General features: G+C 67.5%; 111 protein-coding genes and 1 tRNA gene (1 of these 112 cut by a window edge). 53 read left to right on the plus strand and 59 right to left on the minus strand.

Going from position 1 to position 111075, the window contains the following annotated elements; genetic code table 11:
• From I8N54_RS03160 to I8N54_RS03200, 9 genes are all read right to left on the minus strand, one after another.
• Window positions 1-30: the 5' portion of a substrate-binding domain-containing protein gene (locus I8N54_RS03160; RefSeq protein WP_140193962.1), read on the minus strand. Its footprint begins 879 nt before the window's first position; only the first 30 of its 909 coding nucleotides appear in the window; the start codon lies at window positions 28-30; the stop codon falls past the left edge of the window.
• Between the two features lie 87 nt (window positions 31-117).
• A complete protein-coding gene (locus I8N54_RS03165; protein WP_140193961.1) occupies window positions 118-1569 on the minus strand; it encodes a xylulokinase in 1452 nt (483 codons plus the stop codon).
• Window positions 1570-1579: 10 nt separating this feature from the next.
• A complete protein-coding gene (locus I8N54_RS03170) occupies window positions 1580-2104 on the minus strand; it encodes a hypothetical protein (RefSeq protein WP_140193960.1) in 525 nt (174 codons plus the stop codon).
• The gene (locus I8N54_RS03175) at window positions 2094-3011 is read right to left on the minus strand and encodes a lysylphosphatidylglycerol synthase transmembrane domain-containing protein (protein WP_140193959.1); all 918 of its coding nucleotides are present in this window, start codon (window positions 3009-3011) and stop codon (window positions 2094-2096) included. The genes I8N54_RS03170 and I8N54_RS03175 overlap by 11 nt, the downstream gene beginning before the upstream one ends.
• Complete coding sequence (locus tag I8N54_RS03180; RefSeq protein WP_140193958.1) at window positions 3008-4987, minus strand: DUF2298 domain-containing protein; 1980 nt, start codon at window positions 4985-4987, stop codon at window positions 3008-3010. The genes I8N54_RS03175 and I8N54_RS03180 overlap by 4 nt, the downstream gene beginning before the upstream one ends.
• On the minus strand, window positions 4984-6609 hold the full coding sequence (locus I8N54_RS03185; RefSeq protein ID WP_198571749.1) for a glycosyltransferase family 39 protein: 1626 nt from the start codon (window positions 6607-6609) through the stop codon (window positions 4984-4986). Before I8N54_RS03185 ends, I8N54_RS03180 begins: the two co-directional genes overlap by 4 nt.
• An 11-nt stretch (window positions 6610-6620) precedes the next feature.
• Complete coding sequence (locus I8N54_RS03190) at window positions 6621-7694, minus strand: hypothetical protein (RefSeq protein WP_140193956.1); 1074 nt, start codon at window positions 7692-7694, stop codon at window positions 6621-6623.
• Entirely contained in the window at window positions 7675-8706 is a 1032-nt protein-coding gene (locus tag I8N54_RS03195) for an autotransporter outer membrane beta-barrel domain-containing protein (protein WP_140193955.1), read from the minus strand. Before I8N54_RS03195 ends, I8N54_RS03190 begins: the two co-directional genes overlap by 20 nt.
• A 60-nt stretch (window positions 8707-8766) precedes the next feature.
• On the minus strand, window positions 8767-9492 hold the full coding sequence (locus I8N54_RS03200) for a glycosyltransferase family 2 protein (protein WP_197097515.1): 726 nt from the start codon (window positions 9490-9492) through the stop codon (window positions 8767-8769).
• A gap of 147 nt (window positions 9493-9639) precedes the next feature.
• Between I8N54_RS03200 and I8N54_RS03205 the strand changes: the two genes are divergently transcribed.
• A complete protein-coding gene (locus tag I8N54_RS03205) occupies window positions 9640-11310 on the plus strand; it encodes a glycosyltransferase family 39 protein (RefSeq protein WP_197097514.1) in 1671 nt (556 codons plus the stop codon).
• Here I8N54_RS03205 and I8N54_RS03210 read toward each other — a convergent pair.
• Window positions 11307-12503 (minus strand): MFS transporter, encoded by a 1197-nt coding sequence (locus I8N54_RS03210; protein ID WP_140193952.1) that lies wholly within the window; start codon window positions 12501-12503, stop codon window positions 11307-11309. The genes I8N54_RS03205 and I8N54_RS03210 overlap by 4 nt on opposite strands.
• A 529-nt stretch (window positions 12504-13032) precedes the next feature.
• Here I8N54_RS03210 and urtA point away from each other — a divergent pair.
• The 9 genes from urtA (at window position 13033) to I8N54_RS03255 (ending at window position 23162) form a co-directional block, all read left to right on the plus strand.
• Window positions 13033-14316: an urea ABC transporter substrate-binding protein gene (urtA, locus tag I8N54_RS03215; protein WP_140193951.1), complete on the plus strand. Its 1284-nt coding sequence runs from the start codon at window positions 13033-13035 to the stop codon at window positions 14314-14316.
• Between the two features lie 76 nt (window positions 14317-14392).
• Window positions 14393-16354, plus strand: coding sequence for an urea ABC transporter permease subunit UrtB (gene urtB / locus I8N54_RS03220; RefSeq protein WP_140193950.1), 1962 nt, complete (start codon window positions 14393-14395; stop codon window positions 16352-16354).
• A gap of 118 nt (window positions 16355-16472) precedes the next feature.
• On the plus strand, window positions 16473-17750 hold the full coding sequence (urtC, locus tag I8N54_RS03225; RefSeq protein WP_140193949.1) for an urea ABC transporter permease subunit UrtC: 1278 nt from the start codon (window positions 16473-16475) through the stop codon (window positions 17748-17750).
• Window positions 17750-18490 (plus strand): urea ABC transporter ATP-binding protein UrtD, encoded by a 741-nt coding sequence (urtD, locus tag I8N54_RS03230; protein WP_140193948.1) that lies wholly within the window; start codon window positions 17750-17752, stop codon window positions 18488-18490. Before urtC ends, urtD begins: the two co-directional genes overlap by 1 nt.
• Window positions 18491-18493: 3 nt before the next feature.
• Entirely contained in the window at window positions 18494-19189 is a 696-nt protein-coding gene (gene urtE / locus I8N54_RS03235) for an urea ABC transporter ATP-binding subunit UrtE (RefSeq protein ID WP_140193947.1), read from the plus strand.
• A gap of 112 nt (window positions 19190-19301) precedes the next feature.
• Entirely contained in the window at window positions 19302-20420 is a 1119-nt protein-coding gene (locus I8N54_RS03240; protein ID WP_140193946.1) for a 5-methyltetrahydropteroyltriglutamate--homocysteine S-methyltransferase, read from the plus strand.
• Between the two features lie 157 nt (window positions 20421-20577).
• Window positions 20578-21300: a protocatechuate 3,4-dioxygenase subunit beta gene (gene pcaH, locus I8N54_RS03245; protein ID WP_140193945.1), complete on the plus strand. Its 723-nt coding sequence runs from the start codon at window positions 20578-20580 to the stop codon at window positions 21298-21300.
• 1 nt (window position 21301) lies between these two features.
• Window positions 21302-21898: a protocatechuate 3,4-dioxygenase subunit alpha gene (gene pcaG, locus I8N54_RS03250; protein WP_140193944.1), complete on the plus strand. Its 597-nt coding sequence runs from the start codon at window positions 21302-21304 to the stop codon at window positions 21896-21898.
• Window positions 21899-21977: 79 nt separating this feature from the next.
• Complete coding sequence (locus I8N54_RS03255; protein WP_140193943.1) at window positions 21978-23162, plus strand: alpha-D-ribose 1-methylphosphonate 5-triphosphate diphosphatase; 1185 nt, start codon at window positions 21978-21980, stop codon at window positions 23160-23162.
• Window positions 23163-23198: 36 nt separating this feature from the next.
• On the opposite strand, the gene I8N54_RS03260 is transcribed toward I8N54_RS03255, so the two are convergent.
• Window positions 23199-23873: a MarC family protein gene (locus tag I8N54_RS03260; protein ID WP_140193942.1), complete on the minus strand. Its 675-nt coding sequence runs from the start codon at window positions 23871-23873 to the stop codon at window positions 23199-23201.
• A 176-nt stretch (window positions 23874-24049) separates the two neighbouring features.
• On the opposite strand from I8N54_RS03260, the gene I8N54_RS03265 reads away from it, so the two are divergent.
• Both I8N54_RS03265 and I8N54_RS03270 read left to right on the plus strand, forming a co-directional pair.
• The gene (locus I8N54_RS03265) at window positions 24050-26347 is read left to right on the plus strand and encodes a xanthine dehydrogenase family protein molybdopterin-binding subunit (RefSeq protein WP_140193941.1); all 2298 of its coding nucleotides are present in this window, start codon (window positions 24050-24052) and stop codon (window positions 26345-26347) included.
• Window positions 26334-27419 carry a DUF2235 domain-containing protein gene (locus I8N54_RS03270; protein ID WP_140193940.1) on the plus strand — a complete coding sequence of 362 codons (1086 nt, stop codon included), beginning with the start codon at window positions 26334-26336 and terminating at the stop codon, window positions 27417-27419. The genes I8N54_RS03265 and I8N54_RS03270 overlap by 14 nt, the downstream gene beginning before the upstream one ends.
• Window positions 27420-27500: 81 nt before the next feature.
• Here the strand turns inward: I8N54_RS03270 and metF are convergent, their stop codons facing one another.
• Window positions 27501-28367: a methylenetetrahydrofolate reductase [NAD(P)H] gene (gene metF / locus I8N54_RS03275; protein WP_140193939.1), complete on the minus strand. Its 867-nt coding sequence runs from the start codon at window positions 28365-28367 to the stop codon at window positions 27501-27503.
• A 93-nt stretch (window positions 28368-28460) separates the two neighbouring features.
• On the opposite strand from metF, the gene I8N54_RS03280 reads away from it, so the two are divergent.
• The 3 genes from I8N54_RS03280 to I8N54_RS03290 all read left to right on the plus strand — a co-directional run bounded on the left by I8N54_RS03280 (window position 28461) and on the right by I8N54_RS03290 (window position 30554).
• A complete protein-coding gene (locus tag I8N54_RS03280; protein WP_140193938.1) occupies window positions 28461-29366 on the plus strand; it encodes a LysR family transcriptional regulator in 906 nt (301 codons plus the stop codon).
• Window positions 29367-29466: 100 nt separating this feature from the next.
• Window positions 29467-30255, plus strand: a complete 789-nt coding sequence (locus I8N54_RS03285; RefSeq protein ID WP_140193937.1) for an inositol monophosphatase family protein — start codon at window positions 29467-29469, stop codon at window positions 30253-30255.
• Between the two features lie 104 nt (window positions 30256-30359).
• A complete protein-coding gene (locus I8N54_RS03290) occupies window positions 30360-30554 on the plus strand; it encodes a hypothetical protein (RefSeq protein ID WP_140193936.1) in 195 nt (64 codons plus the stop codon).
• A gap of 3 nt (window positions 30555-30557) precedes the next feature.
• Here the strand turns inward: I8N54_RS03290 and I8N54_RS03295 are convergent, their stop codons facing one another.
• Window positions 30558-30935 carry a VOC family protein gene (locus I8N54_RS03295; protein ID WP_140193935.1) on the minus strand — a complete coding sequence of 126 codons (378 nt, stop codon included), beginning with the start codon at window positions 30933-30935 and terminating at the stop codon, window positions 30558-30560.
• Window positions 30932-31678, minus strand: coding sequence for a rhomboid family intramembrane serine protease (locus I8N54_RS03300; protein ID WP_140193934.1), 747 nt, complete (start codon window positions 31676-31678; stop codon window positions 30932-30934). Before I8N54_RS03300 ends, I8N54_RS03295 begins: the two co-directional genes overlap by 4 nt.
• A 119-nt stretch (window positions 31679-31797) precedes the next feature.
• On the opposite strand from I8N54_RS03300, the gene I8N54_RS03305 reads away from it, so the two are divergent.
• Window positions 31798-32322 carry an AAA family ATPase gene (locus I8N54_RS03305; RefSeq protein WP_231592517.1) on the plus strand — a complete coding sequence of 175 codons (525 nt, stop codon included), beginning with the start codon at window positions 31798-31800 and terminating at the stop codon, window positions 32320-32322.
• Here the strand turns inward: I8N54_RS03305 and putA are convergent.
• Window positions 32319-35729: a bifunctional proline dehydrogenase/L-glutamate gamma-semialdehyde dehydrogenase PutA gene (gene putA / locus I8N54_RS03310; protein ID WP_140193932.1), complete on the minus strand. Its 3411-nt coding sequence runs from the start codon at window positions 35727-35729 to the stop codon at window positions 32319-32321. The two genes, I8N54_RS03305 and putA, sit on opposite strands and share 4 nt — an antisense overlap.
• Window positions 35730-35871: 142 nt before the next feature.
• Between putA and I8N54_RS03315 the strand changes: the two genes are divergently transcribed.
• From I8N54_RS03315 to I8N54_RS03325, 3 genes are all read left to right on the plus strand, one after another.
• Window positions 35872-36324, plus strand: coding sequence for an Lrp/AsnC family transcriptional regulator (locus tag I8N54_RS03315; protein ID WP_140195627.1), 453 nt, complete (start codon window positions 35872-35874; stop codon window positions 36322-36324).
• A 33-nt stretch (window positions 36325-36357) separates the two neighbouring features.
• Entirely contained in the window at window positions 36358-36891 is a 534-nt protein-coding gene (locus tag I8N54_RS03320) for a tetratricopeptide repeat protein (protein ID WP_232790427.1), read from the plus strand.
• 98 nt (window positions 36892-36989) lie between these two features.
• Window positions 36990-37073 (plus strand) — tRNA-Leu (locus I8N54_RS03325).
• 117 nt (window positions 37074-37190) lie between these two features.
• Here the strand turns inward: I8N54_RS03325 and I8N54_RS03330 are convergent.
• From I8N54_RS03330 to I8N54_RS03360, 7 genes are all read right to left on the minus strand, one after another.
• On the minus strand, window positions 37191-38165 hold the full coding sequence (locus I8N54_RS03330) for a calcium/sodium antiporter (protein WP_140193930.1): 975 nt from the start codon (window positions 38163-38165) through the stop codon (window positions 37191-37193).
• 239 nt (window positions 38166-38404) lie between these two features.
• Entirely contained in the window at window positions 38405-38710 is a 306-nt protein-coding gene (locus I8N54_RS03335) for a Dabb family protein (protein WP_140193929.1), read from the minus strand.
• Between the two features lie 258 nt (window positions 38711-38968).
• A complete protein-coding gene (locus tag I8N54_RS03340) occupies window positions 38969-39496 on the minus strand; it encodes a helix-turn-helix transcriptional regulator (protein ID WP_140193928.1) in 528 nt (175 codons plus the stop codon).
• On the minus strand, window positions 39493-40134 hold the full coding sequence (locus I8N54_RS03345; RefSeq protein WP_140193927.1) for a cytochrome b/b6 domain-containing protein: 642 nt from the start codon (window positions 40132-40134) through the stop codon (window positions 39493-39495). Before I8N54_RS03345 ends, I8N54_RS03340 begins: the two co-directional genes overlap by 4 nt.
• The gene (locus I8N54_RS03350; RefSeq protein ID WP_140193926.1) at window positions 40127-40381 is read right to left on the minus strand and encodes a PepSY domain-containing protein; all 255 of its coding nucleotides are present in this window, start codon (window positions 40379-40381) and stop codon (window positions 40127-40129) included. The genes I8N54_RS03345 and I8N54_RS03350 overlap by 8 nt, the downstream gene beginning before the upstream one ends.
• Window positions 40382-40578: 197 nt before the next feature.
• On the minus strand, window positions 40579-43236 hold the full coding sequence (locus tag I8N54_RS03355; RefSeq protein ID WP_140193925.1) for a glycoside hydrolase family 38 N-terminal domain-containing protein: 2658 nt from the start codon (window positions 43234-43236) through the stop codon (window positions 40579-40581).
• Window positions 43237-43280: 44 nt separating this feature from the next.
• Window positions 43281-44333, minus strand: a complete 1053-nt coding sequence (locus tag I8N54_RS03360; RefSeq protein WP_140193924.1) for a lactonase family protein — start codon at window positions 44331-44333, stop codon at window positions 43281-43283.
• A gap of 95 nt (window positions 44334-44428) precedes the next feature.
• Between I8N54_RS03360 and I8N54_RS03365 the strand changes: the two genes are divergently transcribed.
• The 8 genes from I8N54_RS03365 (at window position 44429) to I8N54_RS03400 (ending at window position 52473) form a co-directional block, all read left to right on the plus strand.
• A complete protein-coding gene (locus I8N54_RS03365) occupies window positions 44429-45202 on the plus strand; it encodes an SDR family NAD(P)-dependent oxidoreductase (RefSeq protein WP_232790428.1) in 774 nt (257 codons plus the stop codon).
• On the plus strand, window positions 45199-46431 hold the full coding sequence (locus I8N54_RS03370) for an enolase C-terminal domain-like protein (protein ID WP_140193922.1): 1233 nt from the start codon (window positions 45199-45201) through the stop codon (window positions 46429-46431). Before I8N54_RS03365 ends, I8N54_RS03370 begins: the two co-directional genes overlap by 4 nt.
• On the plus strand, window positions 46431-47531 hold the full coding sequence (locus tag I8N54_RS03375; protein ID WP_140193921.1) for an ABC transporter ATP-binding protein: 1101 nt from the start codon (window positions 46431-46433) through the stop codon (window positions 47529-47531). Before I8N54_RS03370 ends, I8N54_RS03375 begins: the two co-directional genes overlap by 1 nt.
• A gap of 40 nt (window positions 47532-47571) precedes the next feature.
• On the plus strand, window positions 47572-48807 hold the full coding sequence (locus I8N54_RS03380) for an ABC transporter substrate-binding protein (RefSeq protein WP_140193920.1): 1236 nt from the start codon (window positions 47572-47574) through the stop codon (window positions 48805-48807).
• A 62-nt stretch (window positions 48808-48869) separates the two neighbouring features.
• On the plus strand, window positions 48870-49814 hold the full coding sequence (locus I8N54_RS03385; protein WP_140193919.1) for a carbohydrate ABC transporter permease: 945 nt from the start codon (window positions 48870-48872) through the stop codon (window positions 49812-49814).
• Between the two features lie 12 nt (window positions 49815-49826).
• The gene (locus I8N54_RS03390) at window positions 49827-50708 is read left to right on the plus strand and encodes a carbohydrate ABC transporter permease (protein WP_140193918.1); all 882 of its coding nucleotides are present in this window, start codon (window positions 49827-49829) and stop codon (window positions 50706-50708) included.
• A gap of 20 nt (window positions 50709-50728) precedes the next feature.
• Window positions 50729-51460, plus strand: a complete 732-nt coding sequence (locus tag I8N54_RS03395; protein ID WP_197097513.1) for a GntR family transcriptional regulator — start codon at window positions 50729-50731, stop codon at window positions 51458-51460.
• Window positions 51460-52473, plus strand: coding sequence for an aldose epimerase family protein (locus I8N54_RS03400; protein ID WP_140193916.1), 1014 nt, complete (start codon window positions 51460-51462; stop codon window positions 52471-52473). Before I8N54_RS03395 ends, I8N54_RS03400 begins: the two co-directional genes overlap by 1 nt.
• A gap of 63 nt (window positions 52474-52536) precedes the next feature.
• On the opposite strand, the gene I8N54_RS03405 is transcribed toward I8N54_RS03400, so the two are convergent.
• Window positions 52537-53337, minus strand: coding sequence for a lytic murein transglycosylase (locus I8N54_RS03405; protein WP_140193915.1), 801 nt, complete (start codon window positions 53335-53337; stop codon window positions 52537-52539).
• Between the two features lie 109 nt (window positions 53338-53446).
• On the opposite strand from I8N54_RS03405, the gene I8N54_RS03410 reads away from it, so the two are divergent.
• Window positions 53447-54565 (plus strand): S1C family serine protease, encoded by a 1119-nt coding sequence (locus I8N54_RS03410; protein ID WP_408635342.1) that lies wholly within the window; start codon window positions 53447-53449, stop codon window positions 54563-54565.
• Window positions 54566-54690: 125 nt separating this feature from the next.
• On the plus strand, window positions 54691-55815 hold the full coding sequence (locus I8N54_RS03415; protein WP_140193914.1) for an AI-2E family transporter: 1125 nt from the start codon (window positions 54691-54693) through the stop codon (window positions 55813-55815).
• Here I8N54_RS03415 and I8N54_RS03420 read toward each other — a convergent pair.
• The 4 genes from I8N54_RS03420 to I8N54_RS03435 form a co-directional block, all read right to left on the minus strand.
• On the minus strand, window positions 55812-56651 hold the full coding sequence (locus I8N54_RS03420) for a LysR family transcriptional regulator (RefSeq protein ID WP_140193913.1): 840 nt from the start codon (window positions 56649-56651) through the stop codon (window positions 55812-55814). The two genes, I8N54_RS03415 and I8N54_RS03420, sit on opposite strands and share 4 nt — an antisense overlap.
• 257 nt (window positions 56652-56908) lie before the next feature.
• Window positions 56909-58621 carry a methionine--tRNA ligase gene (gene metG / locus I8N54_RS03425; protein WP_140193912.1) on the minus strand — a complete coding sequence of 571 codons (1713 nt, stop codon included), beginning with the start codon at window positions 58619-58621 and terminating at the stop codon, window positions 56909-56911.
• A 90-nt stretch (window positions 58622-58711) separates the two neighbouring features.
• Window positions 58712-59935, minus strand: coding sequence for an MFS transporter (locus I8N54_RS03430; protein ID WP_140193911.1), 1224 nt, complete (start codon window positions 59933-59935; stop codon window positions 58712-58714).
• Window positions 59936-60011: 76 nt separating this feature from the next.
• Complete coding sequence (locus I8N54_RS03435) at window positions 60012-60752, minus strand: SDR family NAD(P)-dependent oxidoreductase (protein WP_140193910.1); 741 nt, start codon at window positions 60750-60752, stop codon at window positions 60012-60014.
• Window positions 60753-60975: 223 nt separating this feature from the next.
• Between I8N54_RS03435 and I8N54_RS03440 the strand changes: the two genes are divergently transcribed.
• Window positions 60976-62022, plus strand: coding sequence for an aldo/keto reductase (locus I8N54_RS03440; protein WP_140193909.1), 1047 nt, complete (start codon window positions 60976-60978; stop codon window positions 62020-62022).
• Window position 62023: 1 nt separating this feature from the next.
• On the opposite strand, the gene I8N54_RS03445 is transcribed toward I8N54_RS03440, so the two are convergent.
• Window positions 62024-62884, minus strand: coding sequence for a helix-turn-helix domain-containing protein (locus tag I8N54_RS03445; protein ID WP_140193908.1), 861 nt, complete (start codon window positions 62882-62884; stop codon window positions 62024-62026).
• 102 nt (window positions 62885-62986) lie between these two features.
• On the opposite strand from I8N54_RS03445, the gene I8N54_RS03450 reads away from it, so the two are divergent.
• The 3 genes from I8N54_RS03450 to I8N54_RS03460 are packed head-to-tail and all read left to right on the plus strand — an operon-like array spanning window position 62987 to window position 65019.
• Window positions 62987-63190 carry a DUF2061 domain-containing protein gene (locus I8N54_RS03450; RefSeq protein ID WP_140193907.1) on the plus strand — a complete coding sequence of 68 codons (204 nt, stop codon included), beginning with the start codon at window positions 62987-62989 and terminating at the stop codon, window positions 63188-63190.
• Window positions 63183-64070 (plus strand): fatty acid desaturase, encoded by an 888-nt coding sequence (locus I8N54_RS03455; RefSeq protein WP_140193906.1) that lies wholly within the window; start codon window positions 63183-63185, stop codon window positions 64068-64070. The genes I8N54_RS03450 and I8N54_RS03455 overlap by 8 nt, the downstream gene beginning before the upstream one ends.
• 43 nt (window positions 64071-64113) lie before the next feature.
• Entirely contained in the window at window positions 64114-65019 is a 906-nt protein-coding gene (locus I8N54_RS03460; RefSeq protein WP_140193905.1) for a DMT family transporter, read from the plus strand.
• Between the two features lie 48 nt (window positions 65020-65067).
• On the opposite strand, the gene I8N54_RS03465 is transcribed toward I8N54_RS03460, so the two are convergent.
• Window positions 65068-65634, minus strand: a complete 567-nt coding sequence (locus I8N54_RS03465) for an NUDIX hydrolase (RefSeq protein WP_231592513.1) — start codon at window positions 65632-65634, stop codon at window positions 65068-65070.
• The gene (locus I8N54_RS03470; protein WP_232790429.1) at window positions 65621-66004 is read right to left on the minus strand and encodes a DUF983 domain-containing protein; all 384 of its coding nucleotides are present in this window, start codon (window positions 66002-66004) and stop codon (window positions 65621-65623) included. The genes I8N54_RS03465 and I8N54_RS03470 overlap by 14 nt, the downstream gene beginning before the upstream one ends.
• A 245-nt stretch (window positions 66005-66249) precedes the next feature.
• Between I8N54_RS03470 and I8N54_RS03475 the strand changes: the two genes are divergently transcribed.
• From I8N54_RS03475 to I8N54_RS03490, 4 genes are all read left to right on the plus strand, one after another.
• A complete protein-coding gene (locus I8N54_RS03475) occupies window positions 66250-66780 on the plus strand; it encodes an EF-hand domain-containing protein (protein WP_140193903.1) in 531 nt (176 codons plus the stop codon).
• Between the two features lie 99 nt (window positions 66781-66879).
• Complete coding sequence (locus I8N54_RS03480) at window positions 66880-67455, plus strand: RNA polymerase sigma factor (protein ID WP_231592509.1); 576 nt, start codon at window positions 66880-66882, stop codon at window positions 67453-67455.
• On the plus strand, window positions 67448-67798 hold the full coding sequence (locus I8N54_RS03485) for a hypothetical protein (RefSeq protein WP_140193902.1): 351 nt from the start codon (window positions 67448-67450) through the stop codon (window positions 67796-67798). Before I8N54_RS03480 ends, I8N54_RS03485 begins: the two co-directional genes overlap by 8 nt.
• A 1-nt stretch (window position 67799) precedes the next feature.
• Entirely contained in the window at window positions 67800-68291 is a 492-nt protein-coding gene (locus tag I8N54_RS03490; RefSeq protein ID WP_140193901.1) for a periplasmic heavy metal sensor, read from the plus strand.
• Window positions 68292-68293: 2 nt separating this feature from the next.
• On the opposite strand, the gene I8N54_RS03495 is transcribed toward I8N54_RS03490, so the two are convergent.
• Window positions 68294-69694, minus strand: coding sequence for a diguanylate cyclase (locus tag I8N54_RS03495; RefSeq protein ID WP_140193900.1), 1401 nt, complete (start codon window positions 69692-69694; stop codon window positions 68294-68296).
• 91 nt (window positions 69695-69785) lie between these two features.
• On the opposite strand from I8N54_RS03495, the gene I8N54_RS03500 reads away from it, so the two are divergent.
• From I8N54_RS03500 to I8N54_RS03515, 4 genes are all read left to right on the plus strand, one after another.
• A complete protein-coding gene (locus I8N54_RS03500) occupies window positions 69786-70064 on the plus strand; it encodes a DUF3572 domain-containing protein (RefSeq protein WP_140193899.1) in 279 nt (92 codons plus the stop codon).
• Window positions 70065-70099: 35 nt separating this feature from the next.
• Complete coding sequence (locus I8N54_RS03505) at window positions 70100-70798, plus strand: HAD family hydrolase (protein WP_140193898.1); 699 nt, start codon at window positions 70100-70102, stop codon at window positions 70796-70798.
• A gap of 90 nt (window positions 70799-70888) precedes the next feature.
• Entirely contained in the window at window positions 70889-72454 is a 1566-nt protein-coding gene (locus I8N54_RS03510) for a trimethylamine methyltransferase family protein (RefSeq protein ID WP_140193897.1), read from the plus strand.
• A 134-nt stretch (window positions 72455-72588) separates the two neighbouring features.
• A complete protein-coding gene (locus tag I8N54_RS03515) occupies window positions 72589-73146 on the plus strand; it encodes a fasciclin domain-containing protein (RefSeq protein WP_140193896.1) in 558 nt (185 codons plus the stop codon).
• Window positions 73147-73231: 85 nt separating this feature from the next.
• Here I8N54_RS03515 and I8N54_RS03520 read toward each other — a convergent pair whose 3' ends face one another.
• Window positions 73232-74236 (minus strand): zinc ABC transporter substrate-binding protein, encoded by a 1005-nt coding sequence (locus I8N54_RS03520; RefSeq protein WP_140193895.1) that lies wholly within the window; start codon window positions 74234-74236, stop codon window positions 73232-73234.
• A gap of 80 nt (window positions 74237-74316) precedes the next feature.
• On the opposite strand from I8N54_RS03520, the gene I8N54_RS03525 reads away from it, so the two are divergent.
• From I8N54_RS03525 to I8N54_RS03535, 3 genes are read left to right on the plus strand one after another with little or no spacing between them, the layout of a single operon-like run.
• On the plus strand, window positions 74317-74799 hold the full coding sequence (locus I8N54_RS03525; protein ID WP_140193894.1) for a helix-turn-helix domain-containing protein: 483 nt from the start codon (window positions 74317-74319) through the stop codon (window positions 74797-74799).
• Window positions 74793-75545 carry a metal ABC transporter ATP-binding protein gene (locus tag I8N54_RS03530; protein ID WP_140193893.1) on the plus strand — a complete coding sequence of 251 codons (753 nt, stop codon included), beginning with the start codon at window positions 74793-74795 and terminating at the stop codon, window positions 75543-75545. Before I8N54_RS03525 ends, I8N54_RS03530 begins: the two co-directional genes overlap by 7 nt.
• Window positions 75546-76337: a metal ABC transporter permease gene (locus tag I8N54_RS03535; protein ID WP_140193892.1), complete on the plus strand. Its 792-nt coding sequence runs from the start codon at window positions 75546-75548 to the stop codon at window positions 76335-76337. It begins immediately after the preceding gene.
• Between the two features lies 1 nt (window position 76338).
• On the opposite strand, the gene dtd is transcribed toward I8N54_RS03535, so the two are convergent.
• The 3 genes from dtd to I8N54_RS03550 form a co-directional block, all read right to left on the minus strand.
• Window positions 76339-76776, minus strand: a complete 438-nt coding sequence (gene dtd, locus I8N54_RS03540; RefSeq protein ID WP_140193891.1) for a D-aminoacyl-tRNA deacylase — start codon at window positions 76774-76776, stop codon at window positions 76339-76341.
• Complete coding sequence (locus tag I8N54_RS03545) at window positions 76773-77687, minus strand: carbohydrate kinase family protein (protein ID WP_140193890.1); 915 nt, start codon at window positions 77685-77687, stop codon at window positions 76773-76775. The genes dtd and I8N54_RS03545 overlap by 4 nt, the downstream gene beginning before the upstream one ends.
• Window positions 77688-77779: 92 nt before the next feature.
• Entirely contained in the window at window positions 77780-78865 is a 1086-nt protein-coding gene (locus I8N54_RS03550) for a primosomal protein N' (replication factor Y) - superfamily II helicase (protein WP_140193889.1), read from the minus strand.
• 124 nt (window positions 78866-78989) lie between these two features.
• On the opposite strand from I8N54_RS03550, the gene I8N54_RS03555 reads away from it, so the two are divergent.
• Window positions 78990-79532, plus strand: coding sequence for a hypothetical protein (locus I8N54_RS03555; RefSeq protein WP_140193888.1), 543 nt, complete (start codon window positions 78990-78992; stop codon window positions 79530-79532).
• Window positions 79533-79598: 66 nt separating this feature from the next.
• Here the strand turns inward: I8N54_RS03555 and I8N54_RS03560 are convergent, their stop codons facing one another.
• The 8 genes from I8N54_RS03560 to I8N54_RS03595 form a co-directional block, all read right to left on the minus strand.
• The gene (locus tag I8N54_RS03560; RefSeq protein WP_140193887.1) at window positions 79599-80039 is read right to left on the minus strand and encodes a globin domain-containing protein; all 441 of its coding nucleotides are present in this window, start codon (window positions 80037-80039) and stop codon (window positions 79599-79601) included.
• A 174-nt stretch (window positions 80040-80213) separates the two neighbouring features.
• Window positions 80214-81350: an SPFH domain-containing protein gene (locus tag I8N54_RS03565; RefSeq protein WP_140193886.1), complete on the minus strand. Its 1137-nt coding sequence runs from the start codon at window positions 81348-81350 to the stop codon at window positions 80214-80216.
• A gap of 141 nt (window positions 81351-81491) precedes the next feature.
• A complete protein-coding gene (locus tag I8N54_RS03570) occupies window positions 81492-82463 on the minus strand; it encodes a DUF2927 domain-containing protein (RefSeq protein WP_140193885.1) in 972 nt (323 codons plus the stop codon).
• Window positions 82463-83662: a toxic anion resistance protein gene (locus I8N54_RS03575; RefSeq protein ID WP_140193884.1), complete on the minus strand. Its 1200-nt coding sequence runs from the start codon at window positions 83660-83662 to the stop codon at window positions 82463-82465. The genes I8N54_RS03570 and I8N54_RS03575 overlap by 1 nt, the downstream gene beginning before the upstream one ends.
• A gap of 27 nt (window positions 83663-83689) precedes the next feature.
• The gene (locus tag I8N54_RS03580; RefSeq protein ID WP_140193883.1) at window positions 83690-84574 is read right to left on the minus strand and encodes a 5-bromo-4-chloroindolyl phosphate hydrolysis family protein; all 885 of its coding nucleotides are present in this window, start codon (window positions 84572-84574) and stop codon (window positions 83690-83692) included.
• A complete protein-coding gene (locus tag I8N54_RS03585; protein ID WP_140193882.1) occupies window positions 84574-84816 on the minus strand; it encodes a hypothetical protein in 243 nt (80 codons plus the stop codon). The genes I8N54_RS03580 and I8N54_RS03585 overlap by 1 nt, the downstream gene beginning before the upstream one ends.
• 50 nt (window positions 84817-84866) lie before the next feature.
• Entirely contained in the window at window positions 84867-85712 is an 846-nt protein-coding gene (locus I8N54_RS03590; RefSeq protein ID WP_140193881.1) for a TerC family protein, read from the minus strand.
• Window positions 85713-85792: 80 nt separating this feature from the next.
• Complete coding sequence (locus tag I8N54_RS03595; protein WP_140193880.1) at window positions 85793-86575, minus strand: pseudouridine synthase; 783 nt, start codon at window positions 86573-86575, stop codon at window positions 85793-85795.
• A 53-nt stretch (window positions 86576-86628) separates the two neighbouring features.
• On the opposite strand from I8N54_RS03595, the gene I8N54_RS03600 reads away from it, so the two are divergent.
• The gene (locus I8N54_RS03600) at window positions 86629-87078 is read left to right on the plus strand and encodes a nucleoside deaminase (protein WP_140193879.1); all 450 of its coding nucleotides are present in this window, start codon (window positions 86629-86631) and stop codon (window positions 87076-87078) included.
• A 62-nt stretch (window positions 87079-87140) separates the two neighbouring features.
• Here the strand turns inward: I8N54_RS03600 and glpX are convergent, their stop codons facing one another.
• The 3 genes from glpX to I8N54_RS03615 all read right to left on the minus strand — a co-directional run bounded on the left by glpX (window position 87141) and on the right by I8N54_RS03615 (window position 89850).
• Complete coding sequence (glpX, locus tag I8N54_RS03605; protein ID WP_140193878.1) at window positions 87141-88109, minus strand: class II fructose-bisphosphatase; 969 nt, start codon at window positions 88107-88109, stop codon at window positions 87141-87143.
• A 90-nt stretch (window positions 88110-88199) separates the two neighbouring features.
• The gene (locus tag I8N54_RS03610; RefSeq protein WP_140193877.1) at window positions 88200-89486 is read right to left on the minus strand and encodes a homoserine dehydrogenase; all 1287 of its coding nucleotides are present in this window, start codon (window positions 89484-89486) and stop codon (window positions 88200-88202) included.
• Between the two features lie 64 nt (window positions 89487-89550).
• Window positions 89551-89850 carry a hypothetical protein gene (locus tag I8N54_RS03615; protein ID WP_197097512.1) on the minus strand — a complete coding sequence of 100 codons (300 nt, stop codon included), beginning with the start codon at window positions 89848-89850 and terminating at the stop codon, window positions 89551-89553.
• A gap of 90 nt (window positions 89851-89940) precedes the next feature.
• Here I8N54_RS03615 and I8N54_RS03620 point away from each other — a divergent pair, with 90 nt between their 5' ends.
• Window positions 89941-90432 (plus strand): hypothetical protein, encoded by a 492-nt coding sequence (locus I8N54_RS03620; RefSeq protein WP_140193876.1) that lies wholly within the window; start codon window positions 89941-89943, stop codon window positions 90430-90432.
• Here the strand turns inward: I8N54_RS03620 and I8N54_RS03625 are convergent.
• The 3 genes from I8N54_RS03625 to I8N54_RS03635 form a co-directional block, all read right to left on the minus strand.
• Complete coding sequence (locus I8N54_RS03625; protein ID WP_140193875.1) at window positions 90413-91012, minus strand: TadE/TadG family type IV pilus assembly protein; 600 nt, start codon at window positions 91010-91012, stop codon at window positions 90413-90415. The two genes, I8N54_RS03620 and I8N54_RS03625, sit on opposite strands and share 20 nt — an antisense overlap.
• An 86-nt stretch (window positions 91013-91098) precedes the next feature.
• A complete protein-coding gene (locus I8N54_RS03630; RefSeq protein ID WP_140193874.1) occupies window positions 91099-91632 on the minus strand; it encodes a TadE/TadG family type IV pilus assembly protein in 534 nt (177 codons plus the stop codon).
• Window positions 91629-93386, minus strand: coding sequence for a TadE/TadG family protein (locus tag I8N54_RS03635; RefSeq protein WP_140193873.1), 1758 nt, complete (start codon window positions 93384-93386; stop codon window positions 91629-91631). The genes I8N54_RS03630 and I8N54_RS03635 overlap by 4 nt, the downstream gene beginning before the upstream one ends.
• A 319-nt stretch (window positions 93387-93705) precedes the next feature.
• On the opposite strand from I8N54_RS03635, the gene I8N54_RS03640 reads away from it, so the two are divergent.
• Window positions 93706-95148: a Glu/Leu/Phe/Val family dehydrogenase gene (locus tag I8N54_RS03640; protein ID WP_140193872.1), complete on the plus strand. Its 1443-nt coding sequence runs from the start codon at window positions 93706-93708 to the stop codon at window positions 95146-95148.
• A gap of 231 nt (window positions 95149-95379) precedes the next feature.
• On the plus strand, window positions 95380-95847 hold the full coding sequence (locus I8N54_RS03645) for a hypothetical protein (RefSeq protein ID WP_140193871.1): 468 nt from the start codon (window positions 95380-95382) through the stop codon (window positions 95845-95847).
• An 18-nt stretch (window positions 95848-95865) separates the two neighbouring features.
• Here the strand turns inward: I8N54_RS03645 and I8N54_RS03650 are convergent, their stop codons facing one another.
• Together I8N54_RS03650 and I8N54_RS03655 are read right to left on the minus strand one after the other, a co-directional pair.
• Entirely contained in the window at window positions 95866-96909 is a 1044-nt protein-coding gene (locus I8N54_RS03650) for a quinone-dependent dihydroorotate dehydrogenase (RefSeq protein WP_140193870.1), read from the minus strand.
• A 134-nt stretch (window positions 96910-97043) separates the two neighbouring features.
• Window positions 97044-97379, minus strand: a complete 336-nt coding sequence (locus tag I8N54_RS03655) for a DUF952 domain-containing protein (RefSeq protein WP_140193869.1) — start codon at window positions 97377-97379, stop codon at window positions 97044-97046.
• 151 nt (window positions 97380-97530) lie between these two features.
• On the opposite strand from I8N54_RS03655, the gene I8N54_RS03660 reads away from it, so the two are divergent.
• Entirely contained in the window at window positions 97531-99093 is a 1563-nt protein-coding gene (locus I8N54_RS03660) for a bifunctional metallophosphatase/5'-nucleotidase (RefSeq protein WP_140193868.1), read from the plus strand.
• Window positions 99094-99277: 184 nt separating this feature from the next.
• Complete coding sequence (locus I8N54_RS03665) at window positions 99278-99802, plus strand: P-loop NTPase family protein (RefSeq protein ID WP_140193867.1); 525 nt, start codon at window positions 99278-99280, stop codon at window positions 99800-99802.
• Between the two features lie 148 nt (window positions 99803-99950).
• Here the strand turns inward: I8N54_RS03665 and I8N54_RS03670 are convergent, their stop codons facing one another.
• A complete protein-coding gene (locus I8N54_RS03670; protein WP_140193866.1) occupies window positions 99951-100343 on the minus strand; it encodes a hypothetical protein in 393 nt (130 codons plus the stop codon).
• A 49-nt stretch (window positions 100344-100392) separates the two neighbouring features.
• Between I8N54_RS03670 and I8N54_RS03675 the strand changes: the two genes are divergently transcribed.
• Complete coding sequence (locus I8N54_RS03675; RefSeq protein ID WP_140193865.1) at window positions 100393-101058, plus strand: SOS response-associated peptidase; 666 nt, start codon at window positions 100393-100395, stop codon at window positions 101056-101058.
• A gap of 280 nt (window positions 101059-101338) precedes the next feature.
• Here the strand turns inward: I8N54_RS03675 and ptsP are convergent, their stop codons facing one another.
• The 7 genes from ptsP to I8N54_RS03715 form a co-directional block, all read right to left on the minus strand.
• Entirely contained in the window at window positions 101339-103591 is a 2253-nt protein-coding gene (gene ptsP / locus I8N54_RS03680; RefSeq protein WP_140193864.1) for a phosphoenolpyruvate--protein phosphotransferase, read from the minus strand.
• A 255-nt stretch (window positions 103592-103846) separates the two neighbouring features.
• Window positions 103847-104593, minus strand: coding sequence for a hypothetical protein (locus I8N54_RS03685; RefSeq protein WP_140193863.1), 747 nt, complete (start codon window positions 104591-104593; stop codon window positions 103847-103849).
• A gap of 471 nt (window positions 104594-105064) precedes the next feature.
• Complete coding sequence (locus I8N54_RS03695; protein ID WP_140193861.1) at window positions 105065-106303, minus strand: aspartate kinase; 1239 nt, start codon at window positions 106301-106303, stop codon at window positions 105065-105067.
• Window positions 106304-106399: 96 nt separating this feature from the next.
• Window positions 106400-107992: an ATP-dependent DNA ligase gene (locus I8N54_RS03700; protein WP_140193860.1), complete on the minus strand. Its 1593-nt coding sequence runs from the start codon at window positions 107990-107992 to the stop codon at window positions 106400-106402.
• A complete protein-coding gene (locus I8N54_RS03705; RefSeq protein ID WP_140193859.1) occupies window positions 107989-109131 on the minus strand; it encodes a ligase-associated DNA damage response exonuclease in 1143 nt (380 codons plus the stop codon). Before I8N54_RS03705 ends, I8N54_RS03700 begins: the two co-directional genes overlap by 4 nt.
• Window positions 109132-109167: 36 nt before the next feature.
• Window positions 109168-110133 carry an alpha/beta hydrolase gene (locus I8N54_RS03710; protein WP_331459697.1) on the minus strand — a complete coding sequence of 322 codons (966 nt, stop codon included), beginning with the start codon at window positions 110131-110133 and terminating at the stop codon, window positions 109168-109170.
• Window positions 110130-110420 (minus strand): SCP2 sterol-binding domain-containing protein, encoded by a 291-nt coding sequence (locus I8N54_RS03715; RefSeq protein WP_140193858.1) that lies wholly within the window; start codon window positions 110418-110420, stop codon window positions 110130-110132. Before I8N54_RS03715 ends, I8N54_RS03710 begins: the two co-directional genes overlap by 4 nt.
• 78 nt (window positions 110421-110498) lie before the next feature.
• Here I8N54_RS03715 and I8N54_RS03720 point away from each other — a divergent pair, with 78 nt between their 5' ends.
• Window positions 110499-111047 carry a tetratricopeptide repeat protein gene (locus I8N54_RS03720; RefSeq protein ID WP_231592506.1) on the plus strand — a complete coding sequence of 183 codons (549 nt, stop codon included), beginning with the start codon at window positions 110499-110501 and terminating at the stop codon, window positions 111045-111047.
• The last annotated feature ends 28 nt before the right edge of the window (window positions 111048-111075 follow it).

The raw sequence follows: 111075 nt of genomic DNA on the forward strand, positions 1-111075 counted from the left end.
CAGCGCGGCGCTCAGCTTGAGGTGTTTCATCCCTGTCTCCCTCTTGGTGGCGCGGCACGAAGGGGCCGCGCGATCAGGGGAGACTAAAGCCTCTGACGTTCCGGATTGCGAGGGGTTTCAGCCCTCGAACTGCGCGAGTTTCGCACTCAGCGCCGTGGTCGCCGCGATCGCCTCCTGCCAGAGCGGATAGAGCCGGTCGTAGGTCGCCACCATCCGGGCGTCGGGCACGAAGCTGGCGTCGTAGCGGACGTAGGCCTCGTGCGCCTCGGCCAGCGAGGACAGCTCGCCCGCGCCCATCGCGGCGAGGCAGGCGGCCCCGGCGACGCCGGGCTCGTTGTAGGCGAGGCGGCGGATCGGGCGGCCCAGCACGTCGGCCCTGATCTGGCACCAGGCGTCGGAGCGGAACCCCCCGCCGCCGCACAGCAATTCGTCCGACCGATGGCCGGCGGACGCCTCGATCGCGTCGAAAACCAGCCGCGCGGAGAAGGCGACCCCCTCGTAGACCGCGCGGGCGAGCTCGGGCAGCGCGGTGCCCGTGTCGAGGCCGAGGAACGCGCCCCGCAAGTCGGCATTCCAGAGCGGCGCGCGCTCCCCCGCGAGGTGGGGCAGGAACAGCGGTGTGCCGGAGCGGCGCGGCCGGATCAGGCCCGCCATCTCGTCGGGCGATGTGCCGGTCGCCTCGCAGAACCAGGTCTTCGCCGCGCCGCCGATCTGGGTCGGCCCGACGTGGAGGCGGACGCCCTCCGCCGGGGCGAAGACGATGACGCCGGGTGTCGGGGTGACCGCGCTCGCCGCGATGCCCGGCACTTCGCTGGTGCCCGACAGGTAGACCTCGCGCCCCTCCGCGCTCGCGCCGCAACCGAAGACGCCGGTCCAGCCGTCCATCGTGGCGGTGACCATGGGCGTGCCCGACAGCGGGCCGGCGGTGATCTCTCCGACCGTCTCGGTGAGGCCGGTGATCGGGGCCATACGCTCCGCCGCGCCGGCGACAAGCGCGAGGATCTCGGGGATGTAGCGGGAGTCCGCTCCGACCAGTCCGATGTTGGACAGCGGATCGGTAGTGGCGCGGCCCGTCAGATGCAGCAGGCAGAAATCCTTCGGCAACAGCACGCGGGCGGTGCGGTCCCACACGTCCGGGCGGTGCCTCGCGACCCATGCCATCCGCGCCAGCGGGTGCGAGGCGTCGATCGGGATCGGCGCGCCGAGCAGGCGGATCTTCTCGGCCTCGGACAGCCGCGAGTCGAGCTCGGCCGCCTCCCGCGCCGCGCGGGTGTCCTGCCAGAGGATCGCGGGCATTAGCGGCCGATCGTCGGCATCGACGAAGACGTGGGTGTTCACCTGGCTCGTCAGCCCGCCGACGGAGACGCGCGGCGACAGGTCGGCGAAAGAGGCGAGCGCCCGGTCGATCATCCCCGTCCAGAGCAGCGCGTCCTGCTCGGCATGGCCCGGGGCAGGGCGGTCGATGGTCTGACTTTCGGTGAACTCGGCCACGGCGCTGCCGGACTGGTCCAGCAGGGCGGCCTTCACGGACGTCGTGCCGACGTCGATCCCGAGGACGAGGTCCAGCATCGGTCGGCGCTCAGTCGCGCCGGCGGGCCCAGATCAGCACTGCGCCGAAGGCGAGGATGCCGAAGCCCAGAAGCCAGGGCATGCGGCCCGGCGGGCTGCCGCCCGGCACCGCCTGAACGTCCGCCGGGGTGGGCGTCGCGGTCGCCGTGGGCGCCTCGGTCGGTGCCTCTGTCGGTTCTTCCGTGGGTGCTTCGCTGGTCGGGGCCTCGGTCGCCGTCGGCTCTTCGGTCGGGGCCTCTGTCGCGGTCGGCTCGTCCGTCGGGGCGGTCGTGGTCGTGACGGTCGGCGCGGTGGTCGCGGTCGGGGCCGTCGTCGCTGTGGGTGTCGGCGCAGTCGTGGCCGTCGGGGTCGGTGCGCTCGTCGGTGTGGGCGCAACGGTTACCGTCGGCGTCGGCGTCGGTACCGTCGTCGGAGAGACGGTCACTGTCGGCGTCGGGGCGAACGTGGGGGTCGGAGTCACGGTCTGGGCCAGCGCGCCGGTCGCGCAAAGTGCCAGGGCGGTCGTCAGCGCAAGTAGCGTCGTCCTATCGACCATGATCCCGCCTTCCCCAGAAACGCCCGAACTGAAATGATTTCGGCAAGACGAACCATACCAGACCGGGAAGTCCCAGCGCAACGGCGGACAATCCGAACAGGACCGAAGACGTGACAGAATCGGCATACTGGCTACCGAGGGCCTCGTAGATGCCTGCCAGACCCAGTTCGCGCAGCCCCCAGCCGCCGAGCGAGACCGGCAGCACCGCGAGGAGCATGCCCCCCGGCAAAGCCGCCAGCGTCTCGGGCATCGGCGGCATCAGACCGAAGGCGCGGCTCACCGCGACGAATGTCGCGATCCCCGACAGATGTGCGCAAACCGACAGGAGCAGCGCGCTCCAGCCCGTTCTCGTCCGGGCCAGCCAGCCGAGGTCGGTCAGGATCACCGGCAGCAGTGCCGCGCCCCGGTAAAGGCGCCGGACGACCTCCGCCGCGATCAGCCCGAGGAGCGCGAGCGCGACGAACAGCAGCAACGGCAGCGGGCCGATAATCACCGACAACCCGACGCTGCCGAGCAGGCAGAGGGCGATCAGCCCGACGGCGCGATCGGCCACCACCAGCCGCACGGCGCGGCGCCAGCCGCCGCAGGCGGGCTCCAGCGCGACGATGCGCAGCGCGTCGCCCCCGACGGTTCCGAGCGCGACTTGCGACAGCCCGAACCCGGCCCAGGTAATCCGCAGCGACTCGCGCGCGCCGATCCGCGCTCCGAACCGGGCGGCGAGCATCCGTTGGCGAACGGACATCAGTCCGAAAACGGCCAGCTGCGCGCAAACGACCATCAGCAGCCAGACGGGCCCCACCGGACCAAGCCCCTCGGTCGCCGCCACGGGCCGCGCCAGCCGCACGGCAAGGGCGAGCGCCCCGGCGGTCACGACCAGCCGCAGCAGAAGGGTAAGCCAGCGCCTCATCCCGGGCAGGGGCCGGGCAGGACCCGCAGGATCGCGCCCGCGTCGCTTTCGGCCGCGGGGACGGTGCCGGTTGCCAGCCGGTCCGCAACCTCCGCGCCGTATCGGTCGCGCTCCGCGCGGGCGACGACGATGTAGCGAACGTCGAACAGCGCGAGGAGGCGGCAGGTGCCGGGCGTGAACCCCTCGCGGTAGATCCGGTCGACCAGTGCGACCCGTGCGTCGACGTCGGCCATGTGGCCGCGCCACAGAAGCTCGTGCCCGCGCCAACCGATCAGCGTCGGCTTGCCCGCCACCGTCGACATCCGGCTCCCGGAGGTGAAGCTTTCGCCCGGCGCCTCGAGGATCGCCTCGCCCGGTGCGAGCGGCAGGTCGGCCAGTGCCTCCGCCAGCGAGCGTTCGTCTCCGAGGAACGCCAGCCCGTCGAGCGAACCGATCGCCGAAGGCGGCCGGACCGTCCAGCTCGCATAGGCGAAGGTCAGCAGCAGCGGCACGGCGACGAGGTAGCCGACCACGGCCGCAACTGTGCCCCGCGCCGCCAGTGTGCCGACGGCGACCAGCGACGCGATCTGCAACAGCGTCTGCGCCCGGAAGCTGAGTTTGAACATCGTGTTGGTGCGGGCGTAATCCGCGCCGTAGATGTCCTTGAGATAGAGCGCCTCCGGGATGACGATCAGCAGGACCGCCGCCAGCGCCAGAATGCCTGCGAAGAGCAGCCCCACCGGCGGCTTCCGGATCACGAACAGCAGGACGAGCAACGCCACGATCGCCGGCAGCGCGTGACCGTAGATGACGCCAAGCTGCCACAGCGGGGAGGACGCGGCGACCAGCCGTACGCCCTGCCCGAAGGAGTCGAAGCCCGCGAGGAACGGGGCCGCCGTCGCGAAGGCCACCGCCAGCGCGCCGAGTGCCATCGCCACCAGCCGGTCCCGTGCACCGGGCCGTGCGACGAGAAACGCGAAGATCATCGCACCGATCAGCCCGGCGATGGCGAAGTCCCAGCTGTTGACGACACCGAGCAGGCCGAGCAGCCAGCCGAAGAACAGCACCTGTCGCGCCTCGATACGCTCCGGCAAGGTACGGGCCAGCGAGAATAGAACCACCAGCGTCAGCAGGAACACCGGCGTCGCGATCACGTGGGCATGCAGGTCGCCGACCCGGAAACCGTAGGCCGTGAACTCGGTGAAGCCCTTGTCCGGAACGTCGGGATCGAAGCCGATGAAGCGCGTACTGTCGGGATAATAGAAGCTGTCCTTCGCCGTCGGCATCCAGTCGCGCAGCACGTCGTAGAGGAAGGAGTGGAGGTTGCCGGCGTAAAGCGCGAGCGCCGCGCCGATAGTGGCGAGCAGTCCCGCCAGCCTTCGCGGAACGTGCCGCAGGCACAGCAGGCAGACGGCGCCGACGCCGAGACCGGTCAGCGCGAAGAGCGACGCCATCATCAGCTGGTAGCCGTGATCCGCCGGAACATCGGCTAGCCGCGTCCAGAGTGCGGTGAAGGCGTGGCCGACGTAGTAGTAATTCACCGCCGCGCCCGCGAACCACAGGTCCTCGGGGGGCATGTGGTCGGAGCGGAGTGCCGCTTGCACGAGGCCGAGGTCGGTGAACTTCTCCAGCGTGTTCAGGTTCGGCTCGGCCAGTCTTGCCGCGAGGCCGAGCAGGAACAGCAGCAGGAACAGTGCCTCCGTCACCGCGATGCGCCTCCAGGGCAGCGGCTCACGGGTCAGCGTGAAGAGCAGCGCCAGCGTCAGAACGCCGATTGCCGGGCCGGCGGAGGCAAAGGACGCCAGTCCGAAAACGGACAGGACCCAAGGCACGAACGGGAGGGCGACGTGGGCGAGGATCTTCGCCACCGACGGTCCCGCCGCCCCGAGGCCCGGCGCGAGCCGGTCGAGAGCGGGCAGAACGAGGATCCCGGCAGCGAACTGCCAGAGCAGCCAGCGCAGGACTTCCGCCCACTCGGTTGCGTCAAGCCCGATCATCGCGCCGCGAAGCTCCCCGCCAGTTGCCCGATGTCGCACGTCTGTTCGGTATCGAGCAGGCGTGCAATCGTCTCGGCGGGCACCGCCTCGGTCCGGGCGAAGATGACGACGTGCGGTCGGTCGAACACGACGCGGGTTTCCTCCGCCGCAAGGCCGGGGAAGAACAGCCCGGCGAGCGGCGCCTCTCGCCGAAACGTCGCGACGGGGCGAAAGCCGAAACTGCCGTCGGTCAGTCCGGTGTAATAGGCGCAGGCGAGCGGCGTGCCGGGATAGCGCGGCAGCACCGACCAGTGGCGCCGGCTCAGGATTGGCAGGATGTCTGCCTCGGCGACAGCCTCCGCCAGTGGGGGCGCATCGCCCGACAGGCCCGCTTCGAGCGGCAGGACCGCGGACTCGACGTTGGCAAAGGCGACCACGCCGGGCTCTGCCGGTTCGAACATCACCATGTCGCCGGGCTGCGCGTGGTCAGTGACCCACCGCCCCGCCGCGATGCGCGGGTCTTGTGCGAGGAACCCGAGAGCGGTCGAAAGGCCGGAGGCGACCGGCACTCCGAGCGCGATGATAAGCGCCACGCGCCCCGTGACCGACGGCAGGCGCAGCAGCCGGTCGGCGGCCAGCCCGGCGAACACCAGAAGGATCGGAATGACGGGCGCGAGGTAGCGCACGAAGCGCGCCTCCCACCCCGTGACGATGATCCCGTAGAGCAGCACGAAGCCAAGCGCTGGCAGCGCGGCCTTCCACCTCTTGGACCGCAGCGCGAGGACCATGCCGACGGGCGCAAGCAGCAGCGGTGCGCCGTCCATGATGCCCCAGAGCTGGCGCAGCTCGAACAGAAGGGGCGTCGAACCGTCGAACTGGCGCGTGTAGAAGACCGGCACCGTGCCCGCGACGATGCCGCCCTCGTAGGCCATGACGGCCCGGAACGTCGTCCAGTCAAGCAGCATCCCCGGTGAGGTCGCCAGCATCAGCGCGACCGCCAGCAGCACCAGCAGCACCGCGTCGGGAAGCGCCAGCCGCAGCGGACGCGCGCGGTTCAGCAAGAGCGCGGAGACCGGCAGAACGAGGAACGCCGCCGCACTGGTCTTGAGGCCGAGCGCGAGCCCGGTGACGAGCGCGGGCAGGATCACGTCTCGCAGGCGGGATGGCGCGCGTACCGCGTGGATCGCCAACAGCCAGAGCAGCAGCACGGCGAGGGTCAGAGCGCTCTCGGTCGTCCCGAAGTGGCTCCAGCGGATCAGCGGTTCCGAGACCGCGATGAGCCCGGCAGTCAAAAGTGCAGCGCGTGAGCCGGCGAGCTGCAGTGCGACACGTGCCGCGACGAAGATCGCCGCCCCTCCGGCGAGGGCCGAGATTAGCCGCGCGGCGAGGTAGACGTGATGCGCCTCCGGCGGGCCGAGCGCGATCGCTGCGCCGAGCAGCCGCGGCAGCGTGACCGCCAGACCGTTGTACGCGAAGAAATCCGGCAGCAGCCGGTTGGGCCAGTCGAGCCGCAAGGCCGCCTGCACGAGGTTCCATTCATCGGGATGCAGGCCGAGCCAGCCGTCCCAGCCGATCCCGATCAGCCGGAGCAACGTGCCTGCCGCGACGACCGCGAGGAGCCAGTGCCGCTCTGTCCGGGTCATGTCGGTCCGGGTCATCGGCGAGGTGGGCCGGACAACAGGACCAGCGCGGGCAGGACCAGCAGGTTAAGGTGAACCAGCATGTTCTGCGTGAGGCGTAGCGTCGCGATCGTCGTCTCGCCGGGGGCGGCGTAGGGTTCTGCCGTCACGGTTCCGGCGCCCGAGGGAACGGCGATTTGCGTCAGGCCGTAAGCGTCTGCCAGTGCCGCGATGGAGGTGACGGCTGCGATGGCGATGGCGAGCAGAGCGGCGATCAGGAAGCCTGCCCCTGCGAGTGTGGCATCACGCCAGCCGGGGCGGGCAGCGATCAGCGAGGCGACCAGCAGCGGCGCCGGCAACAGGAAATCCGCCGGATCGAGCGGGGCGAGCAGGAAGGCCAGCGGCGATGTCTCGGCGATGACGGAGGACCCGACGGTCCAGCCGACCGAACGCTGCGCGATCTCACCGACCTCTGCCGGGCCACCGAGAGCGAGCAGGCCGTTGGCGAGCAGCGCGGCGACATGCGCGGCCGGCCCCGCCAGCAGGACCCACAGGATCGAGAGGCCGACGGCGAGAACCGCGAAGACCAGCGCGCCCGGTTGCCGGGCCGTGGTGAGCGCGAGGGCCGCCAGCAGGATACCGGTCAGAAGGGGGAAAGCGAACAGGTGGACGCCAACGAACGCCCGTTCGGACTGGCCGAGAACCAGGGCCAGCACGACGATCCGCACGAGGTTGAACAGCTGGATGGCGAGGATGCCGCCGACCGCGGCGGTCAGCGCACGGCGCGGGGGTGGCGTCAGGGCGGCCAGCAGGGCGAGCCAGCCGATCAGCAGCCCGTGCCCGTCACAGACGGAGGTCACGTCGACCGCCCATCCGGCTACCGTGTCGCGCAGCTCCGATCCCGTCCGCACGAGGTCGCCGTTCCCGATCGACAGCAACAGGTGACTGAGCGCGGCGAGGGCGGTCGCCAGACCTTCGAACGCGGCCTGCACCGGGCCGAGCGACATGGCGAGAAAGCCGAGCCCCAGCACCGCCAGGGCCCGCAGGAGGGCGAGGGGGACATCCGTCAGCGGGCGGTGCCGTCCCCGATCAGAAGGTGATGACGCCACGAAGCACGGCGTCCATGCCGGTATAGCCCTGCTCGGTCACGTTGAAGCCGATCGCTGCCTCGACGGAGCCGGCCCCGACTGCCTTCGACACGCCGAACGCCGCGCGGCCCGAGACGCGCTCGTCGTTCACGCGGAACAGCGCGACGGGCAGGTCGTCGTCGTCGGACAGCTGGTAGGCGAACTGCGACTCGAAGAACGGATCGACGGGCAGGCCGGTCGCGAACTCGGTGCGCGACGACGCGGTGAGGTACGTCGAGGTCACCGAGGACGACCCGACCGCGCGACCGTTGCTCTCGGTATAGGCGTCGTTCTCCTGGTGGACCCAGGTGAGACCGAACTGGAGCGAGGTCAGCGTCCTCGGGTCGGCGAAGCTCGTGTCGCCGGTGATCTTGGCGTAGGTCACGTCGGAGCTGTAGTCGCCCCGCACCAGCCCGTTGGAGTGGACCGTCTCGTAGTCCATGCCGAGCCGGCCGACGCTGGCGACGATGTAGAAGTTCTCTGCGGCCATGTAGTCGACGCCGAGCGTCAGGCCGAGACCCTCCGCCGAGACGGAGCCGTCGTTGTAGTCGGTATCGCCGTCGTAGCTTTCGCCGATCAGGCCGCCGAAGAAGCCGAGCGACGGCGTGGCGTACTTGATGGCGATCAGGCTGAAGCTGTTGATGTCACCCTCGAATTCCGAATTCTGGGTGATGTTCTGCCAGCGGTAGTCGCTGACGATGCTCCACCCGCCGTCGAGCGTCATGGTGCTGGCGAAGGCGGTGAGATCGGTCTCTCCGTCCGCGTCGGTGACGCCGGAGGTGGAAACCGTAATCCCGTCGGACGTCCGGGCCTGCCGGACGTTGTCGTGCACCCCGTGGGAGAGCTGGACCGTCGCCTCTTCCGTCAGCTTCGGTGTGACCTGCAGCGGCGAGCCGGGCACGTTGAGCGCCGTTGCGCTGCCAGGCGCGAGGATCAGCGCCACAAGGACGAAAACGGACAGGAGGCCGAGAAGCCGGCCGGCGGATCTGGTCATGGGTATTCCCCCCGCGAAATACACGGAGACTATGCCGCCCGCCCGGCGTCCACGCAATTGTTAAGGCGTCCGCCGTCCCAGCTTGCCGTGCAATTGTCGGATTTCGGTAACGGCGCGGGAGGAGAGCGCCGAGATGCGCCGCAGGTTCAGGGTCGAGCGTCCGGCGGCGCGGGCCTTGTGCATGACCTCGACCTCCTCCGTTCGGGCCTCCGTGCCGTTCAGCAGGATGATCGCGGCGAGGACGGAGGGCACTGAGGCGTCGGCCGCCACGTGCGGCGCGACATGGCGGCGCCAGGTCTCGGTCCGGATCAACTTGTAGGGCGCACCTGCGTCGCGGGGCGCGCGACCGAAACGGGCGGCGATGATCCGGCGCATCATCCGGCTCAGCAGCCGGCGCGATGTCGGATCGTTGCGCGGCGTGCGCACGCCGAGCAGCGCGTCGAGCGCGTTTGCCTTCATCCGGCCGAGGTGGGCGGGGAAGGCGGCGAGGTCGATCTGCCGGTCGCTGTCGAGCAACAGCAGCAAGTCGGCGTCGCTTTCGGTGATGCCGCGCATCAGTGCCGGGCCGTGGCCGGCGTTCTCTTGCCGGACGACGCGCAATGCGGCGTGCTTGGCTTCCAGCCCCTTCAGCAGGGCGGCGGTGTCATCGGTCGAGCCGTCGTCGACCACAATGATCTCCGCCGTGCGCACATGGGGCATCACCAGCCGGTGCACCTCCTCGATGGCGGCGGCGATATTGGCGGCCTCGTTGTAGGCCGGCATGACGATGGAGAGGTCCCTGGCCAAAGTTCGTGCCCGTTCCCGATTGCGGGGAGCGGTCCCCGTCGACTGGCGGCGGTGCTAGCACGGGGCCGGACGTCGAAACAGGGAAATCGCCTTGCCGCGGCGGGAGGTTCCGGGTCCTATCGGGCGGGATCACGACGAAGGGCAGGCATGAGGATCGAGAAGTCGCCGCTGGCGATCGCGGCCATCGTCGCTGCCCTCGTCATCGCGGGCGGATGGCTGAGGCTGTCGGGCACGGACTGGGACGGGTTCGCCTTCCTCAATCCCGACGAGCGGCACCTCGTCTTCATGCTGACCGACATGCTCGAGGTCACCGACCGGGGGGACGGCGGCCTGCTGAGCGGCATCCTTGATGGCGCGGGCGCGGCGGTGAACCCGAGGACCATCGGGTTCTTCAACGTCTATGGGGACCTGCCACTCCTGGCGATGCTTGGCCTGCTGTCGGGCAGCGAGGCGCGGGGTTTCCAAGAGCTGATCGAAGCCGGCCGGACGGTCACCGCGCTGATCGACACGGCGACGATCCTCGCGGTGTTCTTCCTCGCCCACGCGCTGTGCCGGCGTATCTGGCCGGCGCTCGGGGCGGCGGCGGTCTATGCGCTCGCGCCCACGGCGCTGCAGCTTGCGAACTTCTATGCCAGCGACACCTGGCTGGTGGCGGGATACGCGTGGTGCCTGCTCGGCCTGGTGGCGTTGCCGGGCGGATCGGTGCGGCACGCGCTGGCGGCCGGGGTGGGCTTCGGTCTCGCGCTCGCCTGCAAGATCACCGGGGCGTGGCTCATCTTTCCGGCGCTGTTGGCGGTCGGCCTGTCGGCGCGGGAGTCGGGCTGGCGACTTGCCTCGACGCAGCTGCTGGCAGGGCTTGTGGCGACGCTCGTCACCCTGCGGCTGGCGAGCCCGTTCCTGTTCGACGGTCTCTTGCCGGCAGCCTCGGCGGTCGAGGACTTCCGCGAACTCTTCGCGATGAAGGTGATGGAAATCCCGCCGACATGGCAGTGGGAGGCGGGCTATCCGGCGGCAGCGTTCCTGCGGGACTTCACCCTTTTCGGGCTCGGCCCGGCGGGCGTGGCGCTGCTGCTGGCCGGAGTGCCGTGGATGCGGGGGCGGGCGCTGATCCTGCTCGTGGCCTTCGTCGGTGTGCTGCTGACGGTGCTGTTCGATTTCGTCTCGGCCCTGCGCTACGCCGCGCCCGCGCTGCCGGCGGGGGCTGCGCTGGCGGCCCTCGCGCTGTCGCGGATGCCGCGCGCGGTGTCGCTCCTCCTGCTCGTCGTTGCGGGTTGGTGGGGGGCGGGGGCCGTGCTGCTGCATGACGGCAACCATCCGAGGCTCGACGCGTCGCGCTGGATCTGGGCGCAAGACGGCGTGACGGTCATCGCCAACGAATCCGCTTGGGACGAAGGGTTGCCCGTGGCGGTCTCGCTCGAGGCCGGAGGGCCGCAGAGATGGCCGCAAGAGCGCTTCACGCTGCTCGACCTCGACATCACGGGGGCGGAGGATGCGGACAAGGCCGCGCGGATCGCCTCGATGCTGGCGGAGGCGGACCTCGTCGCGGTGTCCTCCGGCCGCCAGTCGGAGCAGATGCCGCGTCTGCCGGAGCGGTTTCCGCTGACGACGGCCTACTACAGGTGGCTGGAAACGGACGCCTGTATCGAACGGGTCTGGCACGCGGACCGGGGATATCCCCTGCCGGGGCTGCGTCTCGACGATGCTTTCGCGCAGGAGCCGTGGCGGGTCTACGACCATCCGATCGTGTCGCTCTACGCGCCGCTCGACTGCTACGACGCAGCCGCGCTCGAGGCGCGGCTGCTGGAGGCGCTGCGCTAGTGCGCGCCGCTGGAGGAGGGCGCGGGGGTGCGCTCTCTCAGCCCGATCAGGACGACGATCGCCATGATCATCAGCAGTACCGAAGAGCCGGCGAAGGTGTCGGAATAGCCGAAGGCCGCGATGGCCGGCTGGCTCGCCAGCGGTGACAGGAACTGGCCGAGGAAGATCGCGGTCGTGACGATCCCGGTGGCCATGCCGCGCCGGTGGGGCGGGGCCGCGCCGAGCGCGAGGTTCACGAAGCAGGGCATGACGTAGCCCATGCCGATCCCGACGATCGCGGCGCCGGTCATCAGGAGGCCGATCGCCTCGGACGTGTGCAGCACCCAGAAGCCGATCGACATCGACGCGAGACCAAGCGCCGGGGTCCCCGACTGGCCGAGCGCGCCGCGGACGGGTCCGAAGGTCATCGCCGACAGGCCGGCGCAGAGCGTCAGCGACGCCATGACGTGCCCGGCCTCCGTCGGATCGTTCCGGCCGAGGCTGCTGAGGTAGTAGGCCACCTGCGTCGGCAGCACGTAGAACAGGATGAAGGTGACGGCGGAGAAGACGGCGATGGCGCCGACCATGATCTTCCAGCCGTTCGCGCCCTCGCCGTGTTGCGGCGACGACTCGTCGGCGGTCGGGATCACCTCGGTCCGGGGCAGGCCGAAGATCAGCAGCGGCAGCAGCGCGAAGGCGAAGCCGTAGATCGCGAAGGGCAGCATCGCCCACATCGCCGCGAACCAGCCCGCCAGCGAGATGAAGATGAAGCCGCCGAAATTCACCGCCGACATCTGGTAGCCCATGAAGCGGGCGCGGGTGTCGCCGTCGTAGAAGTCGCCGATCAATGCCGATTGGGAGGTCATGATCATCGCCACCGCCGCGCCGAGGACCAGGCGGCTGACGAGGATCAGCATCAGGCTGTCGAGCCAGAGCCCGGCTGTGCCCGCGATCCCGTAGAGTATTGTGCCCACGAGCAGCTGCCGTCGCCGCCCGAACCGGTCCGCCGCGCCGCCCGCGAAGGGGGCGAGGAAGGCCACGACGAGGGACGGTGCGGTCACCAGCAGCCGGGTCAGAAGCCCGGCGTTCGGCGTGTCGGAGAAATTCTGCTCGATCAGCGGCAGCGCCGGGCTGATCGTCGCGTTGGACATGATGGTGAGGGTCGCCGCCAGCAACAGGGCGTAGGCTCTCGGATCGCGAAACAAGGTGGTCATGAAAACTCCGGAGGCGTGCGCGACTCCGCCACCGCGAAGCGCACCCAGACGCCGTAAGACTGGTTGATTGATCCAAGCGGCGACCGTCGGGCCGTCGCGAGCAGGCTTGGGGGATAAAGGGTTCTCGTCGATGCCAAATCAAGGGCGGCACACCGGATTTCCGCCCGCGCGCGCGGAGAAACCGGTGCGACCGTTCTGTGCGTCAGCGCGCCGAGTCGCCAAATATCGCGACGCCGGAGCGTCTCGTGCCCAATTTTATGGCGGCGCCCGCTGATTTTGCGTACAAATAGGGCATATAGGCCCGATGCGGCCTGGTTCGGCGTGGCGGCCTTTCCGTGGCGGCAGGGCAAAAGCTACCCACTGTGCGGGGCGGACGAGACCGGGGTCGGCCAGCTTTCCGAAGCGGAAGCAGCCAGCCGGTCCGGGGGACTGCCTCGACATGAAAATGCCGCGGAGACGCTGCGTCCGTCTCCGGTCCGCCCGCGCGGACCGGCCGGGTGCGGTCGCGGCCCAAGGGGACAAACTTACAATGAATTATCGCTCACTCACAGCGCTGCCGATGCTCGCGGTGCTTGGCACCGCCGCCGTCGCCCAGGATTGCGACGAGCCGATCAAGGTCGGCGTTCTGCACTCGCTGTCCGGAACCATGGCGATCTCGGAAACGACGCTGAAAGACACCATGCTGATGCTCATCGAGCAGCAGAACGAAGCCGGCGGCCTGCTCGGCTGCGAGCTCGAAGCCGTCGTCGTCGACCCGGCCTCCGACTGGCCGACCTTCGCCGAGAAAGCGCGCGAGCTGCTGACCGTCGAGGAAGTCGACGTGATCTTCGGCTCCTGGACCTCCGCCAGCCGCAAGGCCGTCCTGCCGGTCATCGAAGAGCTGAACGGCCTCTACTTCTACCCCGTCCAGTACGAGGGCGAAGAGAGCTCGCGCAACGTGTTCTACACCGGCGCCGCGCCGAACCAGCAGGCGATCCCGGCCACCGACTATTTCCTCGAAGAGCTCGGCATCACGAAGTTTGCGCTGCTCGGCACCGACTACGTCTATCCGCGCACGACGAACAACATCCTCGAAGCCTACCTGATGGACAACGGCATCGCGGAAGAGGACATCTTCGTGAACTACACGCCGTTCGGTCACTCCGACTGGGCGACGATCGTCTCCGACGTCGTGGCGCTGGCGGCCGACGGTGAGCCGGTCGGTGTGATCTCCACGATCAACGGCGACGCCAACGTCGGCTTCTACAAGGAGCTCGCCGCGCAGGGTGTGTCCGCCGACGACATCCCGGTCGTCGCCTTCTCCGTGGGCGAGGAAGAGCTCTCCGGTCTCGACACGTCCGACCTGGTCGGCCACCTCGCCGCCTGGAACTACTTCATGTCCGCCGACACCGAGGCCAACGCCGAGTTCATCTCCGCCTGGCACGAGTTCATCGGCGACGAGGCACGCGTGACCAACGACCCGATGGAAGCCCACTACATCGGCTTCAACATGTGGGTTCAGGCCGTCGAGGAAGCCGGCACCACCGACGTCGACACGATCATCGACGCGATGGTCGGCCAGACCTTCCCGAACCTGACCGGCGGCACCGCCGAGATGCTGCCGAACCACCACCTGACGAAGCCGGTCCTTATCGGCGAGATCCGCGACGACGGCCAGTTCGACATCATCTCCCAGACCGAAGAGGTGCCGGGCGATGCATGGACCGACTTCCTGCCGTCCTCCGCGCCGCTCACCTCGGACTGGCCCGGCCTCGGCTGCGGCATGTACAACACCGAGACCGAGACCTGCGTGCAGCTGACCTCGAACTACTGATCGTCCTGACGGACGACGACGGGCGCGCCGGATCCGGCGCGCCCGACCCCAACTCTCCTGCATCGGAACCGTGCTCATGATCCGCCGCGCCGCGCTGCTTCTGGCCCTGATCCTACTCGTGCCGCTGCACGCCACCGCCCAGGAGGCCGGGCAGGGACCGCTTCAGGACCTTCTCCAGTCCGAGGCCGAGTCCGTCGCCGACCCTTCCCGCCGGACGATCGGCGAGGTGCTGACCCGCATGACCGAAAGCGGCGTCGAGGGCGTGCCCCGGTTCTTCGAGCTCTGGCAGAACCGCGAGATCTACCAGCGCGACGAGGACGGCCTGTTCTTCACGGTCGAGGAGACCGACGAGGGCTACACGCTCTTCGATATCGCGACGGGCGAGGAAGTCGGCACCATGCCGCCCCGCACCATGTCGCAGCTCATCCCGAACGCCGGTGTCCGCCGCGAGATCGGCGGCGCGCTTGTCGAGTTCCAGTTGATGGACCCCGACCTGTCCCGCCGCACCGCCGCCGTCGACGCCATCGCCCGCAGCCCGTCGGCCGACCAGCTGGAACCGCTGCGCGGCGCCATCGAGGGCGAGGAAAACGACGCGCTGAAGGCCCGCAAGGAGGCGCTCGTCCAGATCCTGATCGCCCGCTTCGCCGACGACACGGAGGAGCGTATCGCCGCGATCGAGACTCTCGGCGGGGACATCTCGCTCGACACCCGCGCGGCGCTGAACCAGCTGCTGCGCACGACTTACGAAGTGGCCGAGACGCTGCCCGAGGGTGCCAACGTCGCCCGGATCATCGAACCCGGCAGTGAGGACCTGTCGCGCGAGGACGCCTATCAGGACCTCGTCGACGAAGGGTTCGCCGCGCCGCGCATCTCCACCGCCGACGTGAAGCAGGCGCTCGTGTCGCGGATCGAGGACGGCCGGATCGGTGACACGCCGGTCTCCACCCTCGATACCGAGGAGGGGCGGCTCGCGGTCTACGACCGGCTGGTCGCGGAAGGCGAGGTGCCCGAGTTCTTCACCGAGGAAGAGATCGACGCCGCGCTCGACCAGTACGTCTTCGCAGACATCTACGTCGAGGACGACGCGGAGGTCACCGCGGCCGCGTCCCGCGCGATCTCGGGCATCGAGACGCAGGTCGGCATGTTCCGCTTCGCCGATGTCGGCATGGACGCGCTGTCGCTCGCCTCGATCTACTTCCTCGCGGCCATCGGGCTCGCCATCACCTTCGGCGTGATGGGGGTCATCAACATGGCCCACGGCGAGTTCATCATGATGGGCGCCTATACCGGCTACGTCGTGCAGCTCGTGGTGCCGAACTACACGCTGTCGATCATCCTCGCGCTGCCGCTCGCCTTCGCGGTGACCTTCGCCGCCGGCGTGGCGATGGAGCGACTGGTGATCCGCTGGCTCTACCATCGCCCGCTCGAGACGCTGCTCGCGACCTTCGGCATCTCGATCGCGCTGCAGCAGCTGGCGAAGAACATCTTCGGCACGCAGGCCCGGCCGCTGACCTCGCCGTCCTGGCTGAACGGCGCGATGGAGGTGAACGACGTGATGTCGATCGCCTACATCCGGATCGGAATCTTCGTCCTCGCCCTGATGTTCCTCGTGCTGATCCTGTTCGTGCTGAACCGCACGCGGCTGGGCCTCGAGGTGCGTGCGGTGACGCAGAACCCCGGTATGGCGGCCTCAATGGGCATCAACCCCGACCGCATCAACATGCTGACCTTCGGCCTCGGCTCCGGCATCGCCGGGATCGCGGGGGTGGCCATCGGCCTCTATGCGCAGGTGACGACAGAGATGGGCTCCAACTACATCGTGCAGAGCTTCATGACTGTCGTCGTCGGCGGCGTCGGCAACGTCTGGGGCACGCTCGCGGGCGCCACGCTGATCGGCGGCCTGCAGAAGGGGATCGAGTGGTTCAACCCGGGCAACACGCTCGCCGCGCAGACCTACATGATCCTGTTCATCATCCTGTTCATCCAGTTCCGGCCGAAGGGCATCGTCGCCCTCAAGGGCCGCGCGGCGGGAGACTGATCATGGCGCAACCCGCTCTTTCATCTGGCGATAAATACTTCTGGGGGGGCCGCAGGCGGGGGGCAAAGCCCCCCATGGATCGACGCGCGCAGCGCGGCGAGCCAACCGGGAGGATGCAATGACCGACGTCACCGAACCCCTCGCGCGGGCGAGCGCTACGCGCCGGAAGGGCTTCATCGCCTCGAACCCCTCCGTCCTGTGGTTCCTGCTCTGCCTCGCGCTGTTCACCCTCGGCGTGACGCTGCTGTCGGAGGCCGCGGGGAGCGGCGCGATCTCCACGTCCTTCGTGAAGGTGCTGGGCAAGACGCTGTGCCTCTGCCTCGTCGCCGTCGCCATGGACGTGGTCTGGGGCTATTGCGGCATCCTCAGCCTCGGCCACATGGCGTTCTTCGGGCTCGGCGGCTACGCGATCGGCATGTGGCTGATGTACGAGCGGACCAAGTCCATCGTTGTCGAAAGCCTCGCCGGACAGCCCCTGCCCGCCACGCCGGAAGAGGTGCGCGAGGCGATCGGCACCCAGATCTTCGGCGTCGTCGGAAGTGCCGAGATTCCGCCGATCTGGTACTTCGCCGACAGCCTGTTCCTGCAGCTTCTGCTGGTCGTCCTGGTGCCGGGCGTGCTGGCGCTGATCTTCGGCTGGCTCGCCTTCCGCAGCCGGGTCACCGGCGTTTACCTGTCGATCCTGACGCAGGCGATGACCCTCGCGCTGTCGCTCTACCTGTTCCAGAACGAGAGCGGGCTGCGCGGCAACAACGGCTTGTCGGGGCTTCAGAATATTCCCGGCCTCGAAGACCTCGGGCAGGCGCGGGTCTCGATCCTGTTCCTGTGGGCCTCGGCGCTCGCGCTGGGCGCGGGATACGTGCTGTTCGCGTGGATCGTGTCAGGCAAGATGGGCTCCGTGATCCGGGGCATCCGCGACAACGAGAGCCGGGTGCGCTTCCTCGGCTACCATGTCGAGAGCTTCAAGCTCTTCGTCTTCACCGTCACCGCGATCGTCGCGGGCATCGCGGGGGCGCTCTATTATCCGCAGGCCGGCATCATCAACCCAAACGAGATCGCGCCGATCGCGTCGATCTACCTCGCGGTGTGGGTGGCCATCGGCGGACGCGGCCGGCTCTACGGCGCGGTCATCGGCGCGGCGCTGGTGTCGCTGCTGTCGAGCTGGTTCACCGGGGGCGGTGCGCCGGACGTGAACCTCGGCTTCTACACGATCGAATGGACCAACTGGTGGACCGTGCTGCTCGGCTTCTCCTTCGTGGCGGTGACGCTGTTCGCGCCGAAGGGGATCGGCGGGCTGTTCGACCTGTTCGGCTGGCGCCCGGTGAAGGCGGACCGGCAGGGCGACTACGGCCCCGACAAGGGCGCATGGCGCCGGCAGGAAGGCGAGGAAGAGTAATGGCGACGCTTCTCGAAGTTTCCGGCGTGTCCGTCACCTTCGACGGCTTCCGGGCGATCAACAACCTGTCGATCCAGATGGGCGAACCCGAGCTGCGCGCCGTCATCGGCCCGAACGGTGCCGGCAAGACGACCTTCATGGACATCGTCACCGGCAAGACGAAGCCTGACGAGGGCCGCGTGATCTGGGGCGACGACAACATCTCGCTGCTCGGTCGGAACGAGAGCCAGATCGCCCGCGCCGGGATCGGGCGAAAGTTCCAGAAGCCGACGGTGTTCGAGGCGCAGACCGTGCGCGAGAACCTGCAGATGGCGGTGAAGAACCCGCGCGGGCCCTTTGACGTGCTGTTCTGGCGCAAGTCGTCGGGCACGGAGGCGCGCATCCTCGAACTGGCGGAGGAGGTCGGCCTGCTCGACCATCTCGACCGGCCGTCGGGAGAGCTGAGCCACGGCCAGAAGCAGTGGCTCGAGATCGGGATGCTGCTGGCGCAGGACCCGCGCCTTCTGCTGGTGGACGAACCCGCGGCCGGCATGACCCCGCAGGAACGCGAGCATACGACCGACCTGCTGAAGCGCGCGGCGCAGACGCGGGCGGTTATGGTGGTCGAGCACGACATGGAATTCGTGCGCCGGCTGGAGTGCAAGGTGACCGTGCTGCACGAGGGCTCGGTTCTGGCCGAGGGCAGCCTCGACCACGTCACGAGCAATCCGCAAGTCATCGAAGTCTATCTGGGGCGCTGAGCGATGCTGGACGTCAAGGACCTTACCCTCCGCTACGGCCAGAGCCAGATCCTGCACGGGATCTCGATGGTCGCCAGGCCCGGCGAGATCACAGCCGTGATGGGCACCAACGGGGTCGGCAAGACCTCGCTTCTGAAGGCGATCGCGGGACGGCATCCGTTCTCGGGCGGGTCGGTGTCGCTCGACGGCAGGGACCTCGGTCACCTGAACGCCTACGGCGCGGCGCGGGCGGGGATCGCCTACGTGCCGCAGGGACGCGAGGTGTTTCCGCTGATGACGGTGCAGGAGAACCTCGAAAGCGGCTTCGCCTGCCTGCCTTCGTCCGAGCACAAGGTCCCTGAGCGGATCTTCGAGCTGTTCCCGATCCTCAAGCAGTTCCTGCATCGCCGGGGCGGCGACCTGTCGGGGGGCCAGCAACAGCAGCTTGCGATCGCGCGGGCGCTGATCACCAGGCCGCGCGTGTTGCTGCTCGACGAGCCGACCGAGGGCATTCAGCCCAACATCATCAAGCAGATCGGCGAGGTCATCAGGCTGCTGCGCGAGGAGGGCGAGATCTGCGTCGTCCTCGTCGAGCAGTATTTCGACTTCGCCTACGAGCTCGCGGACACCTTCGTGGCGATCAACCGTGGCGCGGTGACGATCAACCGGCCCCGCGACGAGGTCGACCGCGAGACGATCCTGTCGGCGGTCTCGATCTGATCCCGTAGGATGGGTCGGTGACCCATCCTACCCGTGTCCCCACGCCACCCTCGTGCTTCGCAACGCCGCGGCGCGGTGCTAAGTCTTCTCCGAACCTACGGAGGAGAGAGCCATGCCAACCCCGCCCTATCGCGCCGACCACGTCGGCAGCCTGCTCCGCCCCGACAGCGTGAAACAGGCCCGGCACGCCGCGCTGGAAGACAGGACGATGCCGCTGGACGAGCTTCACGCCGTCGAGGATGCCGCTATCCGCGACCTGATCGCGATGCAGGAATCCGTCGGGCTGAAGGCGGTCACCGACGGCGAGCAGCGTCGCCAGTTCTGGCACTACGACTTCATGGGCGAGCTCACCGGCTACGAGATCGAGAAGCGCGACCCGGAGGAGGGCATCGCCTTCCACGGAGTGAAGACCGCCCCGCTGGTGCCCGTCATCAACGACAAGCTCGATTTCCCGGCGGATCACCCGCACCTCGATCACTTCAAGTTCGTCGCGGCCAATACGACCGTGACGCCCAAGATCTCGATCCCCGGCCCGTCCTGCCTGCATTTCCGCACCACGCCCGACAACATCCACGTGTCCGATTATGCCGATGTCGAGGTGCTGACCGCCGACATCGCGGCGACCTACAAGAAGGCCGTGCAGGCGTTCTACGACGCGGGGTGCCGCTACCTGCAGCTCGACGACATCTTCTTCGCCTACCTCTGCGATCCCAAGCATCGCGCCGACAAGGAAGCGCTTGGCCAGGATCCGGACTGGCTGATCCAGCGCTATGGCTGGATGATGCGCGAGGCGATCAAGGACCGGCCCGACGACATGGTGATCGGCATGCACATGTGCCGCGGCAACTTCCAGTCGACCTACGCCGCCGAGGGCGCCTACGACCTCGCCGCCGAGTCGATCTTCTCCACCGGCGTCGACATCTTCTTCATGGAGTACGACACCGACCGTGCCGGCGGGCTGGAGCCGCTGAAGCTGCTGCCCAAGGGCAAGCAGCGCGTCATGCCGGGCTTCATCACGACCAAGACGGCGGACCTGGAGGATGTCGACTGGCTGAAGTCGAAGTTCGACGAGGCGTCGAAATATGCCGATCTCGACCAGCTCGGCATCGCGCCGCAATGCGGCTTCTCCTCGACCGAGGAGGGCAACAAGATCACCGCCGATGATCAGAAGCGGAAGCTGGAGCTCGTGGTGAAGACCGCCGAGACGATCTGGGGCGGCGTCGAGGCCTGAGACCGCGCGGGGAAGGGGGGCTGTCTGCCCCCCTCCCGGCCTGCGGCCGGTTCACCCCCCGAGAGGTATTTTCGGCCAGATGACACGGGGGGCGGAGCGCTGGCGTGCCCGTCCGGTTCATGCTTGGATCGGGGCAGACGAGGAGGAGACCACCAACATGGCCAACGACGGGCCCCTGATCCCGCGCAACCGGGCGCTCCACCCGGTGCCCTACGACCCGGACTACAAGACCTCGGTCACGCGCTCTCCCAACCTGCCGCTGATCTCGATGGAAAGCACGGCGAGCGAAGAGACCGGACCCCGGTTCGGCCACTCGCTGATCGGGGAACATGACAACAACCTCGTGGTCAACTTCACCGGTGACTCCGCGATCGGCGAGCGCATCCTCGTGCATGGCCGCGTGGTGGACGAGCTGGGCCGGGGCGTGCCTGAGACGCTGGTCGAGATCTGGCAGGCCAATGCCGGCGGGCGCTATCGCCACGTCAAGGACGGCTACCTCGCCCCGCTCGATCCGAACTTCGGGGGCTGCGGGCGGACGCTGACGGACGGCGATGGCAACTACCGGTTCCTCACGATCCGGCCCGGTGCCTATCCCTGGCCGAACCGGGGCAACGACTGGCGGCCGATGCACATTCACCTGTCCGTTTTCGGACATTCGTTCGGGCAGCGGCTCATCACGCAGCTGTACTTCCAGGGCGATCCGCTGATCGACCTCTGCCCGATCGCCGCGACGGTGAAGAGCCGCAGCCAGCTCGACCGGCTTGTCGCGCCGCTCGACATGGCGCATTCGCGGCCGCACGACTTCCTCGCCTACCGGTTTGACATCGTATTGCGCGGGCGGCGGCAGACGATGTTCGAAAACCGGCTGGAGGGCATGTGAAATGGTCCAGGTCCTGACCTACCTGCAGGAGACTCCGTCCCAGACCGCGGGGCCTTACGTCCATATCGGCTGCATCCCGAGCTTCACGGGCATCGATGGCGTCTATCCCGAGGACCTCGGCCTGTCGCCGATCTCGGACGGCGCGAAGGGCGAGATCATCACGATCACCGGCTCCGTCTACGACGGCACCGGCTGGGCGATGCGCGACGCGATGATCGAGAGCTGGCAACCCGACGCCGCCGGCCGTTTCGCCGGGCAGGACGGGGCGGATCCCGCCGTGTCGGGCTTCTGCCGCTTCGCCGCCGACAAGGACACAGGCGAATTCACGCTGCGCACCGTGAAGCCGGGCCCCGTGCCATGGCGCGGCGGGATGCAGGCGCCGCACATCTCGCTCTGGATCGTGGCGCGGGGGATCAACATCGGGCTGTCGACGCGCATCTACTTCGAGGACGAGGATAACGGGACCGACCCGCTGCTGGCGCGGATCGAGCAGCGCCCGCGAGTCGATACGCTGATGGCGACGCGCACGGGCGAGGGGGCCTACCGCTTCGACATCCGGTTGCAGGGCGAGGGTGAGACGGTCTTCCTCGACATCTGAGCCGGGGCGGGCGGGGCGTTGCCCTCGGCCGCAGGATCGCGATAGTGCGCCAGACGGCATCACCCGGGAGAGACGTCAGATGTGGCTCAGCGATTTCCGCGTGGTCCTGCCGGACCGGGTGCTCGACCGTGGCTCGGTCCGCGTCGAGGACGGGCGCATCAGCGCGATCGCGGAGGGACTGGTCACCGGTGCGGCGATGGAGGGCGGCGGCCTGCTGCTCATGCCTGGCTTCATCGACATGCACGGCGACATGATCGAGCGCGAGGTCGAACCCCGCCCCGGCGTGCGGATGCCGGTCGAGCTTGGCCTGCGCGATCTCGACCGCCGGCTCAAGGCGTCGGGGATCACGACGGCCTATGCCTCGGTCGGTTTCCACCCCGGATCGGTCTACGGCACCCTGCGCCACCGCGACACGGCACGCGAGCTGCTGCGCTCGCTCAAGTCGATGGCGGGGGAGCTTAAGGTCGACCACAAGGTCCACGCCCGGATGGAGATCACCTTTCCCGAGGCGCTCGACATCGTGGAAGAGCTGATCGCCGACGGAACGGTCGACCTCGTTTCGCTGATGGATCACACGCCGGGGCAGGGCCAGTACCGCGACGTCGAACGCTTCGTGCGCTTCATCGCCAACGAGCGCGGCATCGACGAGGAGGAGGCGCGCGGCGAGGTGGACCACAGGCTCGCCGAATCCCGCCGGCAGGCCGGAGCGGTGGAACGCGTCCTGCGCGCGATCTCCGAGGCCTGCGCCGCGCAGGGCATTCCGCTCGCCAGCCACGACGACGACACCGACGAGAAGGTCGCGCTGATGAAGCGCCTCGGCGCGAGCATCTCCGAGTTTCCCGTCACCGCCGATGCCGCGGCGGCGGCGCAGGCCGCCGGTCTTGCCGTCGCGATGGGGGCGCCGAACGCGCTGCGCGGGACGAGCTACTCCGGCAACCTCTCGGCGCGTGAGGCGCATCGGGCCGGGCTGCTCGACCTGCTGGCGGCGGACTATCATCCCTCGGCGATCCTGCCCGCCGTGCTTGTGCTGGCAGAGCAGGATCCGCGTGGCCTCGCCGGATCGACGCGACTGGCCACGTCCAATCCGGCGCGGGTCCTCGGGCTGACGGATCGGGGCGAGATCGCGGAAGGTCTCTCTGCCGATCTCGTGGTCGCGGATGACCTCGGCGTGGGCCACGTTCGCGCGACCTTCCGCGCTGGCCGGCAAATCTATTCCGACGGCTCGGTCCCCCTTCGCCTGCCGGTTTCGGCGTCTCCGGACTGACCATGGTCTTCGGCTGAACGGGCCCGCCCGATCAGATCACTCGATGACGTCCATCGGCTCCAGCACCGCAGGGCCCTCGGGCAGGGACAGCACCCCGACCGCGTCGAGCCCGCCGAGCACGGAATCCACCGCCACCGTGGCGAGGATGATGCCCATCACCCGGCTGATGATGCTTGCCCCCGTCGTGCCGATCACGCCCTTCAGCCGTGCGGCGAGCAGCAGAAGCACCAGCGTGATGACCAGCACGATGACCAGCAGCCCCGCCGTCACGACCTGATCGGGGATGGAGGTGCGGTGGTTGTCGGTCAGCACGACGATCGCCAGCATAGCCCCGGGCGAGGCGATGGACGGGATCGCCAGCGGAAAGACCGCCCCGGCGAGGTGATCGCGCTCCGCCTCCTCGATCTCGCGGGCCGGTTTGCTCTCGCCGAAGATCATGGTCATCGCGAAGATGAACAGGATGATCCCGCCCGCGATCTGGAACGAGCCGAACCTGAGACCGAGCGCCTCGAGCAGCAACTGCCCCGCGACGAGGAAACCGAGCAGCACCAGCGTCGCCACCACGACCGCGCGCACGGCAAAGCGCCAGTGCAGCGCGGCAGGCACGCCCGCGGCGGCGAAGTAGAACACCGGCAGCGATCCGATCGGGTCCACGACCACGAACAGGGTGACGAACTCGCGCAACAAGGTGGGCCAGTCGAACTCGGGCAAGGCGGTCCTTTCGGGGGCGACAGGGAATATCGGAAGCACGCGGGGACGTGGACGATTTATTTATACATCTCGGGCAATCATTGCCATGCGCACCGGCAATTTACCGGCGCGGCACATGGACACTTGGCGGTTGGCCGTTACCTTTGCCACGAAGAGACTCAGAGGGGAGCTATCGCATGCAGAAGTTCGGCAAGAGCCAGCCGGTGAAACGGGTCGAGGACGTGCGCTTCCTGACCGGACACGGTGCCTATGTCGATGACGTCGCGCCCGAGGGGGCGCTGATCGGCTACGTCTTCCGCTCACCCGTCGCCCATGCCGCGATCACCGCACTCGACGTGTCCGAAGCGCGGCAGGCGCCGGGCGTTCACCTCGTGCTGACACTCGCCGATCTGGAAGAGGCCGGCATGGACGTCGGCATGGACACCGAGCCGGTGAAGAACCGCGACGGCAGCAAGGGCGCCACGCCCGAGCGTCCGATCCTCGCCCGCGACCGTGTCCGCTTCGTGGGTGAGCCCGTCGCCTTCGTCGTCGCCGACAGCCTTGCGGAGGCGAAGAACGCCGCCGAGCTGATCGAGCTCGATTTCGACGAACTGCCCGTCCATGTCGAGACCGCCGTCGGGGGCGAGCCGATCCATGACGGCGTCGCCGACAACCGCGCCTTCGACTTCGGCCTCGGCCCGGAGGACGAAGTCGCGGCGGCCATCGACAAGGCGGCGCACGTCGTGCGCTGCAAGGCGATCGGAAACCGGATCATCGTCAACTCGATGGAGCCGCGCGGTTGCTACGCAGAGCTTCAGGGCAACCGCCTGCACCTCTGCTACAACGGGCAGGGCGTCTGGGGCATCCGCGACCTGATCGCCGAGAAGCTCAAGCTGGACGAGGCCGACGTGCGCGTCACCACGCCCGATGTCGGTGGCGGTTTCGGCATGAAAGGCTCCGACTACCCGGAACTGTACCTCGTTTCCCAAGCTGCCCGCGCGCTCGGCAAGCCGGTGCACTGGATGGGTGACCGGACCGAGTCGATGCTGTCCGACAACGGCGGCCGCGACCTGATCTCCGACACCGTGCTCGCCTTCGACGAGGACTATCGCATCACCGCCTACCGGGTGGACACCGTGTCGAATCTCGGCGCCTACAATTCCGGGTTCGCGCAGCACATCCAGTCGACGCTGTTCTCCAAGGTCATGCCCGGCGTCTACGACATCCCCGCCGCGTTCCTGCATGTCGAGGGCGTCTTCACCAACACGGTGCAGATCGACGCCTACCGCGGTGCCGGCCGGCCGGAGGCGATCTACGTCCTCGAACGGTCGATGGACAACGCGGCCCGGACGCTCGGCGTCGACCCGCTCGAGCTGCGGCGTCGCAACTTCATCGCGCCGGCCAACTTCCCCTTCACCTCGCCGACCAACGTCACCTACGACGTGGGCGAGTTCGACCGCGTCCTCGCGCGGGCCGAGGTTGAGGCCGACATCGCCGGCTTCGCCGACCGCAAGGCCGCGTCGGAGGCCGACGGCAAGCTGCGCGGCATCGGGCTCTGCTACTATATCGAGTCGATCCTCGGCGATCCGGGCGAGAACGCGAAGGTGGAGTTCAACGAGGACGGCACAGTGTCGATCTTCGTCGGCACACAGTCGAACGGGCAGGGCCATGAAACGGTCTATGCCCAGTTCCTGGCCGACCAGACCGGGATCCCGGCGGACAGGATCAAGGTGATCCAGGGCGATTCCGACCTCATCAAGACCGGTGGCGGCACCGGCGGCTCACGCTCGGTCACGACCCAGACCAACGCCACGCTGGTGACGGTCGAAGCGATCACCAAGGGCTTCACTGCCTTCCTCGCCGAGGAAGAGGGTGTCGATGCCTCCGAGATCTCCTTCGATGACGAGACGTTCCGCATCCCGGGCTCCAACATGGCTCCGACCATGCTCGACGTCGCGGAGATGGCGCGCGCCAAGGGCAAGGAAGAGCTGCTGAAGTGGGATGAACGCGGGGAACTCGAACAGATGTCTTTCCCGAACGGCGCCCACATCGCCGAGGTCGAGATCCAGCCGGAAACGGGCGAGACGACAGTGGTGAAATACACCGTGGTCGACGACCTCGGGAACCTCATCAACCCGATGCTGGCCGAGGGACAGGTCCACGGCGGCGTCGCGCAGGGCATCGGGCAGGCGATCAACGAACGCACCGTCTACGACGAGACCGGTCAGGCGCTGACCGCGACCTTCATGGATTACGGGATGCCGCGCGCCTACGATGTGCCGTGGGTGGCTTTCCACTCCGAACCCGTGCCCTCGAAGAACAACCCGATGGGCATGAAGGGCTGCGGGGAGGCCGGCACCGTCGGCGCCTGTGCCGCCGTGGCGAACGCCGTGCAGGACGCGCTCTGGGATCGTGGCGTCCGCGACGTGCAGATGCCCTTCACCCCGCTGCGTGTGTGGGAACTGATGAACGAGGCACAGGGTGCCGCTGCGTGATTACTTCCTCGGCCTGTTCGGGCGCAAACCCGTTCAGGCCGAGGGCAGGGGCCGCCATCGCGGCCCCGCGACGCATGTCATCGTGCTGGACGGCACGATGTCGACCTTGCGGGAAGGACACGAAAGCAACGCGGGCCTCGCGTTCAAGCTGCTGCGCGAGGTCGGCCGCAAGACCAACCTGACCGTCTATTACGAAGCCGGCATTCAGTGGCGCGACTGGTCGCAGACCGTCGACGTGGCCGCCGGGCGTGGCATCAACCGCCAGATCCGCCGCTCTTACGGCACGCTCGCCTCTCGCTACCGGGAGGGCGACAAGATCGTGCTGATCGGCTTCTCGCGCGGGGCCTACGCGGTGCGCTCGCTCGCCGGGATCGTCGACATGGTCGGCCTGCTCCGGAACCGACACGCCACCGTCCGCAACGTCCGCCAGGCGTTCCGCCACTACCGCAACGGCGGACGCGGCCCTGTGGCGGAGACGTTCCGCGAGAAGTTCTGCTACCCCGACGTGAAGATCGAGGCGGTGGCGGTCTGGGACACGGTGAAGTCGCTCGGTATCCGCTTTCCCGTCCTCGGCCAGTGGGTCGACGAGAAGGACCGCTTTCACAACCACGAACCCGTCGGGGTCGTGCACAATGCCTTCCAGGCCCTCGCGCTTGATGAAAACCGCGATGCCTACGCGCCGGTGATGTGGCACCGCCCGAACGGCTGGTCCGGCACGATGGAGCAGGTCTGGTTCCGCGGAACGCACGGTGACATCGGCGGCCAGTTCAGCGGCGCTGATCAAAGCCGACCGCTGTCGAACATTCCGCTGGTGTGGCTGCTGGACCGGGTCGAAAGCGTCGGCGTGCCGCTGCCCGAGGGCTGGCGCGACCGCTTCCCGCAGGACGCCGATGCGCCGTCGATCGGGCGCTGGCGCGGCTGGGGCAAGATTTTCATCATGCGCCGCAAGCGTATCGTGGGGCGCGACCCGTCGGAATTCATACATCCGACCGCTGCTGAACGGATGTCCGGGCCGCTGCCCTGTCCGGTGTGGCAGCCGCCCGCGGCTCATACGACATTGGCAGGGGAGTAACCGGACACCTGTCCGGTTGTTGCGCGCGCGAAACATTGTCCGCGCGCGTCCGTCGCTATCTGTTTCTGGAGTCGTGTCGCCTCAGGCGACGTCGCGCAGTTCAACCTTCGGCTTGATGCCGAGCGCGTGACACACGTCCCGCGTCAGGTCGGGCTTGTTGAGCGTGTAGAAGTGGAGGTGCTCTACCCCGCCCTGCATCAGGTCGTCGCACAGTTCGGTCGCGAGTGCCGTGGCAAGCAGGTCCTTGTCGGCCTGCGTCTCGGCATGGTCGAACGCATCGGACACGACCTGCGGGATCGAGGTGCCGGTCATGTTGGCAAACTTGCGTGCGCCGTTCCAGTTCTCGATCGGCAGGATGCCCGGCACGATCGGCGCGTCGATACCGGCCTTCTCGCAAGCGTCGCGGAAGCGGAAGAACGTCTCCGCCTCGAAGAAGAACTGCGTGATCGCGGAGGTCGCGCCCGCGTCGATCTTGCGCTTCAGGTACTCGACGTCGGCCGCGGTATCCGCCGCGTCGGGATGCTTCTCGGGGTAGGCGCCGACGTGGATCAGGAACTTGCCGGTGTCGGCCAGCGCTTCGATCAGCTCGACCGAGTTGGCGAAGCCGTCGGGATGGGCCGTGAAGCTGCCCTCGCCCTTGGGCGGGTCGCCGCGCAGCGCGACGATGCGGTTCACGCCGACCTCGGAATAGCCCTTGGCGATCTCCAGCGTCTCCTCGCGGGAGGCGTTGACGCAGGTCAGGTGCGCCGCGACGTTGAGGCCGGAGGTCTTGTGGATCGTGCCGACCGCCTCGTGCGTCAGTTGCCGCGTGGTGCCGCCCGCGCCGTAGGTGACGGACACGAATTCCGGCGACAGCGCCGACAGCGCATTGACGCAATCCCAGAGCCGGAAGGACCCTTCGAGGTTCTTCGGCGGAAAGAATTCAAACGAAACGGAAGGCGTGGGCATTGGGGTCGTCCTTTTGTTCGCCACTCTTGTCTCATGTCATGCTTCGTGAGACAAACTCATAACCCTCACCACGATGATGAGTTTCGTTCGATAATGCATATCGAGTTCCGGCACCTGCGAACGATCCAGGCGATCCACGAAACCGGCGGGCTGGCCCGCGCTGCCGACCGGCTCAACATCACGCAATCCGCCTTGTCCCACCAGATCAAGGGGATCGAGGACCAGGCGGGGGTGGAGCTCTTCGTGCGCCGCTCCAAACCGCTGAAGCTGTCGGCGGCGGGAATGAAGCTGCTGGCCGCCGCGGACGAGATCCTTCCCCGCGTCGCCGCGCTCGAGGCGGAGTTCGCGGGGTTGCAGGCGGGCTCGTCCGGGCGGCTTCATATCGCGATCGAGTGTCACGCCTGTTTCGAGTGGCTGTTCCCGGTGCTCGAACAGTTCCGCAAGGCCTGGCCCGAAGTCGATGTCGACATCCGCCCCGGGCTCGCGTTCGACGCGTTGCCCGCGCTCCAGAAGGAGCAGGTCGATCTCGTCGTCTCCTCCGACCCGGAGGACCTGCCCAACGTCGAGTTCACACCACTGTTCGATTACGAGCCGGTGTTCGTCGCGTCCGCCGCGAACCCGCTGGCCGAGAAGACCTTCATCGAGGCCGAGGATTTTCGGGACCAGACGCTGATCTCCTACCCGGTGGACCGGGCGCGGCTCGACATCTTCTCGCAGTTGCTGACGCCGGCAAGGGTGGAGCCCCGCGCGATCCGGCAGGTGGAGCTGACGGCGGTGATCCTGTTGCTCGTCGCATCGAACCGTGGCGTGGCGGTTCTGCCCGACTGGGTGGTGCGTCAGGTGCGCTACAATTCCGACTACGTGACACGGCCGCTGACGAAGTCGGGCCTGACACGGCGGCTCTATGCCGCGACGCGGTCGGACGACATGGGCAAACCCTACATGGCCAACCTCGTGCGACTCGCCCGGCAGGAAGCGGTGAAGCTGCAGCGGGGCTGAGGCACGCGGCCACGACGGCGTTTCGGGCCGGGACTGGACGGGGCGCGTCGAAGGCCCTATACGCGCGGCCCGACCCCACCAGACAAGAGAGACGCGACCGATGGCCCTGAGCGCGAACATGAACGTCATGATCAAGGCGGCCCGTGCGGCCGGGCGCTCGCTGGTAAAGGACTTCCGCGAGGTCGAGAACCTGCAGGTTTCCTCGAAGGGACCGGGCGACTTCGTTTCCCGCGCCGACCGCCGCTCGGAAGAGATCATCCGCGAAATCCTCGTCGAGGCCCGCCCGAATTACGGCTTCCTCGGCGAAGAGGGCGGCGAGATCGAAGGCAAGGATCCGACGCGCCGCTGGATCGTCGATCCGCTCGACGGCACCACGAACTTCCTGCACGGCATGCCGCACTGGGCGGTCTCCATCGCGCTGGAATACAAGGGCCAGATCATCGCGGGCGTCGTTCACGACCCTGCCAAGGACGAGCTTTTCTTCGCCGAGAAAGGCGAGGGGTCCTGGATGAACCAGTCGCGGCTCAGGGTTTCCGGTCGCACCCGGATGATCGAGAGCGTCTTCGCCACCGGCCTGCCGTTCGGCGGCCGCGGCGACCTGCCCGCGACCGTGCGTGAACTGGCCCGTCTGCTGCCCGCGACCGCCGGCGTGCGCCGCTGGGGCGCGGCGTCGCTCGACCTTGCCTATGTCGCGGCCGGTCGCTTCGACGGCTACTGGGAGCGGGGTCTGAACGCCTGGGACGTCGCCGCCGGTCTCCTCATCGTCCGCGAGGCCGGAGGATTCGCCGAGCCGATCCGCCCGACGCGCGACATCGTTGAAGATGGCGAAATAGTTTGCTCGAACGAGCCGATATTCACCCAATTTGCCAAGGTAATCAGGGGCGAATAAGCGCCTGCCACATTCCCGCCACAAAGTTTGGGCGAATTCGTGGCATGAAACGCCGCTGCCACATTTTCCGCCATAATTCGTTTCGCGCAGATGAGCGCGGTGCGATGACCGTCGACACGGTGATGCTGATCGCGCTGGCCGCCAGCATCTGCGTGTCCCTGACCATTGTCGTCGGGGGCGGCGCGGTGAAGACCGGCGATACATCGGCGTCGAGGGTCGAGAGCGCGGTCGCCCTGTTCGCGTGGAACGAAGCGTCCACCGATCCCGGCACTGCCCGCAGGCCCGGCGCGGGCTACTGAGCGTCAGGGAAGCGGTGCGAAGAGGTCGACGTGGTAGCCTGCCGGGTCCACGACCGTCGCGTAGCGCTGGCCCCAGAAGGCATCCCACGGCGCCGTCTGCACGCTGAATCCCGCGTCTGCGACCGCTGCGGCCTTTCCATCCACCTCGGCCGGGCTGTCGCAGAGGATCGCGAAGGCCGCATGGTTCGCGGGACGCGGCACCTCGCCGGTCAGCTTCTCGATCAACGCGGCGCTGTCGATCATCAGCCGGATACCAGCGGCGGCGGGCTCCACATGGTCGGCAGAGAGGTCGACCCCGGCGAAATCGAAGCCGAGGGCGGTGTAGAAGGCGACGGTCGCCTCCATGTCGGTGGTCGTCACGCTGACGGCGTCGATCCTCATTTGCGTCTCCTCACGGTCGGCACCGAGGTGGTGCTCATCCGGTAGCTTGCTGCGGGGTGCGGCGGGTGGCCCTCGGTGCGGTCCCAGTAGGTCTGACCGCCGCGCCGGAGCCAGACCGGCACGGTCAGCACGAGCCCGACGATGAAGCCGCCCGCATGCGCCCAATAGGCGGTGCCGCCGGCGGCGACGTCCGCGCCGAGACCGCTGAAAAGCTGGATCGCGAACCAGATGCCAAGCATGATCCACGCCGGCACCGGGATGATCCGGAAGATGATGATGAGGATCAGCAGCACGTCGACCTTCGCCTTCGGAAACAGCAGAAGGTAGCCGCCCATGACGCCCGCGATCGCGCCGGATGCGCCGACCATCGGCACCAGTGCGGTCGGCCCGGCGGCATATTGCGCGAAGGCCGCGCCAAGGCCGGAGGCGACATAGAACAGGGCGAAGCCGCCGTGGCCCATCGCTTCCTCCATGTTGTCCCCGAAGATGTAGAGGAACAGCATATTGCCGAGGATGTGCATGAACCCGCCATGGATGAACATGTGGGTGAACAGGCCGGTGTAGCCGTAGCCGTCGCTCAGGAAGGCGGGGACCATCGCGTAGCGCTCGTAGAACTCCAGCAAAGCCCGGTCGGACGTGTGCGCCCCGAGCCCGTAGAGGAAGACGAGCACGTTGATCGCGATCAGCGTGTAGACCACGTAGGGGGTCTGTTCGGACGGGTTGTGGTCTCGGATCGGAAACATGGCTGAAAGGTGAGGGCTGGGGCGGTGGCGTCAAGTGGCAACATCGCCGTTTGCCCAACTCGCCAACCCGGTTGCAGGCAAACTGCGGCGAGCCCGCCGTGATGACAGGAGGTAAGACGATGCATGTGATCCTCTCGGGGTGTTCGGGCGGGGGCAAGTCGACGCTGCTGGCCGAACTCGCGCGGCGCGGCTACGCCACGGTGCCCGAGCCGGGGCGGCGGATCGTCCAGCGCGAGCAGCGGAGCGGCGGGCGCGCGTTGCCGTGGGTCGATCTCGCGGCCTTCGCGCGGGAAGCCGTCGCGATGGCACGGGCGGACCGGGCGGCGCTGACTGCGGACGCGGGGCCGGTTTTCTTCGATCGGGGGCTGATCGACGCGGCCGTGGCGCTGGAGGCGGCAACGGGCGCGCCGGTGTCGGAGACGCTTGCCGGTGATCCGCCATTTCACAGGACGGTCTTTCTGACGCCGCCGTGGCGGGCGCTGTTCGCCAGTGATGGAGAGCGGCAGCACGGTTTCGATGAGGCGCGCGCCGAATATGAGCGCCTTCGCGCGGCCTTTCCGGCGCTCGGCTACGAAACGGTCGTATTGCCCGAGGCCGGCGTCGCGGCACGCGCCGACCTCGTTCTCGAAGCGCTGGGCCTTTAGCCCGCCACGGCGGCAAGAAGCTGCGCGTTGCCGCCGGCAGCGGTCGTGTCGATGCAGACGTGACGTTCGTGACAGACGTGGCCCTTGTCGGGCCGGAAGGTCACCAGCGGCACCAGCGGCCCGTCGCGGCGGGCGAGCGCCTGTTCCATCACGCGCGCCTCGTCCGCGTCTCCCCACCAGAGCACCGCCGACAGGCCGGGCAACGTGGCGAGGTCATCGGGCGCCAGTGAGCCGGTCGCGATCACGGGTTCTCCGCCGAGGGCGCGGACCTCTGTCGCCTGCGCCTCGGCCACCTCCTTCGACGGGCCAAGGCAGAGGATGCCCGAGCGGCGCACGAAGGTCAGGCGGTTCGACTCGCCGGTCGGGCCGGGCAGGTCGAGCGTGTCGAGCTCCGCCTCAGCCATCTTGCCGAATGCCTTGGCGATGCGGTCGCTGCTGTCCTGGCCGGTCCATGCGGTGCCGGTGCGCTCGGCGCCCTTCGGCGCGAAGCGGGTCAGGTAATTCGGGCCACCGGCCTTCGGACCGGTGCCCGACAGCCCTTCGCCGCCGAACGGCTGGGAGCCGACGATGGCGCCGATCTGGTTGCGGTTCACGTAGGCGTTGCCGACGTGGATGTCGTCCATCACCTCCTGCACGCGGTCGTCGATGCGGGTGTGCAGGCCGAAGGTCAGCCCGTAACCCTGCGCGTTGATCCGCTCGATCACGTGATCGACCTCTGTCGCCTTGAAGGTCGCGACGTGCAGGACCGGACCGAAGACCTCGTGCGTCAGGTCGTCGATGTCGGAGACCTCGATCAGTGTCGGCGCGACGAAGGTGCCCGCGTCGGGCGTGGTCAGCTCGTGCAGCACCCGACCCTCGGTGCGGGCTGTGGCGACGTAATCGGCGATGGAGGCACGGGCCTCCTCGTCGATCACCGGGCCGACGTCGGTCGACAGCTCCCACGGATCGCCGAGCTGCAGCGTGTCCATCGCGCCCTTCAGCATCGTCAGAAGTTTCGGGGCGATGTCCTCCTGCACGTAGAGGCAGCGAAGCGCGGAGCAGCGCTGACCCGCCGACTGGAAGGAGGAAGCGAGGATATCGCGCACCGCGTGCTCGGGCAGGGCGGTGCTGTCGACGATCATCGCGTTGAGGCCACCGGTTTCCGCGATCAGCGGGGTGCCGGGGGCGCAATGGTCGGCCATGCTCGCGCGGATGCGACGCGCGGTTTCGGTCGAGCCGGTGAAGGCGACGCCTGCGAGCGACGGTTCGGTGACGAGCGCGGCGCCGGTCGACCCGTCGCCGGGCAGCAGTTGCAGCGCTGCGGTTGGGACGCCGGCGGCGTGCAGCAACTCGACCGCGCGGGAGGCGATCAGAGGCGTCTGCTCGGCGGGCTTGGCGATCACCGCGTTGCCCATGCTGAGGGCGGCGGCGATCTGGCCGGTGAAGATGGCGAGCGGGAAGTTCCAGGGCGAGATGCAGACCCACGTCCCTGTGTTGCCCTCGTCGCGGGAGCCGGCGGCGTAGTAGCGCAGGAAGTCGACCGCCTCGCGGACCTCGCCGATGGCGTCGGGCAGGCTCTTGCCCGCTTCGCGGTGGAGGATGGCGAAGAGTTCCTCTGCGTGGGCCTCGTAGGCGTCGGCGGCCGCGTTCAGGATCGCGGCGCGGTCGCCCGTGCTCCACGGAGTTGCGGCGGCGTGGGCGGCTTTGGCGTCGGCCTCCGTGGCGTAGGTCACCGTGCCGACGAGGTCGGCCGGGTCGGCAGGATTGCGGACTTCGTGGCTCTCGCCGTTCAGCGCGGTGTTGTGCCATTCGTGCTTGCGGAACGCGCCTCGCGCGGCGTCGATCGCGGCGAGCGTCGGGCGGTGCGTCTGGTCCCAGCCTTTCGAGTTCGCGCGCTCGGGGGCGAACATCTCCGGCCCCTCGGCGATCGGGGCGGGGGACCGTTTCGCGGCGAACGGATCGGCGGCGACGACTTCGGGCGGGACGGACTCGTCGACGATCTGGTTCACGAAGGAGGAGTTCGCGCCGTTCTCCAGCAGGCGGCGGACGAGGTAGGCGAGCAGGTCCTCGTGCGCGCCGACCGGGGCGTAGATGCGGTGACGGGTCTTCTCCTGACCGAGGACGAGGTTGTGCAGCGTCTCGCCCATGCCGTGCAGGCGCTGGAATTCCCACGACTCGCGCGGCATGTCCTTCGCCATCTCGAGGATGGTCGCCATCGTGTGCGCGTTGTGCGTCGCGAACTGCGGGTAGAGCCGGTCGGTCATGCCGAGCAGCTTGCGGGCGTTCGCGGCGTAGGAGATGTCGGTCGCCACCTTCGAGGTGAAGACGGGGAAGCCCTTGAGGCCCATGACCTGCGCGCGCTTGATCTCGGCGTCCCAGTAGGCGCCCTTCACGAGGCGGACCATGATGCGCTGCCCGGTCCGTCCGGCGAGGTCGTGAACCCAGTCGATCACGTGTCCGGCTCGCTGTCCGTAGGCCTGCACGACGATGCCGAACCCGTTCCAGCCGTCGAGCGAGGGATCGGTGAGCGCGGCCTCGATGACGTCGAGCGAGATGGCGAGCCGGTCGCTTTCCTCGGCGTCGATGTTCAGCCCCATCTTCGCGTCCTTCGCCAGTTGGCAGAGCCGGACGAGGCGCGGCACGATCTCGGCCAGCGCGCGGTCGTGCTGGGCTTCCTCGTAGCGTGGGTGCAGGGCGGAGAGTTTGACCGAGATGCCGGGGTTCTTCGTGACGTCGTCGGCCGTCGCGCTGCGGCTGATCGCGGTGATCGCCGTGGCGTAATCGTCGAGGTAGCGGAGTGCGTCGGCCTCGGTCCGGGCGGCTTCTCCCAGCATGTCGTAGGAATAGGTGTAGCCCTTCGCCTCCATCTTCGCGGCGCGGGACATGGCGCGGTCGATGTCCTCGCCCAGCACGAACTGGCGGCCCATCTCGCGCATCGCGCGCCCGACGGCAGTGCGGATCACCGGCTCGCCCAGTCGCTTCACCGCACCCCGCAGCGCGCGGAACGGCGCCTGCCTGTCGTCGTCGAGCACGCGGCCGGTCAGCATCAGCGCCCAGGTCGAGGCATTGACCAGCGAGGACGCGGACTTGCCCAGGTGCTTGCCCCAGTCGGACGGGGCGATCTTGTCCTCGATCAGCGCGTCGATCGTCTCCGCGTCGGGGACGCGAAGCAGCGCCTCGGCAAGGCACATCAGCGCGATGCCCTCGTCGGTGGAGAGGCCGTACTCGGCCAGGAAGACCTCCATCAGACCCGGACGTGAGGCGGCGCGAATCTCCTTTACCAGCGCGGCCCCGCGGGCCGAGATGGTGGCGCGGGCCTCGGGCGGGAGCGCGGCGTCCTCGGTCAGGGCGGAGACGGTCGTCTCCTCGTCGGCGTAGGTGGCCGCGTCGATACGGGCGCGGAGGTCGGCGGTGTCGTCGCGTGGCATGGATTGGATCCTGTGGGGCTCTGGTCCTGTCGGTTCGTCCCATGATACCGCAGGATCGGAAGGCTATTCGGCCAATGACGGCGGACGGGCAGGACATTCGCCCGAAGTTGGAGCATCAGACGTGACAGATGACCTGCAGGCGATGGACCGGTTCGACCGCGCGATCCTCGACGTCTTGGCGGTGGACGGGCGGATCAGTGTCGCCGACCTTGCCCGCAAGATCGGGCTGACCAAGTCCCCGACGCAGGCGCGGCTGCGCCGGCTGGAGAGGGACGGCACGATCCGGGGCTACCGGGCACTCGTGGATCCGATCCGGCTGGGGCGCGATCACGTCGCCTTCGCCGAGGTGAAGCTGACCGACACGCGAGAGGCCGCGCTGACCGCCTTCAACGAAGCGGTGCTGGCGATCCCGGAGATCGAGGAATGCCACATGATCGCCGGTGCGTTCGACTACCTGCTGAAGGTCCGCACCAATTCCATGGCCGGTTACCGGACGCTGCTGGCCGAGCGGATCTCGACCTTGCCCAATGTCGCTCAGACCTCGACCTACGTGGCGATGCAGGCGGTGAAGGAAGGCGGACTTGACGCGGGCTGACGTTGCGACAGCTTAGGAGGCATGAAGCTTGTCTTGCCCCTCCTGCTGGTCGCGCAAACTGCTCTTGCGCAAGAGGACACGTGTCCGCAAGCGCCCGACCATTCCGCAGAGACCGACCGCATTATTGCCGAGCTGCGGGTCGCGCCCGACGAGGCGACGGCGCGCCGGATCTCGCAAGGGCTCTGGTCGGCGTGGCTGGAGGCGCCGGATGCACGGGCTCAGGCGTTGCTTGACCGGGGCATGGCCCTGCGCGAGCAATTCGCCTTTCTCGAGTCCCGTGACGTGCTGGACGAGTTGGTCGAGTACTGCCCGGATTACGCAGAGGGCTACAACCAGCGGGCGTTCGCGAGCTTCCTGCGTCGGGATTTCGACAGTGCGCTGCCCGACCTTGAGCGGGCGCTCGAGCTGAACCCGAAGCATGTCGCCGCCCTGTCGGGCAAGGCGCTGACCCTGATGGGCCTCGGCCGGGACGAAGAGGCGCAACGTGCCCTGCGCTCCGCCCTCGACCTCAACCCCTGGTTATCGGAGCGGGCGCTGCTCGACGAGCCGGAGGGCGAGGACATCTGACCGTGGGAGGTGCCTTCGAAGGCGCTTGGTCAAGCGCTTCGAAGTGTCCTGGACACGGGTTGCCGTCGCCGCGCCTTTCGGCCAAGGATCGCATCCGTGCCCGCGTGGTGGAATGGTAGACACAGGGGACTTAAAATCCCTAGCCGTATGGCGTGCCGGTTCGAGTCCGGCCGCGGGCACCACTTGAATTACTGAACATTTGTGATGGCTGACGTGGGACTGCGAACGGCGGCTCCCACGTGTTTTTACACGTCGTTCCCGTAGTCTCGGTCTGATCGGTCAGCGGTTGCCAACTGGTCTCAAGGCCACAGCAGCCAGCAATAGGCGACGTAGCCGGCGACCAGCACGCCGCCTTCTCGACGGCCGATCCTCATCCCGGTCGCCGCGAACAGGACGAACACCAGCGACACGAAGACCATGAGTGGCGCATCGAAGCGGACGATCTCGGCCGGGACCATCGACGGTGCAATCAGGGCGGTCGCCCCACCGATCCCGAGGATGTTGTAGATGTTGGACCCGACGACGTTGCCGAACGCGACGTCTCCCTGGCGCTTTATCGCGGCGATTACGGACGTGACCAGCTCAGGCATCGAGGTGCCGACAGCCACGATGGTCAGGCCGATGACGGTCTCGGACACGCCCAGGTCCCGGGCTATCTCGACAGCCCCGCTCACCAAGAAGGAGCCGCCGGCAATCACCAGACCGAGCCCGCCGAGCGCGATGAGGACCGGCACGAGCAGGCCCGCCGTCTCGGAGCGCCCCGCCAGGGACACGTCCGCCTCCGAGAGGGCCATGCTCTTGTCGTGAATCGCTCCCGCGTCCCCGTGGGCGCGCTCCTGTCGGATGACGAACCAGAGATAGGCAACGAGCAGAACAAGCATGAGAGTGCCGACCGGGCGTCCCATGGGTACGAACACCGCCAGGACCGCGAACGCCGCGGCGATCGCCAGCATGATCGAGGCGTCCCGGCGCAGCGCAGAGCGGGCCACGACGATCGGACAGAGGATCGCAGAGGCGCCGGCGATCAACAGGATGTTCGCCAGGTTGGAGCCGACGATGTTGCCGTACGCGATACCCGGCGATCCGCTGAGACCGGCCTGAACCGAGGTCACCAGCTCGGGCATGGATGTGCCGAAACCCACGAGGGTGAGGCCGATCACCAGCGGCGACATTCCGAGGCGTTCCGCAATCTGGACAGCCCCCCGGACCAGAAGCTCGCCTCCGACGACCAGCAGTACGAACCCGCCCAGCAGCAAAATCCAAGTCGTGATCATGTCGTTCCCCCGACGTTAACCTCGCTGGGACCTATCCGGCCAGCGCGGCCAAGCAAGGGCGTTCCTTAGGTGTAGCAATATCTCGCGCATCACCTTCTGCGGGAAACTGGTTCGAGGTGAGTGGGTCCCGGATCGCCGAACCTTAAACGTCTGGCTACCCGAAGTAAAAAGAGCGCCCGCGCATGAACGCGGACGCTCGAAGAGCACCTATGTTCCAAGCGCCGGCGACCCCTGATCCTTCAGACGTCCAGATCAACCACGATGAGTCCGTCGATCCCTCCGACGGCGTTCTCGACGATTTGGGAGCCCAGGGCCCGGTGTTCGGGGTGCTCCAGGTAGGCTTCCAGATCGGCGAGACTGTCGAAGTCTATGACGAAGCCATGCATGAACCCGCGCTCGATCTGTTCGGGGGAAACCGAGTGGCCCCCGGTGAAACTGCGCGCTCCGGGGAGCTTCTCGGTCAGCTCCGCAAGACCTCCGAAAATCCCGGAGATCCTGTCCTCGGTATCGGGTTGGAACTTGATCAGGACGATGTGGCGTATCACGGTGGTCTCCCTCTGGTGCCCATGCCGTCAGTGATCAGTCACAGGCGAAAGTGCAATGGACGCGCTCGGGCTTCCTCGAGTCCCGTTCCGGGGGGCCGGGGACCTCTTTCTGGCCGGCACGACCACCCGCAGGTCAGACGCACGGAAGGCACGGCGAGGCTGTCGTGGCTCTGCGCAGTCTCGAAGGTCCTTGGGCGACTCCGGGACCGCGTCCTGGTCGAACCCCGAGCTCAGTCGATGGCCTCAAGGCTTGCCGGGTCAGGGCTGGCGCGCGGCGTCGGTATCTCGCGGTTGGAGCAGGTCCTCCACGAACCACGATGCGAACTGCGCCCGGCCGGAGACGCCGGCTTTGGCGTAGATGCGGGTGAGCTGGGCACGGACCGTACCGTGCGCGGCGTTGCGCAGGTCGGCGATCTCGGCGACGTCGAGGCCCTTCAGTGCGAGCAGCCCGACGTCGCGTTCGGCCGGGGTCAGACCCCAACCTGAGAACTGCGCGTCGATCACCCGGGCGAGTTCGCCTCTTGCGGTGTCGAGCGCACGTTCCTGCGCGCGCATCCGCCCGACGGCGTGGCGCAGCTGGAAGAAACCCGTGACGACGCTGAGGATCAGGGCGATGGCGACGAGCCCCTCGAACAGGCTGTGTGGCTCGTCCGGGCCGGCCGCGAAGTCGGCGAGCGCGTCTCCAACGAAGAAGACCGCAGCCGTGACCTGCAACACAAGAAACAGCGCAAGGGCCAGCGATTGCCGCCGGCCCCCGGTCGAGAGGTCCGCGCGCGGGGCGCTCATCGCTTCTGCGGCCCAGTCAGCATCGGCCGCACGAGGTTGCGCTTGAGCGCGCGACTTTCGATCGCGACGCCGGCGACGTGCAGGGCGGCCAGGATGAGCAGCAGGTTGGCCATGATTTCGTGAACCTCTTTGGCGGCGTCCTTCATGGCCTCATTCTTCTCTCCGTCCCCGGCATTCGCAAGGACGGACCAGTCGCCCGCGGCGACGGCGGCCTTTTCTTCGGCGATGGTCACGGGGCTACGGGCGTCGGTCATCACCAGGCCGGTCAAGGTCACGCCGGCGAGCGCCGCCCAAAATGCGTAGACCATCAGCGCGCCGAGCGGGTTGTGCGAGCGGTGCTCCTTCGGCCTCCCTCGGAAAAGGCTGCGCAAATGTGCCAGCGCTGCGCGGGGCGCGGGCGGGAAGGCGGTGAAGCGGGCCTCCTCCGGGCCGACGAAGCCCCAGGCCAGGCGCAAGGCGAGCAGGGCCAGCACAGTCCAGCCAATCCACACATGCACCGTGCCGCCCGGTTTGACGAACAGGCCATTGGCCAGCACGGCGGCCGCGATGGCCCAGTGTGTCACCCGCACCAGTGGATCCCAGGGGTCGGGCGGCGCGATCGCGCCCCCCGTTCCTGTCCCGGCGGTCGAGTCAGTCATCGGACTTGATCTCGGAGACCGTGCCGGAGGTCGGGTCGATGTAGACCTCCCACATGTGACCTTCGGCGTCTTGGCACTTCGCCTCGATCTTGCCGTCCTCGGCCTCGTAGTCCGGGGCGAGGCAGCCGGCGGCTTCGAGCGCGGCAGTGGCCTGTTCGGGCTCGGTGCCGACGAGGTCGCCAACCGCGGGCATGGCGGCAGCGGACAGCGGCAGCAGGATCAGGGCGGTGCTGAGAAGTTGCTTCATCGGATGGTCCTTTGTCGGGTTTGAAGGCGCAGCGTCATGCTGTCGCCTGTCACCGAAAAAGGGAGCAAATGCCGTCCGGTCGATTGGAGGAACGCTGACGGGGGGCCGCGTAAGCGGGTGCTTATGGCGCGGACCCGTCGCCGGAACGTGAAACGGGGCCCGCGAAGGGGCCCCGTTCGTCGTCGGTGCGATCGGGATCAGTCGAGCCGGACGTAGGCCGTGCCGCCGGCGGGCAGGGATACGGTGACCTTGCCGTCACTGACATCGAGGTCGCCATCAGCGCGGGGCGCCTCGGCCGGGTCGACCAGCTTTGCCGTGCCGAAGCTGCGGCCGGGCGTGGCGAGGGTCACCTCACCTGCGTCGCCCGAGTTGACCAGCGTCACCAGAAGGCCGCCGTCGTCCCACGTGCGGCGCACGCGGGCGGTGACGTCCTTTGCACCCGACAGGTCCAGCAGCGTGCGCGGCGTGACCTCGGACGAGCCGTAGGCGCGGACGATCACCGGGGGCGTCGTCGCGGTCTCGGCGAAGGCCGTCGCCTCGGTCATGTCGAGCATGGCTTGCGGCAACAGGCGGAAGCGGAACGGGATGCCGCCGGCCTGCGTGATCGGGAAGTTGGTGTCCCAGTGGTTGTTCAGCAGCCAGAAGGCCACCGCCGGGTCGTTGCCCTTGCGGTCCGAGCCCGCATTCTCGGTCTGGATGCCGAAGGGCTGCGCCAGCGGCGCGTCGGGCGAGGCGATCACGAGGGCACTGTCGTCCGTCGCGACCGTCGCGAACCGCTGGATGCCGATCCACGCCTCGCAGGAGAGCGGGATCTGCTGGGTCGCCGCGTCGATCACCCGGTCGCCGACGTCGAGCCCGACCTTCGCGTTGGCGCCGGTCGTGCCGAAGACCATGTAGAAGGATTCCGGGTCGGTGATCGGCATCTTGTGGATCATGCTGTCGACCTCGATCCCCTCACCGGCGTGGGGCAGGCGGTAATGGATCGTGGCCTTGTCGCCGTGACTCCAGGCGAGCTTGACCTCGATGGACAGCGCGTGAGTGTCCTGGCTGACCTCGCCGATCGTGACGCTGTCGGCGGTGCGGCGGACGTAGTCCGTGGTTTCCGGCCAGATGACCGTTTCCATACGCGACCAGTCGTAGTTCCCGCCGAAGGTCGCGAAGCGGCCTTTCGAGGGGTCCTTCAGCGCCTCGTAGACCAGCTTGCCGGGCGCTTCGTCCGGGTTCACGCACTCGCGCCCCGTGCCCTTGTCCTTGAGCGAGCGGATCGAGCCGTCCTTCGGGTCGACCTCGAGCCGCCAGCGGTCGTTCTCGATCCAGCCGTCACCCGAGGCGATGCCGGGCGCCGGCTCGAAGGCCACGGGCTTCACGATGGCTTCGGAGTAGGGCGGCAGCTCGGCGGTGATGACGTGGGTCTTGCTCGGCACCTGTTCGCCACGGGACTGCATCTCGGTCAGGAAGTAGTTGCTCGAATGCGAGTCCAGGATCGTCTGCGGGGCAGACCCGGCGTGATCCGCCGGCACCGGCCAGGTGACCTTGCGGGCCACGGCCGAGGGGTTGGCGACGTAGTAGCTGTGTTCCTCGATCGGGCCGGGGTCGAAGACGTTGCCCTCGACGCGGACGCCCTTGCCGTTCACCCGGCGCAGGATGTGGTCGCCTTCGATCTTGCCGTCGGCAACGTCGTGGACGTGGCGGATCGCCTCGGTCCGGGTCGCTTCGAGCGCCAGCGCGAAACCGTGGTGCGCCCGGTGGGTCTTCCAGCTGAGCTGCATCCGCGTGAACGGCGAATCCGGGCTGCTGTGAGAGCTGTAAGCGCCCCAGGTGTGTTCGTCGTAGTACTGGATTTCATCGGCGGCCTTGTCGAGCAGCTCGGTCTTGCCCGTCGCGGTGAAGCCGGCCAGCAGGTCGGTCACCGGCAGCAACCGCTCGCCCGTCCGGGCGACGACCGTCTCGTAGGAGGTGGAGCCGACACCGTCGACCCAGAAGTCGGACCAGTCACCAGCGTGCGCGGGCAGGGGGTTGCCCTCTTCCGCGACGGACTCGCGCATTCCGGCCATCGCCTGTTCGACCGTGCAGATGCGCAGGCGAGGCGAGCGGCCCTCGGCGTTCCAACGCTCCACGAAGTCGGACACGCCCTGCGTGGCGAAGCCGTTGTCGGGGGCGGCGTTGTTGGTGATCGGCAGGATGGCCTTGGAGTAGGGGTAGTGGCGACGCTCTTCGAGGTCGGCGGTCACGCGATCCAGCGTCTTCTGCGTCAGCTCCATGTCGTTGTTGCCGAAGAAGAAGGTGTTCACGCCGACGGAGTAGTGCCAGCCGTGCACGGTGAAGAGGTTCCGGCCGCTTGGGCTCGTCCAGTCGAAGACGCGCAGCATGTCGTTGTATTTCATGCCCCGGTGGGGGTTCGGCTCAAGCAGGAACCCTTCGACGCCGAGGTCGATGAGGATGTCGGTCCAGAACCAGCCGAGTCCGTTGACGTCGCATTGCATCGCGATCTTCGGGTCGAGTCCCTCGTCCCGCAGCGTCTTGAGGTGCTTCAGCGAGCGGATCGCGTTCGCCGGGCTGATGAGCGGCGTCCAGTGCACCGGCATCGCGCCGGCACCGACGAGGCCCTTCTCGTAGAGGTCGAGGAACCGGGCCTTCTGCTTGCCGCTGGCGTTCTGGAACCAGTCGGCGGTGATCGCGCTGACCTCGCAGGTCCAGCGGAAGCGGGCCTCCTCCGGGCGGTCCTGCTCGCGCTCCACCATGTCGAGCGCATCGTCGATGATCGCCCGCTGGTGCCGGAACAGCGTGTCCGCGTAGTCCGTGTACCCGATGTCCGTGTGGGTATGGTTGATGATGAGCAGTTCGTTGATGGCCATGATATCCTCGGGCGATGCCCAGTTCTGGTGGGTTGAAGGGTGTGTCAGACGAAGGCGAGCGCCATCGGCGTGCCGACGGGAAGCTCGCAGGCGGGGCGCGGACCGGGTTGACCTTTCTCGAACGGCCAGACGGTGATGCGCCCCGAATCCTGGTTGGCGACGAGCAGAAAGCGCCCGTCAGGCGAGAAGGTGAGGTCGCGCGGCGTGGTGCCGCCGGCCGGGTAGCGCCCGGAGATGCGGGCCGTGCCCTTCGCGTCCGGCGACAGCACGACCAATTCGTCCGTCAGACGAACGGAGACGACGATCTGCCCGTCGGGATGCAGCACGATGCCGGCGGGCTGGATCTCTGCGCCCGACGGATGGGCGAGGGGTTCGCTTCCCAGAAGGTCCGTCGCGCCATCGTTCCACGCGAAGGAGAAGACGGCACCGATCAATTCGCTGACGACGTGGAGCCGGGTCCCCTCTGCATTGAAGAGGAAATGGCGCGGGCCCGTGCCGGGCGGAAAGCCGATGTCGAGGTCCGGGCGCGGCACGACCGCATCGCCGGTGCGTTCGTAGATGACCAGGCGGTCGATGCCGAGATCCGCCACGATCAGGTAACGGCCATCCGGCGAGAACCCGACGCAGTGGGCGTGGGCTGCCTCCTGCCGGGCCTTGTTGGGGCCGCTGCCCTTGTGGCGGAGGTGCTGCGGTTCGCCCGCTCCGAAGATCGTGACGCCGGCATCCGGTGCGGTGTCCCGTGGGCCGCCGTAGTTCGCGACGGCGATCAGGCCATCCGGCCCGGCAACGGCGTGGCAGCCCTCGTGCCCGCTTGCGGGCCATTTCGCGACCAGCTCCATCCGGTCGGTGTCGCGGTGCAGGCGAGCAGTCGCGAGAGCGCTTTGCGCGCCGTCGTCGCAATCGGTGACCACGTGGAAGCGGTCGGGCTCCGCAGCGCCGGTGATCCAAGACGAATCGTCGAGGCGTAGCGGCTCACCCACCTCCGTCAGCGCGCCTGTGGCCTCGTCGAATCGGCACAGGATGACGCCGGCACCGTCCGCCGCAGCATATTGCGGCGCCGGGCGCGTAAGGCTTCCGATGGCGAGATGGCGTTCCAAGACCGCTCTCCTCTCCTCTAGTCGAGTAGCTTGTTGACAGCACTAGTATGGTAACCCTACAAGTCGGGCAAGACGTTTTCGGGGAGGCGAACGAGTTGGGCGGAAAAACCTACCTCATCACGGGTGCAGGCAAGGGGATCGGGCAGGCGACTGCGCGCACCCTCGCGGCCGAGGGAGCGAATCTTGTTCTCATGGACCTGGACTCGGCGGCCCTGTCGGAGACGGCGACGGCCCTGGATGTCCCGGTCGAGATCGAGGTCGGGTCCGTGGCCGATGCGGATGCTTGCGAGCGCGCCGTCGCCAGGGCGCTCGACACGTTCGGCGCGCTGGATGGGCTGTCCCACAATGCGGGGATCCAGCGCTACGGCGACGTGGTCGAGACGTCCCGCGCGCTTTGGGACGAGGTGATGAACACCAACCTCACCGGTGCCTTCCTGGTCGCGAAAGCCGCGATGCCGGCCCTGCGCGAGGCGCGGGGCGCGGTGGTCATGACCGCCTCCGTTCAGGCCTTCGCCGCGCAGAAGGGCGCGCTGGCCTACGTCGTCGCCAAGCACGGGATCGCGGGGCTGGTCGCGGCAATGTCCATCGACGAGGCCGCGAGAGGCGTCCGCGTGAACGGTGTCGCGCCGGGATCTGTCGACACGCCGATGCTGCGTGATGCGATCGCGCTCGACCCTGATCCGGACTCGCTGAATCGGGTGATCGACGGGATGCACCCGCTCGGCCGCCGCGCGCAGCCGGAGGAAGTCGCGAAGGTCATCGCCTTCCTGCTCTCCGACGCGGCTTCTTTCATCACGGGCGAAATGGTCCGCGTCGACGGCGGCATGCTCGCCCTGATCGGCGGTGCACCCGAGGCGGACAAGACATGAAGATCGTCGACATCAAGGCCACCACAATTGCCCTGCCGCTCGAGGCGCCACTGCGCCACGCGCACGGCACGCACTGGGGGCGCTTCATCCGAACCATCGTCGAAGTCGTCACCGACGAGGGCCTGTCCGGCTGGGGCGAACTCGGCGGCGGCGGCGAGGCGGCGGAGGAGGCGATCCGCGGGTTGCTGCCCTACCTGAAGGGCCATGACCCGCTGCAGCTGGAGCAGCTGCGCTGGAAGATCATGAACCCGGTCGCCAGCCTTTACAACAACCGGATGCAGCTCCATGCGGCGATCGAGATGGCCTGCATGGATGTCGCCGGGAAGGCGCGGAACATGCGCGCTTGCGACCTGATCGGCGGCGCGCTCCGCGAAGAGGTGCCGTTCGCGGCCTACCTCTTCTACCGCTATCCCGGCGAGCAGGGCGGCGGTGGCGAGACGACCCCGGACGAGATCGTCGCGGAGGCGCGGCGCCAGAAGGAGCTGCATGGCTTCACCAGCCACAAGCTGAAGGGCGGGGTCTTCGCGCCCGACCACGACATCGAGGTCTTCACCGCGCTGGGCGCTGCCTTTCCGGGCGACCGGTTCCGGCTCGACCCGAACTGCGCCTGGTCGGTCGAGGAAGCGATCCGCGTGGCCGAGGCGGTGGCCGGTGTGCGCAACGATTACCTCGAGGATTTCTGCTTTGGCCTCGAGGGGATGCGGCGGCTGCGCCAGCGGGTCAGCACGCCGACCTCGACCAACGTGGTCGTCGTCAACTTCGAGCAGCTCGCCGCCAATATCCGGCTGGAGGCGGTCGACGTCATCCTCCTCGACACGACCTTCTGGGGGGGGCTGCGGCAGGCCTACCGCGCGGGGCAGGTCCTGGAGGCGTTCCAGTTCGGGGCAGGGGTCCACTCGTCCGGAGAGGCGGGGATCCAGCTGGCCTCCATGCTGCATCTCGGGGCGGCGTTGCCGAACATGAGCTTCGCGGCGGACGCCCACTATCACCACCTTCTCGACGACATCATCGTCGGCGGAAAGATGACCTACAAGGACGGCAAGCTGCCGGTGCCCCAGGGGCCCGGCCTGGGTGTCGAGGTCGATCGCGACAAGCTCGAGCATTACGCCGGGCACTTCCGCGAGGTCGGGGGCTACACCTACGACCGCGATCCGCACCGGCCCGACTGGTACTCGGTCTATCCCGAGACCCGGTTCGCCCGTCCCGAGAAATTCAAGGAAAGCACCTGATGTCCTCTGTCGAACTGCGCGACTTCGTGAAGCTCTACGGCGATTTCGTCGCCATCAAGGGCATCGACCTCGACGTGGAGAAGGGCGAGTTCTGCGTCTTCGTCGGCCCGTCGGGCTGCGGCAAGTCCACGCTCCTGCGGATGATCGCGGGGCTCGAGACGATCTCCCACGGGGACCTCACCATCGGCGGGCGGCAGGTGAACGACGTGCCCTCGCGCGAGCGGGGCATCGCGATGGTGTTCCAGTCCTACGCGCTCTACCCGCATATGACGGTGCGCGAGAACCTCGGCTTCGGATTGAAGATCTCGGGCCGCTCGGAGGAGGAGATCGAGACGCGCCGCAGCGAGGCGGCGACGATGCTCGGCCTCGATCCCTACATGGACCGCCGCCCGTCCGAATTGTCGGGCGGCCAGCGCCAGCGTGTCGCCATCGGCCGCGCCATGGTCCGCGAACCCGAAGTGTTCCTGTTCGACGAGCCGTTGTCGAACCTCGACGCCAAGCTGCGCAACCAGACCCGGGTTGAGATCAAGCGCCTTCAGCAGCAGCTCGGCGCGACGGTGATCTTCGTCACGCACGACCAGATCGAGGCGATGACGCTGGCCGACAAGATCGTCGTCCTGAAGGACGGCCGCATCGCGCAGACGGGGACGCCGCTCGACGTGTTCGAACGCCCGCAGAACCAGTTCGTCGCGGGGTTCATCGGGGCACCCTCGATGAATTTCCTGCCCGGCGAGGTCATCAGCCGCGACGGCACCGGCGTGATCCGCGCGCTCGGCATCGACATTCCCGTCGACCCCTCCGCCTTCCACCTGCCGCCCGAGGGCACGCCGGTTACCGTAGGCGTCCGGCCCGAGGACATCGTCCCCGAGGGGCACGGCCAGCGGCCGGAACTCGGCACCGATGTGGAGGGGCGCGTGAACTTCGCCGAGATGCTCGGCAACGAAAGCCTGATTTTCCTCGATGTGGCGGGCACCGAGCTCGTCTCGCGGATGCAGCAGCCGCGCATGGTGTCGCCCGGCGAGGCGATGGCGCTGCGCATCAACGGGGCCCGTGTCCACCTGTTCGATCACCAGACGGAAGACTCGCTGCGGAAGGCCTGAACGACCGCACGATAACGAGAAGTGAAAGGGAGAGAGACAAATGAAACTTGAGAAAGTCGTAGCATCCGCTGCGCTCGTGGCGGTGGTCGCCACGGGTGTCAGCGCGCAGGATGTGACGTTCTACAACGACAAGAGTGGCTGGGACGAAGGCTTCCAGGCGCTCTCCGAGGGCGCGTCCGAGGCGTCGGGCCTGTCGATCGCGCCTCAGATGCAGACGCCGACGGACCGCTACCAGGCGTTCGTGCAATCCTCGATCGCCGGCAACGACACGCCGCCGATCTTCACCTGGTGGAACGGCAAGCAGCTGGAATCGCTGGTCGAAACCGGCCGGATCGCCGACCTGACCGAGGTCTGGGATGCCGCCATCGAGGCCGGCAACTACTCGCAGGCCGAGCGTGACCTCTTCACCGTCGACGGCACGCCCTACGCCATCCCGCTGAACGTCGCCCGCTGGCCGGTACTCTACAGCTACGAGGCGTTCGAAGCCGCGGGGATCGAGAATCCGCCGGAAACGTGGGATGAGCTGATCGCGGCGGCGGACGCCTTGAAGGAAGCCGGCTACGTGCCCTTCAACGCGCCTAACGTCGGCGGCTGGATGGGGCTGATCTGGTTCTCAGAACTGATGATCCGCACCGACCCGGACGCCTTCGTCGGCCTGACCGACGGCAGCGTGCCCTACAACGGTCCCGAGGTGCAGCGCGCCATGGATATCTGGGTCGACTTCTACGAAAAGGGCTACTTCACCGACCCGCGCGAGCAGGACGAGACCCGCTTCTTCGTCAACGGCGACGCGGCGATGTACCTGATCGGCGAATGGACCGCCGGCATCCTCGCCAACCGTGGCATGGAGCCGGGTGAGGACTTCGGCGCCTTCATCATGCCGACTGTCGACGAGGACGTGGAGAACTCGATCATCATCGAGGCCGCGCCGATCGTGATGTCCGCCGAGGCGATGGAGGACATGCCCGAGCTCTCCGAGGCGGCCAGCTACCTCATGTCGCCCGAGGCCGGCAACGCGCTCGGTGAGGCGAACGGCATCTTCAACGGCAACCTGCTGGCCGACGCGCCGAACCCGATCGTCGCGCAGGTGAACGAGCTGATGGCCGAGCAGGAGCCGCGCGGCATCGTGCGCTGGTGGGAAGCGGTTCCCCCGGACCTGCAGGGCGACCTCGTCTCGCAGATGGGGGCCTTCATGCTCGACCCGACCGCCGAGAACGCGCAGCGGGTCATGGACGACATGGAAGCGCTGAACGCCGACTACTGGATGTTCCAGTAAACTGACTGCCGGGGGCCGGCCCGACCGGCCCCCGCACGACCCTCACCCAGGACGCCAAGACCATGCCCGATCTTCAGAACCCGCCGATCTCCAAGGCGATCCGGGACGAGGCCCGCCGGAGAGAGAGCGCCTCGCGCCGCCGGACGGGGCGCACCGCGCTGCTCTTCATCGCGCCGGCACTGGCGATGGTCGTGTGCTTCCTGCTCGCCCCCGTTGTGTTCAACGTGCTGCTGAGCTTCACCAAGTGGCAGCGTTTCTCCGGCATGGACGAGTTCGCGGGCTTCCAGAACTACCGCCGCCTGTTCGCGGTGCCCTATTTCACGGACGTCATCATCAACACCTCGATGTGGGTCGTCGGTGCGATCGTCCTGCCGCTGGCCTTCGGCCTCGGCCTTGCGCTGTTGCTGCGGAACGTGCCGATGGAAGGCTTCTTCAAGAGCATGTTCTTCCTGCCGCGCGTCCTCGCGCCCGCTGCCGTCGGCACGCTCTGGTATTACGTCTACGCGCCGCACGGGGTCATCAACACGATGACCGGCGCGGTGACGGGGACAGAGACCGACTTCGGTTGGCTGTTCGAGGCCGGCAGCATCACGCCCGCGATCATCATGACGTTCGTCTGGCAGACGCTCGGGATCAACATGGTGCTGCTGCTGCTGGGCATGGCCGCGATCCCGCGCGACCCGATCGAGGCGGCACGCGTGGATGGAGCGTCCGGCTGGCAGATTTTCCGCCACATCATCTGGCCGCTGCTGCTGCCGACCGTATTCGTCGTGACGATCCTCAACGTGATCGCCGGCTTCACCGCGTTCGACCTGATCTGGGTGATGGCCAACGGCTACCCGGCGCAACGGAGCCTCAGCCTCGCCGTGTATATGTATTACGAGACATTCTCGAACAGCCGGTGGGCCTACGGCGCGGCGATCGCCGTCATGCTCAGCGCCCTCGTCATCCTGGTGAGCTGGCTGCTGACGGTCATGCAAAGCCGCGTCGAAGACCGCATCCGCTGAAGGACAGGACCCATGGCCGTAGACGTCACCGACCAGGCATTCATCAACGAGCTGATCCGCAAGGAGAAGAGCGGCCGCAAGCTGCACCTCACCCGCTTCGCGATCGCGGCGGTGCTGATGCTGATCTACCTCGTGCCGTTCTATTACCTGTTCGTCACCGTCTTCAAATCGACGGAGGAATACCTGTCCTCCGGCGTGCTGGAGCTGCCGCAATCCTTCGCGCCGTTCCTCGACAACGTCGCGGACGCGTGGCGGCTGGCGGGGATGGGCCGTGCCTCGTTCAACTCGATGAGCTACGCGCTGATCGGGGCGTCGCTGGCGGTGGGGCTGGCCTCGGCGGCGGCTTTCGGGCTGACCCGGCTGCGGCTGCGCAGCGCGAACACGTGGTTCATGATGATCTTCGCGGGCACCCTGTTTCCGTTCCAGATGTTTCTCGTGCCGCTGTTCTTCGGTTACCAGCAGACCGGGCTCATCAACAGCTGGCTCGGCATGCTGCTGATTTACACGGCGATCTGCATTCCGTTTCCGCTGCTGGTGCTGCGCGGATCGTTCGGCGGCATCGCGCGCGAGATCGACGAAGCGGCGCGTATTGAAGGTGCCAGTGAATGGCGTGTCTACAGGTCGATGATCCTGCCAAATGCGAAGGGGCCGATGATCGCGCTGTTCCTGATCCAGTTCACTTTCATCTGGAACGACCTGCTGTTCTCCTCGATCCTCGCGACCTCGCCCGAGGTGCGCTCGATCATGTCGGCCCTCCAGACGCTGCAGGGGACCTATGCCTCCAGCGGACCCAACGTCGTGGTGACCGCATCCCTTATCAGCAGTATACCGACGGTCCTGCTGTTCATCTTCCTGCGCCGGTACTTCATGGCCGGCTTGCAGCTCAGCACATGACCGCGATGAAGGAACGACGCGTGAGCCGACCCGACACAAGAGAATTCCAGGCCTTTCACCGGCAAGACAAGGGGTCGATCACCTCGCAGGTTCATGCGCTGCTGCTCAACCGCATTCTCGACATGGACCTCAAACCCTTCGACGAGCTGTCGGAGGCGCGGCTCGCCAGCGAGCTCGGCGTGTCCCGCACCCCGGTGCGCGAGGCGCTGGCCCGGCTGGCGCGGCGCAACCTCGTCGACATCTACCCGCAGCGGGGCACCTTCATCTCGCCGATCAACATCCAGCGCGTCACCAAGGCCCGCTTCATCCGCGAGGCGCTCGAGCGACCGCTCGCCCGCGCGGCGGCGGAGAGCCTGTCGCCGGAGGTTGAAAGCCTGATGGAGCGCGAGATCGCCCTTCAGACGACCTTCGCCAACCTTGGCGACGACAGCAGCTTCCTGCAGTCGGACGACAGTTTTCACATCCTGATTGCCCGTGCCGCCGGCTTCGACAATATCTGGGAGGACGTGGGCGAGGTGCGCATTCACATGGATCGCATCCGCCGCCTGTCGCTGCTGAGCAAGGCCCGGATGCTGAAGATCACCGAGGAACACACCGAGATATTCGAGGCCATTCGCAGCCGCGACCCGGATCGGGCCGAGGCGTCTGCGCGGGCGCATCTGCAATCGGTCTTCACCGACCTCGACAAGATCCGTGGCGAGCATCCGGAGTATTTCTACGATGCCACCACCGCCGGACAGCCGGGCGCCTGATGGCGGGCAGGGTGGAAAGGCTCGTCGGTCGGTTCTGCTCGATCGAGGTGCAGCCCGAGGGCGCAATGGCGGTGCCCTGCGATTTCGACATCGGCGGGCGACGGGTGTCGCCCTTCGTCGTTGCGCCCTGGGCCGACGAACCGGCAGACGATCCTTCCGTGCCGCCGATCCTCAAGCGACTGCGTGGAGAGTGGCCCTGCGTCCCGTTCGGCGCGACTGGCCTCCCGGAGAGCCTGCCCGAGGACTGGGCGCAGGCGAGAACAGAAGTGCCGGACTGGCACGTCGCCGACCATGGGCACAGCTCGAACGCGGACTGGACGCTGACGGCGCGGGACGAGGACGGCCTGACGTACGGGCTGGACTACCCGGAGGGTCACCCGGTCGCCGCGCTCCACCGAACCGTCCGGGTGGACCTGAATGCACCCCGCGTCGTCCACGAGTTGGAGGTCTCGCCCCGCGCAGATGCCGCGCTGCCGATGGGGCTGCATCCGGTGCTGCGTCTTCCCGATACGCCGGGCGCCGCGCGGCTGGTCTTCCCCGAAAGCGCACGTGCCTGGACCTTCCCGGTGGAGGTCGAGCCCGACAAGACCGCCCTCGCCCCCGATCAGCGCGACCTGCCGCTGTCGGCGCTGCGTGCCTCGGATGGCAGCCCGCTCGACCCGACCCGCTTGCCGTGGGATGCGGAGACCGAAGACCTCTTGCTGATCACCGGCACCGGCGGCGAGGCGACGCTCGAGAACCATGACGAGGGCTATGCGGTCACGCTCTGTTGGGATGCGGACGCGCTGCCGTCGCTGATGCTCTGGTTGTCGAACCGGGGCCGGGCGTTCGCGCCGTGGAATGCCCGGTTCAGGGGGCTCGGGATGGAGCCGGTCTGTGCGCCCTTCGACCTTGGCCCGGCCTTCACCGGACCCAACACGCCGCTGGCCCATGCTGGCGTGCCGACGTCTGTTCGGCTTACAGCGGGCGAGGCGTGGCGCACCAGACTGTCGATGTCGGTAAAGGCGCTCTGAAACCACGAAAAAGGCCCCCGAAGTTTCCTCCGGGGGCCTTCTTGTTGTCTTGAGCAATCGGGATCAGCTTCCGCCGTCGACCCGTGCAGCGGCAAGCGCGATCGCCTGCTGGTAGACCGTCGCCGCGTTCCACTCGTTCAGCACGCGGAAGTTGTTCGTGCCTTCGGAGTAGGGCTGACCCGGCTGCCAGCCTTTCTGGCGCAGATAGTTCGCGGTCGAGGCAAGCGCATCCGCCACGTTGTAGAGGTCGACCCGGCCGTCACCATTGGCGTCGACGCCGTAGCGCAGCGCGTTGCCCGGCAGGAACTGCGTGTGGCCGAGCTCCCCGTGCGCGGCACCGCGCTGACCGGGGGCCAGCATGCCACGGTCGACCATCTGAAGCGCGGCAAGCGCGTGCGGCGTGAAGAAGCCGGAGCGACGGCAATCGTACGCCACGGTGGTGATGGAATCGACGACCGGCGTGTCACCCATGAAGCGGCCACCGCCGGTTTCCATGTAGTGAATGGCGAGCAGGATGCTCGACGGGACACCATAGGCGTTCTCGAGCGACTGGTAGAAGCCGGGGTTCGAGTTCTTGGCGTTCCGCAGGGTGGATGCGAAACTGTCGAGGGAACCGAGCCGGATCCGGATGAACTCGTCCAGCGAATAGCGGACGCCACGCTGGTTGCGGTCCGCGTTGATGGTCGATTGCGAGTACTGGGCGTTCGCAAGAGCCTGAAGGCCGGCGGGACCGACGCCGGCGGCAGACGCCTCGGCGGCGAATTCCTGCTTCCAGCGGCTGAAACCACTCGAGTCGTTGCCGCAGGTGGCGGCCTGAGCCGCGGGTGCGGCGAGCAGCCCGAGTGCAAGTATGAGGCGGCGCATATAAAATCTCCTGAAATGTGCCTTTTGCATGGAAACTAGCATGCGATGGACGCCCGGAAAAGGCAGGCTAACCTTCCTTGGGGGCAGGCAACGGTGAGGTAACGTAGGAATGATGCGCGGGTTTCTGGTTGGCGTCGCGGTCTGTGCGATCAGCGTCGGGGTGGGGGTTTACGGCGGCTACCGGCTGACGTCCGAGTTTGAGGCCGCCGCGCCGGCACCGTCTCCGGTCGCCCAACCCACGGTCGCGCCGACCGCGCTGACGGGGCGCGAGCAGTCGACGATCTCGCTGTTCCGTGCCTCGCGGGAGGCGGTCGTCTCCATCTCCACCTCGGGTCGGGTGGTCGATCCCTTCACCCGTCGCACGTCGGAGCAGCCGGTGGGGTCGGGTTCCGGCTTCGTCTGGGACGACGAAGGGCACATCGTCACCAACAACCATGTGGTCGAGGGCGGCACGTCGGCCACCGTCACGCTCGCCGACGGGCGCAGCTTCGATGCGCGGCTTGTCGGGCGCGACGCGGCGCACGACCTCGCCGTGCTGAAGATCGAGGGGCGCGACCTGCCGGGCGCACTGCCAATCGGCCAGAGCCAAGGCCTCGAGGTCGGACAGGAGGTGCTCGCCATCGGCAACCCGTTCGGGCTCGACTGGACGCTCACCACCGGCATCGTCTCCGCCCTCGATCGGGAGCTTCCTGGGCAGGACGGGATCTCGAGCCGGGGGCTGATCCAGACGGATGCGGCGATCAATCCCGGCAACTCCGGCGGGCCGTTGCTCGACAGCGAGGGGCGGCTGATCGGCGTGAATACCGCGATCTTCTCGCCCTCCGGTGCCTCAGCCGGCATCGGCTTCGCGATCCCCGTGGGCAGCGTGCGCCGCGTCGTGCCCCAGCTCATTCAGCAGGGCCACTACACCCCGCCGTCCATCGGGGTGATCGCCGACGCACGCATCAACGCCGCGGTGAACCGGCAGGGCCTGTCGGGTGTGCTCGTCCTCGGCGCGGAGCCGGGCAGCGCGGCGGAGGCGGCGGGTCTGCAGCCTGCGACGCTCGACCGGCAGGGGCGGATCGTTCCGGGCGACGTGCTGATCGGCATCGGGGACTCGGACATCACCTCGCTCGACGATTACCTCGTCGAGCTGGACCGCCTGCAGGTCGGAGAGAGCGTCGAGGTGCGCTTCCGCCGCGACCGTCGCGAACGGACCGAAGTCATGCAGCTGACTGCCGGCATCTGAGGCAGCGCCCCGTATCAATCCAGCGGATTCCGCCGCTTGCGGAAACCGTGCCTTGCGGGCCGGGTGTCGTCGTGGCCTGATGGACGCGACCGAGGCCGCCGGACGTGCCCGGCGAGAGGACCGCGATGATCACGCCCGACCCGATCGACACGTTTCGCAACTGGTTGCTCGGCCTGATGGCCATCATCCTGCTCGGCTTTGCGCTGAGGGTGATGCAGCCCGTTCTGGTGCCCGTGACCCTGGCGCTGTTCATCACGCTGGTGATCTCGCCTGTCGAACAGAAGGTCGCCTCGCTGTTTCCGCGCAACATGCGCTGGCCGGGGCTTCTGGCGGCGATGGCCGTGGTGCTGTCAGTCTTCGCCGTCTTCGTCGCGGTCATCTGGGTCGGGGCGCGACGCATCGCCGGGGCGCTGGTCGGCGTGCCGCGCCGCATCAACACGCTGATCCGGGAAAGCGACCTCGACGAGCGAACGATGTTCGGCGCCGACCTCGAGAACCTGATGAGTCTCGTCGGTGAGCGGGGCGTCAGCTTCATCTCCTCCATCGCGACGCGGATCATCAACTCGGCCTCGACCACGATCCTGACGCTGGCGCTCACCCTGTTCCTCGTCATCCTGATGCTGGCCGAAGCGCCACGCGCGCTGAAGAAGCTGGAGGCGCTGTCCGAAGCCGAGGATACATCGCGCTGGCGGCGGGCGACGCGACTGATCGCCCGCAAGCTGCGGCTCTACCTGATGGCCCGCGCGGCGCTCGGGCTCCTGACCTCGGTCTGTTACGTGCTGTGGCTCTGGTACTGCGAGGGTGAGCTGCTGATGGTCTGGGGGCTGATGACGTTCCTGTTCAGCTTCATCCCGAACCTCGGCTCCGTCCTGTCGATGGTTCTGCCGTCCTTCTACGTCTGGCTGACGGGGGACGGCACAGGCATCTGGCAGGTCATCATCGGTCTGCTGGTGATCGAGCAGGTGATCGGCAACTTCGTCGACCCGCATGTGCAGGGGCAGCAGGTCTCGCTCGCGCCCGTGGTGATCTTGTTGTCGGTGATCTTCTGGGGCTGGCTGTGGGGGCCGCTCGGCGCGTTGCTCGGCGTACCGGTGATGATCGCTGTCGTCGTGGCAGCCGCGCATATGGAGCCGGCGCGGCCCTTCGCGTTGATCCTGTCCGACCAATCGGACATGGAGGGGCTCGACCGGGTCGCGCTCGACATTCCCGAAGGTATGACCCTGCCGCCCGAGCTGCGCGACGGCACCTAGCCGAAGCGTTCCGGCGCGGTCAGCAAGGAAGCGAGCGAGTCGAGCGCCGCACGGACCGGCGGATCGTGGCGCGCGTCGTGGTGCGAGACGAGCCATTCGTCGTGGGACAGCTCCCTGATCGGGGCGCCGAGCCGGACCAGCCCAGCCTCCGCATCACCTGCGAAACAGGGCAGCACGATATGCCCGATCCCGGCGAGCGCGAGGTCGAGACAAAGCCGCGCGTCACTCGCGGTCGTGACGATGGCGTCCGGGTCGTGGGCCCGCAGCCAGCGCTCCGACGGGGTGGAGGCGGCGGAAGACGGGATCGTGACGTAACCCTTCACCGCCTCCGAGGTCGCGTAGACCGCGTAGTCGATCCGCGCCATGCGCTGCCGCGCCAGCCATGAATGCTCCGGCGGGCGGTTGCGGATGCCGATGTCCGCCTCCCGCCGGGCGAGGTCGATGTTGGCGTTCGAGGCGAGGAACTCCGGCAACCACGGATCGTCCGGCGACCAGAAGTCCCGAGCGTTGCGCGTCAGGTAGCGCGAGGTCCACAGACCCGCCGTGATCCGGATACGCGGCCGTCGCGTGCCGTCGTCGAGCCATTCCTCCACGCCGGGGCGCACGGCGCGCAGCCCCTCCAGCCGGTCGGCGAGCGAGCGTCCCTCGGCGGTCAGCGCGTACCCCTTTGCGCCACGCAGGAACAACCGCCTGTTCAGCCCCCGTTCCAGCCCGGTCATCCGCCGCGACAGCGTCGGCAGCGGCGTGCCCGTCGCCTCGGCCGCGCCGGAGAGCGAGCCCGCGTCGGCGACCGCGAGGAACAGGGCAAGATCGTCGAGGGCCGGAGCATCTTTCATTCGTGAAAGTCCCGTTGCGCAGGGGCGCACTGCCCGGAGGCTGATGTCCTCGCCATATTGCGCCCTATCGGAACCGCAAATCAAGGAGGCCAACATGAATGTCCTGCCAACGATCACGCCGGACCCGCTGGTGCGCACCGGCGTGACAGAAGAAAAGCTGAATATCGAACGCCGCTATGCCAGTTTCCGAAAGTGGAACCGCCGCCGGCGCAGGCTGCTCCTGCTGCGCCGGGTTCGGGCGCTCTTCGCGCCCTCGGTCAGTCCCGCGTCCCGGCGAAGCGGGTCTGCCACTCCGCCCGCTGCTCGTCCGAGATCTTGGCGAACAGGTTATCCGGCACGCTGAACCCGTGGCCTGGCGGCAGGGCCTGAAGCGCGTCGGCCGCGCTGTCGGGCCAGCGGGTGTCGAGCGTGTTCAGAGCCGAGAACATCCGACCCGCCGTCTCCGGAAGGAAGGGGGCGGAGATCACGGCGTAGAGCCGGATCAGGTTGAGACCGAAGCGGATCTGGCCGGCGGCGCGGGTCTCGTCCTCCTTGAAGGTCGACCAGGGTGCGGCCTTCTGGAGGTACTCGTTGCCGGCGACCCAGATCGCCCGCAGCTCGGCCGCTGCCTTGCGGATGTCGATCGCATCGAGGTGACGCTCGTAGGCGCGCAGCCGGGTCTCGAGCTCCTCGATCAGCGCGGCCTCGTCGGGGCCGGCCTCGCCGCCGGTCGGGACGGTCTCGCCGAACTTGGAGCGGCAGAACTTGGTGACGCGGCTGACGAAGTTGCCGAGCACGTCGGCCAGGTCCTTGTTCACCGAAGACTGGAAATTCTCCCACGTGAACTCGGCGTCCGCGTTCTCCGGCGCGTGGGACAGCAGCCACCAGCGCCAGTAGTCGGCCGGCAGGATCTCGAGCGCCTGGTCCATGAAGACGCCGCGCCCGCGCGAGGTCGAGAACTGCCCGCCGTCGTAGTTCAGGTAGTTGAACGACTTGATGTAATCGACCATCTTCCACGGCTCGCCGGAGCCGAGCAGCGTGGCCGGGAAGGTCAGCGTGTGGAAGGGGACGTTATCCTTGCCCATGAACTGGGTGTAGGTGACGTCGTCGGCGCCCTTGTCGGTGCGCCACCAGCTTTCCCATTCCTCGCCCTTGCCGGCATCGACCCATTCCTGCGCGCAGGCGATGTATTCGATCGGCGCGTCGAACCAGACGTAGAAGACCTTGCCCTCCATGCCGGGCCAGTCCTCGGTTCCCTTCTTCACCGGCACGCCCCAGTCGAGGTCGCGGGTGATGCCCCGGTCCTTCAGCCCGTCGCCGTCGAATAGCCACTTCTTCGCGATCGAGGTGGTCAGGATCGGCCAGTCCGTCTTGCTCTCGATCCACTCGGCAAGCTGGTCCCGCATCCCGGACTGGCGCAGGAACAGGTGCTTGGTTTCGCGCATCTCGAGGTTGGTCGCGCCCGAGATGGTGGAGTGCGGTTCGATCAGGTCGACGGGGTCGAGCTGCTTGGTGCAGTTGTCGCACTGGTCGCCGCGCGCGCTGTCGAAGCCGCAGTTCGGGCAGGTGCCCTCGATGTAGCGGTCCGGCAGGAAGCGGCCGTCCTCGGGTGAATACATCTGCGTTTCGGAGACTTCGGAGATCAGGCCGTTGTCGGCCAGCACGCCGGCGAAGTGCTGCGTCAGCGCATGGTTCTGCGGCGAGGAGGAGCGGCCGTAATGATCGAACGACAGGCCGTAATCGCGGGCGAGACCGGCCTGCACGGCGTGAAGTTCGGCGCAGTAGTCGGCAACCGGCTTGCCGGCCTTCTGGGCCGCGATCTCGGCAGGGGTGCCGTGCTCGTCGGTGGCGCAGAGGAACAGCACCTGATGTCCCCGGCCGCGCAAATAGCGGGCGTAGAGGTCGGCGGGAAGCTGGCTCCCCACGAGGTTGCCGAGGTGCTTGATCCCGTTGATGTAGGGCAGGGCGGATGTGATCAGGTGGCGGGCCATCTTGCGTCCTTCGGTCGCGTCGCGCCCGCTTTAACGGCTGTGCGCGCCGAGGGCCAGTGGGGCCGGCGGGCTCTTCGCAGACGGGTGGCCTCAGCGGTCCCGGTCGCGCCGCAGCAGACGGCCGATTGTGAAGGAGGTCCGCGGCACCCAGACGTAGGGCGTGCGATGTTCCGGTGCCGCGCGGCGTCGCATCCGGAAGAACCCGAACACCGCGAGCACGATGTGACCCGCCCCGATGAAGGCGAACAGCGCGGACGGGCCGTAGGCGTCGATCAGCGCCGAGGTGAGGTAGGGCGCCGCGATGGCGCCGACCGCGAACCAGAACATCAGCGCGGCCGACAGCTCTACCCGCTCGTCGTCTTCCGCGAAGTCATGGGCATGCGAAGCGGCGACCGAGTAGATCGGGAAGCTCACCGCGCCGAACAGCGCCGAGGAGGCGAAGATCGCGAAGGTCCCGCTGCCCGAGATCGCGACGGTCAGCGCGCAACCCGCCGTCGAGGCGACCGACAGCCAGATCAGCACCCACCGGCGGTCGTAGCGGTCGGCAAGCATCCCCGCCGGGTACTGCGCGAGCGCCCCGCCACCGATCCACGCGGCGAGGAACAGGCCGATCTGGTCGGCCGAGAGCCCGACTTCCTGCCCGTAGATCGGACCGGTCATCCGGAAACTGGCGGAGGTCAGCGCGGCGACAATCACGCCTGCCACCGCGAGCGGTGAGCGGATCAGGGCGAGCTGCGGCCTCAGCTTCGGCGCGCCGCTGGTCGTCGGGGCAGGGGCCTTGGTGAGGGTCAGCGGCAGCATCGCGGCGACGCAGAACAGCGTGAGGATGTTGTAGGCGACGTAGACCTGCACGTCGGCCAGCGCGCCGATCATCAACTGGGCGAGCAGCGCGCCGCTCATGTCGACGATCCGGTAGGCGCCCATAGTGCGGCCGCGCGTCTGGTTGCCGACACGGGCCTGCAGCCACGCCTCGATCACGGTGAAACTGCCGGCGACGCAGATGCCCTGGCCGATCCGCATTACGGCCCAGGCCCAGGGATCGAAGACCAGCGTGTGCCCGATCAACCCGATTGCCCCCATCGCCGCGAAGCTCGCGAATGTGCGCGAGGCACCGACGCTGCCCATCAGGCGCGGCGCCCACCAGCACCCCGCGAAAAAGCCGAGGAAGTGCGCGGAGCCGAGCAGGCCGACCTCTTCCCGGCTGAAGCCGCCCGCGAGCCCGGTCAGCGCGTCGAGCGGCCCGACGCCGCCGGAGGCGAGCTGCAACATCATGACCGACAGGAAGAGGGAGCCGAAGGCGAAAAGGGTGCGCATGGCTCCCATTTGCGCCGAATCAATGGCGGGCGCCATGCCAAACACGACGCCCGCTCACGTGCTTCCGCCGAGGGTCTTACTGGGCGGTATAGCCACCGTCGACGAGGTGGTAGGAGCCGGTTACGAAGCTCGCCTCGTCCGACAGGAGCCACGCGGTCAGGTTGGCCACTTCCTCGGGCTCGCCCATCCGGCCGAGCGCGTGAAGCCCGGCGAGGTAGGTCTGCGTGTCGGCATCGAGGTGCTTCTCGATCAGCGGCGTGCGGATGAAGCCCGGGCCGACTGCGTTGATGCGGATCTTGTCGGCAGCATGTTCGAGCGCGGCGGATTTCGTCAGCCCGACGACACCGTGCTTGGCGGCGACGTAGGCGGCCGAGTTCGCGATGCCGACCGAGCCGAGGATCGAGGCGATGTTCACGATGCTCGCGCCCTCGCCCATCTTGGGGATCGCGTAGCGCATGCCGTAGAAGACGCCGGTGAGGTTGACGCCGATGACCTGCCGCCAGCTGTCGGTGGGGTATTCACCGGTCTTCGCGGACTCCCCGCCGATCCCGGCGTTGTTGACCAGCATGTGCAGCCCGCCCGTCTTCTCGACGGCGGTGTCGATCATCGCCTTCACGCTCTCCTCGTCGGCCACGTCGACCGCGGTTGCGAAGCTCTCGCCGCCGGCCTTGGAGGCCGCAGCCTCGGCATCCTCGAGCTTGAGGTCGGCAAACAGAACCTTGGCGCCGCGCGCCGCGAGCAGGTTGGCGATGGCGAGCCCGATCCCGGACGCCGCCCCTGTGACGATCGCTGTCTTGCCGTTGAAATCGCTGGACATGTTTCTCTCCATATTCCGGATGTGGCGGAACTCTCTGACGTCGCTCCGCGCCTGTCCTTGATATGGAACATGCGTCCGGAAATTTCCCGGTGCGGACATGCACGACGCTTGTCCGCTGGCGGGGATTGAAGGCCGGACTTTCGCGCCGGGCCTTCAAGAGAGGGGCTTGTAGACCGGGGACGTATCCGTATCGTCGCCGCGACCAAGCGACAGGACAGAACACGTGAAGAAAATTCCCCTCGGCTCGAGCGGCATCGAGGTCACCGACTGGTGCCTCGGGACCATGACCTACGGCAACCAGACCGGCGAAGCGGACGCCCATGCGCAGATCGACATGGCGCTCGACGCCGGCATCGATTTCATGGATTGCGCCGAAATCTACCCGGTGAACCCTGTGCGCAGCGAAACGGTCGGCGTGTCCGAGCAGGTGCTCGGCAACTGGTTCGCCAAGTCCGGCAAGCGCGACCAGTGGAAGCTGGCCACCAAGATCTCCGGCATGAAGGGCGAGATGATCCTGCGCGAGGGCAAGGGCTACGACGGTGCCGTCCTGCGCCAGTGCGTCGATGACAGCCTGCGCCGCTTGCAGACGGATTACATCGATCTCTACCAGCTCCACGTGCCGATGCGCGGCACCTACGCCTTCCGCCGGAACTGGGGGTTCGATCCCTCCGCCCAGAACAAGGCGGAGACCGAAGCCTTCATGCTCGATATTCTCGAAGCGATGGACGACGTCATCAAGGCTGGCAAGGTTCGCGCCTTCGGGCTGTCCAACGAAAGCTGCTGGGGCACCTCGCAGTGGCTGAAGCTGTCGGACATGCACGGCCTGCCGCGCGTGGCCTCGGTGCAGAACGAATATTCGCTGCTCTGCCGCCTGTGGGACACCGACATGGCCGAGATGTCGGTGAACGAGGATGTGCTGCTGCTATCCTACTCGCCGCTCGGTGCGGGCCTGCTGACGGGCAAGTACCAGAACGGCGGCCTGCCGGAAGGCAGCCGCATGGCAATCAACGGCGATCTCGGCGGGCGCAAGTCCGATCGGGTGTTCGACGCGGTCGATGCCTACCTGGCCATCGCCGAGAAGCACGGCCTCGATCCGCTGCACATGGCGCTTGCCTGGCAGAAGACGCGGCCCTTCCCGATCTGCGCGATCTTCGGCGCCACCAGTACCGAACAGCTCGAGCGCACGCTCGCAGGCTACGACGTCACCCTCTCCGACGAGGTGATCGCGGAGATCGAAGCCGCCCACAAGGCGCACCCGATGCCGTTCTAGATCACTGCACCATGGTCGCGCGCAGCCCGGCGATATGGCCGGGCAGCGCGCGGTCGGTGACGTCGGCCTCCCGCACCAGCTTGTCGAAATGCCGGGTCAGCGCGCGCACGCGTTCCGTGTCGCGAAAGACCAGGTAGTTCGAGCCGAGGTAGATCACCGACAGCAGCGGCCCGAACACCGTGATCGGCGCGGAATAGAGCCGGTGCGCATCGAACAGGTAAATCCGCAGGGACGGGTAGAGTTGGTCGAGCAGCCGGACCATGTGTGACAGCTGCGTCTCGCGGATCGTGCGAGGGATGCCGGCATAATAGCCCTCCGCTCGCGCGAAGGCGCGCAGCTCGTGCAGGGGCAGGCAGATCTCGTAGTCCGACTGCGCCTGCCGCATCCAGTTGAGCCGGTCCATCGAGGCGCCGATCGCCTGCTCCGCCGTGCGACCGAGCCCGGCGGAATATTCCCAGTGCAGCATCTCGTTGGTCTTGAGCATGTCCGGCAGGCCCGCCGGGACGTGCCGGATCTTGTAGCCCTCCGCCTCCCGGTGCCAGTCGAAGATCCGCTCGTCGACGAGGGCGCGGGGCGCTTCCGTCATGGTCATCGCGAGCGCGACGAGGTCGGCGGCCTGCTCCGGCCGCTGGCTGAGGCCGAGCAGCCAGTCTGCCGACACGCCGAGCACGCTGGCGCATTGCGCCGCGACATGCGCGTTCGGCAACCGCGCCTCGTCCTTCAGCAATTGCGAGATGGTCGAGCGATCGACCCCCGCGCTCCGTGCGAGTGCTGACTGGCTCACCCGGCGCTCCGCCATCGCGGCGAGGAGCCGCGTACGAAACAGTTGGGATCTCGCCCGTTTGTCCATTTTTGTCACCATGACCAGAGAAATATCAACATTGTTCCGTTTTGTGGATCGGAAACGTAATTCTCTACGTCATTTCTTTCAGATAGCCCTAAATCATTGGGACATGAGGGAAATATGGAGACGAAAACACGGTCCGTCGTGAAGGCGGTCCTCTGGAATCTGCTTGGCCTCGCGGTGATGGCGCTGGTCGGGCTGATCATGACAGGCTCCATCGCGGTCGGGGGTGCAATGGCGCTCATCAACGCCGCGCTCGGCCTGTCGATGTACTTCATCTACGAACGGGTCTGGGACGGGATCGAATGGGGTCGCGATGCGTGATCCTCACTCTTCCGTCGAATGGCCGACACTGGGACTGCTGACGGCGTGCTACGTCGCCTGGGGCGTCGCGCTGTTCTGGCTCTCCACGGTGTCGCTCTGGCTGGCGGTGCCCGTCGTGGCGGTCGCTGCGGCGATGCACAGCTCGCTCCAGCATGAGGCGATCCACGGCCACCCGTTCCGGGACCGCAGGCTCAACGCGCTGCTTGTCTGGCCACCGCTGGACCTGTTCGTGCCTTACGGGCGCTTCCGGGACACGCACCTCGCACACCATCACGACGCGATCCTGACGGACCCTTACGACGATCCGGAGAGCAACTACCTCGACCCTGCCGTCTGGTCCGGGCTGTCGCGGCCGGTGAAGCTGGTGCTTCGGATGAACAACACGCTCGCGGGGCGGATGCTGATCGGACCGCTGGCGGGCATGACCGCCTTCATCGCGGGCGACTGGGCACAGCGGCGCGACGGCAAGGTGCGAGAAGCGTGGCTGTGCCACCTGCCGGCGGTGGCCGCCGTGCTGGTGCTGGTCGTCACCTCGCCGATGCCGGTCTGGGCCTACCTGATCGCGGCCTACGGCGCGATGTCGATCCTCAAGATCCGGACGTTCCTCGAGCATCAGGCGCATGAGAAGGCCCGCGCCCGTACCGTCATCATCGAGGACAAGGGGCCGCTGGCGCTGCTGTTCCTGAACAACAACCTGCACGTCGTCCACCACATGCATCCGCGCGTGCCGTGGTATCGGCTGCCGCAGGTCTACCAGCGCAACCCCGACCGCTATCTTGGCGTGAACGAGGGCTATCGCTACGGCTCCTATGCCGAGGTGATCGGCCGCTACCTGTTCAAGGCGAAGGACCCGGTGCCGCACCCGCTGCGCCACGGCTGACACGGCGGCTTGCGCCTGCCCGGTTGCGGGCGCAAGAGGCTGCATGGACGCCTGGATCTACCTCACTCTCGCCGCCGGTCTGGCGCTCACACTGCGGTTCATGCTGCAGAAAGTGCTCGCCGGCGGACGGTTGAGCGCGGCAGGCGCGACCTTCGCTCGCTTCGTCTATTCCGCGCCGCTGGTCGCGCTGGTGGCCTTCACCTATTCGCAGGCCACGGCACAGGTCCGGCCCGGCCTGTCGGTCGAGTTCTGGGCCTACGCGATGGTTGGCGGCGTGAGCCAGATCCTCGCCACGATCCTTGTCGTACTGCTGTTCTCCCACCGGAATTTCGCCGTCGGGATCACCTTCAAGAAGACCGAGGTGCTGCTCTCGGTCATTGTCTCGGCGCTGGTGCTGGGCGAGGGGGTGAGCGCGCCGGGTCTCGTCGCGATCCTGATGGGGCTGGTGGGGGTGATCCTGCTCTCCGACCCGCCGGGCGGCGGGCCGGGCACATGGCTGCGGCGGATCGCCAACCGGCCGGCGGGGCTCGGGCTCGCGTCGGGCCTGTTCTTCGCGATCTCCGGCGTCGGCTACCGGGGCGCATCGCTGTCCCTGTCGAGCGGCGACGCCTTCCAGCGCGCGATCGTGACGCTGGCGTTCGTCACGGCGTTCCAGACCATCGTGCTCGGCACATGGTTGCTGCTGCGGCGACCGGGAGAAATCGGACGGGTGTTCAGAAGCTGGCGGGTGTCCAGCCTCGTCGGGCTGACCAGCATGGCGGGCTCGACCTGCCTGTTCACGGCCTTCACTCTGCAGAAAGTCGGATACGTGAACGCTGTCGGACAGGTGGAGCTTATCTTCTCGCTGCTCGCCTCTGCGCTGGTATTCCGCGAGACGATCAGCCGGCGCGAGTTGCTGGGTGTCGGGATTCTCGGCCTGTCGATCGTGATGCTGGTTCTGGTGACCTGAGACCGCCGGGCGCCGCTCGGCTGCGCCGTCGCCCCACCCGCCGTCCCGTCAGGCGATCCGCGTGATGCGCGCCTCGTTCGACTGCAGGAACGGCACGCCAGCCGGATCCGGCGTCGCCGCCGCTTCGGCGAGCGCGAGGCGCGTCGGAAAGGGCAGGTTCTGCTGCGCCGCTTCGTCGATGCGGCGCCAGCCGAGTTCCGTCAGTTCCTCGTCCGCGTCGCCGAACCTGTCCGGGTCGGTGGCGAGGTCGTCGGCGTCGGCGAGAAAGAAGCGCGCGTCGTAGCGTCGGGTCGCCCCGCGCGGGGTGATCGCGCGGAAGATGAACCGCAACGGCGCACTGTGGCGCAGCGTCTGGCCGGTCTCCTCGGTCAATTCCCGCAGCGCGGCGGCGGCAACCGCGCCGGGTGGACAGTCCGAGCCGACAGCGAGGCGCGCCCGGCAAAGCGGGGTCAGCGGCACATCCGCCCCGAGGTCTACGGCATCGACAGCACCGCCGGGAAATACCAGCCGCGACGGCATGAAGACTGCACGCCCGCCGCGCCGGCCCATCAGGACCCGGTCGCCACGCCGCAGGATCAGCGTCGCGGCGTCGCGGATCGCCTCACTCTTCTCCACCGAAGCCGTGCATCCGCCGTGCCCACTGGATGCCGACGACCAGCCCCTTGAGGCGGGGCAGCAGGAACAACGACATCGCCACGCTCGCCACCGTGAATATGGTGAACAGGACCAGCGGATCGGGCCGGAAAGCCGTGAAGACCACGTGGAGTAGCGGGGCCACGATGTGGCCGACGACGAGGATGGTCAGATAGGCCGGACCGTCGTCGGCACGGTGATGGTACAGCGCCTCTTCGCAGACGGGGCAATGATCGACGACCTTCAGGTAGCCCTCGAACAGGGGGCCGTTGCCGCAATTGGGGCAACGCTTGCGGAACCCGCGCATCATGGCGCGCTTGGTCGGGCGGTCCTCTTCGGCGTGGGCGGGCATGGGCATGGTCATCTGTCTGGATTCGTCAAACATCGGGTGTCGCGTCCTCGGTTCACGAACTTTGAACGTGGGCCGCATGGGCCGGTCTGAAAAGGGGACAGAAGGTCATAGGGGCGGAATGTCGCAAATTCCGGCCGAAAGAAATTTCCTTCGCGAGGCGCGACGGAAGCGTCGCGGGCGCCCGTTGTAGGGGATGTACCGGGCAGGAAGGACCAAGTCCGGGACCACAGAGCAAAGGAAGAACAATGACCTACAAGACAGTCCTTCTGTTGGTGGCGATCGGCGCAGGCTACGGTGTGACGGCCGCGAACGCGCAGGGCCTTGGACCGATGGGCATGGAGCCTCCAACGTTCGAGTCGCTCGACACGGATGGAGATGGCCAGTTGAGCGAGGCCGAACTCCGCGCCCCGGTGCAGGAGCGCTTCGATGCCGCCGACACTGATGGTGACGGCACCCTGACCGCCGAGGAAATGACGGCAGCCGCGGAAGCGATGCGCGCCGAGCGGCAGCAACAGATGGTCGCGCGCATGATCTCGCGGCTCGATGCCAACGGGGACGGGGTGCTCTCCGTCGAGGAGTTCCGGATGCCGGCGCCGCGCCCGACGATGTTCTCCCGTCTCGATACGGATGAGAACGGGGCGATCTCGCCAGCGGAATTCGAGCAGGCGCGGGAGCGGATGCACGCCTTCGCGGAACGTCGCGGTCCGGGTGGTCCCGGTCGCGACCACGGCGGACTGAGGGACGGGCACGGCAACGGCCCGCGCTTCTTCCGCTGACCCCCCGGGGCCCGGCGGTGCCCCTCCGCCGGGCCCGATTGCAGGAAGCGCCTCATGTGTCTAATTCGCTGAGTGTTGTACCAGGGTTCGATAGAAGCTGTGGACGGAGCCGAGGACGAAGACGCGGCGCTGCTGGCGGCCTATGCCTCGGGCGACCTTTCGGCCGCCCGCGTCCTGATGGCACGCCTTGCACCCCGGTCGCTGACACAGGCGAACCGGATGCTCGGCGACCGGTCGGAGGCCGAGGACATCGTGCAGGAGGCGATGGTCCGGCTCTGGCGGCAGGCGCCGGACTGGCGCACGGGGGAGGCGAAGGTCTCTACCTGGCTTTACCGGGTGGTTGCCAATCTCTGCACCGACCGGCTCCGATCCCGGCGGCGGCGCGACGTGAGTATCGACGCGGTGGCGGAGCCCGAAAGCGGGCGACCCTCAGTTGCGGAGGATCTGCAGGCGGAAGCCCGGATGGCGGCGCTGCGCAACGCGCTCGCCGATCTGCCGGAGCGGCAGGCGCAGGCCGTGGCGCTGAGGCATCTCGAGGGACTGTCCAACCCCGAGATCGCAGGGATCATGGACATCGGAATCGAGGCGGTCGAAAGTCTGACCGCCCGCGGAAAACGGACGCTCGCGGCGATCCTCGCCGGACGCAAGGATGAACTGGGGTTCACCGATGACTGAGCCTTTGAACGACCGACAGCTCGACGCGCTGTTCGACACGACGCGGGAGCGCGGAACGATGGATGCCGGCGAGGCCTTCCTCGCCCGGCTGAGCGCGGATGCCGCCGCGGAGATGCCGCGCCGAATGGAAGCACCGCCGTCGCGGGGCGCGATCGGCACGATCTGGGCCGGCATCGGTGGCTGGGCGGGGTTTGGCGGTCTGGCCGCCGCGACTGTCGCGGGGCTCTGGATCGGGATCGCGTCCCCGGCGGGTATCGCGGACTTCACGGACAGCGTGCTTGGCGAAACGATGACCGTGTCGTTCGATCCGACGGCGGCGCTCTTCGAGACGGAGGAGGGCTGACATGTCAATGCCGCCCCCCCGCAGGCCCAACCGCTTCGTCCGGGTGATCTTCGTGCTGTCGCTCGCGCTGAACCTCCTCGTCGTCGGCGTGATCGTCGGGCGTCTCGTCGGTGGGCCGAAGTTCGGCCCGCCCCGGTTCGACATGGCGCTCGGCCCCGTCGGGCAGGCGTTCGAACCGGCCGACCGCCGTGCGATCCTTCAGGGGCTGCGCGCGCGCGACGATCTGGAGCTGCCGTCGCGGCGCGACTTCCGGCAATTCAGCGGGGAGCTTCTGGTCCTGCTGCGGGCCGAGCCCTTCGACGAAGCGGCGCTCATCGAGGCGATGGAACGCCAGCGTCGCCGCTTCTCCGGCCTATTCGAGGCCGTTCAGACCGAGACGGTGGAGTTCATCGCCGGGCTGAACCCGGACGAGCGCGCGGCCTTCGCCGACCGGCTGGAGCAGTCGATGGACCGTCGCGGGCCGGGCAAGCCGGACGGCGCGCGCGGCGACTGAGGTCAGGCAGCGGACGCGGACGCCGAGAAGGAGATCGTATTCCGCCCCGCGTTCTTGGCGGCATAAAGCGCGGCATCCGCACGGCCCACGAGATTTTCGATCCCGACATCCGCGTCATGGTCGCCGCCCATCGTGATCCCGATCGAGACGGTGACGCTGATCGCGCGGCTGGTGCCGGGCAGGGCGAACGGCACTTCCTCGATCAGGCGGCAAAGCCGCGTCGCGGCCATCCGCGCCACGCGCACGCTGGCGTCGGGCATGGCGATCACGAACTCCTCTCCGCCGATCCGCGCGACGAGGTCGTGGGTCCGGGCATTCTCTGCCAGCCGGCGCGACACTTCGACGAGGATGGCGTCCCCGGCGGTATGTCCCCACTGGTCGTTGATCGCCTTGAAGTGGTCGATGTCGAGCACCATCACCGCGAACGGTCGGTTCCGGGTCGATGCGTTCTCGGCCATGTGCTGCATGTGGGACAGCGCGTAGCGCCGGTTGTAGAGCCCGGTCAGCGGGTCGGTGACGGCGGCGCGCAGCCCGTTGCGCAGGGTCGCACGCATCCGGTCGTTGCGGCGCTTGCGCGCCAGCAGGGTGCGGCAGCGGTGCGCAAGCTCCCGCATCCCGACTTCGTAGGTGACAAGATCGTTCGCCCCGAGGTCGAGCACCATCGCCGCCAGCCCCTCCGATCCCTTGGGCAGGATGACGAGCTGCGCGGCATGCCGCGTCTCGGACCGGGAGCGGAGTTCGGTCACGAGGCGGAACACCTCGTTGGAGGCGCGGTCGGCCTCGATGCAGCTCGCGTCGATCACGAACAGGTCGTAACCGCGCTTGTGGTCGCCGGGGCCGAGCGCCTCGTGCGGTTCGATGACGGTGCAGCCGCCGGGCAGGGACTTGGCCACGGCGCGGGACCGGATCACGCCGAGCGGGCTCTTGGGCACGATCATCGCGACGCGGGCATTGCGCAGGTAATCGGCGGGTGGATCGCACAGGCCGAGCGCGCGGGACGTGTCCTCGCGCAGGCGAAGCTCGTTGTCGGCGTCCCGTTCGCGCAGGAGCGACCGGATCCGGGCAAGGAGCAGGATCTCGTTCACTGGTTTCGACAGAACCTCGTCCGCCCCGGCCGCGAGGGCGGCGAGCCGTTCATCCGGGCCGCAGTTCTGGCCGATCGCGATGATGCGCGTCATCCGGGTCGCGAGGCTACGTTTCAGGTCGTCGAAGAGTGCCAGCGCCCCACGCGGTTCGTTGCCGAGGTCCATGACCACGAGGTCGGGCACGGTGGCCGATACCATCGCCCGCGCTTCTGCGATTCCGGTGGCGAGATAGACGTGGTAGTTCGCCGAGGTGAGCCGGACCTTCAGGAGAATGCGATTGGTAGCCGTGCCGTCGACTACAAGAATTCGGGCCGTCATATCGCATCCTTTTCCGATTGGATTATGCTCGTGCCGGGCAGGTTGGTTCCTATTGGTTAAGAAAGGGTTGTGAAGAATGGCGGAGCGCGGAATGTCTCCTGAACGGGCCGAAGCCGTGGCGCTGATGGCACTCGGCTGGCTGGCGAGTGACGAGGAGTTGTGCGGCGTGTTCCTCGGCAGCACCGGGGCCTCCGCGGACGATCTGCGCGCGCAGGCGGGCGATCCGGCGTTCCTTGCGTCCGTCCTCGAATTCGTGACGATGGACGACGACTGGGTGCGGGCCTGCTGCGATGCCAACGGCCTCGATTACGAAACGCCGCTCAGGGCGCGTTACGCGCTGCCCGGCGCCGAGTCGGTTCACTGGACCTGAAGAAAGACCGTCCGGGACGGCAGGGGGACGCGAAGATGGAGATCGACGGGATCGTCTTCGACAAGGACGGCACGCTCTATGATTTCAACGCGACGTGGTCGGGCTGGATGCTGCGGCTGCTGCACGAGGTCTCCGGCGGCGACCCGGTGCTGGTGGAGACACTGGCCGAAGTCGTCTCCTTCGACACCGACCGCTGCCGGTTCCGCAAGGACAGTCCCGTGATCGCCGGCACCGTCGACGAGGTCGCCGCGCTGATGGCGCCGTTCCTCGACATGGGCCCGGCCGAGATGGGCGAGGTGCTGCGCGCGTCCGGGGCAAAGGTCGAACAGCTGCCGGTCTGTGATCTGCCCGCACTGATGGGCGATCTGCGCCGGAATGGCTACGCGATCGGCATCGCGACCAACGATTCCGAATATCCGGCACGCGAACACCTTGAGCGGTCCGCCGTGCTCGACCTGTTCGACTTCGTGGCGGGGGCCGACAGCGGCTTCGGCGCGAAACCGGGGCCGGGTCAGCTGCTCGCCTTCTGCGAGCAAACGGGATGCGCACCGGATGCCTGCGTGATGATCGGTGACAGCAGCCACGACATGATCGCCGCGCGTCAGGCCGGGATGGTCTGCCTTGGCGTCCTGACCGGCCCTGCGGAATATGCCGACCTCGCCCCGCATTGCGACGACGTGATCGAGTCGATCCGCGATCTTCCCGCGTGGCTGGAGGCGCGCAAGGCGGGCTGAGGCGCCCCGAAACGACAGGTCGCGTCGCATTCGACGGGTCCGGCCCGCTGCCGCACGTCGCAGAATGGTCGCAAGGACCAGGAGACGCGCATGGACGGGAACGACAACGGCAGGAACCGCCGCCGCTCGGGCGGCAGGGCAGGCAACGCGGCGCGCCGCGGCACACAGCTCTTCCGGCAGATGCCGTGGCGGATCTCGCAGAACACCGACCGTCCGACCGAACCGCTCGACGAGGAGGGGATCGCCGCGATCCACGACGGCGCGATGCGCATCCTCGAAGAGATCGGCATCGAGTTCCTGAACGACGAGGCGCTGCAGCTCTTCCGCGAGGCCGGTGCGACGGTCACCGACGCCAATGTCCGGATGGGCCGGGACTGGGTGATGGAGATGCTCGCCCGCGCCCCGTCGGAATTCTCGATCACGCCGAGGAACGAGGCGCGGCGCATCGACGTCGGTGGCAGAAACCTGTTGTTCGGCAACGTCAGCTCACCGCCGAACTACTTCGACCTGTCGCTCGGCCGGAAAGTGTCGGGGACCCGCGCGCAATGCGCGGACCTGCTGAAGCTGTCGCAGTTCTTCGACTGCATCCACTTCGTCGGCGGCTACCCGGTGGAGCCGTCGGACATCCACCCTTCGGTCCGCCACCTCGACGTGTTGCACGACAAGCTCCGGATCACCGACAAGGTCGTGCACGCCTATTCGCTCGGCAAGGAGCGGGTCGAAGACGTGATGGAGATGGTGAAACTCGCCGCCGGCCTGAGCGAGGAGGAGTTTCGCGCCCAGCCCCGCATGTACACCAACATCAACTCCACCTCGCCGCTGAAGCACGACCTGCTGATGATCGACGGCTGTCTGCGGCTGGCGCGGCGGGGGCAGGCCGTGATGGTCTCGCCCTTCACGCTCGCCGGGGCGATGGCGCCGGTGACCATGGCGGGGGCTGTGGCCCTCTCGATTGCCGAGGCGCTGTCGGCCATTGCGTTGTTCCAATACGTCGCGCCGGGCTGTCCCTGCGTCTTCGGCACCTTCACCAGCAACGTCGACATGAAGTCCGGCGCGCCTGCCTTCGGCACGCCCGAATACATGCGCGCCACGCAGATGACCGGGCAGATGGCGCGGTTCTACGGTCTGCCGCTCCGCTCCTCCGGGGCATGCGCGGCGAACGTTCCCGACGGACAGGCGATGTGGGAGACGTCGAATTCACTGTGGGCGGCGGTCCAGTCCGGCACCCACATGGTCTATCACGCCGCCGGCTGGCTGGAGGGGGGGCTCGTCGCGAGCCCCGAGAAGTTCGTCATGGATTGCGAAGTGATCCAGATGATCCAGCGCTACATGGAGCCCGCGCTGACCGCCACGACGCCCGATGACATCGCGCTGGAGGCGATCCGTGAAGTCGGCCCGCGCGGCCATTACTTCGGCATCGACCACACGCAGGACCGCTACGAGGAGGCCTTCTATCAGCCCTTCGCCAGCGACTGGCGCAACTTCGAGGCCTGGCAGGCGGCGGGTGGGACCTGGACCGCAGAACGGGCGCACGGCCTGTTCCGACAGATCGTCGACACGTTCGAGCCGCCCCCCATGGCCGAGGACCGGGCCGAGGCGCTGGCCGACTTCGTCGAGCGCCGGACGGCCGAAGGCGGCGCCCCCACCGACTTCTGATCCCCGGGCGGGCTGTTCACGCTTCCGTGATCGGCTGAAACGTCTAACTTTCTTCTGAAACTCCCCTGCGACGGGCTGCGTGGTTGCGCACATATCCGGCAGATGAAGCTGCCGATAACAGGAGAGAGACAGACATGAAGACCAAGATTCTTGCCACCGCCGCAGCCGCCCTTTTCGCCACTGGTGCCATCGCTCAGGACAACCCCACCGTTGGCGGCGCGCCGATGATGGCTGACATGAACATCGTCGAGAACGCGATGAACTCGCCGATCCACACCACGCTCGTCGCCGCCGTCGCCCAAGCCGGCCTCGTCGAGACGCTGCAGGGCCCCGGCCCGTTCACCGTCTTCGCGCCGACCGATGACGCGTTCGCCAAGCTCGACGCCTCGGCCATCGAGCAGCTGATGATGGACGAAAACAAGGACCAGCTGGCCCAGATCCTGACCTGCCACGTGGTTGCCGCCGACGCGATGTCGGACGCCATCATGGGCATGATCTCGGATGACGGCGGCATGCACCCCGTCCCGACCGTTGGCGGCTGCACCCTGCAGGCGCAGATGAACGGCGACGAAATCACGCTGACGGATGAAAACGGCCGCACCGCGACCGTCACCATCGCCGACGTGGACCAGTCGAACGGCGTCATCCACGTGATCGACACGGTTCTTCTGCCGGCCGGCCAGGCGGGCTGAACTTCGTAGTTAACGAGTACCGCAACCGTCCGTTGCAGTCGGGTGGGGGTCGTCCTTCGGGGCGGCCCCCATTCGTTTCAGGGCCTCATTCCTCGGTCAGGCAGTCGGCCAGCTTGCCGGCCATGTCCCGCAGAAGTGCCGGGTAGAAATCCGGGCCCGTCTCGATGCCGCCGCCGAGCGGATCGACTTCCTTCACGGCGATGTCCGTCCCCTCGATCGTCAGCGCGGGCCATTCCGCGCCGGACTGCGGATCGACGAGGATGCAGCGCGTGCCATCTTCAGCGAACTGTTCTTTCAGGGCAGCGATCCGCGCCGGGCCGGGCGCCTGTGCGTCGGACAGCGTGACCGCGCCGGACATCGTCAGCTCGAACCGGTCGAAGAAATAGCCGTAGGCATCGTGGCCGACCGCGAAGGTCGCGTCTCCGGGGTCGCCGAGCTGTGCGGTGATCTCGCTGATGAGTGAAGCGAGGTCGTCCTGCGCCGCTTCGGCATTCTCGGCATAGGTTTGTGCGTTCTCGGGGTCCGCCTCGGAAAGGGCCTCGGCGATGTGGGTCAGCCAGACGCCCGCGTTGAACGGGTCGAGCCAGGCGTGTGGGTCGAAGTCCCCGTGATCGTGGCCGTGTCCGGCGTGCGTGTCATGGTCCTCGTGATCCTCGCCCTCGTGGTCATGATCGTCATGCGCCTCGTCCGCGTGATCATGCTCGTCGTGGTCGTGGTCGTGGTCATCGCCGTCGACACCATGGTCATGCGCGTCCGACAATTCCCGCTTCGGCCAGCCGTCCGTCTCCAGCAATTCGAGCGTCGCGCCGCTGCCAAGCGTCTCTATCGGGTCGGCGAGCCAGGGCTCCAGCCCTTCGCCCATCCAGACGACGAGGTCGGCATCGGACAGCCGTCGCGCATCCGACGGCCGGAAGGAATAGTCGTGCGGCGAGGCCCCGGGCGGCAGCAGGACCTCGGGTTCGCCGACGCCCTCCATCACGCGTGCGACAAGGCTGTGAACCGGCGCGATGTCAGTCATCACGCGGGGCACCTCGGCCGATGCGGAGGTTGCGGCGAGTACTAGGCTGATGGTGGTCGTTCTGCGAATCATCGGGCTGGTCTTCTTGTTGTCAGGGTCGCGAAGGGCTATACTTGAAATGTTATAACGTAACAAGTCATCGGAAGCGGACCATGACGGAAGCCGTCGGATTCCAGAGCCACGATCACGACAACTGCGTCAGCACGGCGCTCGCCTCGGCAGAAGAAATCTGTGCCGCGCGCAAGGTGCAGTTCACCCCCGTGCGGCGTCGCGTGCTCGAGATCCTCCTCGAAGACCACGAAGCGCTCGGCGCGTACGATGTGCTCGCCCGGCTGGAGGCCGAGGGTCTCGGCTCCAAGCCGCCGGTCGCCTATCGCGCGCTGTCGTTTCTGGTCGAGCAGGGCTTCGCGCACCGGATCGAACGATTGAACGCCTTCGTCGCCTGCTCCGAACCGGGGCGCCGGCACGAGGCCGCATTCATGATCTGCCGCGCCTGCGGCACCGTCGCCGAGGCGAAGATGTCCGCGCCGCTGGTCCCTGCCGCCCGGGCCTCCGGTTTCGCGGTTGAGCGCACGGTGATCGAGGCAGAGGGTCTTTGCCCCGCCTGTCAGACAGAGGCCACGCCGGCATGCTGATCGAGGCCAGGGGCCTCAGCGTCCGGCAGGGTGGCCGCGAGGTCCTCAGTCACGTCGACATCCAGGTCGCCCCGCGCGAGATCGTGACACTGGTCGGGCCCAACGGCTCCGGCAAGACCACGCTGCTGCGCGCGCTCATCGGGGCAGTGCCGCCGAGCGCGGGCAAGATCGAGCGCAAGCCCGGCCTGCGGATCGGCTATGTCCCCCAGAAGCTGCATGTCGACTCCACGCTGCCGCTGACGGTTCGGCGTTTCCTCGATCTGCCGCACCGGGTGTCCCGCGCGGAGGCCGAGCGGGCGCTCGAGAGGTCCGGCGCCAGCAGTTTCGCCAAGCAGCAGATGGCGAGGCTCTCCGGCGGTCAGTTCCAGCGCGTCCTGCTGGCGCGGGCGCTGTTGATGAAGCCGGAACTCCTGATCCTCGACGAGGCGACACAGGGCCTCGACCAGTCCGGCTCCGCCGACTTCTACCGCCAGATCGAGGCGGTGCGGGACGAACTCGGCTGTGGGGTCCTGATGGTCAGCCACGAGCTGCACGTCGTGATGAGCGCCAGCACACGCGTCGTCTGCCTGAACGGCCACGTCTGCTGCGAAGGCACGCCGGAGACGGTGACCGCCGCCCCGGCGTGGCGCGAGCTGTTCGGGACGGGCACCGGCGGCGCGCTCGCGCTCTACCGGCACGAGCATGATCATGATCACGATCATACGCACGACCATGACCACGCCCACCATCACGGGACGCCGGGCTGAATGCTGGACGACTTTCTGGTGCGGGCCGCGCTTGCCGCGCTCGGCGTGGCGGTGCCTGCCGGCCTCGTCGGCTGCTTCGTCGTCTGGCGACGGATGACCTATTTCGGTGAGGCGACATCCCATGCCGCCGTGCTCGGCGTGGCGCTCTCGCTCGCCATGTCGGTGTCGGTCGTCTGGGGGGTGGTCGCGGTCGCGCTGGTCATGGGGCTCGCGCTGCACCTGCTGGAAGGGCAGGGACAGGAGACGGGAAGCGCGCTCGGCGTCCTCGCCCACGGGGGCCTCGCCGCCGGTCTGCTCGCCGTGTCGCTGGTGCCGGGGACGCGGGTCGACCTCGACGCCTACCTGTTCGGCGACGTTCTGACGGTGTCGCGCGGCGACCTCGCGGTGATCTGGACCGGTGGCGCGGTCGTCGTCGCGGTCCTGGTGTGGCGATGGTCGGCGCTCCTCGCCTCCACCCTCAGCCCGGATTTTGCCCAGGCCGCCGGCATCGACGCCCGACGCGAGGGGCTGGTGCTGATCCTGCTGATGGCGCTGATGGTGGCGGTGGCGCTCAAGGTGGTCGGCGCGCTGCTCATTACGGCGCTGCTCATCATCCCCTCCGCCGCCGCCCGGGGCCTGACCCGCACACCCGAAGGAATGGCGGCCCTCGCGGCCGGCTTCGGGGTAATATCGGCGCTCGGCGGGCTGTGGCTCGCGCTTCAGTTCGACACGCCGGTGGGGCCGAGCATCGTCTGCCTCGCCGCCGGTCTCTTCGCCGTCGCGTCGGTCGTGGGCGCGCTGAAGCCGCGCTAGCTCAGAGGTCGAGCCAGATGGTCACCGGCCCGTCGTTCAGCAACTCGACCTTCATGTCCGCCCCGAACCGTCCGGTCTGGACTTCGGGACCCAGCTTGCGCAGTTCCTCGGCCAGCGCGAGGTAGAGCCGCTCTGCCTCCGCCGGTGGCGCGGCGGTGGAAAAGCCGGGCCGGTTGCCCCGGCTCGTGTCGGCGGCAAGCGTGAACTGGCTGACGACAAGCGCCTCGCCCCCGGTGTCGAGCAGCGAGCGGTTCATCTTGCCCGCCTCGTCCTCGAAAATCCGCATCTTCGCAATCTTGCCGGCCAGCTTGGCGGGCAGGTCATCGCCATCGCCCTGCATCGCGCAGGCGAGGATCAGGAGGCCCGGACCGATCTCGGCGATCCGCTCTCCCCCGACGGTGACAGAGGCCCGGGTGACCCGCTGGAGCAGCGCCCTCACAGTTCCGAGGCCCAGGGCGGGTTCGCCCCGGCGCGCGACACGGTGACAGCCGCCGCCTTCGCACCAAGCTCCAGCGCAGCGCGAAAGGTTTCTTCGTCGAGGTTGGCGATCCGCTGCTTGGTCAGGCCGCCGCGCGCGTGAAGGCTGGCCAGAACGCCCGCGTTGAACGTGTCGCCGGCCCCGACCGTATCGACGACCTCGGCCTTGGTGGCGGGCACGTCGATCACGTGGTCGATGGAATAGCCCGTCACGCCATGCTCGCCGCGCGTGATGAGCACGAGGTTCGGTCCCATCCCCAGCAGGCGTGAGGCCAGCCGACTGATTTCGCCGTCGCCCTCCAGCCAGTGCAGGTCTTCCTCGGACATCTTCACGATGTCTGCGGCCTTCAACATCCGCTTCAGCCGGCCCCGGTAGGCTTGCTCATCCTTGATGAAGCCGGGGCGGATGTTGGGGTCGATCATCGTCACGGCGCGCGGCGCTTCGCGCAGCATCAGCGCTTCGTAGGCGCTGCCGCAGGGCTCGACCGCGAGGGAGATGCCACCGAAGAACAGCGCGCGCTGCGTGACTTCGGGCAGGTCGGCCTCCGACAGCATACGCCCGGCGGTGTTGTCATCGTAGAAAAGGTATTGCGCGTTGCCGTTCGTCAGCCGCACGAAGGCCAGCGTCGACGGCCGGTCCGAGATCACGGCGGGGGAGGAATCGACGCCGCTTTCCGAGAGCGAGCGCAGCAGTATCTCACCGAAGAAGTCGCTCGAAATGCCTGAAAAGAAGCTCGTCGGCGCGCCGAGACGGCCGAGCGCGACCGCCGTGTTGAAGACGGCACCGCCGGGGGCGGGCAGAAACGCGGAGTCGCCGGCGTCGGTCTGCCGCGGCAGCATGTCGATAAGGGCTTCGCCACAGGCCAGGATCATCGGATGGTTCCTTGTCGTTCAGGTCGCGCGCGGACAATGGCCTCCGGAGCGGTCGGGCGCAAGAAGACTGCGACCGGAAGTTGAACGCGGGCCTAGCCGTTGGCGTAGAGATACCCCACCCCGGCGGCGACGATCAGCCCGAGGATCACAGCGAACGCGATCTTCCACGCGGAGTAGGGCCGCTCGCCCTGCACCTTGCCGGTACGGCCGTTGACGACGAAGCGGTAGCTCTTGCCGTTGTAGCGGTAGGCGGCCATCCAGACCGGCAGCAGGATGTGCTTGAAGGTCACGTCCCGCACGTCCGTCGAGATGTCATGCACCCGCTGGCGGTCGCCACCGATGTCGTACTTCACGTCGCGCAGGATCATCCGGTCCATGTAGTCGCGCGCCTCGGCAAAGCCCTCGTCCAGCTCGACCTGGTACGCCTCGGCCCGGAACCCGGCGAGGAACTCCGGTTTGTAGGGTTCGAGCTCGGACAGGTCCCACGGGGCGAGCCCGTCGGTGTAGCTTTTCGGCAGCGAGCGCGAGGCCAGCACCAGCACATCGTCGAAGAACCGCGCGACCTGTCCGGCGGCGCTGTACCACCGCGTCTTCCGCTCGCGGATCGTCTTCCTCTCGCCACCGCGCGTGACGGTGCGGGTGACGTAGTAATCCTCGCCCCGCTGGCCGGTGTAGCGGCTGGTCGTGTCGGCATCGAATGTCCAGTAGGGGACGTAGATCCCGTTCAGTTTCCGGCCCTTGCGGGCATATTGCTTGAGCCCGTTCGGCGCGAACCAGAGCCGGCCCAGCCACTTCGTCATCTCGTCGCGGGCCTGTTCCTCTTCCAGCCCGAACGGCAGGAGGCCGCGCGGCTTGATGTGGCGGCTGGTGCCGGTGCCGGTGACGACGGGCGTCGCGCAGAAGGGGCATTCGGTGGCGTGCGTCGCCTCCTCGAACTCGACCTCGGCGCCGCAGTTCGGGCATTTGACGGTGCGCGTCTCTTCGATGTCGGCGGCATCGACCTGACCGCGCAGCGCCGCCTCGAAATCGAGCTCCCGGATCGATCCGCCCGCCCAGGGGCCGTCTTCCTCGATCGGTTGGGTCGCGCCGCAATGGTCGCAGATCATCCGGTTGTCGCCGGGATCGAACCGCATGTCCCCGCCGCAGGTATCGCACGGAAAATGATGTTCCTCGGCCATGTCCGGATCGTCCCCCGTTTCAGACGCCGGCCACCCTATTGCCTCGAACGGGAAAGAAAAGCCTGCAAGTGCCGCCGACGGCATGGTATTTGGCAACCGACCCGGACCGGACGGAGGAGGCACGGTGCCCCGCTTTCATCTCACCCTTGTCGCGTTGGCGATGCTGCCCCTCGCGGCGGCGGCCGATACGGCGACCTACAAGTTCAAGTGGGCCGGCTCCGACGGCTACCGGATGGACGGCGTGATGTCCTTCGACGCGACGCTGTTGTCCACGCGCGAGCGGATCACGCATGACGATCTGGATTGCTTCGCGATCTCCGGCACGCACGAGGGCGCGCCGATCGGCACATGGGGCCTGGCGGAACTTCTGCCCGAGACGACCTGGTATCTCGAATTCGACGTGGCGAGCGAGAGCTTCACCTTGCCGAACTCCGAGACGGCGGTAACGCAGGGCTGGAACATGAACGGCACCGGAAACGACTGCGGAGTCGACGGCTTTGGCTTCAACCTCGGCAATTATGCCCAGGACATCTGCGTCGACAACGAACTGGTCGTCGCCTCTCAAGTCGATCCGACCGCGCCGTTCCCGGCGGTTCGCGACGACGGCTTGGCGTTGCCCGCCAACGCCTGTCCGGGCGCAGTGCTCATGATGAAAAGCGGCCGGTAAGACGGGGCAAGTCCAGTCGTTCAATCAAGGTCGGCCTGCCGCGTCGCTTTTTGAGCGACCGGACGATCACCCCGCTTTTTTCGTGTCGCACCTGGCACTCTCCTCCGAATTGCCGGCCAGCATCGCGCCCGAGAGGTCGCGGTAGAGCGCCGACCACGCCCGCTCATCGTCCCCGGACCAGCCCGGCACATGCTCTGCCAGCGTCTGGATCAGGACCAGTCCGACGACATCGTAGTGAACCGGCATCGCGCCATAGCTCGCGTGGCGCCGCCCGAGCTCATGCAGGGCCGGCAGCAGCGTCTCAAGGTCGTGGATCGACCGGATCGCCACCATCAATGTCGAGGCAAGCTTCTCAGCCTGCCGGTCGAGATCGTCGGGAAACAGCGGCCGCACACTGGGTGCCTGCCGGAACAATCGCTCATAGAAGTCACGGCAGAACAGTTCCGGCGCGAGGCGCAGAGCCTGGAAACTGGTGTTGATACGCACTTTCTGGTCTCGGTCGAGCATGGCGGCCCTCTCACGGTCGCCGACAGCATCCCCCGAAAAGATTTAGAAAGTGCGAATCTCAGGGAGGCGATCCGGGAATGCGCCTCCGGGTCCGTCAGGTCGCCAACCGTCGACCGCTGCCACGATCCGGTGCCTTGCGCGTCTGCGCAGCGGTGAAACCGGGCGAGCGCTACCTCAGGCGCCCGGCGGCGGGGGAGGGGGCGGCGGCGGCATGACGGTGAAGAGCTGCGCCAGCTCGCTGACGTCCTCGGCCCGCATCCAGCCATCCTGACCGGCGGTCCAGACCAGCGAATCTCGGGTCAGGCTGCCCTCGGTCGCCATGCGCCCCATCGCGGCCTTCGAAAAGGGACCCTTCGTCTGGCCGTTCTCCGCGATGTGCCAGACATGCTCGACGGGGGGCGGGGGCGGCGCGGGGGCGGCCGCCGCGGGACCGGGCTGGACCTGCTGGCCCCAGGGTCCGGCGCCGCCCTGGTTCATCATCATGCCGCCCATCTGCATGCCGAGGCCTGCCCCCATGCCCGCGCCCATCGCGTCGCCCATGGTGCCGCCCTTGCCCATCGCCTCGGCGGCCTTCCATTTCATGTGATCGTCGAGATTGCCGGCGATCCCGCGTGAGGTCCGCTCGTCCAGCGCCTTCTCGACGGCGGGCGGCAGCGAGATGTTCTCGATATAGAGCTCGGGCAGGGTCAGCCCGTACTGCTTGATCGTGCCGCTGATCGACTCCGCCACCAGCTTGCCGAGCTCGGCGGTGTTCGCCGCCATGTCGAGCGCCGGAATCCCGGACGAGGCCAGGGCCCGCGATACTTCCTGCACGATGATGTTGCGGATCTGGAAGCTCACCTCGTCCATGGTGAACTCGCCATCGGTGCCGACGATCTCGGTCATGAAGAGGCCGGGCTCGACCACCTTGATCGTGTAGGTCCCGTAGGCGCGCAGGCGGATCGGCCCGAACTCCGGATCGCGCAGCATGATCGGGTTCTTGGTGCCCCACTTCAGGTTGGTGAACCGGTTGGTGGAGACGAAATAGACCTCGGACTTGAAGGGCGACCGGAACCCGTGGTCCCAGTGCTGCAGCGAGGTCATGATCGGCATGTTGTTGGTCTCGAGCATGTAGAGACCGGGGGAGAAGACGTCCGCAAGCTGGCCCTCATGGATGAAGACCGCGGACTGCCCCTCCCGCACCGTCAGCTTGGCGCCGTACTTGATTTCATGGCCGTGACGCTCGAACCGCCAGACGATCGTGTCCCGGGTGTCGTCCGTCCAGTGGATGACGTCGATGAATTGGCCGGAAAGAAAGTCGAAAATAGCCATCCCCGGAGCTCCTGTGTCGATGTTGTCGCCAAGACAGTAGGCATGGTCAGCCGCCTTGCCAACTGCACGTATTCCTGACCTGCTCTCTCATCTGGCCGGAAATACCTCCGGGGGGTCCGGGGGGCAGCGCCCCCCGGCGTCTCAGCTGGAGCTGCCCTTCAGCTCGTTGGCGATCGTGCGCACGATCGGCGCGGCCTCCGGGGCGAGCATGCCCGGCCGCAGCCGGCGGTCGTAAAGAATTCGCAGCATCAGCTCGTCCTGCGTGGTCAGCAGGGCGAATTCCTCGTCGTCGTTGAAGATCGACGGCCGCGCGGCGGGGCTGTCGTTGGCGAGGCCGAGCCCCTGCGCCAGCTCCTCGTGGACGCAGGACAGCCGCAGCAGGTCGGGATGTTCCGCCCGGATCAGTGCCACGGCGCGGGTGTAGCTCGCGCTGTTGCCCTGGCTGAACGCAAGCACGAGGCAGAGCGTCCCGCGGGATTGCGTCTGGAACGCGCGGATCGACCCCTCGGTGATGCCGGGGATCAGCTGGCGAAGACGGTCGGCACTCTCCAGCCGGTCGTCTTCGGTCAGGATCAGCACGTGGAAGTTCGGGTTCGCCTCGTCGTAGCTGATCTGGTGGCCCGTCGCCCGTGCCAGCCGCCCGACGTAGTTCTGCACCGACGCCCGGTCCTCGGCGCGCTGGTCCGCCGGCACGCGGGCGCCGAACTCGACCCCGAAGCGCACGGGGATTTCCCACCGCCGCAGGCGGCTCTCCGTGGTCTGGGCCCTGAGCTGATCGTTCTCCGAGACATACTCGTCATAGAGCGCGATCTGCTCGAAGTTGCGCGCCAGCATGGTCGAGGTGAAGGGCGTGTCCGGTCCGCCGCCATCGGTGCGCAGCAGGCCGCGCGACGTCAGGTCGTTCTGCAGCCGCTGGTAATAGAGCGCCAGGTCCTGGCTGCGTTGCGAAAAGCCGGTTTCCCGGCTTTCGGGCGGCGGCGAGGTGACGGGCGCCGCGGGCGGCGGAGTCGTCGTGACTGCCACCTCCGTGATCGGCGCGTCGGAACAGGCGGCCAGCCCGATGAAGGCCGCCGCCGTGATGTATTTCGCCGTCGCGCCGATGATCCTGGTCATCAAGCCCCCGTGGATTGTCCGACAGTTTCGCCGAGTCCGGTCTGCTTCGACTTCGCAGAGGCAAGCGTGTCCTTCAACTCGGTCTCCATCTTCTGCAGTTCGGTTTCCGCCTCGGCCCGCTTGCGCTTGCCCTCGTCGGCGATCTCGAGGCTCTCGTTGATCGTCGCGATGAGGTTGGCGTTGGCCGCCTTGATCGCCTCGATGTCGAAGACGCCGCGCTCCATCTCGGTGCGGATCGTCTGGTTCGCCTGCCGCAAATTCTCGGCATTGGCGGTCAGAAGCTCGTTCGTCAGGTCGTTCGCTTCGCGCACGGCGCTCGCGGCTTCGGAGGACCGCTGGATCGTCACGGCCTGCGCCAGCTGTGTTTCCCACAGCGGCACGGTGTTGATCAGGGTCGAGTTGATCTTGGTGACCAGCGACTTGTCGTTCTCCTGCACCAGCCGGATCGAGGGGAGCGACTGCATCGTCACCTGCCGCGTCAGCTTGAGGTCGTGCACCCGGCGTTCCAGATCGTCGCGCGCGGCGCGCAGGTCGCGCAGCTCCTGCGCCTTCATCACACCCTGCTCTTCGGGGGCGGCCTGAACCTCGGCTTCCTTGGCGGGGATCGTCGTCTCGTCCAGCTCGGCAAGCTTCGCCTCGCCGGCGGCGATGTAGATCGCCAGCTCGTCGTAGAAGGCGAGCGTCTTCTCGTAGAGCATGTCGAGGCTCTCGATGTCCTTGAGCAGCGTATGCTCGTGACGCAGCAGGTCGTCGGTGACCTTGTCGATCTGGGCCTGCACCGTCTCGAAACGTGCGGCGAACTTGGCCGCCGGGGCGACCTTGCCGGTCAGCTTCTCCCAGAAGGACTGCTTGCGGCGCATGTCGAGCTCGGAGACGTTGAAGCCCCGGATCGTGGTCACGATCTCGCGCAGCGAGTCACCCGCCGGGCCGACGTCCTTGTTCTTCACGCCTTGAAGCATGGACTGGGAAATCGTCTGCAACTCGGCCTGTGCGCCGGACCCGAACGCGATGATCGAGTTCGTGTCGGTCATGTCGATCTCGTCGATCCGCTTCCTGATCTCGGCGGTCGTCGTCTCGTCGGCCTGGTCGATCGCGACCATCTCACCCTTGGGTTCTGGCAATACCACGGCGGTCACCTTCTCCACGTCGGCGAGGGCGGTCTGTGCCTTCGCCATGTTGTTTGCGGTGGTTTCGGACATCCTCGTTCCCCTTGCTCACGCGCGTCGTCAGACGCCTTCCCGCTGCAACCTGTCCCGCAGCACCTTGATCTCGATATCCATGTCGGTCCGGTCGTCGAGCATCATCTGCTCCGTCCGGGCGGCGAAGTTCTTGTCGAGGTCGTCGAGCAGCGCCTCGTAGTCGGCGCGGGCCTCCGGATCCTTGCGGCGGTTCCAGAGGTCGACGAACTTAATCGTCGCGTCCTTCGCCCCGAGGAGGTAGACGCCGAGGAACTTGCGCGCCCCGGTCAGGTCGCGCGGGTCCTCCTCCACGGTACGGATCATGCGGCGGGCGGTCGCGCAGAAGTCGGCCACCCGGTCCTGCAGCGCGCGAGCATCGGTCGTCTGGATCTGGGCCCACATGGTCGCCAGATGTTCCTCCGCCTCGTCCACCACGCGGGCGACCCGGTCCTGCTGGAACGTGTCGATCCCCTCGATATGTTTGTCCTTCAGCGGGTCGATCCCGAAGGCGGTGAGGTGCAATGCCCCCGTCGCGACTCCGTAGAGGATCGAGCCGACGATACCCGCACCGCCGGTCCAGCCGGCAACCGCGATGCCGAGTCCGGCGAGCAAGGCTGCCGCGATCTTGCGCGGCATGGCGGGGCGACGGGCGACTTTCCGGGCGTTGTAGGCGGCCTCTGCCCGCAGCCCTTCGCGGAGCAGCCACGCGCCGAGCGTGAGGATCGCCGCGCCGGCCAGCGAAAAGACCAGCACGACGGGCCCGTCGTTGAGCGAGGTGACGGCCAGCAGGAACGGGGGCACGAACATCAGGTTCGCGCGCATCCCCGCCGCGTCGCGGGGCGCCTCGTTCAGCGGGGCGCGGGGCGGGCGGCTCTTGCCGCCGCCTTCGGTCGGGCCGCCGGGGCTGTATGTGCCGCCGAAGCGCTTCGCCATCAGACCGCTCCGAGCCAGCCGGCGGAAACGCCTGCCATCAGCGCGAGCAGCAGGACATACGCGACGAGTTTCAGCGTGCGGGGCATGGGATCGTCAATCTCCGTTCCTGCGGACCCGGGCCGTGCGGCGCTTTCGGGCATCGCACGGCGCGTGCGCCGGCCCGGCCGGGCGAAGTCCATGATCGCCTGCGCCGCCATGATGAGCGCCGCCAGCAGAAGAAGGCCCAGAATGAGTCTGGTCATGTCCGATCAACTCCTTGCCTCCCTGAGACAATAGGTGCGCGACGCCCCGATTACGAGTGCCTCTGCAGCGCGCGCCGCTCCGCGTTCAGCTTCCGGGAGTAGCCCGACTGCAGCACTTCGACGGCCACGAGGACGACCACGGAGAAATAGAAGGTGCTCTTCGACATCGGCACGATCTCGTATCCGAACAGCTTCAGGGCCAGCGCTTCGGCCTCTTCGGGGCTGGTGCCGATCGCCTCCGCCCCGTGCACCGCAGCCTGTCCGGCCTCGCCCAGCAGGACGACGCCGACGATCAGCAGGATGAACAGGCCGAGCACTTCGTACATCCGGTTTTTCTGCAGGAACCGGGTCACCCCGTCCGCCAGAAGGATCATCGCGAGGCCCGACAGCAGGATCGCGGCCGCCAGCACCGGGAAGACGTGAGTGATGGCGATCGCCGACAGCACCGAGTCGAACGAGAAGATCAGGTTCATCATGACGATCAGAGCGACAACGGAGACGGCGGACTTGCCGCTCTTGGCTTCGACGTCGTGGCCGGGGTCTTCGATCGACAGCATGTGGCCGATTTCCTTGACCGCCGTGTACATGATGAAGGCACCGCCGATCAGGTAGACGATGGTGGCGAAGTTCACACCGCCGGTCAGAATGCCCTCCCAGGCGAAGGTGTAGAAGGGCGCTTCCAGCAGTTCGAGCAGTCGCACCATGGCAAACAACAGCACGATGCGCAGGGTAACCGCGATGATGATCCCCCAGAAGCGGACTGCCCGCTGGTGGGCCACCGGGGCGCGCTGGCTCTCGATCGAGATGTAGAGCAGGTTGTCGAAGCCGAGTACCGCCTGCAGGAAGCAGAGCATCAGCAGGTTGGTCGCATTCTCGACGGTCAGAAGTTCGGCCATCCCGCCCCCTTGGTCCGTTTTTGCAGGCTCAGGATGCACACGGGCGCAGCCATCGCAAGTCTCAACCCCCTGACCCCCTGTCAGGTTTCCCGGCGCCGTGCCGGCGGCCGTTTGCGCTGCGGCTTCGGCGGATTGTCGAGGCCGAGCTGGTCGCGCACCACCCGCTGGCGGAGCTCCTCGACCTTGCCGGTCTCGAGATTGCCGAGCTGGAAGGGGCCGTAGGACACCCGGATCAGCCGGTTCACCTTCGCGCCGATCGACTCCATCGCGCGGCGGATCTCGCGGTTCTTGCCCTCGCGCAGCGCCACCGTCAGCCAGGCGTTCGAGCCTTGCTGACGGTCGAAGGTCACATCCATCGGCTGGTAGCGGACGCCCTCGACCTCGATGCCCCGGCGCAGCCGGTCGAGCGCGGCCTCATCGGGCTGTCCGTGGGTGCGGACCCGATAGCGGCGCAGCCAGCCGGTTGACGGCAGCTCCAGGCGGCGCTTGATCTCGCCGTCGTTGGTGAGCAGCAGCAGCCCTTCGGAATTCAGGTCGAGCCGGCCGACCGACATAACGCGCGGCATGTCCTCGGGCAGGGCGCCGAAGACCGTCGGGCGGCCCTTCTCGTCCCGCTCGGTGGTCACGAGTCCGACGGGCTTGTTGTAGAGCCAGAGCCGCGGCGGCTCGGGCGCCTTCACCGGCTTGCCGTCGACGAGGATGCGGTCCTTGTCGGTGACGTTCAGCGCCGGGCTGTCGAGCTTGCGTCCGTTGACGGACACCCGTCCGGCTTCGATCATGCGCTCGACTTCGCGCCGCGAGGCGACGCCGCGCCGTGCGAGCACTTTCGCGATGCGTTCCGCTGTCTGGTTCTCGTCCGTCATGCCTCGCCTTATCGCCGCTTGCGCCCGGGGCGCAATGTCCGACAGTAACGGGAATGGTCTTTCGCTCCTACATGGGACTTGCGCTGGAAGAAGCGCGCGCCGCCGGCGAGCGTGGCGAAGTGCCGGTCGGCGCGGTCCTGATCGCGCCCGGTGGCAGGGTGCTGGCGCGCGCCGGCAACCGCACGCGCGAGCTGTCCGATCCGACGGCCCATGCCGAGATGCTCGCGATCCGCGAAGCCTGCGCCGCTACGGGCAGCGACAGGCTGCCGGGGTGCGATCTCTACGTGACGCTTGAGCCCTGTCCGATGTGTGCCGCGGCGATCGGCTTCGCCCGGATCGGCCGGCTTTATTACGGGGCGGCGGACGCGAAGTCCGGCGGTGTGGGGCAGGGGCCGCGCGTCTTCGCGCATTCCCAGAGCCACCACGTGCCGGACATCTACGACGGGATCGACGCGGAGGTCAGTGCTGCCCTTCTTCGGGATTTCTTCACCGCGAGGCGGTAGGTCTCTTTAGAATCCGATTTTTCGGCGAAAAATCGATATCGGATTTTCGCCGAAAATCCGGGTCACTCGACCGGATTGCGGTAGATCATGCGCCGGACCGACCCGGTCTTGGACCGCATCAGGATCGTTTCTGCCGTGACGTGGTTCGGCTCGCGCTTGATGCCCGGCAACAGCGAACCGTCGGTCACGCCGGTCGCCGCGAAGATCACGTCGCCGGTCACCATATCGTCGCGCGTATAGACCCGGTCGAGGTTGGTGATCCCCGCCGCCTTCGCACGCCCGCGCTCATCATCGTTGCGGAACGTCAACTTCCCGTAAATCTGACCCCCCATGCATTTCAGTGCCGCCGCTGCGAGCACGCCCTCCGGCGCCCCGCCGGAGCCCATGTACATGTCGATTCCCGTCAGCTCGGGCTGTGCGCAGTGCATCACGCCCGCGACGTCGCCGTCGGTGATCAGCCGGATCGCCGCGCCCGTGGTGCGCAGCTCGGCGATCATCTCCTCGTGGCGCGGCCGCTCCAGCACGCAGACGGTGATGTCGTCCGTCGAACAGCCCTTGGCGGCGGCCAGCGCCGAGACCCGCTCGGCCGGCGACATCGCCATGGTCACGAGGCCGGGCTTGAAGCCGGGGCCGATGGCGAGCTTCTCCATGTAGACGTCTGGCGCGTGCAGCAAGGTGCCGCGCGGGGCCATCGCGATGACGGTCAGCGCGTTCGGCATGTCCTTGGCGGTCAGCGTCGTCCCCTCCAGCGGGTCGAGCGCGATGTCCACGGCCGGACCCGTTCCGGCGCCGACCTCCTCACCGATGTAAAGCATCGGCGCCTCGTCCCGCTCCCCCTCGCCGATCACGACCGTGCCGGAAATGTCGAGCATGTTCAGCTGGTTGCGCATGGCGTTCACGGCGGCCTGGTCGGCGGCCTTCTCGTCGCCGCGCCCGATCAGGCCGGCGCAGGCGATCGCCGCGGCCTCGCTCACCCGGGCGAGCCCGAGAGAAAGCAGGCGGTCGTGAAATTCGGGGGCTTTGCTGGCCATGCGGCGGTCCTTTCCGTTGCGTCCGGGCTACTTAGGCCGCCGGACGTGACAGGAACAAGACTGGGTGCGCTAACAGCGCCGCAGTTCGGCTCAGACCTCCTCGATGCGCAGCACCACGGGATCGCCGGCGACGACGCCGGTGCGCAGCATCCCCGCGACGGCCTCGTCGAGGGCGGAGCGCGTGGTCCGGTGCGTCACGATCAGCACGGGCGCGGTCGTCTCGGCATGGTCGTACTGCCGCATCCGGTGGATCGAAATCCCGTTGTCGCCAAGGACGGTCGCCACCTTGGCGAGCGCCCCCGGTTTGTCGAGCAGTGCCATGCGGATGTAGTAGGGCGCGGGCACGGCGGAGCTTGCCGCACGCACCTGCCGCAGACCGGACGCGGCCTGCCCGAAGGTCGAGACCCGGATACCGCGCGCGATGTCGATCACGTCGGCCATCACAGCGCTCGCCGTCGGGCCTTCGCCCGCGCCGGCACCGCGCATCACGATCTGGCCCACCGAGTCGCCGTCGATCACCACCATGTTCGTGCCGCCCTCGAGCTGGCCGAGCGGCGATCCCGCCGGCACGAGACACGGCATCATCCGCTGTTCCAGCCCGCGTCCCGTCATCTGCGCCACGCCGAGCAGCTTGATCCGGTAGCCCATGTCGCGGGCCTGCACGATGTCCTCGAGCGTGATCGCCTGGATGCCTTCGAGCTGCACGGCGTCGAAGTCGACCCGCGTGCCGAAGGCGATGGACGACAGCAGCGCCAGCTTGTGGCCCGCATCGATTCCGCCGACGTCGAGCATCGGATCGGCCTCGAGGTAGCCAAGCTTGTCGGCCTCCTCGAACAGCGCGTTGTAGCCCTGCCGCGTCGCCTCCATCCGGGTGAGGATGTAGTTGCAGGTGCCGTTCATCACGCCCATCACGCGCTCGATCCGGTTGGCCGACAGGCCCTCGGTCAGCGCCTTGATGACGGGAATGCCCCCGGCGACCGCCGCTTCGAAGCGGATCACGACATTCGCCGCCTCGGCGGCCTCGGCGAGCGCCTGACCGTGGATGGCGAGCATCGCCTTGTTGGCGGTCACCACGTCCTTGCCTGCCTCGATGGCGGCTTCGGTCGCGGCCTTGGCGGGTCCGTCGGAACCGCCCATGACCTCGACGAACAGGTCGACATCGTCGCGGGTGGCGAGCGCGACCGGGTCGTCCTCCCAGGCCATGCCGTCGATCGAAACGCCCCGGTCCTTGTCGCGGGTCCGGGCGGAGACGGCGGTGACCTCGACCGGGCGGCCGGCGCGAGCGGCGATCAGGTCGGCCTGGTCGCGAACGATCTTCAGCACGCCGACCCCGACGGTCCCGAGACCCGCAATGCCTAGGCGAAGTGGGTCGGACATGGGGAAGGCTCCTGTTTCGGGTCAGATTTCGGCTGTCGGCACCGCCCTTAGCGGCAATATTCCCTCACCGCAACGCGGAGGTGTCGACACCGCGCGCCATGCGGTCGCGCGTCGCATCGTCGACCACCGGCGGGCGCAGCGCTGCGGCCCGCGCGCGCAGCGCCGCGGCGCGGCTGTCGACGGCGGTCGAGAGCGCCTCCCCGGTGGCGCCGCCCTGGCCGAGCGCACGGCCCTCCGCCACCACCGGGCCAAGCGGCACGAGGTCGGGATAGGGCAGGGCGGCGACCTCGTCGCTGACCCGCCCGTCGAGGGCCGGAATGCTCGCGCAACCGGCGAGCAGAAGGGAGAGGAGAACGAACCGCATGACGGCGCGACCATAGCCCGCCTGCGCGGCGCCGGGAAGCGGCAGCGCAGTCGCTGGCCAAGACCGTCGCCGCAGGCTATTGCCGCGTGCATGACGACAGATCGCGCAGAAGAACTCTTCCGGCTTCAGGCCTCGCCCCCACGGCGAGCCTTTGCGGTCGGCGTGCTCTACGTGCTCGGCGCGCTGCTGGCCTACCTGGCCTTCGCCGCCCCGGCGGCGGCGGGCTACCGGATCGCGCTCGTGCTCTGCGGCGCGGTCACCATGTGGGCGGGCGAGCGGATGCGGCAGGGCACGAAGGAAGCGGTCGTGCTCACGACGGACGGCCTGGTGGAGAGCACCGGCCGCGTCATCGCTCCACTGGATCGGATCGTGAAGGTCGATCGTGGCACCTTCGCCTTTCGGCCCTCGAACGGCTTCCTCGTCACGCTCGACAGCCCGATGGAACGGGCCTGGGTGCCCGGTCTCTGGTGGCGGGTCGGCCGGCGGATCGGCCTCGGCGGCGTGACATCGGGCGGTCAGTCGAAGGCGATGGCGGATCAGCTGGCGCTGATGGTCGCCGACCTCAGCACAGAGCGTCGTTGACGTCCCCGGTGTTGCCCGGATCGTAGCAGACCTGCGGCGCGTAGCGCGGGCGGGTCACGGTGAAGCCCTCGAACACGAAACCGCCGAGCCCGACGTTGAAGACCGGCTCATAGGGCAGCCACGATTCCACGACGATCAGCTTCTCGCCGTCGAGCATGTTCGGCATCTTGGCTGCGATCGGGGAGTCCTCTCCCAGTTCGGCATCCGTCATCGGATTGATGCCGCCGTCGCCCCGCGCAACGGACCAGACGATCTCGTGGTCCTTGCGGTCGTCGTCCCATTCCAGGACGGACACCCGCAGGCGCGTGGGAAGCTGGGCGAAGGTCATCAGGCGATGCACCCGGAGCAGCGAATCGAAATAGGTCGGCGGGACAAGCTCCGTCTCGCGGCTCATGATGTCGGCGATCGCATAGGTCGCCTTGGCGTTGATCGACTCCGCACGGAAAGCGTCGAAATAGACGAAGGTGCCGGCATAGCACCAGGTGAGGATCGGCAGGATCAGCACGGACTCCACCGCGATGGAGCCTCGCTCTTCCCGCAGCAGTCGGCGCAGTCCGTCCATCAGGAAACGCAGGATCACGTCCAAACCTCTTTCAGATCACCGTTCATGTCGGGCTTAGCCGACGAATACGGCGGCGTATGGGTGGGAACGGGGCATCCTCGGGCTCAGCCCGGTTCCATCACGAAGACGGAGGTGGAGACGAGCGCATAGTACTTCGACTCCTTGGTCAGCTGGATGCCGATGCCGAAGTTCGGAAAGATCGGATCGAACAGGGCACAGGCCCGCAGGACCATCAGCTCGTGACTGCCGCCGTTGACGAAGTTCCGGCTCGGCGCGGTCGGGTTGTTGCGGTCGACGCAGTCGGGCCGGCGGGGCAGGTCGGTCCAGTTGCGCGGGTCCAGCTCGACCATCTCGACCTTAAGCTCGGTCAGGCACTCGGGGATGATGCCGGCGCCGTTGCAGATCATCTTGCGCAGCGCCTCGTCGTCGACTTCCCGGCCGGTGCCGAGCCGCACGGCCCGCACCGCCATGTCGAGCCCGCGCTCCAGCATCATCTGCCGGGTCATCAGCAGCCCGGTCTCGAAGGCCGAGACGGTGAGCACCATGAACACCGGGAACACGATGCAGAACTCGATCGTCGCGTTGCCTGTCTTGTCCTTCCGGAACAGCCGCGTGAACCGGCGCAGTTTCGCGATCATTGGGTGAGCCTCAGAACGGTGAGCTGGCGGGCGATCGACCCGAAGGCATCGTTCAGGTTGTTCGGAGCAACCCGCATGAAGTGCGACGAGGAGGAGGCGCAGTCGGCCATGTAGGGCACATCCTCATCCTCGACGTCGAAGCCGATCGCGTAGATCTGGACGTCGTTGGCCTTCAGCGTGTTGCACATGTTGTGCAGGCGCGCGTTCTTCGTCCCAGGCTCGATATCGGCCCGTTCCCTCAGGTCATAGAACCAGGTATTGAGCTCGCGGTTGTCGTAGTTCTGCAGGTAGTGGTGGTAATAGGCGTTGTAGTACAGTGAGACCCTGTCGAAGAGCTCGTCGTAGGACAGGCGGCGCAGGTTCGGCTCGATGTTGGTCGGGGTGATTTCGCAGACCGTCCGCGTGACCCAACGCCAAAGATACCAATATCCTTCCTCGTGGCAGACCTCGGGCGCATAGGGCCATTCGTCGTTCTTGCGCCAGAAATTGCTCTGGCGGTTCACGCGCGCGTCGACCCAGAACCAATTATCCGACGAGCGTCGGCCGTCACCGTCCGCGTCGCGGTCGTCCTTTGCCTTGACCCAGTACTCGCCCCGGAGGTCGTCGTAATAGACCTCCGACCACCTCGGGAAGTCGTCGGGAAGGCGGAATTCGTCGGAATTGTGCCCGTCGGTCATCAGAACGATCACCTTGTCAGTCGAACTGTCGCCCCAAGGTGCGATCGGGTTGAACAGGAACGAGCCGAGGCTTGTGACGGTCAGGTTCCAGAAGTTGCCCATCGCGGGGTCGAGCGTCGCGGCGGCCCATTTCATCCCGATGTCGATGGAGGTGTTGCCGTCCGAGATGAGCCCCTCGATGTAATCGTTCAGCGCCTCACCGTCGTGCGCCATCGGCAGAAGCTGCTGGCTCTCGTTTGGGTTACAGGTGTGCACGGGCGGCTGGCCGTTGGCCGGCGCGACCTCCGGACCCCAATTGTAGAACGGGTCGAAATGGTCGGACTGCTTCAGTTGGTCGGCAGACAGGACCAAGGTGGGAGGCAGGATAGAGGGCGTAAGGAAATCTTCGTCATCGAAGTCGATGCAACTCGAATAGCTGTGTTCCCGGTTGAAGACGTCGATAAGCAGGTCAAGCAGCGTCGGCGGTACGGAGACCTGCGTCGCGTAGGGGATGACGCTGATCTTGACCCGGTCCGGATCGGTGGTGAGCAGGATCGTGTCGACGAATTCCTGCGCAGCGTCCTTGAGCTCTTCCAGCTTTGACCCGTCCATCGATTGCGACACGTCGAGCACGAGCGCGATCTCGAGGTTCGCGGTCGACTCGCCAGCCGCGCTCGACGCGGGGGCGGGGAGGTAGCGGATGCCGATGAAATCCATGAAGAACGAGGCGACGTTGACGTTGGCATCCACGCGCACGCTGCGCAGGCCGGCGGTGTCGGTCACGTCGACGTCGATCAGGAAATCGGACAGCCCGGCCTTGGCGACGTAATCGCGCACGACCGTCTCGGGATCCTGGTCCTGTTCGAACCCGGCAGCGGCCAGCACCGCACGATCGAGCGTGGACTGAAGCCGTGTGCGGGCAGTCTCCGTCCGCATCAGGTCGACGGCCATGCCGCCAGCGAGGATCAGCAGGACGAACACGAACAGACCGAACACGATCATGCTGCCGCGTTCGTCACGGTGAAACCGCTTGCGTGCCTGCGTCGCGCGGTCGGCAAGGCTCAAGGGTTGGCGGGTGTCACGCACTGTTTTCGTCATCTCTATGTCCCCTTTGCCGTCGGCAGCGGACCGGCGGGATTCGGCCCAGGCAGGGTGCTGCCGCAGCGCGGCAATCTGTTCACAGGAATGAGGTATCTTTGGGGCCGTTTACCAACGAAATGAGGCGGTTAATGGGGTAAACGGGAAACGAATCCGACGTTGCGTAAGGCATCGCGGATCTGTGGGCAACAATCTGCTGGTCCCCCTGTCGGGTCGCGGCGGTGCCTTTTTTGAGACACACAGACCTGTAACCCGAATCGTGCAAAGTTAGGGTTATCGGCCGGATGAGGCCGAATAATGACAAGAGGAGGGACGATCCATGGCCGACGCACACCCGAGGAACATGGAGCCGACATTCCGCGAGAGCGTGGACATCATGTTCAACCGCGCTGTGGCGCTGATGGACCTCTCGCCGGGGCTCGAGCAGAAGATCCGCGTCTGCAATGCGACCTACACGGTGCGCTTCGGCGTGCGGCTGCGTGGCACGATCCACACCTTCACCGGCTATCGCTCCGTCCATTCCGAACATATGGAGCCCGTGAAGGGCGGCATTCGCTACGCCATGTCCGTCAACCAGGACGAGGTGGAGGCGCTGGCGGCGCTGATGACCTACAAGTGCGCGCTGGTGGAAACGCCGTTCGGCGGCTCCAAGGGCGGTCTCTGCATCGACCCCCGCCAGTGGGAGGAGCATGAGCTCGAGCAGATTACCCGCCGTTTCGCCTATGAGCTGGCCAAGCGCGACCTGATCCACCCCGCCCAGAACGTCCCGGCCCCCGACATGGGCACCTCCGAACGCGAGATGGCCTGGATCGCCGACCAGTACCGGCGGATGAACACGACCGACATCAATGCCAACGCCTGCGTCACCGGCAAGCCGATCAACGCCGGCGGCATCGCCGGCCGGACGGAGGCGACGGGCCGGGGCGTGCAATACGCCCTGCGCGAATTCTTCCGCCACCCCGACGACATGAAGGCCGCCGGCATGACCGGCACGCTGTCGGGCAAGCGCGTGATCGTTCAGGGCCTCGGCAACGTCGGCTACCACGCCGCCAAGTTCCTTCAGGAAGAGGACGGCTGCATCATCACGGGCATCTTGGAACGTGACGGCGCGCTCTATTCCGAACATGGCCTCGACGTGGAGGCGGTGAAGCAGTGGATCGCCAATCACGGCGGCGTCTCGGGCTATCCGCAGGCGAACCACCATGCCGACGGTTCCGACGTGCTCGAGACGGCCTGCGACATCCTGATCCCCGCCGCGATGGAGGGCGTCATCAACAAGGAGAACGCTCCCCGCATCAAGGCGCCGCTCATCATCGAGGCGGCAAACGGCCCGATCACCGCCGGGGCGGACGAGATTCTGCGCGATATGGGCGTGGTCATTATCCCCGACATGTACGCCAATGCCGGCGGCGTCACGGTGTCCTATTTCGAGTGGGTTAAGAACCTCTCGCACATCCGCTTCGGCCGGATGCAGCGCCGCCAGGAAGAGTCCCGGCACGAACTGCTTGTGACCGAACTCGAACGGCTGTCCGCCGACCGGGGCCTCGGCTGGGAGCTGTCACCGAACTTCAAGGATCGCTATCTCAAGGGCGCGGGCGAGCTGGAGCTCGTGCGCTCTGGCCTCGACGACACCATGCGCACCGCCTACCAGGCGATGAGCGAGGTCTGGCGAGAGCGGGACGACGTGAAGGACCTGCGCACCGCCGCCTATCTCGTCTCAATCGGCCGCGTCGCAAGCAGCTACCGCGCCAAGGGGCTCTGAGGCGCGCTCCTGCCCCCGGACAACGCGCGTTGCGCCCGGCGACGGGCGCGACGCGGCGAGGGCCTTGGAAAACAGCGGATGCCCACCCCGCGACGTTAAGGGTTTATTAACGTTTTCAGACGGTTGTTTCGCGCGCGAAACATCTGCCGAATCTGGTTCCTTGATCCGGGACGATTGACAGGCTCGCACTCTTTCGAAAATCCTGCCCCGAACATCCGGGGGAGGAGACCCATGTTCCTGACCATCGTGCATTACCTGCACGTGCTGAGCGGTATCGTCTGGGCGGGCGGGTCCATCCTGTTCGGCCTCGTCGTGCTGCCGGCACTCGTCCGCTCCGGCGGTCCCGCTGCCGCGGCGACGTGGCCGTCGCTCAGCCGTCTCGCCGGTCCCGTCATGGGCAGCGCCGGCGGGCTCGTCATGCTGACAGGCATCGTACGGGCCGTCGCCGGCGGCCGCATCACCGGCTGGGGCGATCTGTGGAGCGGCTATGCCTTCTGGGTGCTGGTCGCCTTCCTGCTGATCGGCGCGGCAGAGGCAAGCGGGGGCCCGACACGCCGCAAGATCGGGGCGCTGACTGCGGACATGACGGCCTTCAACCGCGAAGCCCCGGCGGTCGTCCGTCGTGACGCGCTGATCCATCTGTTCGTGGTCCTCGCCGTCACCGGCATCATGGTCGGCTTCGGATTCGGCTGGATCTGACAGGGCCGGACCCGGTCGTCAGAGCCAGTCCGAACGCCCCGAGCCCTTCGCTTCCGCGATCGACGAAAACCCGTCACGCTCCAGCAGCATGTCGAGGCCGAGGGCGATCTCGTCGGGCAGCCGCACGCCGCGATAGACCATCGCGGTGTAAAGCTGCACAGCCGAGGCCCCGGCGCGGATCTTCTCGTAGGCCTGCCGCGCACTGCCGACGCCGCCGACCCCGATCAGGGGCAGGTCCGTCATGGTCGACAGCTTGGCGAGGAACCGGGTCGAGCGTTCGAACAGCGGCTGTCCGGACAGGCCGCCGGCCTCATCACGATACCGGCTGGTCAGTCCCTCGCGCGAGAGGGTGGTGTTGGTCGCGACGATCGCGGCGACACCCGAAGACCCGGCCACTTCGGCGATATCGGCCATCTCGTCCTCGTTGAGGTCCGGCGCGATCTTCAGAAAGACCGGCACGCCCGAGTCGTTGGCCTCCATCACCCGCTCGAGTAGTGCGGCCAGCGCCGCCTTGCCCTGCAGGTCGCGCAGCTTCTCGGTATTGGGGGAGCTGACGTTCACCGTGGCGAAATCGACATGCGGGCCGCACCGCTTCAGGACGGCGGCGAAATCGGCGGCCTTGTCCTCGCTGTCCTTGTTGGCGCCGAGGTTGATGCCCTGCCGCCCGGTGCCATTTGCCTCGAGCCGTCGGGCAATCGCTTCCATCCCGTCGTTGTTGAAACCGAACCGGTTGATCGCTGCCTTGTCCTCGGACAGGCGGAACAGACGCGGGCGCGGGTTGCCCGGTTGTGGCCGGGGCGTCGCCGCGCCGAACTCGAGGAAGCCGAACCCGCAATGGTAAAGTCCCGCGATCGCCGTGGCATTCTTGTCGAACCCGGCGGCAAGGCCGACGGGATTGGCGAACTGGAGGCCTGCGAACTCCGTCATCAGACGGGGCGACGTGGTCGGCCCGCCATGCGGTCCCATCCCCGCGGCCAGCGCCCGGAGAGCAAGCGCGTGCGCCCGTTCCGGGTCCATCCTTCGCATCAGAGCAAGGGCGGTCCGCTCGAGATATTGCTTCATGCCACGTGCTCCGGTTGTCAGGGCGGGCCTGTTCCTTCCGGAGCGGGCGCCGTGGGGATTGAACGTGGCCGTCGTACTGTTCGTTCCGGATGCTCTCGCGCCATTGATGCGATCCCGTCCGGCGGGATCGTCCGTCATTCCATGCGCTCCGGGAAGCGATGGCCCGACTCGGTCAGGGGCAGCGGCTCTGCCCAGCTCACGTCGTCGAGCCGGAGCGGCCGGTAGAGATGCGGGAACAGCGCGCCCCCGCGTGAGGGCTCCCATTTCAGGTTGTCGAGCCCGTCGGCTTCCACCGCGATCAGCCAGAGCCCGTCGACCCCGTCGAAGTGTTTCGCGGCCGTCTCGGCGGCCTGCTCGGCGGTCGAGAAGTGAATGTAGCCGTCGGTGAGATCGATCGGCGCGCCCTCGGTCGTGCCATCGGCCTTCAGGGCGTCCCACTCGGGGGTGCGGAATATCTTGTAGATCAGCATTGGCCCGGCATGACGGCTGGTCAGGGGCCGGTCAAGTAGGCACGTCATGGGCGTGTCACCCGGACGGACTATGCGTCACCTGTCACCGGCCTTTGACTCCCCGGCGGGAGCGCCCCAATGTGAAACGGTCCAACCTAGGGAGCCAAAAAAGATGATTGCCCGTATCCTGACGTCGACCTGCGCGCTGGCCCTGACGGCCGGCAGCGCCGCGGCCGATTTCAACCTCACCGTTCTGCACACCAACGATTTTCACGCCCGGTTCGAGCCGATCTCGGCCTTCGATTCCACCTGCGCCCCGGAAGACAACGAGGCCGGTGACTGCTTTGGCGGGACCGCCCGCCTGATCACCGCGATCGAGGATGCCCGCGCGCGGGCCGAGAACTCGATCCTCGTCGACGGCGGCGACCAGTTCCAGGGCACGCTGTTCTACACCTATTACAAGGGCGAGATGGCTGCCGAGTTCATGAACCAGCTCGGCTACGACGCGATGACCGTGGGCAACCACGAGTTCGACGACGGCCCCGAAGTGCTGCGCGGGTTCATGGACGCCGTCGACTTCCCGGTCCTGATGTCCAACGCCGACGTCTCGGGCGAGGACCTCCTCTCCGACGTGCTGATGAAATCCACCACCGTCGAGATCGGCGGCGAGACGATCGGCCTGATCGGTCTGACGCCGCAGGACACCGACGAGCTGGCGTCGCCCGGCCCGAACGTGATCTTCACCGATCCCTCCGACGCGGTTCAGGGCGAAGTCGACCGCCTGGCGGACGAGGGCGTGAACAAGATCATCGTGCTCAGCCACTCCGGCTACGGTGTCGACCAGACGGTCGCCGAGAACACGACGGGCGTCGACGTGATCGTCGGTGGCCACTCCAACACGCTGCTCGGCGACATGGAGGGCGCGGAAGGCCCGTACCCGACCGAGGTCAACGGCGTGCAGATCGTCTCCGCCTACGCCTACGGCAAGTTCCTGGGCGAGCTGAACGTCACCTTCGACGATGACGGCAACGTCATCGAGGCCTCCGGTGCGCCGCTCATCATGGATGCCGCGGTGGAAGAGGACCAGGCGGTGCTCGACCGGATCACCGAACTGGCCCAGCCGCTCGACGAGATCCGCAACGAGGTCGTGGCCGAAAGCTCCGACGTGATCGACGGCTCGCGTGAAACCTGTCGCGCCGGCGAATGCTCCATGGGCAACCTCGTCGCCGACGCCATGCTGGACCGCGTCGCCGACCAGGGCGTGCAGCTGGCGATCAACAACGGCGGCGGCCTGCGGTCCTCCATCGACGCCGGTGAAGTCACGATGGGTGAAGTGCTGACGGTCCTGCCGTTCCAGAACACGCTCTCCACCTTCGAAGTCGACGGCGCGACGATCGTCGAGGCGCTGGAGAACGGCGTGAGCCAGATCGAGGAAGGCGCCGGTCGCTTCCCGCAGGTCGCGGGCATGTCCTTCACGTTCGACGCGTCCGCCGAGCCCGGCTCGCGCGTGTCCGACGTGATGGTCGGCGGTGAGCCGATCGACCCCGAGGCGACCTACCTCGCCGTGTCGAACAACTATGTCCGTAACGGTGGTGACGGCTACTCCATGTTCGTGGACGCCGCCAACGCCTACGACTTCGGCCCCGACCTTGCCGACGTCACGGCCGAGTACCTCGCCGAGAACTCGCCCTACGAGCCCTACACCGACGGCCGGATCACCGCCGCCGGCGAGTAATCCCGTTCCAGGGTTGAGAGAGGGGCGCGTCCTGCGGGGCGTGCCCCTTATTTCTTGTGACAGGGGCGGGTGCGCATTGAACGCGCACCCTACGTGCCGGTCGGGGCGCGATGAATGCCCCTGACGTAGGGTGTGCCTTCACGGCGCACCCCTTCCCCGCGCCCCATCCGGAAGGCCCAACACCATGCAGCGCGTGATGATCGTCGGCGGTCCCGGCTCCGGAAAGAGCACCCTGGCCCGCGCACTCGGCGCGGTGACCGGGCTGCCCGTCGTCCATATCGACCGTATCCACTGGAAACCCGGCTGGGTCCCGGCAGATCGCGCGGAGAAGGACCGGCTCTGCCATAAGGTCCACATGCAGGACCGCTGGATTTTCGAAGGCGGCCATTCCGTCACCTGGCCTGAACGACTTGAACGGGCCGACACGCTGGTCTGGCTCGACCTGCCGGTTGCCTTGCGCCAATGGCGCGTGTTTCGCCGGACGCTAAGGGACTACGGCCGGTCACGCGCCGACCTCCCCGACGCGTGCCCCGAGCGGTTCGATCGCCAGACGCTCGAGTTCTATCGCTACATCTGGTCCAGTCGCGCACGGGTGCGCCGCCGCATCAGCGATATCTTCGCTGCGCCGCCGCCGCACCTGCGGCTGGTTCACCTGCAACGCCCTTGGGAGGTGACGCGCTACGTCGATGCGGTTCGGGAGGCGCAGTGAGGGCCGGGTCCGCCCCGTGCGCCGGTATCCGTTTTCCCTCAGGGGAGTGTGAGGAGAGGGTGCGCATCAAGCGCGCACCCTACGGGTCACCGCAACAGAAACCCTCTCCCCCCGGGGGAGAGGGCAGGGTGAGGGGGGCGCACCCCCCTCAATCCAGACAGGGCTGCACCGTGCTGTCCACGCCGCCACCGCTGACCTGCAAGGCGCCGGAGCCGGCGCGCGTCACCGACAGCGTCCGGTCCGCCTGCGCCGCGCCCTCGGCCCGGCAGCCGACGAGCTCCAGCGCCACGCCGTTCGAAATCCGCCGCGTGCCGGCGATGTTGCAGCCGGTCTCGCCGAGATAGACGCTCTCGGGCGCGAATTCGATCTGCAGCTCCTGGCCCTGACAGATCGGCGAGGGGGAGAAGCGGCCGACGAACTCCGTCCGGTAGATCGTGTCGGTCCGGCTCGCCCCGCCGGACACGCCGAGCGGCACCAGCTCCGGCCCCGTGTTGCAGGACGCGAGAAAGGCCAGGGCGGCGAGGGGCAGAAAGCGGGTCATGAGATGGTCCGGGGCTGACAAACGGGCAGAGTTGCCCCACTTTATAAACATGTGTGGACGCATGGCCATAACCCTGCCTCAAGAGGCGATGGTGCAGATGTTCGAGGCCATCCCGGCCAACGATCTGCCCGAGGTGCCGAATTACAACGTGTGCCCGACGGTGCAGGTGCACACCGTGACCTCGGACACCGGCACGCGGCGGCTGCGGCCGATGCGCTGGGGCTTCGTGCCGCATTGGTACAAATCGCCGACCGACGGGCCGCTGCTCATCAATGCGCGGGCCGAGACGATCGTCGAGAAAGCCGCCTTCAAGACCGCCGCGAAGGAGCGGCGCTGCCTGATCCCGGCGAGCGGTTTCTATGAATGGACCAAGGACGAGGACGGCGTGCGTTACCCGTGGTACATCACGCGGGTCGACCGGACGCCGATCGTCTTCGCCGGGGTCTGGCAGGACTGGTCGCGCGGCGACGAGGCGCTGACGACCTGCGCCGTGGTCACCACCGGCGCGAACGAGAGCATGGGGCGCATCCACACGCGGATGCCCGTGGTGCTGGAACCCGAGGATTGGGCGCTCTGGCTTGGCGAGGCGGGGCACGGGGCGGCGACGCTGATGAAGGCGGCGGAGGAAGACGTGCTGCAGTTCCACCGGGTCGACCGGGCAGTAAATTCCAACAGGGCGAGCGGTGCGGAGCTGATCGAGCCGGTCGAAGACTAGGGCGCGAGGGGGCGCACGGCTGGATCAGCCGATTTGTCCGTATGTCCCCAGCCAGCGAAAGACTTCGTTAACCGGCCGCCTGTTATCAAATTTTCGGCGAAAATTTGGGGTCAGCGATCCGGGCGGATTGCGTCGGCTCAACCTGGTCGGATCGGGCCGGCGGGCGCGCGAGCAGGCTCTGTACGTCGAATTCGGCGGAAACTGTCGGCGCGCTCCAGTGACTGCCTCGCGGCTCCACCCGACCAGTTCAACCGACCAGAGCCCGGACGCCGTCCGTGGCTCAGTCGATCCACCCGTCGTCGCGCAGGTACTCCAGCACTGCCGGCCGCACCGACTGTTCGCCCCGGTCGCGGGCCGCGTCGATTGCCGCGCGCACGTCCCGCAGGTTCACCCGGCGCAGCATGTGCTTCACGGGACCGATCGACGCGGGCCGCATCGACAGCGTTCTCATCCCCATCGCCGCCAGCGCCAGCGCCTCGATCGGGCGGCCCGCATCCTCGCCGCAGAAGGACAGCGGCGTGCCGTGGGCGTCGCAGCGCTCGATCACCCGTTCGAGAAAGCTCAGGAACGACACGTTGAGCGTGTCGTAGCGCTTGCGCACCCGCTCGTTCTCGCGGTCGGCGGCGAAGAAGAACTGCTTCAGGTCGTTGCCACCGATCGAGAGGAAGTCGACCTCTCGATAAAAGACGTCCGGCGCGAAGCCGAGGCTCGGCGTCTCCAGCATCGCGCCGACCTGCACGTCCGAGGGCAGCGGATGGCCGAGGATACGCTCGCGCTCCATCGCCTTTTCGAACTCGGCGCGCGCGGCGCGGAACTCGTCGAGCTGCGCGACGAAGGGGAACATCACCGTCAGCGGCCGGCCGTTCGCGGCCCGGATCAGCGCCTGGATCTGCATCCGCAGCACGCCCGGCTTGTCGAGCCCGACGCGGATCGCCCGCCAGCCGAGCGCGGGGTTCGGCTCGTCGTTCGGCTTCATGTAAGGCAGGACCTTGTCGCTGCCGATGTCGAGCGTGCGGAAGGCAACCCGCTTGCCGCCGGCGGCGTCCATCACGCGGGCGTAGAGCGCGGAGAGCTCGGCGCGCTTGGGCATCTGGTTGCGGATCAGGAACTGAAGCTCGGTGCGGAACAGGCCCACGCCCTCGGCCCCGGAGGAGGGCAGGGACGGCAGGTCGGCCATCAGTCCGGCGTTCATGTGCAGCGACACGACCGTGCCGCACTTCGCCTCCGCCGGCAGGTCGCGGATCGAGGCATACCGCTCCTGCGCGCGGTTCTTCATGGCGATCTTGTCGCCGAACGCGTTCTGCACCGTCTCGTCCGGGCGCAGGTGGACGACACCCTGTTCGGCATCGACGAGGATCTTGTCGCCGTTAAGCGCTTCTTGCGTGATCCGGTTCACCCGGATCAGCAGCGGAATGGCCCAGGCCCGTGCGACGATGGCGGCGTGACTCCCGACGGAGCCTTCCTCCAGCACGATCCCCCTGATCGTCTTGCCATAGTCCAGCAGTTCGCCGGGGCCGATGTTCTTGGCGACGAGGATCGGGTTCTCGGGCATCTCGGCACCCGTTTCCCGCCCTTGCCCGGTGAGGATGCGCAGCAGCCGGTTCGACAGGTCGTCGAGGTCGGAGAGCCGCTCGCGCAGGTACTGGTCGGCGGCGCGGGACAGGCGGTTACGGGCGAGCGACTGTTCCTTCTCGACCGCGGCCTCGGCGGTCAGGCCGTTGGCGATGTCCTCTTCCATCCGGCGCAGCCAGCTGCGGGAATTGGCGAACATGCGGTAGGCCTCGAACACCTGCACCTGTTCGGGATCGACGGCGCGGTTCGTCTCGAGCAGATCGTCGACGGACATGCGCAGCTCTTCGATCGCCTCGTTCAGGCGGCGCTTCTCGGCGTCGGTATCGTCGGCGATCGGGTTGGTGACGACCACGCGCGGCTCGTGCAGGAACACGCGGCCCTCGACTGCGCCTTCCTGCGCGACGGTGCCGCGAAGCATCGCGGGCTGCTGGTGCCGCGCAGCGAGCGCCGCCCCCTCGCCGATGAAGGCGCCGAGCTCTGTCATCTCGGCGAGCACCATCGCCACGACTTCGAGGGCGTAGACCTCGTCACCGGTAAACTCGCGGGCTTCCTTGGACTGGACGACCAGCACGCCGAGCGCCTCGCCAAGCCGCTGGATCGGCACGCCGCAGAAGCTGGAGAAGCGTTCTTCCCCCGTCTCGGGCATGTAGCGGAAGCCGCGCTCGCTCGGCGCGTCGGCGGAGTTCACGGTGCGCCGCGACCGGGCCACGCGCCCCACGAGGCCCTCACCAAGGCGCATCCGCGTCTGGTGGACGGCCTCCGCCTCGAGCCCCTCCGTCGCGCAGAGTTCGAGCGTCTCGGGATCGCGGAAGAGGTAGATGGAGCAGACTTCGGTCCGCATCGAACTGGCGATGAGCCCGACGATCCGGTCGAGGCGGGCCTGCCCGGCGCTGTCCTCGGCCAGCGCGTCGCGCAGCCGGACGAGCAGCTTACGGCTGTCAGTTTCGAACCGGTCGTCCATGCACCCTTCGTCCCCTCGCGGCGGGCGGGTCGATGCCCGCCGGTCTGTATATGGGATCGAATCACGGATTGGGAGAAGTGATTCCCCGAATACTCCGTTCTCCGCACTGCGCGCGCACGGGAGAATGCCGGAGATTGCGCAGCGCCAGGCACACAAGTGCCCGGAACCATTGCACAAAGAAAAGGCGCGCCCCGATTCGGGGACGCGCCTGATCGTCTGTCAGTCCCGAGGCCGAAGCCCCGAGGAACGATCCGCTTACATGCGGTCGTCGATCACCAGGGTCGTCTGACCGTCTGCATCGGTGTTCCAGGCGACGACCTGATCGGCCGTGTAGCCCTGCTCTTCGAGCGCACCGGAAAGCACGTCGTTGCTTTCGATCTGGCTGCGGATGTCGGCCAGCCGGTCTTCCTGATCCGTCAGCGCCTGGTCGAGGCCGGAGCCCTGATCTGCGCCTTCACCCTGAAGGTCGGACAGGCGGACCCAGTCAACCTGGCTCTCTTCGGTCACGTCGGAGAAGGACGCGCTGCCAGCGGCGTTGCCATTCAGGCTGGCAATGACATCGCCGTAGGTTGCGAAGTCTTCACCCGACTGGCCCGGAGTCGTCGCAGAACTGCCCGAGTCGGCAAGATCGGTCGACATGCTGTCGCTCGACGTGCTGCCTTCGGCGCCCGCTTCGGTATCCGCGCCGACATCGGCAAGCTCGGTGCCCAGTTCGCCATCGGCGGACAGGTTGCCCGAAGCCTCGGCGTCCGGCGACATGGCGTCCGCGTCGCCTTGTGCCAGATCAGTGCCGGCGTCTTCTTCGGACTGAAGCGCGTCGTTGGTCATCTCGGTGCCGGCATCGGCGGACAGATTTTCGCCGGCTCCGGCTGTTGCTTCGGAACCCACGCCGTAAGTCGTGCTGTCTTCGGTCGCGGTGCCGGATTCGGCCTGCGCGAGAGCAGCGGTGGAAACAGTGCCCGCGAGAAGCGCGGCGACGGTGATTTTAAGTTCCTTACGCATGGTCTTTACCTCCTAAAGTCCGTTGCGTGCCGCCGACCGGACATCCGGCCTCGGCGTCGTATGAACCACCAACAGTGGGAGGGGCGGGAGGTTGCATGGCGGGTCCCGAAACCGCCGGAAAGGGCAACTCTGCGCCAATCGGCGCCGAAGATGTCCCATTCATCAGCGGAGACCCGCGAGGTTCCGCAGGGTTGCGCGACGTCGGACAAGAGCGGCCGACGTCGCGCGCCGAGGCTGCAACCGCAACGCACAAGTCTATTGCGATGCTCGCCCATGGCGCTAAGATGATTTCAACCGAAGCCGCGTGGCAGCGCGGCTCCGAAAGCTGATTTTCAAGAGGCTCCGCCGCCTCTCAAGTCCTTTTCGATCACGAATGCCTGTTGGCCCGGTGTCGATGGCGGGAGCTTCCGCAAGCCGAACGATCACGTCCGGCTCTGGGGGGAAGGAAGCGCCGGGCCGCCCTTTAACTCGTCAGCTGGCCTTCTCGAGTTCGAACGCATCGTGAAGCGCCTGCACGGCCAGCTCCATGTACTTCCGATCGATCAGCACGGAGATCTTGATCTCCGATGTGGTGATGACCTTGATGTTGATGTTCTCGTCCTTGAGCGACTGGAACATCCGCGCGGCGACGCCGGCGTGGCTGCGCATCCCGATGCCCACGACGGAGACCTTGCTGACGCCGGTGTCGGCGACGAGGTCGTGGTAGTTGATGGAGCCGGACTCCTTCGCCTTCTCCATAGAGGCCTCGGCCCGCTTCACCTGGTCGACGGGGCAGGAGAAGGTCATGTCGGTGCGACCGTCCTCGGAGATGTTCTGCACGATCATGTCGACGTTCACGCCGGCCTCGGCCAGCGGGCCGAAGATGGCGGCGGCGATACCCGGACGGTCGGCGACCGAGATCAGGGTCATCTTGGCTTCGTCGCGGCTGTAGGCGACCCCGGCGACCACGTTGCTTTCCACGATGTCCTCCTCGGCACAGACAAGCGTGCCGGCTTCCTCGTTGTTGTCCTCGAAACTCGACAGCACCCGCAGGCGCACGCCGTAGCGCATGGCCAGCTCGACCGAGCGGGTCTGCAATACCTTGGCGCCGAGGCTCGCCAGTTCCAGCATTTCCTCGAACGCGATGCGGTCGAGCTTCCGCGCCTTGTCGCAGATGCGGGGATCGGTGGTGTAGACGCCGTCGACGTCGGTGTAGATGTCGCAGCGCTCCGCACCGAAAGCGGCGGCGAAGGCGACGGCGGTGGTGTCCGAGCCGCCCCGGCCGAGCGTGGTGATCCGACCCTCGGGGCTGATCCCCTGGAAGCCGGCGACCACGGCGACCTTCATCCCCTCGCCGAACTTCTTCAGGATATTCTCGGGCGGGATTTCCTCGATCCGGGCGGAGCCGTGGGCGGAGGTGGTCTTGAGCGGCACCTGCCACCCCTGCCAGCTGCGCGCGGGCACATCCATTTCCTGCAGCGTCAGCGCCATCAGCCCGGCGGTCACGTTCTCGCCGGAGGAGACGACGGCGTCGTACTCGCGCGCGTCATAGAGCGGCGAGGTCTCGTTCACCCAGCCGACCAGCTCGTTGGTCTTGCCGGCCATCGCGGAGACGATGACGATCACGTCGTAGCCGTTGGCCACTTCGCGACCCACGCGCTTGGCGGCGCGCTTGATACGGTCCGGCGTCGCGACGCTGGTGCCGCCGAATTTCATCACAAGTATGGGCATGAAGCGTCCCTGCTCGAAGTCACGGCTCCATACCGTCGGTGCGGGGAGAGGGCAATTGCCTTGACGCAGGTGCCTCGGGGCTGTGGTTCGGGACGCTCAGCCGTAGGTGGCGAGCATGTCCTTGAGGTCGTCGAGCGTGTTGGCCTCCGACACCGGCTTGTCGTGGCGCCATCGGGACATGCGGGGAAAGCGGAGCGCGACGCCGGACTTGTGGCGGGGGCTTTCCTGAATGCCTTCGAAGGCGATCTCGAACACGTGCTCGGGTTTGACCTGCCTGACCGGGCCGAAGCGCTGTTGCGTGTTGCGGCGCACCCAGTGGGTGATCTTGCGGAATTCCTCGTCCGTGAGGCCGGAATAGGCCTTGGTGAAGGGGACGAGGTCGTCGCCGTCGCGGACCGCGAAGGTGAAGTCGGTGAACAGGTTGGCGCGGCGGCCCGACCCCGACTGCGCGTAGATCATCACCGCGTCGATCACGAGCGGATCGACCTTCCATTTCCACCAGTCGCCCTTCTTGCGGCCCGACAGGTAGGGGCTGTCCTTGCGCTTGAGCATCAGCCCTTCGGCGTTCAGCTCGCGCGAGCGGGCGCGCTCCGCCGCGAGGCTGTCCCAGTCTTCGGCGTCCACCGACGGCGAGAGGCGGATCGGCGCCTCTGTCGGAGCGTCGGCGACGAGCGCCTCGAGCCGGGCGCGGCGGTCGGCGAAGGGCAGGGCGCGGATGTCCGTGCCGTCCTGTTCGAGCAGATCGTAGGCCATCAGGATGACCGGGCTCTCCGAGAGCAGCTTCTTCGGCACCGTCTTGCGACCGATCCGCTTTTGCAGCGCGTTGAAGGGCAGGGGTGTCTCGTCGGTGAAGGCGAGCACCTCGCCGTCGATCACGGTGCCTTCGGGCAGGTAGTCGATCAGGCGTGCGAACTCGGGGAAGCGGTCGGTCATCAGCTCTTCGCCGCGTGACCAGAGATGATGCTCGCCGCCCCGCAGGATCAGCTGGCCGCGGATGCCGTCCCATTTCCGCTCCGCGATCCAGTCGGTCGCAGGGCCGAGCGCGTCGAGGTCGTCGACCTGATAGGCGAGGTAGAACGGATAGGGTCGGGACAGATCGGCGCTCGGGTCGTGCGCCTCGATCAGGTTTTTCCAAGTGGTCGTCTCGGGCGTCCAGGAGCCCATCAGCTTGTGGGTGACTTCCGCCTCGTCCTGTCCGGTCGCCTCGGCCAGCGCGCGGGTCATCAGCTTCTGGCTGACGCCGACGCGGAAGCCGCCGGTCAGCAGCTTGGTGAAGAGCAGCCGCTCGGTGCGGTCCATGTGATCCCATGCGGCGAGGATGCCGGCCTTCCGCGCCTCGTCGTCGCGGGCGGAGAGGTCGCGCAGCGTGGCGATCCAGTCCGACAGGGGGCGGTCCTCGCCCGGTTCGGAGGCGGGCGGCAGGACGAGGGAGATCGTCTCCGCCAGGTCGCCGACGATGGGGTAGCTTTCCTCGAACAGCCAAAGCGGGATGCCGGCCCGCTCCGCCGCCCATTCGCGCAGGACGGTGGTCGTGATGACGCGTTTCGGGCGGCGGCCGGAGAAGAGCGCGACGCACCAGAGCTTGTCCTCGTCCGAGGCAGTTCGGAAGAATTCGGCCAGGGCCGCGACCTTGCGCGTGGTGCGGGTCGTCTGGTCGACGGCGGTGAACAGGGTGGCGAAGTCCTTCATCCGGTCTCGGACTCCTGCCCGGTTTTGGACGCCCTTCCATTTTCGGACTCCGGACCGGTCTCGATCACCTCGCCGGTCTCGGACTTCTGTTCATTTTCCGACCCGGAGCCGGTTTCGGACGGCTCTCCGGTTTCGGACGGGCTGTCGGTGTCGAGGCTCTCGCCCTCGTACTGGGTTTCGACGATGGCGGCGTCGTAGCCCTGTTCCTCCAGCCAGCGGCGGAAGACGGACGTGTAGCCGTGGGTGACGAAAACGCGCTCTGCGCCCGTCGCGCCGATCGCCTTGTTCAGGCCGTGCCAGTCGGCGTGGTCGGAGACGACGAACCCCCGGTCGGCGGCGCGGCGGCGGCGCACCCCGCGCAGCGCCATCCAGCCCGAGGCGAAGGCGCTCGACGCCTGCCCGAAGCGGCGCGCCCAGGGCGAGCCGAGCGCGGAGGGCGGTGCGAGGACGAGGGCGCCGGGATGGTCCTTGGCGTTGGTGTCGGGCGTGACGAGCGTGGTGTTCGGCAGGTCGAACCCCTCGGCGCGGAGCACATCGTTGGTGTTCTCCACCGCGCCGTGCGTCAGGATCGGACCGATGGAGGGATCGAGCATCGCCAGCAGCCGCTGCGCCTTGCCGAGCGAGTAGGCGCCAAGGATGGAGGCGCGGCCCTCGGCGGCGTTCGCGGCCCACCAGTCATTGAGCTGGGCCTTCAGCTCGGGCAGCGGGGTCCAGTTGAAGACAGGCAGGCCGAAGGTGCATTCGGTGATGAAGGCATGGCAGGGCACCGGCTCGAACGGTTCGGAGAGGCCGTCGTCGACAACCTTGTAGTCGCCGGAGACGACCCAGACCTCGCCCTTCACCTCGATCCGGATCTGCGCCGATCCGGGGACGTGGCCCGCCGGGTGGAAGGAGACCGTCGCGTCGCCGATCTTCAGCGGCTTGCCATAGTCGAGCGTGCGCACCGCCACGTCACCGAGGCGGTGTCGCAGGATCGGCGCGGTGCCGGGCGTGGCGAGGTAGCGGCCCATTCCCTCTCGGGCGTGGTCGGAATGGCCGTGCGTGATGAGGGCCCGGTCCACCGGGCGCCACGGGTCGACGTAGAAGTCGCCCGCCGGACAATAGATGCCGCTGTCTGTGAAGGTCAGGACCTCGCTCATGCGCGCAGAACTAGCGCGCGGGCGTGGTCCGCCAAATCAGCGGTGCGCGATGAAGTGTTCGGCCAGCCGGTCGAAGATCGCGGTGCGGTGCGCGGGTGTTTCCATCAGGACTTCGTGCCGGCCGTTCTGAATCATGACGAGGTCGCCGTTCGGCCAGCTTTCCATGCGGGCATGGACGCGGTCTGTGTCGACGATCGCCTCGTCCGTGCCGAGGAAGGTGACGCAGTCGATGTCCGGCGCGGGCATGTTGGCGAGCGTGCGCATCTCGACCAGAGCCTCGTTCAGCCAGTGCAGAGAAGGGCCGCCGAGCGCGAGGTCGGGATAGCCCTCGAGCTGGCGGCGCATGTAATGGAACATGTCCTCGTCGGAGGTGAGGGTATTCACCTCGAACGCGGCGCGCAGCACGTAGGGCTGGGCCAGCTGGCCGGGCGCGAAGACGTGGGAGAATCGCAGGTAGCGCGACAGGCTCGACAGCGCCCAAGCGGCGGGGCGCATGACGGCGGACATCTGGATGCCCCACATCGGCGCGGAGAACGCGGCGGCGGCGACGTCGATCTGCTCGTGCAGGGCGCGCAGGCCGATGCACCCGCCCATCGAATGGCCGAGCAGATACCACGGCTTCGGCAGGTCGAGCGCGGCGCAATGGTCCATCACGGCGGCGACGTCGAGCTGGTAGTCGATGAACTTGCCGACATGGCCGATGTTGCGGTCGTCCTGCAGGCGGGCGGCCAGGCCCTGACCGCGCCAGTCGATCGCAACGGTGGCAAAGCCGCGCTCGGCCAGCGCGGCGGCGTCGCGGCCGTATTTCTCGGCATATTCGGTGCGGCCGGGGAAGATCAGGACGGTGCCGATGGCGCCGTCCTTGGGCCAGTGGGCGACGCGGATGCGCAGCCCGTCGGCGGCATTGACCCAGTAGGCCATCGCGTCGGCGGGCCCTTCGGCCACGTCGTCATGGAACGGGGCGGCCTCCATCGGGGCCTCGGCGACGCGATTCTGTATCAAGCCAGAACGCTCGACAGTTTCATGGCGGTGCCCATGTCGCCGTCCAGCTTGAGGCGGCCGCCCATGTAGGCGGCGGTCGCGTCTTCCTCGCCGTCGAGAATCGCCTGGAACGTCTCGGCGGAGGCGGTGAGGGTGACGTCGGCGGCTTCGTCGGCGGCGCGGGCGCCGGACTCGTCGATGATGATCGAGCCTTCGTCTTCGATCACGAATTTCGCCGTTCCGTCAAAGCCTTCGCCGTCCATCTTCTCATTCAGGCGGGCCACGGCCCCGGTCACCACGTCGCTCATTTGCCGATCCTTCCAAGTTGTGACGACAGAGATCTGGTCTCTGTCCGCAGGATGTCTACATTCAGGGTTATGGCGAGCATGAGACAACGCTTCAAACTTATCGTTACGTCCGCGGCAATCGCAGTCGGGATTTCCGTACCTGCCTACGCGCAGGAGACGCTGGACGAGATGTTCGAGAAGCTGGCGACCGCCGCGCCGGACGAGGCGCGACGGATCGAGGAGCGGATCGCCGACCAGTGGTCGCGCAGCGGCTCTGCGGCGATCGACCTGCTGTTCCAGCGGGGCCGGGATGCGCTGGACGCGGACGATCCCGAGGCGGCGGTCGAACATTTCACCGCGGTGATCGACTTCGCACCGGACTTCGCCGAGGCCTACCACGGACGCGCAACGGCCTATTTCCTGACCGACGAGATCGGCCCCGCGATCGACGATCTGCGGGAAGTGCTGGCGTTGAACCCGCGTCAGTTCGCCGCGATGCGGGGGCTCGGGATCATTCTCGAGGACATCGGCCGGCCCGAGCAGGCGCTCGAGGTCTACGAGAAGGTCCTCGCGATCCATCCTCACATGGAAATGGTGCCCGAAGCGGTTCACCGAGTGCAACAAGAACTGGAGGGCATCCCGCTCTGAGCGGTATGCCTTGTCCGGAACGGGACGG

The organism is Pelagovum pacificum, assembly GCF_016134045.1.
In the GTDB taxonomy this organism is placed as follows: Bacteria; Pseudomonadota; Alphaproteobacteria; order Rhodobacterales; family Rhodobacteraceae; genus Oceanicola; species Oceanicola pacificus_A.

Bases quoted from the DNA above. Each gene is read 5' to 3' on its own strand.
- I8N54_RS03165 (WP_140193961.1), bottom strand. From the start codon at position 1,569: ATGCTGGACCTCGTCCTCGGGATCGACGTCGGCACGACGTCCGTGAAG.
- I8N54_RS03170 (WP_140193960.1), bottom strand. From the start codon at position 2,104: ATGGTCGATAGGACGACGCTACTTGCGCTGACGACCGCCCTGGCACTT.
- I8N54_RS03175 (WP_140193959.1), bottom strand. From the start codon at position 3,011: ATGAGGCGCTGGCTTACCCTTCTGCTGCGGCTGGTCGTGACCGCCGGG.
- I8N54_RS03180 (WP_140193958.1), bottom strand. From the start codon at position 4,987: ATGATCGGGCTTGACGCAACCGAGTGGGCGGAAGTCCTGCGCTGGCTG.
- I8N54_RS03185 (WP_198571749.1), bottom strand. From the start codon at position 6,609: ATGACCCGGACAGAGCGGCACTGGCTCCTCGCGGTCGTCGCGGCAGGC.
- I8N54_RS03195 (WP_140193955.1), bottom strand. From the start codon at position 8,706: ATGACCAGATCCGCCGGCCGGCTTCTCGGCCTCCTGTCCGTTTTCGTC.
- I8N54_RS03205 (WP_197097514.1), top strand. From the start codon at position 9,640: ATGAGGATCGAGAAGTCGCCGCTGGCGATCGCGGCCATCGTCGCTGCC.
- I8N54_RS03210 (WP_140193952.1), bottom strand. From the start codon at position 12,503: ATGACCACCTTGTTTCGCGATCCGAGAGCCTACGCCCTGTTGCTGGCG.
- urtA (WP_140193951.1), top strand. From the start codon at position 13,033: ATGAATTATCGCTCACTCACAGCGCTGCCGATGCTCGCGGTGCTTGGC.
- urtB (WP_140193950.1), top strand. From the start codon at position 14,393: ATGATCCGCCGCGCCGCGCTGCTTCTGGCCCTGATCCTACTCGTGCCG.
- urtC (WP_140193949.1), top strand. From the start codon at position 16,473: ATGACCGACGTCACCGAACCCCTCGCGCGGGCGAGCGCTACGCGCCGG.
- urtD (WP_140193948.1), top strand. From the start codon at position 17,750: ATGGCGACGCTTCTCGAAGTTTCCGGCGTGTCCGTCACCTTCGACGGC.
- urtE (WP_140193947.1), top strand. From the start codon at position 18,494: ATGCTGGACGTCAAGGACCTTACCCTCCGCTACGGCCAGAGCCAGATC.
- I8N54_RS03240 (WP_140193946.1), top strand. From the start codon at position 19,302: ATGCCAACCCCGCCCTATCGCGCCGACCACGTCGGCAGCCTGCTCCGC.
- pcaH (WP_140193945.1), top strand. From the start codon at position 20,578: ATGGCCAACGACGGGCCCCTGATCCCGCGCAACCGGGCGCTCCACCCG.
- pcaG (WP_140193944.1), top strand. From the start codon at position 21,302: ATGGTCCAGGTCCTGACCTACCTGCAGGAGACTCCGTCCCAGACCGCG.
- I8N54_RS03255 (WP_140193943.1), top strand. From the start codon at position 21,978: ATGTGGCTCAGCGATTTCCGCGTGGTCCTGCCGGACCGGGTGCTCGAC.
- I8N54_RS03265 (WP_140193941.1), top strand. From the start codon at position 24,050: ATGCAGAAGTTCGGCAAGAGCCAGCCGGTGAAACGGGTCGAGGACGTG.
- metF (WP_140193939.1), bottom strand. From the start codon at position 28,367: ATGCCCACGCCTTCCGTTTCGTTTGAATTCTTTCCGCCGAAGAACCTC.
- I8N54_RS03280 (WP_140193938.1), top strand. From the start codon at position 28,461: ATGCATATCGAGTTCCGGCACCTGCGAACGATCCAGGCGATCCACGAA.
- I8N54_RS03285 (WP_140193937.1), top strand. From the start codon at position 29,467: ATGGCCCTGAGCGCGAACATGAACGTCATGATCAAGGCGGCCCGTGCG.
- I8N54_RS03290 (WP_140193936.1), top strand. From the start codon at position 30,360: ATGACCGTCGACACGGTGATGCTGATCGCGCTGGCCGCCAGCATCTGC.
- I8N54_RS03295 (WP_140193935.1), bottom strand. From the start codon at position 30,935: ATGAGGATCGACGCCGTCAGCGTGACGACCACCGACATGGAGGCGACC.
- I8N54_RS03300 (WP_140193934.1), bottom strand. From the start codon at position 31,678: ATGTTTCCGATCCGAGACCACAACCCGTCCGAACAGACCCCCTACGTG.
- I8N54_RS03305 (WP_231592517.1), top strand. From the start codon at position 31,798: ATGCATGTGATCCTCTCGGGGTGTTCGGGCGGGGGCAAGTCGACGCTG.
- putA (WP_140193932.1), bottom strand. From the start codon at position 35,729: ATGCCACGCGACGACACCGCCGACCTCCGCGCCCGTATCGACGCGGCC.
- I8N54_RS03315 (WP_140195627.1), top strand. From the start codon at position 35,872: ATGGACCGGTTCGACCGCGCGATCCTCGACGTCTTGGCGGTGGACGGG.
- I8N54_RS03330 (WP_140193930.1), bottom strand. From the start codon at position 38,165: ATGATCACGACTTGGATTTTGCTGCTGGGCGGGTTCGTACTGCTGGTC.
- I8N54_RS03340 (WP_140193928.1), bottom strand. From the start codon at position 39,496: ATGAGCGCCCCGCGCGCGGACCTCTCGACCGGGGGCCGGCGGCAATCG.
- I8N54_RS03345 (WP_140193927.1), bottom strand. From the start codon at position 40,134: ATGACTGACTCGACCGCCGGGACAGGAACGGGGGGCGCGATCGCGCCG.
- I8N54_RS03350 (WP_140193926.1), bottom strand. From the start codon at position 40,381: ATGAAGCAACTTCTCAGCACCGCCCTGATCCTGCTGCCGCTGTCCGCT.
- I8N54_RS03355 (WP_140193925.1), bottom strand. From the start codon at position 43,236: ATGGCCATCAACGAACTGCTCATCATCAACCATACCCACACGGACATC.
- I8N54_RS03370 (WP_140193922.1), top strand. From the start codon at position 45,199: ATGAAGATCGTCGACATCAAGGCCACCACAATTGCCCTGCCGCTCGAG.
- I8N54_RS03375 (WP_140193921.1), top strand. From the start codon at position 46,431: ATGTCCTCTGTCGAACTGCGCGACTTCGTGAAGCTCTACGGCGATTTC.
- I8N54_RS03380 (WP_140193920.1), top strand. From the start codon at position 47,572: ATGAAACTTGAGAAAGTCGTAGCATCCGCTGCGCTCGTGGCGGTGGTC.
- I8N54_RS03385 (WP_140193919.1), top strand. From the start codon at position 48,870: ATGCCCGATCTTCAGAACCCGCCGATCTCCAAGGCGATCCGGGACGAG.
- I8N54_RS03390 (WP_140193918.1), top strand. From the start codon at position 49,827: ATGGCCGTAGACGTCACCGACCAGGCATTCATCAACGAGCTGATCCGC.
- I8N54_RS03400 (WP_140193916.1), top strand. From the start codon at position 51,460: ATGGCGGGCAGGGTGGAAAGGCTCGTCGGTCGGTTCTGCTCGATCGAG.
- I8N54_RS03405 (WP_140193915.1), bottom strand. From the start codon at position 53,337: ATGCGCCGCCTCATACTTGCACTCGGGCTGCTCGCCGCACCCGCGGCT.
- I8N54_RS03410 (WP_408635342.1), top strand. From the start codon at position 53,447: ATGATGCGCGGGTTTCTGGTTGGCGTCGCGGTCTGTGCGATCAGCGTC.
- I8N54_RS03415 (WP_140193914.1), top strand. From the start codon at position 54,691: ATGATCACGCCCGACCCGATCGACACGTTTCGCAACTGGTTGCTCGGC.
- I8N54_RS03420 (WP_140193913.1), bottom strand. From the start codon at position 56,651: ATGAAAGATGCTCCGGCCCTCGACGATCTTGCCCTGTTCCTCGCGGTC.
- metG (WP_140193912.1), bottom strand. From the start codon at position 58,621: ATGGCCCGCCACCTGATCACATCCGCCCTGCCCTACATCAACGGGATC.
- I8N54_RS03430 (WP_140193911.1), bottom strand. From the start codon at position 59,935: ATGCGCACCCTTTTCGCCTTCGGCTCCCTCTTCCTGTCGGTCATGATG.
- I8N54_RS03435 (WP_140193910.1), bottom strand. From the start codon at position 60,752: ATGTCCAGCGATTTCAACGGCAAGACAGCGATCGTCACAGGGGCGGCG.
- I8N54_RS03445 (WP_140193908.1), bottom strand. From the start codon at position 62,884: ATGGTGACAAAAATGGACAAACGGGCGAGATCCCAACTGTTTCGTACG.
- I8N54_RS03450 (WP_140193907.1), top strand. From the start codon at position 62,987: ATGGAGACGAAAACACGGTCCGTCGTGAAGGCGGTCCTCTGGAATCTG.
- I8N54_RS03455 (WP_140193906.1), top strand. From the start codon at position 63,183: ATGCGTGATCCTCACTCTTCCGTCGAATGGCCGACACTGGGACTGCTG.
- I8N54_RS03460 (WP_140193905.1), top strand. From the start codon at position 64,114: ATGGACGCCTGGATCTACCTCACTCTCGCCGCCGGTCTGGCGCTCACA.
- I8N54_RS03470 (WP_232790429.1), bottom strand. From the start codon at position 66,004: ATGCCCGCCCACGCCGAAGAGGACCGCCCGACCAAGCGCGCCATGATG.
- I8N54_RS03475 (WP_140193903.1), top strand. From the start codon at position 66,250: ATGACCTACAAGACAGTCCTTCTGTTGGTGGCGATCGGCGCAGGCTAC.
- I8N54_RS03485 (WP_140193902.1), top strand. From the start codon at position 67,448: ATGACTGAGCCTTTGAACGACCGACAGCTCGACGCGCTGTTCGACACG.
- I8N54_RS03490 (WP_140193901.1), top strand. From the start codon at position 67,800: ATGTCAATGCCGCCCCCCCGCAGGCCCAACCGCTTCGTCCGGGTGATC.
- I8N54_RS03495 (WP_140193900.1), bottom strand. From the start codon at position 69,694: ATGACGGCCCGAATTCTTGTAGTCGACGGCACGGCTACCAATCGCATT.
- I8N54_RS03500 (WP_140193899.1), top strand. From the start codon at position 69,786: ATGTCTCCTGAACGGGCCGAAGCCGTGGCGCTGATGGCACTCGGCTGG.
- I8N54_RS03505 (WP_140193898.1), top strand. From the start codon at position 70,100: ATGGAGATCGACGGGATCGTCTTCGACAAGGACGGCACGCTCTATGAT.
- I8N54_RS03510 (WP_140193897.1), top strand. From the start codon at position 70,889: ATGGACGGGAACGACAACGGCAGGAACCGCCGCCGCTCGGGCGGCAGG.
- I8N54_RS03515 (WP_140193896.1), top strand. From the start codon at position 72,589: ATGAAGACCAAGATTCTTGCCACCGCCGCAGCCGCCCTTTTCGCCACT.
- I8N54_RS03520 (WP_140193895.1), bottom strand. From the start codon at position 74,236: ATGATTCGCAGAACGACCACCATCAGCCTAGTACTCGCCGCAACCTCC.
- I8N54_RS03525 (WP_140193894.1), top strand. From the start codon at position 74,317: ATGACGGAAGCCGTCGGATTCCAGAGCCACGATCACGACAACTGCGTC.
- I8N54_RS03530 (WP_140193893.1), top strand. From the start codon at position 74,793: ATGCTGATCGAGGCCAGGGGCCTCAGCGTCCGGCAGGGTGGCCGCGAG.
- I8N54_RS03535 (WP_140193892.1), top strand. From the start codon at position 75,546: ATGCTGGACGACTTTCTGGTGCGGGCCGCGCTTGCCGCGCTCGGCGTG.
- I8N54_RS03545 (WP_140193890.1), bottom strand. From the start codon at position 77,687: ATGATCCTGGCCTGTGGCGAAGCCCTTATCGACATGCTGCCGCGGCAG.
- I8N54_RS03550 (WP_140193889.1), bottom strand. From the start codon at position 78,865: ATGGCCGAGGAACATCATTTTCCGTGCGATACCTGCGGCGGGGACATG.
- I8N54_RS03560 (WP_140193887.1), bottom strand. From the start codon at position 80,039: ATGCTCGACCGAGACCAGAAAGTGCGTATCAACACCAGTTTCCAGGCT.
- I8N54_RS03565 (WP_140193886.1), bottom strand. From the start codon at position 81,350: ATGGCTATTTTCGACTTTCTTTCCGGCCAATTCATCGACGTCATCCAC.
- I8N54_RS03570 (WP_140193885.1), bottom strand. From the start codon at position 82,463: ATGACCAGGATCATCGGCGCGACGGCGAAATACATCACGGCGGCGGCC.
- I8N54_RS03575 (WP_140193884.1), bottom strand. From the start codon at position 83,662: ATGTCCGAAACCACCGCAAACAACATGGCGAAGGCACAGACCGCCCTC.
- I8N54_RS03580 (WP_140193883.1), bottom strand. From the start codon at position 84,574: ATGGCGAAGCGCTTCGGCGGCACATACAGCCCCGGCGGCCCGACCGAA.
- I8N54_RS03585 (WP_140193882.1), bottom strand. From the start codon at position 84,816: ATGACCAGACTCATTCTGGGCCTTCTTCTGCTGGCGGCGCTCATCATG.
- I8N54_RS03590 (WP_140193881.1), bottom strand. From the start codon at position 85,712: ATGGCCGAACTTCTGACCGTCGAGAATGCGACCAACCTGCTGATGCTC.
- I8N54_RS03595 (WP_140193880.1), bottom strand. From the start codon at position 86,575: ATGACGGACGAGAACCAGACAGCGGAACGCATCGCGAAAGTGCTCGCA.
- I8N54_RS03600 (WP_140193879.1), top strand. From the start codon at position 86,629: ATGGTCTTTCGCTCCTACATGGGACTTGCGCTGGAAGAAGCGCGCGCC.
- glpX (WP_140193878.1), bottom strand. From the start codon at position 88,109: ATGGCCAGCAAAGCCCCCGAATTTCACGACCGCCTGCTTTCTCTCGGG.
- I8N54_RS03610 (WP_140193877.1), bottom strand. From the start codon at position 89,486: ATGTCCGACCCACTTCGCCTAGGCATTGCGGGTCTCGGGACCGTCGGG.
- I8N54_RS03615 (WP_197097512.1), bottom strand. From the start codon at position 89,850: ATGCGGTTCGTTCTCCTCTCCCTTCTGCTCGCCGGTTGCGCGAGCATT.
- I8N54_RS03620 (WP_140193876.1), top strand. From the start codon at position 89,941: ATGACGACAGATCGCGCAGAAGAACTCTTCCGGCTTCAGGCCTCGCCC.
- I8N54_RS03630 (WP_140193874.1), bottom strand. From the start codon at position 91,632: ATGATCGCGAAACTGCGCCGGTTCACGCGGCTGTTCCGGAAGGACAAG.
- I8N54_RS03635 (WP_140193873.1), bottom strand. From the start codon at position 93,386: ATGACGAAAACAGTGCGTGACACCCGCCAACCCTTGAGCCTTGCCGAC.
- I8N54_RS03640 (WP_140193872.1), top strand. From the start codon at position 93,706: ATGGCCGACGCACACCCGAGGAACATGGAGCCGACATTCCGCGAGAGC.
- I8N54_RS03645 (WP_140193871.1), top strand. From the start codon at position 95,380: ATGTTCCTGACCATCGTGCATTACCTGCACGTGCTGAGCGGTATCGTC.
- I8N54_RS03650 (WP_140193870.1), bottom strand. From the start codon at position 96,909: ATGAAGCAATATCTCGAGCGGACCGCCCTTGCTCTGATGCGAAGGATG.
- I8N54_RS03655 (WP_140193869.1), bottom strand. From the start codon at position 97,379: ATGCTGATCTACAAGATATTCCGCACCCCCGAGTGGGACGCCCTGAAG.
- I8N54_RS03660 (WP_140193868.1), top strand. From the start codon at position 97,531: ATGATTGCCCGTATCCTGACGTCGACCTGCGCGCTGGCCCTGACGGCC.
- I8N54_RS03665 (WP_140193867.1), top strand. From the start codon at position 99,278: ATGCAGCGCGTGATGATCGTCGGCGGTCCCGGCTCCGGAAAGAGCACC.
- I8N54_RS03670 (WP_140193866.1), bottom strand. From the start codon at position 100,343: ATGACCCGCTTTCTGCCCCTCGCCGCCCTGGCCTTTCTCGCGTCCTGC.
- I8N54_RS03675 (WP_140193865.1), top strand. From the start codon at position 100,393: ATGTGTGGACGCATGGCCATAACCCTGCCTCAAGAGGCGATGGTGCAG.
- ptsP (WP_140193864.1), bottom strand. From the start codon at position 103,591: ATGGACGACCGGTTCGAAACTGACAGCCGTAAGCTGCTCGTCCGGCTG.
- I8N54_RS03685 (WP_140193863.1), bottom strand. From the start codon at position 104,593: ATGCGTAAGGAACTTAAAATCACCGTCGCCGCGCTTCTCGCGGGCACT.
- I8N54_RS03695 (WP_140193861.1), bottom strand. From the start codon at position 106,303: ATGCCCATACTTGTGATGAAATTCGGCGGCACCAGCGTCGCGACGCCG.
- I8N54_RS03700 (WP_140193860.1), bottom strand. From the start codon at position 107,992: ATGAAGGACTTCGCCACCCTGTTCACCGCCGTCGACCAGACGACCCGC.
- I8N54_RS03705 (WP_140193859.1), bottom strand. From the start codon at position 109,131: ATGAGCGAGGTCCTGACCTTCACAGACAGCGGCATCTATTGTCCGGCG.
- I8N54_RS03715 (WP_140193858.1), bottom strand. From the start codon at position 110,420: ATGAGCGACGTGGTGACCGGGGCCGTGGCCCGCCTGAATGAGAAGATG.
- I8N54_RS03720 (WP_231592506.1), top strand. From the start codon at position 110,499: ATGAGACAACGCTTCAAACTTATCGTTACGTCCGCGGCAATCGCAGTC.